The sequence below is a fragment of the Streptomyces sp. NPDC032472 genome (genome assembly GCF_040636955.1).
Lineage (GTDB): Bacteria > Actinomycetota > Actinomycetes > Streptomycetales > Streptomycetaceae > Streptomyces.
On record NZ_JBEZVK010000006.1, the window covers coordinates 57,672 to 169,455 of the forward strand.

The 111,784-nt window shown below is 72.9% G+C and carries 100 protein-coding genes, 4 tRNA genes, 1 other RNA gene and 5 pseudogenes (2 of these 110 only partly in view); 69 read left to right on the forward strand and 41 right to left on the reverse strand.

Annotation, left to right across the window (positions count from 1 at the left end; all coding sequences use genetic code 11):
• Together smpB and ssrA are read left to right on the forward strand one after the other, a co-directional pair.
• On the forward strand, positions 1–419 hold the 3' portion of the coding sequence (gene smpB, locus AB0F11_RS05395; RefSeq protein ID WP_362168696.1) for an SsrA-binding protein SmpB. 67 nt of this gene lie to the left of the window's left edge; only the last 419 of its 486 coding nucleotides appear in the window; the start codon falls outside the window, past its left edge; its stop codon occupies positions 417–419.
• A gap of 88 nt (positions 420–507) precedes the next feature.
• Positions 508–900: a transfer-messenger RNA gene (gene ssrA / locus AB0F11_RS05400) on the forward strand.
• On the opposite strand, the pseudogene AB0F11_RS05405 reads toward ssrA, so the two are convergent.
• Positions 899–1,099 (reverse strand): annotated as a pseudogene (locus AB0F11_RS05405) (hypothetical protein); the annotation flags it as partial. The gene ssrA and the pseudogene AB0F11_RS05405 overlap by 2 nt on opposite strands.
• An 83-nt stretch (positions 1,100–1,182) precedes the next feature.
• Positions 1,183–1,362, reverse strand: coding sequence for a hypothetical protein (locus tag AB0F11_RS05410; RefSeq protein ID WP_362168698.1), 180 nt, complete (start codon positions 1,360–1,362; stop codon positions 1,183–1,185).
• A gap of 214 nt (positions 1,363–1,576) precedes the next feature.
• On the opposite strand from AB0F11_RS05410, the pseudogene AB0F11_RS05415 reads away from it, so the two are divergent.
• Positions 1,577–2,921: pseudogene (locus AB0F11_RS05415) on the forward strand (hypothetical protein).
• On the opposite strand, the gene AB0F11_RS05420 reads toward AB0F11_RS05415, so the two are convergent.
• On the reverse strand, positions 2,908–4,182 hold the full coding sequence (locus AB0F11_RS05420) for an MFS transporter (protein ID WP_362168700.1): 1,275 nt from the start codon (positions 4,180–4,182) through the stop codon (positions 2,908–2,910). The pseudogene AB0F11_RS05415 and the gene AB0F11_RS05420 overlap by 14 nt on opposite strands.
• An 85-nt stretch (positions 4,183–4,267) precedes the next feature.
• Here AB0F11_RS05420 and AB0F11_RS05425 point away from each other — a divergent pair, with 85 nt between their 5' ends.
• The 8 genes from AB0F11_RS05425 to AB0F11_RS05460 all read left to right on the forward strand — a co-directional run bounded on the left by AB0F11_RS05425 (position 4,268) and on the right by AB0F11_RS05460 (position 14,468).
• Entirely contained in the window at positions 4,268–5,233 is a 966-nt protein-coding gene (locus AB0F11_RS05425) for a LysR family transcriptional regulator (protein WP_362168702.1), read from the forward strand.
• 96 nt (positions 5,234–5,329) lie between these two features.
• Entirely contained in the window at positions 5,330–6,712 is a 1,383-nt protein-coding gene (locus AB0F11_RS05430; RefSeq protein ID WP_362168704.1) for a nitrate/nitrite transporter, read from the forward strand.
• 123 nt (positions 6,713–6,835) lie between these two features.
• Positions 6,836–8,068 (forward strand): uroporphyrinogen-III synthase, encoded by a 1,233-nt coding sequence (locus AB0F11_RS05435; RefSeq protein ID WP_362168706.1) that lies wholly within the window; start codon positions 6,836–6,838, stop codon positions 8,066–8,068.
• A 288-nt stretch (positions 8,069–8,356) separates the two neighbouring features.
• Positions 8,357–8,902, forward strand: coding sequence for a GNAT family protein (locus tag AB0F11_RS05440; protein ID WP_362168708.1), 546 nt, complete (start codon positions 8,357–8,359; stop codon positions 8,900–8,902).
• 96 nt (positions 8,903–8,998) lie between these two features.
• Positions 8,999–9,571, forward strand: a complete 573-nt coding sequence (locus AB0F11_RS05445) for a CGNR zinc finger domain-containing protein (protein WP_362168710.1) — start codon at positions 8,999–9,001, stop codon at positions 9,569–9,571.
• Positions 9,572–9,661: 90 nt separating this feature from the next.
• Complete coding sequence (locus tag AB0F11_RS05450) at positions 9,662–11,998, forward strand: UvrD-helicase domain-containing protein (RefSeq protein WP_362168712.1); 2,337 nt, start codon at positions 9,662–9,664, stop codon at positions 11,996–11,998.
• 458 nt (positions 11,999–12,456) lie between these two features.
• Complete coding sequence (locus AB0F11_RS05455; protein ID WP_362168714.1) at positions 12,457–13,881, forward strand: NAD-dependent malic enzyme; 1,425 nt, start codon at positions 12,457–12,459, stop codon at positions 13,879–13,881.
• Positions 13,882–14,186: 305 nt separating this feature from the next.
• Entirely contained in the window at positions 14,187–14,468 is a 282-nt protein-coding gene (locus AB0F11_RS05460) for an HU family DNA-binding protein (protein WP_007264399.1), read from the forward strand.
• Between the two features lie 194 nt (positions 14,469–14,662).
• Here the strand turns inward: AB0F11_RS05460 and murA are convergent, their stop codons facing one another.
• Positions 14,663–16,009, reverse strand: a complete 1,347-nt coding sequence (gene murA, locus AB0F11_RS05465; RefSeq protein WP_361915479.1) for a UDP-N-acetylglucosamine 1-carboxyvinyltransferase — start codon at positions 16,007–16,009, stop codon at positions 14,663–14,665.
• A gap of 297 nt (positions 16,010–16,306) precedes the next feature.
• Between murA and AB0F11_RS05470 the strand changes: the two genes are divergently transcribed.
• The 12 genes from AB0F11_RS05470 to AB0F11_RS05525 all read left to right on the forward strand — a co-directional run bounded on the left by AB0F11_RS05470 (position 16,307) and on the right by AB0F11_RS05525 (position 32,614).
• Complete coding sequence (locus tag AB0F11_RS05470; RefSeq protein WP_362168716.1) at positions 16,307–16,867, forward strand: YqgE/AlgH family protein; 561 nt, start codon at positions 16,307–16,309, stop codon at positions 16,865–16,867.
• A gap of 29 nt (positions 16,868–16,896) precedes the next feature.
• Complete coding sequence (locus tag AB0F11_RS05475) at positions 16,897–17,181, forward strand: DUF3039 domain-containing protein (RefSeq protein ID WP_063754862.1); 285 nt, start codon at positions 16,897–16,899, stop codon at positions 17,179–17,181.
• Between the two features lie 187 nt (positions 17,182–17,368).
• Entirely contained in the window at positions 17,369–19,075 is a 1,707-nt protein-coding gene (locus tag AB0F11_RS05480; RefSeq protein WP_362168718.1) for a beta-N-acetylhexosaminidase, read from the forward strand.
• Between the two features lie 446 nt (positions 19,076–19,521).
• Positions 19,522–20,364, forward strand: a complete 843-nt coding sequence (locus AB0F11_RS05485; protein WP_362168899.1) for an FAD binding domain-containing protein — start codon at positions 19,522–19,524, stop codon at positions 20,362–20,364.
• Entirely contained in the window at positions 20,361–23,426 is a 3,066-nt protein-coding gene (locus AB0F11_RS05490) for a 2Fe-2S iron-sulfur cluster-binding protein (protein WP_362168720.1), read from the forward strand. The genes AB0F11_RS05485 and AB0F11_RS05490 overlap by 4 nt, the downstream gene beginning before the upstream one ends.
• Positions 23,427–23,509: 83 nt before the next feature.
• Positions 23,510–25,837, forward strand: coding sequence for a xanthine dehydrogenase family protein molybdopterin-binding subunit (locus AB0F11_RS05495; protein WP_362168901.1), 2,328 nt, complete (start codon positions 23,510–23,512; stop codon positions 25,835–25,837).
• A 164-nt stretch (positions 25,838–26,001) separates the two neighbouring features.
• Positions 26,002–26,523, forward strand: coding sequence for a DUF2563 family protein (locus AB0F11_RS05500; RefSeq protein WP_362168722.1), 522 nt, complete (start codon positions 26,002–26,004; stop codon positions 26,521–26,523).
• On the forward strand, positions 26,523–27,962 hold the full coding sequence (locus tag AB0F11_RS05505) for a hypothetical protein (protein ID WP_362168724.1): 1,440 nt from the start codon (positions 26,523–26,525) through the stop codon (positions 27,960–27,962). The genes AB0F11_RS05500 and AB0F11_RS05505 overlap by 1 nt, the downstream gene beginning before the upstream one ends.
• A gap of 28 nt (positions 27,963–27,990) precedes the next feature.
• Positions 27,991–29,163: a type VII secretion-associated serine protease mycosin gene (mycP, locus tag AB0F11_RS05510; RefSeq protein ID WP_362168726.1), complete on the forward strand. Its 1,173-nt coding sequence runs from the start codon at positions 27,991–27,993 to the stop codon at positions 29,161–29,163.
• Between the two features lie 205 nt (positions 29,164–29,368).
• Positions 29,369–29,758: a hypothetical protein gene (locus AB0F11_RS05515; protein ID WP_362168728.1), complete on the forward strand. Its 390-nt coding sequence runs from the start codon at positions 29,369–29,371 to the stop codon at positions 29,756–29,758.
• 19 nt (positions 29,759–29,777) lie between these two features.
• On the forward strand, positions 29,778–32,066 hold the full coding sequence (locus tag AB0F11_RS05520; RefSeq protein ID WP_362168730.1) for a DUF6571 family protein: 2,289 nt from the start codon (positions 29,778–29,780) through the stop codon (positions 32,064–32,066).
• 29 nt (positions 32,067–32,095) lie between these two features.
• Entirely contained in the window at positions 32,096–32,614 is a 519-nt protein-coding gene (locus tag AB0F11_RS05525; RefSeq protein WP_362168732.1) for a hypothetical protein, read from the forward strand.
• A gap of 50 nt (positions 32,615–32,664) precedes the next feature.
• Here AB0F11_RS05525 and AB0F11_RS05530 read toward each other — a convergent pair.
• Positions 32,665–32,736: transfer RNA gene (locus AB0F11_RS05530), tRNA-Cys, on the reverse strand.
• A 179-nt stretch (positions 32,737–32,915) separates the two neighbouring features.
• Between AB0F11_RS05530 and AB0F11_RS05535 the strand changes: the two genes are divergently transcribed.
• From AB0F11_RS05535 to AB0F11_RS05560, 6 genes are all read left to right on the forward strand, one after another.
• The gene (locus tag AB0F11_RS05535) at positions 32,916–34,397 is read left to right on the forward strand and encodes an MFS transporter (RefSeq protein ID WP_362168734.1); all 1,482 of its coding nucleotides are present in this window, start codon (positions 32,916–32,918) and stop codon (positions 34,395–34,397) included.
• Between the two features lie 32 nt (positions 34,398–34,429).
• Positions 34,430–34,630, forward strand: coding sequence for a hypothetical protein (locus AB0F11_RS05540; protein WP_362168736.1), 201 nt, complete (start codon positions 34,430–34,432; stop codon positions 34,628–34,630).
• Positions 34,631–34,698: 68 nt separating this feature from the next.
• Positions 34,699–35,085, forward strand: coding sequence for a type II toxin-antitoxin system death-on-curing family toxin (locus AB0F11_RS05545; RefSeq protein ID WP_362168903.1), 387 nt, complete (start codon positions 34,699–34,701; stop codon positions 35,083–35,085).
• Positions 35,086–35,258: 173 nt separating this feature from the next.
• Positions 35,259–37,046 (forward strand): DEAD/DEAH box helicase, encoded by a 1,788-nt coding sequence (locus tag AB0F11_RS05550; protein WP_362168737.1) that lies wholly within the window; start codon positions 35,259–35,261, stop codon positions 37,044–37,046.
• Between the two features lie 312 nt (positions 37,047–37,358).
• Positions 37,359–38,000: a helix-turn-helix domain-containing protein gene (locus AB0F11_RS05555; RefSeq protein WP_361915523.1), complete on the forward strand. Its 642-nt coding sequence runs from the start codon at positions 37,359–37,361 to the stop codon at positions 37,998–38,000.
• Positions 38,001–38,841: 841 nt separating this feature from the next.
• Positions 38,842–40,920 (forward strand): molybdopterin oxidoreductase family protein, encoded by a 2,079-nt coding sequence (locus AB0F11_RS05560; protein WP_362168739.1) that lies wholly within the window; start codon positions 38,842–38,844, stop codon positions 40,918–40,920.
• A 30-nt stretch (positions 40,921–40,950) separates the two neighbouring features.
• On the opposite strand, the gene AB0F11_RS05565 is transcribed toward AB0F11_RS05560, so the two are convergent.
• Both AB0F11_RS05565 and AB0F11_RS05570 read right to left on the reverse strand, forming a co-directional pair.
• Positions 40,951–41,928, reverse strand: a complete 978-nt coding sequence (locus AB0F11_RS05565; RefSeq protein WP_362168741.1) for a nucleotidyl transferase AbiEii/AbiGii toxin family protein — start codon at positions 41,926–41,928, stop codon at positions 40,951–40,953.
• Positions 41,925–42,521: a hypothetical protein gene (locus AB0F11_RS05570; RefSeq protein ID WP_362168743.1), complete on the reverse strand. Its 597-nt coding sequence runs from the start codon at positions 42,519–42,521 to the stop codon at positions 41,925–41,927. The genes AB0F11_RS05565 and AB0F11_RS05570 overlap by 4 nt, the downstream gene beginning before the upstream one ends.
• Before the next feature lie 114 nt (positions 42,522–42,635).
• Here AB0F11_RS05570 and AB0F11_RS05575 point away from each other — a divergent pair, with 114 nt between their 5' ends.
• Positions 42,636–43,859 (forward strand): RNA polymerase sigma factor, encoded by a 1,224-nt coding sequence (locus tag AB0F11_RS05575; RefSeq protein ID WP_362168745.1) that lies wholly within the window; start codon positions 42,636–42,638, stop codon positions 43,857–43,859.
• 89 nt (positions 43,860–43,948) lie between these two features.
• Here AB0F11_RS05575 and AB0F11_RS05580 read toward each other — a convergent pair whose 3' ends face one another.
• From AB0F11_RS05580 to AB0F11_RS05595, 4 genes are all read right to left on the reverse strand, one after another.
• Entirely contained in the window at positions 43,949–45,871 is a 1,923-nt protein-coding gene (locus AB0F11_RS05580) for an ABC transporter ATP-binding protein (RefSeq protein ID WP_362168747.1), read from the reverse strand.
• A complete protein-coding gene (locus AB0F11_RS05585) occupies positions 45,868–47,601 on the reverse strand; it encodes an ABC transporter ATP-binding protein (RefSeq protein ID WP_362168749.1) in 1,734 nt (577 codons plus the stop codon). Before AB0F11_RS05585 ends, AB0F11_RS05580 begins: the two co-directional genes overlap by 4 nt.
• A gap of 153 nt (positions 47,602–47,754) precedes the next feature.
• Positions 47,755–49,209 (reverse strand): FGGY family carbohydrate kinase, encoded by a 1,455-nt coding sequence (locus AB0F11_RS05590; RefSeq protein ID WP_362168751.1) that lies wholly within the window; start codon positions 49,207–49,209, stop codon positions 47,755–47,757.
• A gap of 95 nt (positions 49,210–49,304) precedes the next feature.
• Positions 49,305–49,607, reverse strand: a complete 303-nt coding sequence (locus AB0F11_RS05595; protein WP_362168753.1) for a YtxH domain-containing protein — start codon at positions 49,605–49,607, stop codon at positions 49,305–49,307.
• A 146-nt stretch (positions 49,608–49,753) separates the two neighbouring features.
• Between AB0F11_RS05595 and AB0F11_RS05600 the strand changes: the two genes are divergently transcribed.
• The 3 genes from AB0F11_RS05600 (at position 49,754) to AB0F11_RS05610 (ending at position 50,164) form a co-directional block, all read left to right on the forward strand.
• Positions 49,754–49,826, forward strand: a tRNA-Asn gene (locus AB0F11_RS05600).
• Positions 49,827–49,831: 5 nt separating this feature from the next.
• Positions 49,832–49,904 (forward strand) — tRNA-Asn (locus AB0F11_RS05605).
• A gap of 186 nt (positions 49,905–50,090) precedes the next feature.
• Positions 50,091–50,164, forward strand: a tRNA-Ile gene (locus AB0F11_RS05610).
• A gap of 137 nt (positions 50,165–50,301) precedes the next feature.
• Here AB0F11_RS05610 and AB0F11_RS05615 read toward each other — a convergent pair.
• Together AB0F11_RS05615 and AB0F11_RS05620 are read right to left on the reverse strand one after the other, a co-directional pair.
• Positions 50,302–51,666: pseudogene (locus AB0F11_RS05615) on the reverse strand (site-specific integrase); the annotation flags it as partial.
• Positions 51,667–51,749: 83 nt separating this feature from the next.
• Complete coding sequence (locus tag AB0F11_RS05620; RefSeq protein ID WP_362168905.1) at positions 51,750–52,253, reverse strand: MarR family winged helix-turn-helix transcriptional regulator; 504 nt, start codon at positions 52,251–52,253, stop codon at positions 51,750–51,752.
• 633 nt (positions 52,254–52,886) lie between these two features.
• Here AB0F11_RS05620 and AB0F11_RS05625 point away from each other — a divergent pair.
• From AB0F11_RS05625 to AB0F11_RS05650, 6 genes and pseudogenes are all read left to right on the forward strand, one after another.
• Positions 52,887–53,694: pseudogene (locus AB0F11_RS05625) on the forward strand (IS5 family transposase).
• Positions 53,691–54,203 carry a hypothetical protein gene (locus AB0F11_RS05630; protein ID WP_362168755.1) on the forward strand — a complete coding sequence of 171 codons (513 nt, stop codon included), beginning with the start codon at positions 53,691–53,693 and terminating at the stop codon, positions 54,201–54,203. Before AB0F11_RS05625 ends, AB0F11_RS05630 begins: the two are co-directional and overlap by 4 nt.
• 116 nt (positions 54,204–54,319) lie before the next feature.
• Positions 54,320–54,952, forward strand: a complete 633-nt coding sequence (locus AB0F11_RS05635; protein ID WP_362168756.1) for an ATP-binding cassette domain-containing protein — start codon at positions 54,320–54,322, stop codon at positions 54,950–54,952.
• Positions 54,953–55,086: 134 nt separating this feature from the next.
• A complete protein-coding gene (locus AB0F11_RS05640; protein ID WP_362168758.1) occupies positions 55,087–55,269 on the forward strand; it encodes a hypothetical protein in 183 nt (60 codons plus the stop codon).
• Entirely contained in the window at positions 55,260–55,661 is a 402-nt protein-coding gene (locus AB0F11_RS05645) for a hypothetical protein (RefSeq protein ID WP_362168760.1), read from the forward strand. Before AB0F11_RS05640 ends, AB0F11_RS05645 begins: the two co-directional genes overlap by 10 nt.
• Positions 55,662–55,680: 19 nt before the next feature.
• Complete coding sequence (locus AB0F11_RS05650; protein WP_362168762.1) at positions 55,681–55,983, forward strand: hypothetical protein; 303 nt, start codon at positions 55,681–55,683, stop codon at positions 55,981–55,983.
• A gap of 106 nt (positions 55,984–56,089) precedes the next feature.
• On the opposite strand, the gene AB0F11_RS05655 is transcribed toward AB0F11_RS05650, so the two are convergent.
• A complete protein-coding gene (locus tag AB0F11_RS05655) occupies positions 56,090–57,271 on the reverse strand; it encodes a glutamate--cysteine ligase (protein WP_362168764.1) in 1,182 nt (393 codons plus the stop codon).
• 214 nt (positions 57,272–57,485) lie between these two features.
• Here AB0F11_RS05655 and AB0F11_RS05660 point away from each other — a divergent pair, with 214 nt between their 5' ends.
• Positions 57,486–58,748, forward strand: coding sequence for an MFS transporter (locus AB0F11_RS05660; RefSeq protein ID WP_362168766.1), 1,263 nt, complete (start codon positions 57,486–57,488; stop codon positions 58,746–58,748).
• Here the strand turns inward: AB0F11_RS05660 and AB0F11_RS05665 are convergent.
• Positions 58,721–59,173: a cupin domain-containing protein gene (locus AB0F11_RS05665; protein ID WP_362168768.1), complete on the reverse strand. Its 453-nt coding sequence runs from the start codon at positions 59,171–59,173 to the stop codon at positions 58,721–58,723. The genes AB0F11_RS05660 and AB0F11_RS05665 overlap by 28 nt on opposite strands.
• 49 nt (positions 59,174–59,222) lie before the next feature.
• On the opposite strand from AB0F11_RS05665, the gene AB0F11_RS05670 reads away from it, so the two are divergent.
• Positions 59,223–60,068: an AraC family transcriptional regulator gene (locus tag AB0F11_RS05670; RefSeq protein ID WP_362168770.1), complete on the forward strand. Its 846-nt coding sequence runs from the start codon at positions 59,223–59,225 to the stop codon at positions 60,066–60,068.
• A gap of 88 nt (positions 60,069–60,156) precedes the next feature.
• Here AB0F11_RS05670 and AB0F11_RS05675 read toward each other — a convergent pair whose 3' ends face one another.
• Together AB0F11_RS05675 and AB0F11_RS05680 are read right to left on the reverse strand one after the other, a co-directional pair.
• Positions 60,157–61,509 (reverse strand): carboxyl transferase domain-containing protein, encoded by a 1,353-nt coding sequence (locus AB0F11_RS05675; RefSeq protein ID WP_362168772.1) that lies wholly within the window; start codon positions 61,507–61,509, stop codon positions 60,157–60,159.
• Between the two features lie 66 nt (positions 61,510–61,575).
• Positions 61,576–62,259, reverse strand: coding sequence for a lysine transporter LysE (locus AB0F11_RS05680; protein WP_362168774.1), 684 nt, complete (start codon positions 62,257–62,259; stop codon positions 61,576–61,578).
• 70 nt (positions 62,260–62,329) lie between these two features.
• Here AB0F11_RS05680 and AB0F11_RS05685 point away from each other — a divergent pair, with 70 nt between their 5' ends.
• Entirely contained in the window at positions 62,330–62,779 is a 450-nt protein-coding gene (locus AB0F11_RS05685; protein ID WP_362168776.1) for an Lrp/AsnC family transcriptional regulator, read from the forward strand.
• A gap of 8 nt (positions 62,780–62,787) precedes the next feature.
• Here AB0F11_RS05685 and AB0F11_RS05690 read toward each other — a convergent pair whose 3' ends face one another.
• Both AB0F11_RS05690 and AB0F11_RS05695 read right to left on the reverse strand, forming a co-directional pair.
• The gene (locus AB0F11_RS05690) at positions 62,788–64,335 is read right to left on the reverse strand and encodes a GAF domain-containing protein (protein ID WP_362168778.1); all 1,548 of its coding nucleotides are present in this window, start codon (positions 64,333–64,335) and stop codon (positions 62,788–62,790) included.
• Positions 64,332–65,369: a rod shape-determining protein gene (locus AB0F11_RS05695; protein ID WP_362168780.1), complete on the reverse strand. Its 1,038-nt coding sequence runs from the start codon at positions 65,367–65,369 to the stop codon at positions 64,332–64,334. Before AB0F11_RS05695 ends, AB0F11_RS05690 begins: the two co-directional genes overlap by 4 nt.
• A 222-nt stretch (positions 65,370–65,591) precedes the next feature.
• Here AB0F11_RS05695 and AB0F11_RS05700 point away from each other — a divergent pair, with 222 nt between their 5' ends.
• Positions 65,592–66,359, forward strand: a complete 768-nt coding sequence (locus AB0F11_RS05700) for a triacylglycerol lipase (RefSeq protein WP_362168781.1) — start codon at positions 65,592–65,594, stop codon at positions 66,357–66,359.
• A 24-nt stretch (positions 66,360–66,383) separates the two neighbouring features.
• Here AB0F11_RS05700 and AB0F11_RS05705 read toward each other — a convergent pair whose 3' ends face one another.
• On the reverse strand, positions 66,384–66,983 hold the full coding sequence (locus tag AB0F11_RS05705; protein WP_362168783.1) for a hypothetical protein: 600 nt from the start codon (positions 66,981–66,983) through the stop codon (positions 66,384–66,386).
• Between the two features lie 78 nt (positions 66,984–67,061).
• On the opposite strand from AB0F11_RS05705, the gene AB0F11_RS05710 reads away from it, so the two are divergent.
• Positions 67,062–67,976 carry a hypothetical protein gene (locus tag AB0F11_RS05710; RefSeq protein ID WP_362168785.1) on the forward strand — a complete coding sequence of 305 codons (915 nt, stop codon included), beginning with the start codon at positions 67,062–67,064 and terminating at the stop codon, positions 67,974–67,976.
• Positions 67,977–67,985: 9 nt separating this feature from the next.
• Here the strand turns inward: AB0F11_RS05710 and AB0F11_RS05715 are convergent, their stop codons facing one another.
• Positions 67,986–68,417, reverse strand: a complete 432-nt coding sequence (locus AB0F11_RS05715; protein WP_362168787.1) for a MarR family transcriptional regulator — start codon at positions 68,415–68,417, stop codon at positions 67,986–67,988.
• 92 nt (positions 68,418–68,509) lie between these two features.
• Between AB0F11_RS05715 and AB0F11_RS05720 the strand changes: the two genes are divergently transcribed.
• The 3 genes from AB0F11_RS05720 to AB0F11_RS05730 all read left to right on the forward strand — a co-directional run bounded on the left by AB0F11_RS05720 (position 68,510) and on the right by AB0F11_RS05730 (position 71,086).
• The gene (locus AB0F11_RS05720; RefSeq protein ID WP_362168789.1) at positions 68,510–69,529 is read left to right on the forward strand and encodes an NADP-dependent oxidoreductase; all 1,020 of its coding nucleotides are present in this window, start codon (positions 68,510–68,512) and stop codon (positions 69,527–69,529) included.
• A 65-nt stretch (positions 69,530–69,594) separates the two neighbouring features.
• Positions 69,595–70,017 (forward strand): organic hydroperoxide resistance protein, encoded by a 423-nt coding sequence (locus AB0F11_RS05725; protein ID WP_361905094.1) that lies wholly within the window; start codon positions 69,595–69,597, stop codon positions 70,015–70,017.
• A gap of 67 nt (positions 70,018–70,084) precedes the next feature.
• Positions 70,085–71,086, forward strand: a complete 1,002-nt coding sequence (locus tag AB0F11_RS05730; RefSeq protein ID WP_362168791.1) for an EI24 domain-containing protein — start codon at positions 70,085–70,087, stop codon at positions 71,084–71,086.
• Positions 71,087–71,103: 17 nt separating this feature from the next.
• Here AB0F11_RS05730 and AB0F11_RS05735 read toward each other — a convergent pair whose 3' ends face one another.
• The gene (locus tag AB0F11_RS05735) at positions 71,104–72,024 is read right to left on the reverse strand and encodes an NAD(P)-binding domain-containing protein (RefSeq protein WP_362168793.1); all 921 of its coding nucleotides are present in this window, start codon (positions 72,022–72,024) and stop codon (positions 71,104–71,106) included.
• A gap of 148 nt (positions 72,025–72,172) precedes the next feature.
• Here AB0F11_RS05735 and AB0F11_RS05740 point away from each other — a divergent pair, with 148 nt between their 5' ends.
• Positions 72,173–72,463: a helix-turn-helix domain-containing protein gene (locus AB0F11_RS05740; RefSeq protein ID WP_362168795.1), complete on the forward strand. Its 291-nt coding sequence runs from the start codon at positions 72,173–72,175 to the stop codon at positions 72,461–72,463.
• Between the two features lie 86 nt (positions 72,464–72,549).
• Here AB0F11_RS05740 and AB0F11_RS05745 read toward each other — a convergent pair whose 3' ends face one another.
• Entirely contained in the window at positions 72,550–73,269 is a 720-nt protein-coding gene (locus AB0F11_RS05745) for a hotdog fold domain-containing protein (protein ID WP_362168797.1), read from the reverse strand.
• A gap of 192 nt (positions 73,270–73,461) precedes the next feature.
• Here AB0F11_RS05745 and AB0F11_RS05750 point away from each other — a divergent pair, with 192 nt between their 5' ends.
• From AB0F11_RS05750 to AB0F11_RS05760, 3 genes are all read left to right on the forward strand, one after another.
• Positions 73,462–74,085 (forward strand): DUF1707 and DUF4190 domain-containing protein, encoded by a 624-nt coding sequence (locus AB0F11_RS05750; RefSeq protein ID WP_362168799.1) that lies wholly within the window; start codon positions 73,462–73,464, stop codon positions 74,083–74,085.
• Between the two features lie 246 nt (positions 74,086–74,331).
• Positions 74,332–76,035: a hypothetical protein gene (locus AB0F11_RS05755; protein WP_362168801.1), complete on the forward strand. Its 1,704-nt coding sequence runs from the start codon at positions 74,332–74,334 to the stop codon at positions 76,033–76,035.
• Between the two features lie 13 nt (positions 76,036–76,048).
• Entirely contained in the window at positions 76,049–77,629 is a 1,581-nt protein-coding gene (locus tag AB0F11_RS05760; protein WP_362168803.1) for a DUF2142 domain-containing protein, read from the forward strand.
• Positions 77,630–77,669: 40 nt separating this feature from the next.
• Here AB0F11_RS05760 and AB0F11_RS05765 read toward each other — a convergent pair whose 3' ends face one another.
• A complete protein-coding gene (locus tag AB0F11_RS05765) occupies positions 77,670–78,380 on the reverse strand; it encodes a carbon-nitrogen hydrolase family protein (protein ID WP_362168805.1) in 711 nt (236 codons plus the stop codon).
• A gap of 116 nt (positions 78,381–78,496) precedes the next feature.
• Here AB0F11_RS05765 and AB0F11_RS05770 point away from each other — a divergent pair, with 116 nt between their 5' ends.
• Positions 78,497–79,147, forward strand: coding sequence for a hypothetical protein (locus AB0F11_RS05770; RefSeq protein WP_362168806.1), 651 nt, complete (start codon positions 78,497–78,499; stop codon positions 79,145–79,147).
• A 36-nt stretch (positions 79,148–79,183) separates the two neighbouring features.
• Here AB0F11_RS05770 and AB0F11_RS05775 read toward each other — a convergent pair.
• A pseudogene (locus AB0F11_RS05775) lies at positions 79,184–79,429 on the reverse strand (DMT family transporter); the annotation flags it as partial.
• Positions 79,430–79,598: 169 nt separating this feature from the next.
• On the reverse strand, positions 79,599–80,465 hold the full coding sequence (locus AB0F11_RS05780; RefSeq protein ID WP_362168808.1) for an alpha/beta hydrolase: 867 nt from the start codon (positions 80,463–80,465) through the stop codon (positions 79,599–79,601).
• 173 nt (positions 80,466–80,638) lie between these two features.
• On the opposite strand from AB0F11_RS05780, the gene AB0F11_RS05785 reads away from it, so the two are divergent.
• Positions 80,639–81,064: a MarR family transcriptional regulator gene (locus AB0F11_RS05785; protein ID WP_362168907.1), complete on the forward strand. Its 426-nt coding sequence runs from the start codon at positions 80,639–80,641 to the stop codon at positions 81,062–81,064.
• A 43-nt stretch (positions 81,065–81,107) separates the two neighbouring features.
• On the opposite strand, the gene AB0F11_RS05790 is transcribed toward AB0F11_RS05785, so the two are convergent.
• Positions 81,108–82,004, reverse strand: a complete 897-nt coding sequence (locus tag AB0F11_RS05790) for an SGNH/GDSL hydrolase family protein (protein WP_362168810.1) — start codon at positions 82,002–82,004, stop codon at positions 81,108–81,110.
• A 250-nt stretch (positions 82,005–82,254) separates the two neighbouring features.
• Here AB0F11_RS05790 and AB0F11_RS05795 point away from each other — a divergent pair, with 250 nt between their 5' ends.
• A complete protein-coding gene (locus AB0F11_RS05795) occupies positions 82,255–82,749 on the forward strand; it encodes a DUF3145 domain-containing protein (RefSeq protein ID WP_362168811.1) in 495 nt (164 codons plus the stop codon).
• A 99-nt stretch (positions 82,750–82,848) separates the two neighbouring features.
• Here the strand turns inward: AB0F11_RS05795 and fabF are convergent, their stop codons facing one another.
• The 5 genes from fabF to AB0F11_RS05820 form a co-directional block, all read right to left on the reverse strand.
• Positions 82,849–84,114 (reverse strand): beta-ketoacyl-ACP synthase II, encoded by a 1,266-nt coding sequence (gene fabF, locus AB0F11_RS05800; RefSeq protein ID WP_362168813.1) that lies wholly within the window; start codon positions 84,112–84,114, stop codon positions 82,849–82,851.
• 79 nt (positions 84,115–84,193) lie between these two features.
• Positions 84,194–84,442: an acyl carrier protein gene (locus AB0F11_RS05805; RefSeq protein WP_362168815.1), complete on the reverse strand. Its 249-nt coding sequence runs from the start codon at positions 84,440–84,442 to the stop codon at positions 84,194–84,196.
• Positions 84,443–84,497: 55 nt separating this feature from the next.
• Complete coding sequence (locus AB0F11_RS05810; protein WP_362168817.1) at positions 84,498–85,502, reverse strand: ketoacyl-ACP synthase III; 1,005 nt, start codon at positions 85,500–85,502, stop codon at positions 84,498–84,500.
• Between the two features lie 19 nt (positions 85,503–85,521).
• A complete protein-coding gene (locus tag AB0F11_RS05815; RefSeq protein ID WP_362168819.1) occupies positions 85,522–86,439 on the reverse strand; it encodes an ACP S-malonyltransferase in 918 nt (305 codons plus the stop codon).
• Between the two features lie 89 nt (positions 86,440–86,528).
• Positions 86,529–87,734: a helix-turn-helix domain-containing protein gene (locus AB0F11_RS05820; protein WP_362168821.1), complete on the reverse strand. Its 1,206-nt coding sequence runs from the start codon at positions 87,732–87,734 to the stop codon at positions 86,529–86,531.
• 69 nt (positions 87,735–87,803) lie between these two features.
• Between AB0F11_RS05820 and AB0F11_RS05825 the strand changes: the two genes are divergently transcribed.
• Positions 87,804–88,457 carry a pirin family protein gene (locus tag AB0F11_RS05825; RefSeq protein ID WP_362168823.1) on the forward strand — a complete coding sequence of 218 codons (654 nt, stop codon included), beginning with the start codon at positions 87,804–87,806 and terminating at the stop codon, positions 88,455–88,457.
• Between the two features lie 33 nt (positions 88,458–88,490).
• On the opposite strand, the gene AB0F11_RS05830 is transcribed toward AB0F11_RS05825, so the two are convergent.
• Positions 88,491–89,318, reverse strand: coding sequence for a serine hydrolase domain-containing protein (locus AB0F11_RS05830; RefSeq protein WP_362168909.1), 828 nt, complete (start codon positions 89,316–89,318; stop codon positions 88,491–88,493).
• Positions 89,319–89,388: 70 nt separating this feature from the next.
• On the opposite strand from AB0F11_RS05830, the gene AB0F11_RS05835 reads away from it, so the two are divergent.
• Positions 89,389–89,769 carry a MerR family transcriptional regulator gene (locus AB0F11_RS05835; protein WP_362168825.1) on the forward strand — a complete coding sequence of 127 codons (381 nt, stop codon included), beginning with the start codon at positions 89,389–89,391 and terminating at the stop codon, positions 89,767–89,769.
• Positions 89,766–90,782, forward strand: coding sequence for an aldo/keto reductase (locus AB0F11_RS05840; protein ID WP_362168827.1), 1,017 nt, complete (start codon positions 89,766–89,768; stop codon positions 90,780–90,782). The genes AB0F11_RS05835 and AB0F11_RS05840 overlap by 4 nt, the downstream gene beginning before the upstream one ends.
• 25 nt (positions 90,783–90,807) lie before the next feature.
• On the opposite strand, the gene AB0F11_RS05845 is transcribed toward AB0F11_RS05840, so the two are convergent.
• The 3 genes from AB0F11_RS05845 to AB0F11_RS05855 form a co-directional block, all read right to left on the reverse strand.
• Positions 90,808–91,671, reverse strand: a complete 864-nt coding sequence (locus AB0F11_RS05845; RefSeq protein WP_362168828.1) for a DUF4429 domain-containing protein — start codon at positions 91,669–91,671, stop codon at positions 90,808–90,810.
• 66 nt (positions 91,672–91,737) lie between these two features.
• Positions 91,738–92,877: an alpha/beta hydrolase gene (locus AB0F11_RS05850; RefSeq protein WP_362168911.1), complete on the reverse strand. Its 1,140-nt coding sequence runs from the start codon at positions 92,875–92,877 to the stop codon at positions 91,738–91,740.
• 263 nt (positions 92,878–93,140) lie between these two features.
• Complete coding sequence (locus AB0F11_RS05855) at positions 93,141–93,785, reverse strand: TetR family transcriptional regulator (protein WP_362168830.1); 645 nt, start codon at positions 93,783–93,785, stop codon at positions 93,141–93,143.
• A 137-nt stretch (positions 93,786–93,922) separates the two neighbouring features.
• On the opposite strand from AB0F11_RS05855, the gene AB0F11_RS05860 reads away from it, so the two are divergent.
• Together AB0F11_RS05860 and AB0F11_RS05865 are read left to right on the forward strand one after the other, a co-directional pair.
• Positions 93,923–95,539, forward strand: coding sequence for an MFS transporter (locus tag AB0F11_RS05860; protein WP_362168832.1), 1,617 nt, complete (start codon positions 93,923–93,925; stop codon positions 95,537–95,539).
• 363 nt (positions 95,540–95,902) lie between these two features.
• Complete coding sequence (locus tag AB0F11_RS05865) at positions 95,903–96,235, forward strand: peptidase inhibitor family I36 protein (protein WP_362168913.1); 333 nt, start codon at positions 95,903–95,905, stop codon at positions 96,233–96,235.
• Here the strand turns inward: AB0F11_RS05865 and AB0F11_RS05870 are convergent.
• Both AB0F11_RS05870 and aceE read right to left on the reverse strand, forming a co-directional pair.
• Entirely contained in the window at positions 96,216–97,040 is an 825-nt protein-coding gene (locus AB0F11_RS05870) for a potassium channel family protein (protein ID WP_362168834.1), read from the reverse strand. The two genes, AB0F11_RS05865 and AB0F11_RS05870, sit on opposite strands and share 20 nt — an antisense overlap.
• Positions 97,041–97,181: 141 nt before the next feature.
• Positions 97,182–99,914: a pyruvate dehydrogenase (acetyl-transferring), homodimeric type gene (gene aceE, locus AB0F11_RS05875; RefSeq protein WP_362168836.1), complete on the reverse strand. Its 2,733-nt coding sequence runs from the start codon at positions 99,912–99,914 to the stop codon at positions 97,182–97,184.
• 437 nt (positions 99,915–100,351) lie between these two features.
• Between aceE and AB0F11_RS05880 the strand changes: the two genes are divergently transcribed.
• The 6 genes from AB0F11_RS05880 (at position 100,352) to AB0F11_RS05905 (ending at position 104,909) form a co-directional block, all read left to right on the forward strand.
• Positions 100,352–100,780 carry a DUF3052 domain-containing protein gene (locus AB0F11_RS05880; RefSeq protein ID WP_362168838.1) on the forward strand — a complete coding sequence of 143 codons (429 nt, stop codon included), beginning with the start codon at positions 100,352–100,354 and terminating at the stop codon, positions 100,778–100,780.
• A 129-nt stretch (positions 100,781–100,909) separates the two neighbouring features.
• A complete protein-coding gene (locus AB0F11_RS05885) occupies positions 100,910–101,368 on the forward strand; it encodes a peroxiredoxin (protein WP_362168840.1) in 459 nt (152 codons plus the stop codon).
• A 167-nt stretch (positions 101,369–101,535) separates the two neighbouring features.
• Complete coding sequence (locus AB0F11_RS05890; RefSeq protein ID WP_361905021.1) at positions 101,536–102,111, forward strand: TerD family protein; 576 nt, start codon at positions 101,536–101,538, stop codon at positions 102,109–102,111.
• A 166-nt stretch (positions 102,112–102,277) separates the two neighbouring features.
• Positions 102,278–102,853 carry a TerD family protein gene (locus AB0F11_RS05895; protein ID WP_361905019.1) on the forward strand — a complete coding sequence of 192 codons (576 nt, stop codon included), beginning with the start codon at positions 102,278–102,280 and terminating at the stop codon, positions 102,851–102,853.
• Positions 102,854–102,878: 25 nt separating this feature from the next.
• The gene (locus tag AB0F11_RS05900) at positions 102,879–103,994 is read left to right on the forward strand and encodes a DUF475 domain-containing protein (RefSeq protein ID WP_362168842.1); all 1,116 of its coding nucleotides are present in this window, start codon (positions 102,879–102,881) and stop codon (positions 103,992–103,994) included.
• Positions 103,995–104,159: 165 nt separating this feature from the next.
• The gene (locus AB0F11_RS05905; RefSeq protein WP_362168844.1) at positions 104,160–104,909 is read left to right on the forward strand and encodes a Tellurium resistance; all 750 of its coding nucleotides are present in this window, start codon (positions 104,160–104,162) and stop codon (positions 104,907–104,909) included.
• Positions 104,910–104,982: 73 nt separating this feature from the next.
• Here the strand turns inward: AB0F11_RS05905 and AB0F11_RS05910 are convergent, their stop codons facing one another.
• Complete coding sequence (locus AB0F11_RS05910; protein ID WP_362168846.1) at positions 104,983–105,783, reverse strand: TerD family protein; 801 nt, start codon at positions 105,781–105,783, stop codon at positions 104,983–104,985.
• A 194-nt stretch (positions 105,784–105,977) separates the two neighbouring features.
• Between AB0F11_RS05910 and AB0F11_RS05915 the strand changes: the two genes are divergently transcribed.
• From AB0F11_RS05915 to AB0F11_RS05930, 4 genes are all read left to right on the forward strand, one after another.
• Complete coding sequence (locus AB0F11_RS05915; RefSeq protein WP_362168848.1) at positions 105,978–107,165, forward strand: HpcH/HpaI aldolase/citrate lyase family protein; 1,188 nt, start codon at positions 105,978–105,980, stop codon at positions 107,163–107,165.
• A gap of 86 nt (positions 107,166–107,251) precedes the next feature.
• Positions 107,252–109,807, forward strand: coding sequence for a phosphoribosyltransferase (locus AB0F11_RS05920; protein WP_362168915.1), 2,556 nt, complete (start codon positions 107,252–107,254; stop codon positions 109,805–109,807).
• A complete protein-coding gene (locus tag AB0F11_RS05925; protein ID WP_362168850.1) occupies positions 109,804–110,643 on the forward strand; it encodes an HAD family hydrolase in 840 nt (279 codons plus the stop codon). The genes AB0F11_RS05920 and AB0F11_RS05925 overlap by 4 nt, the downstream gene beginning before the upstream one ends.
• Positions 110,640–111,299 (forward strand): O-methyltransferase, encoded by a 660-nt coding sequence (locus AB0F11_RS05930; RefSeq protein WP_362168852.1) that lies wholly within the window; start codon positions 110,640–110,642, stop codon positions 111,297–111,299. The genes AB0F11_RS05925 and AB0F11_RS05930 overlap by 4 nt, the downstream gene beginning before the upstream one ends.
• A gap of 17 nt (positions 111,300–111,316) precedes the next feature.
• Here AB0F11_RS05930 and AB0F11_RS05935 read toward each other — a convergent pair whose 3' ends face one another.
• Both AB0F11_RS05935 and AB0F11_RS05940 read right to left on the reverse strand, forming a co-directional pair.
• On the reverse strand, positions 111,317–111,520 hold the full coding sequence (locus tag AB0F11_RS05935; RefSeq protein ID WP_361905002.1) for a zinc ribbon domain-containing protein: 204 nt from the start codon (positions 111,518–111,520) through the stop codon (positions 111,317–111,319).
• Positions 111,521–111,614: 94 nt separating this feature from the next.
• A protein-coding gene (locus AB0F11_RS05940) for an aldo/keto reductase (RefSeq protein ID WP_362168855.1) crosses the window boundary here: on the reverse strand, positions 111,615–111,784 show its 3' portion. 763 nt of this gene lie beyond the right edge of the window; only the last 170 of its 933 coding nucleotides appear in the window; its start codon lies off the right edge, out of view — the gene reads right to left on this strand; the stop codon is at positions 111,615–111,617.

The window sequence follows — 111,784 nt, forward strand, 5'->3', positions numbered from 1 at the left end:
TCGACACCTACGAGTGCGGGATCGTGCTCACGGGCACCGAGGTCAAGTCCCTGCGCCAGGGCCGTGCCTCGCTCGTCGACGGCTTCGTGTCCGTGGAGGGCCGCGAGGCCTGGATGTACAACGTGCACGTGCCGGAGTACAGCCAGGGCACTTGGACCAACCACAGCGCCCGCCGCAAGCGCAAGCTCCTCATGCACCGCGAGGAGATCGACAAGCTGGAGTCGAAGGCCCAGGAGACCGGCCACACCGTCGTCCCGCTCGCCCTGTACTTCAAGGACGGCCGGGCGAAGGTCGAGATCGGGCTGGCGAAGGGCAAGAAGGAGTACGACAAGCGGCAGGCCCTGCGCGAGAAGCAGGACACCCGCGAGACGAACCGCGCCATCGCGGCCGCCCGGCGGCGCCAGCGCGGCGAGCGTTAATCTCCTGGCACGCAGTGGTCCACTTCGCGTACCATGGCGACAGCACCGGGGCCCGCGAGGGCGCCGGAGCAGTTTGAAAAATCAACATGGGGATGATCGGTTTCGACAGCGGATGTCGAGGCAGGGGAAGCGAGCCGAGGAAGCGGCAATGATCTCGCTAACCATATGTCGCAAAAAATAATCGCCAACACCAAGAGCGATAACTCCCGCTTCGCCCTCGCTGCCTAATAACAGCGAAACAAACGAAGCCTCTGTGAGGAGCGTCAGCCCGGGCGTGATGCCGACCCGGATCCTGGCGTCAGCTAGGCATCTAAACCTCTAACCCCGGTCACGGGGGCTGGAGGGAAATCAAACAGTGACTGGGCCCGTCGGAGACTTGTCCGCGTGATCTCCGGGGCCGAGAAAATCGAAGCGGACTGCGCTCGGAGAAGCCCTGGTTCTGCACCGTTGGACGCGGGTTCGATTCCCGCCATCTCCACTCATCCCATGTGGGCCAAGGCCCCGCCGCCCTCCCGGGCAGCGGGGCCTTCGTCATGTCCGGGGGTATGGCCGCAGCCGGCGATGCCACCAGCCCTTCCGGCGGCCCGGTCGCGGGCGACGGCTTCCATGAGGCGACGGGCGTTCGCAGGAGAGCGCAGAAGGTAGACGGTCTCCTGCCACGCGGTGGTGTTTTCGTCGGACGTTCGTTCCCCCTATCACCCTCGTACGGAAACTGCTGCCGGACCTCCGCCGTATTCCGGCACCCCAGGAAGAGCCTTCGGGCTCACTCGGCCAGCCGACGGACGTCCCGCATGAGCGCTTGTGCCTCGCGGCCTGACCCGAGCCTGATCCACACGTAGGCCTGATCGGCGTCCACACCGGCCCAGCCGGAGCCGACCTGGGCGGAAAGGGTGTCGCCGACGACCCGGAGGCCGTGGCGGGGGTGGTCGGATTCCGTGCTCATCGCTGCACACCTGCTTCTTCGTAGGGACGACGCCCGCGCCTGCCGGAGACGGAGGCGGGACGGCCGCGGTCATACGTGCCGAGCGGAGGCGGGACGGGGCTCATTTCGGCGGCCTCCGCTCGGCTCGCATCCATCCAACGCGGGTATGGAGCACGGGAGAAGGGAGCACACTGGCGGCAGGGTGGAACGCGTTGTACGGCTCGGGGGTTCACCGATGGCAGCACGGACACGCACACCGAACGAGGCCCTCGCCCGGCTGATGGCCGAAGCCGGCGTGGGCAACGCCCAGCTCGCGCGCCGCGTCAACGTGGTGATCGCGGAACGGGGTGCTACCGCCCACTACGACAAGACCGCTGTCTCGCACTGGCTCGCCGGCAGCGTGCCGAAGCCGGAGGCCCGCCCGGCGGTCGCGGAAGCGCTTTCACGGCTGCTCGGGCGGCCCGTGACCTCGGCGGAGCTCGGCTGGGCGGCAGAGGCCGCCGGTGCCGCCGCCGACGGCGATGCCGTGACCGCCGTGGCGGACCTGAGCCGGGCCGACATGGACCCGTCGCGACGCAGCGTCCTGGGGGTCGGGATGTACGCGGCCACCTTGGGCGTGCCGCGGTTCGAGGAGCTCGCCGGCCGGGCCGAGGCGGCTTCCGCCGGTCGGACCGTACGGATCGGTGCGTCCGACGTGGAGACCGTCCGGCTGATGACCGACAAGATCGCCGAGATCCTGGACGAGATCGGAGCCGGGCACGCCCGTCCGATGGCGGCCGCTTTCCTGGCCAACACCGTCACCCCGTACCTGCGGGCCGACGGGACGGACCGGGTGCGCAAGAGCATGCTCGCCGCGGCATCCGACCTGGTCTACCTCACGGGGTGGATGGCGATGTTCGAGGAGCAGCAGGGCCTCGGCCAGCGCTACTACCACCAGGCCCTCGAGCTGGCGGGATCCGCCGAGGACCACGTCACCTACTGCCGGACCCTGCGCGGCATGAGCCTCCAGGCGTCGCACCTGGGGTACGGGCCGAAGGCGCAGGAGCTGGCGGACGCGGCGGCGGAGGCCGCGCCGACTGCCGGACCGCGCCTGGTGGCCTTCCTGCGCGGACAGCAGGCCGCGGCCGCGTCCATGACCGGCGACCGGCGCACCGCGCTGACCCGCCTTCGGGAGACCGAGACCGCCTTGTCCCAAGCGGACGACCGCCGGGACGCGGTCGGCGGCTACGACCAGGCTGCTTTCCATTTCCACGAGGCGCACGTCATGTGGTGGCTCGGGGACAGGGAGGCTTCCGTCAACGCCCTGCGCCGCTCCAACCGGGCGCGTTCCCCGCAGGAGCGGCAGGGCCGCCTGCACGCCCTCGGGGTCATCGCCGACCGGCAGATGCAGATGCGGCACATCGAAGCCGCCGCGCAGACGTGGGGGGAGTTCCTGGACCTGCACACCACCTTGTCGTCCAGCCGGGGCGACGAGCACCTTAAAGGCGCTGCGGAAGGGGATGTCCCGCTACCGCGGCGTGGCCGGGGTAGGGGATCTTCTGGGCCGGGCCGCTGACGTCGCCCGACTCAAGGCCGCCTGAGGCGGGTGGCCAGGGCCAGGGCCGTCAGGGCTGCGGCCGCGGGGAGGGCGTAGGGGGTGGTCGTGCCGTAGTGGTCGACCGCCGTGCCCGCTGCGGACGAGCCGGCGGCTATGCCTGCCATGATCGCGGTGACCGCCAGGGTCATGCCCTCGTTCAGGCGGGCCTGCGGGGTGGCGGTGTGGATGCGGGACATCGCCGTGACCATCACCGGGGCCGTGGCCATGCCCGCCAGGAGCAGGGCCGCGCCGAGCAGGGCCACCGAGCCCGTGGCCGCTGCCGCCCAGGGCAGGCACATGGCCACCGCCAGGGCGGTCAGGCAGGTGCCGAGGCTGCGGGCGCGGAGGGTGCCGTACAGCAGGCCGGCCGCGCAGGAGCCCGCCGCCTGCAGGGCGAGGACCAGGCCGACCGAGGCGCCCAGCCCGTGCGCCTTCAGGTGGGCGATCGAGGCGACCTCCATCGCGCCGAACACCACGCCCAGCGGGAGGAAGAGGGCGAGCAGGGGGTAGAGGGCGCGCAGGGGGGCCTGCTTCTCGCGGGGGCGTGAGGGCGGCGGCTCCGTGGCGCGCTGCGAGGTGAACAGGAGCATGCCCGCCAGCAGGAGGGCGGCGCCCGTGAGGGTGCCCGCCTCCGGGAAGGCGGCCGAGCACAGGAGGGCCGCCACCACCGGGCCGAGCATGAAGCACAGCTCGTCGGCGGCCTGCTCGAAGGCCATCGCGGTGTGGTGCTCGGCGCCCGAGCCGCCCAGCAGGTGGCTCCAGCGGGCCCGGGACATGCCGCCGATGTTCGGGGTGGTCGCGGTGGCCGCGTACGAGGCGAAGAGGGTCCAGGCCGGGGCCCCGTACCGGACGCACAGCACCAGTGAGCAGGAGCCCAGGACCGCGATCAGCGTGGCCGGCACGGCGATGCGGGCCTGGCCGTGGCGGTCGATCAGGCGGGCGGTCCACGGGGCGACCAGGGCGGTGGCCGCCAGGCCGGCCGCGGTGACCGAGCCCGCCAGGGCGTACGAGCCGCGCTGGCCGGCGATCATCAGGACCGCGCTGACGGCGAACATCCCCATGGGCAGCCGCGCCAGCAGGTTCCCCGCGGTGAAGGCGCGGGTGCCCGGCCGGGCGAAGAGCCGGGCGTACGGGCCCGGGGCGGCGGCCGCCCGGGCGCTGCGGCGCGGGGGAGCGGCGAGGACCAGCGTGGAGCCGGTCACGGTCATACGGGCGGCAGGAGGGGCGGTCCGGGCGGTGCGGGCGGCGTGGGCGGTGTGCGGCATGGTGTCCACGATCCGGGCCGGGGCCGGGCAGCGTCCAACACCTATCCGCTGCTGATTCACCCGCTTCTGTTGTTAGTCTCGCCCGGTGAATCCCCGCGATGTGGAACCCCGGCTGCTGCGCGCCTTCACCGCCGTGGCCGAGGAGCTGCACTTCACCCGCGCCGCCGCCCGCCTCTACACCGCCCAGCAGGCGCTCAGCAGGGACGTGCGCCGCCTCGAACAGGCCCTGGGCGCCCCCCTGTTCGTCCGCACCACCCGCGCCGTCGAGCTCACCGCCGACGGGGATCGGCTGTTGCCGCTGGCCCGCCGGGTGCTCGCCGCGCACGACGAGCTCGCCGCCGCGTTCGCCGGCCCCCGCCCGCTCCTGGTCGACGTCAACACCGACGGGCCGGGCAGCGCCCGCACCGTCCTGGAGCGGGCCCGCGAACTCGCCCCGGAGTGCGAGCTGATGGCCCGCTTCGAGAGCGGGCTCACCCACGCCGCCGCCGAGGTCGCCGCCGGCCGGCTGGACGTCGCGTTCGGGTACGTCGAGGGCCTCGATGCGGCGCTGCGCGGCCGCCTCGCCCACCGGCTCGTGCGCTACGAGCCGCTCGCCGTGCTGCTGCCCGAGGGGCACCCGCTGGCCGCGCTGCCCCGCGTACCGCTGGACGCGCTGGCCGGGGAGCGGGTGTACGCCGGGGCCGGGAACCCGCGGACCCTGGAGTGGACCCGCCTCGCCCGCGAGCTGTTCGAGGGGCGCGGCATCGCGCTGGCGCCGCCCGCCCCGGTGGCGGTGGGCAAGGAGGAGTTCCGCCGGGTCATGGCCAAGACCCGCAACCCCGTACTGGCCAGCGTGGAGTTCCTCGACCTGCCCGGCTGCGTGAAGCGGCCTCTGGTGGACCCGGTGCCGCTGTCCCCGCTGTCGATGGTGTGGCGCAAGGGGTTCGGCCACCCCGGCCTCGACGCCCTGCACCGGGCCGCGGCCCGCCTCGCCGCCGAGGGCGGCTGGCTCGACGCTCCCTCCGGGAGCTGGCTGCCCGGCGGGCTCACAGGCTCTCCCGGCAGCGGGTGAGTGCAAGGTTTCCCACCGGTCATCCGGCGGGGACCGAGGCCGAAACGCGCCGTTCCTACGGTCGGTACCACGGACCGACAGCTGTGGAGGCGCGTGATGACCACCCGTACGACCGCACCGCACGAAGGAGGCCGCACAGGCCGCTGGATCGAACGGTGGGAGCCCGAGGACGAGGCCTTCTGGAAGGAGTCCGGGGAGCGCATCGCCCGGCGCAACCTGCTGTGGTCGGTGTTCTCGGAGCACATCGGCTTCTCCATCTGGTCCCTGTGGTCCGTGATGGTGCTGTTCATGGGCCCCGCGTACGGGATCGACCCGTCCGGCAAGTTCTTCCTGATCGCGACGGCCACCTGCGTCGGCGCCCTCGTCCGCATCCCCTACACCTTCGCCGTCGCCCGCTTCGGCGGCCGGAACTGGACGGTCGTCAGCGCCCTGCTGCTGCTCGCGCCCACCGCGGCCGCACTGGTCGTCATGGAGCCCGGGACCTCGTACGGGGCCTTCCTGGCCGTGGCCGCCCTCACCGGTGTCGGCGGCGGGAACTTCGCCTCCTCCATGACGAACATCAACGCCTTCTTCCCGCTGCGCAAGAAGGGCTGGGCGCTCGGCCTGAACGCGGGCGGCGGCAACATCGGCGTGCCCGTGGTGCAGCTCGCCGCCCTCCTCGTCATCGGCACCGCCGGGGCCGGCCACCCGCGGCTGCTGCTCGCCGCGTACCTGCCGCTGATCGTGGCCGCGGCCGTGTTCGCCCTGCTGCGGATGGACAACCTGGCGCCCGTGCGCAGCGACGGCGGCGCCGTCCGGGAGGCCGTCCGCGAGGCCCACACCTGGATCATGGCCTTCCTCTACGTCGGCACCTTCGGCTCCTTCATCGGCTACAGCTTCGCCTTCGGGCTCGTGCTCCAGACACAGTTCGGCCGGACCCCGCTGCAGGCCGCCTCCCTCACCTTCATCGGGCCGCTGCTCGGCTCGCTGGTCCGGCCGGTGGGCGGCGCGCTCGCCGACCGCTTCGGCGGCGCCCGCATCACGCTCGGGGTCTTCGTGGCGATGGCCGCCGCCACCGGGGTCGTCGTCGCCGCCTCGCTGCGCGAGTCGCTGACCGTCTTCCTCGTCGGCTTCGTCGCCCTGTTCGTCCTCAGCGGCATCGGCAACGGCTCCACCTACAAGATGATCCCGGGCATCTTCCAGGCCAAGGCGCTGGCCCGCGGCATGGGCGGCGAGGACGCGGCCGCGTACGGGCGCCGGCTCTCCGGAGCCTCCATGGGGCTCATCGGCGCGGTCGGCGCGCTCGGCGGGCTGGGCATCAACCTGGTCTTCCGGGAGGCGTTCCGGGCCTCGGGCTCCGGTACCGCGGCCTTCGTCACCTTCCTCGGCTTCTACGCGGCGTGCTGCGCGGTCACCTGGGCGGTATACCTTCGCCGGCCCGCGGCCGCACTCCTGCCGGAGGCCGGTGCGGCGGCGAAGCCGCAGCTCACGTCGGTGTAACGGCGGTTAACGGCCACGAAATACGGTGGAACCGGGCCTGACACGCAGAGTTGACAGGCTCGGTACCCGTTGCTCGACACGCGGGCGCGCACCAGGTAACGACCCACGGGCAAGGCAGGTCACATGGACGACGACACGCACACCGCCGCTGCCGCCGCTGCCGCCGCTGCCGGTACGGGCGCCGCTGCCGGTTCCGACGCCACGGACGCCGCCGGCGCCGGTACGGGCGCCGCCGACGCGGGCCCGCTCGCCGGGTTCACCGTCGGCGTCACCGCCGCCCGGCGCGCCGACGACCTGATCGCCCTGCTGCGCCGGCGCGGCGCCACCGTCCTGCACGCCCCCGCCCTGCGGATCGTGCCACTGGCCGACGACGGCGAACTCCTCGCCGCCACGAGGGAACTGCTCGCCTGCCCGCCCGACGCGGTGGTCGCCACCACCGCCATCGGCTTCCGCGGCTGGATCGAGGCCGCCGACGGCTGGGGCATCGGCGAGGAGCTCCTCGGCCGGCTGCGGGCCGCCGAACTCCTGGCCCGCGGGCCCAAGGTCAAGGGCGCCATCCGGGCCGCCGGGCTCGTCGAGGCCTGGTCCCCGCAGTCCGAGTCCCTCGCAGAGGTCCTCGACCGGATGCTCGCCGCCGGCGTCGCCGGCCGGCGCATCGCGATCCAGCTCCACGGCGAGCCGCTGCCCGGCTTCGTCGAGGCCCTGCGCGACGGCGGGGCCGAGGTGGTCGTGGTCCCCGTCTACCGGTGGATGCCCCCCGAGGACCCCGGCCCGCTGGACCGGCTGCTCGACGCCCTGGTGGGCGGCGGCGTCGACGCCGTCAGCTTCACCTCCGCCCCCGCGGCCGCCTCCCTGCTGTCACGGGCCGAACAGCGCGGGCTCGCCGAACCGGTGCTGGCCGCGCTGCGGGGCCAGGTGCTCTCCGCCTGCGTCGGGCCCGTCACCGCCGTCCCGCTCCAGGCCCACGGCATCGACACCGTCCAGCCGGAGCGGTTCCGGCTGGGGCCGCTGGTGCAGCTGCTGTGCCAGGAACTCCCCGGGCGGGCCCGGGTGCTGCCGGTCGCCGGGCACCGCCTGGAGATCCGCGGCCACGCCGTCCTCATCGACGCAGGGCTGCGCCCCGTACCGCCCGCCGGCATGGCCCTGCTGCGGGCCCTGGCCCGGCGGCCCGGCTGGGTTGTCTCCCGCGCCGACCTGCTGCGGGCGCTGCCCGGCGCGGGGCGGGACGAGCACGCCGTGGAGACCGCGATGGCCCGGCTGCGGGGGGCGCTCGGCGCGGCGAACCTGATCCAGACGGTGGTCAAGCGGGGCTATCGGCTGGCGCTGGACGCCGGTGAGTGCGCCCCGGGGCGGTGACGCCCCGCGGGGTCCGCTGCCCCTGTTCCGCTGCGCGGAGTCCGTCCCCTCCCCTCCCCTCCCCTCCCCGCCCCTTCCCGAAACCGGGCTCCGCCCGGACCCTCCCCCAGCGCTCAAACGCCGCGCGGGCTTAATCAGCCTCGCCGGCGTTTGAGGCGCGGGGGTCCGGGGGTGGAGCCCCCGGTTCGGGAAGGGGCGGGGTGGGGAAACGGCTCCGCGCAGCGGGACAGCGGCAGCGGCGTGAGCCAAGGGCTGGCCGCCGGACCCGCATTCGGTTAGCGTGCGCGGATGATCATTGACGGGGTGGGGATGAGGTGCGTCGACGTCGCCGACGCCGCCGGACTGGCCGACGCACTGGCGCGCAACCGCTCGCACATGGCGCCCTTCGAGCCGTGGCGCTCCGAGGACTACTACACCGAGGCCGGCCAGCGCGCCCGCATCGAAGGCCTCCTGGAGGAGCGCGACGGCGGCCGCATGGCCCCGTACGTCCTGACCGAGGAGGCCGGCGGCACACCCATCGGCATCATGAACCTCGGCAGCATCACGCTCGGCCCCTTCCGCAGCGGCGGCGTCGGCTACTGGGTCGACCGAGCCTGGAACGGCAGGGGCGTGGCCACCGCCGCCCTCCTGGAGGTCTGCCGGATCGCCCGCGACGAGCTCGGCCTGCACCGGGTGGAGGCCGGCACCCTCATCGACAACACCGCCTCGCAGCGCGTCCTGGCCAAGGCGGGCTTCGAGCAGATCGGGCTCGCCCCCAAGTACCTGCACATCAACGGCGCCTGGCGCGACCACCGCCTCTTCCAGCGGCTCCTGCACGACGACCCGCCGGCGTAGCCCCGGCCCGCGCCGCCGCCCGTACGGGGGGTTCCGCATCGACCCGCCGAGGGGCACTCTGAAGGCCGCGGCCCTGGACCAGAGGCGGTGACGGTCATGTGGTTCGACTCCGGGCGGATCTGCCTGGACCTGGTGGCCACCGGCGCCGCCCCCGCGGGCGCCGAGCAGATCAAGGACGGAGACGGGCTGCGGCTGTGGCTCGCCGGAGCCGGGCTCGTCCCCGACCGGACGCCGCTCGCCCGGGTCGGCCCCGACTGGGTGGCCGCCTTCCGGGTGCTCCGCGCCGACGTGGGCAGCCTCGTGCGCGCCGCCCTCGCCGGGGCCGGGCCCGACGGGGCGGCACTCGCCCGGGTCAACGCGCTGGCCGCCGGCCCACCCCCGGGACTGTGTGCCGTCCCCGACCGCGAAGGGCACCTCGTACGGGAGCTGTGCGGCGGCGTGGAGTGTGGCGCGCTGCTCGCCGCGGTCGCCCGCGACGCCGTGGAACTGCTCACCGACCCCGGCGACCGGGCCCTGCTGCGCGCCTGCGCCGGGGACGGCTGCACCCGCGTCTACCTGGACACCTCCCGCGGCCACCGGCGCCGCTGGTGCTCCAGCGAGCTGTGCGGCAACCGCGAGCGCGTCGCCCGCCACCGGCGCCGCGTCCTCGCCGCCCGCCCCGACCGGTGATCTTCGTCCCGCCACCGGAACGGGCGTGCGGACCGGGCGCGGATTCGCGTACGGTTGACGGTCGCCCACGCACGTCAGAAGGGGGCCTTGGTGGCCGCGCAGGATGCCGCTGTCGACAGCACGGCGGATTCCGTCCGCGATCGGGAGATCGCGATCGAGCAGACGCACCTGGACCAGGTGTACCGCCGCCTCGAGGAGAAGATCGACGAGGCCGAGTTCCTCATGAACGACGCGGCCAAGCGCGGCCAGGTCGGCACGCCCGGCGCGCTGGCCGAGCGCGACGCCCAGGTCTTCCGGGCCGGGATCCACCTCAACCGGCTGAACAACGAGTTCGAGGACTTCCTCTTCGGCCGCATCGACCTCGTCCTCGGCAAGGACGGCGAGCGCGGCCCGGACGGCGCCTACACCTCCGTCGCCCCCGCCGACGACGCGATCCGCGAGGACCTGACGGCCGACATCGCCGAGACCCTGCACATCGGCCGCATCGGCGTCCTCGACGCCGACTACTCGCCGCTGGTCATCGACTGGCGCGCGCCGGCCGCCGCGCCGTTCTACCGGTCCACGCCCAAGGACCCCGGCCGCGTCGTGCGCCGCCGCGTCATCCGCTCCAAGGGCCGCAAGGTCCTCGGCGTCGAGGACGACCTGATGCGCCCGGAGGTCACCGCCTTCCTCGACGGGCGCGAGCTGCCCGCCATCGGCGACGGCGCCCTCATGGCCGCGCTCGGCCGGGCCCGTACGCACACGATGCGCGACATCGTCTCGTCCATCCAGGCGGAGCAGGACCTGGTCATCCGGGCCCCCGCCGCCTCCGTCGCCGAGGTCGCGGGCGGACCGGGCACCGGCAAGACCGCCGTCGCCCTGCACCGCGCCGCCTACCTGCTCTACCAGGACCGGCGCCGCTACGCGGGCGGCATCCTGATCGTCTCGCCCACCCCGCTGCTCGTCGCGTACACCGAGGGCGTCCTGCCCTCGCTCGGCGAGGAGGGCCAGGTCGCCATCCGCGCGCTGGGCTCGCTGGTCGACGGCGCCGAGGCGACCGCGTACGACGAGCCCGCCGTGGCCCGCATCAAGGGCTCCTCCCGGATGCTGAAGGTGCTCCGCAAGGCCGTCCGCGGCGCCCTGGAGCTCGGCGACGCGCCCGAGCGGCTGCGCGTCGTCGCCTTCGGGCAGCGGCAGGAGCTGGAGGCCGCCGAGCTGGACCGGATCCGGCAGAACGTCCTCGGCGGCACCGCCCCGGTCAACCTGCTGCGCCCGCGCGCCCGCAAGCTCCTGCTCGACGCCCTGTACGCCAAGACCGGCGCGGCCGGCCGGCACAGCGACCCGGAGCTCGCCGCCGAACTGCGCTCGGCGTTCGACGAGGACATCTCCACCGAGGACGTCTTCATCGACTTCCTGAACGCCTGGTGGCCCGAGCTGACCCCGCGCGGGGTCCTCGCCGCCCTGGCCGACGAGCGGCGGCTCTCCCGCTGGTCGCGCCGGGTCCTGAACCCGCGCGAGGCCCGCCGCATGGCGCGCTCGCTGCGCCGCATCGGCCCCGACGGCCGCGGACCGCTCTCCGTGCACGACGTGGCGCTGCTCGACGAGCTGCAGCAGCTGCTCGGCGCCCCGGCCCGGCCCAAGCGCAAGCGGGAGCTGGACCCGCTGGACCAGCTCACCGGGCTGGAGGAGCTGATGCCGACCCGCGAGGAGACCCAGTGGGAGCGGGCCGAGCGGCTCGCGGCGGAGCGCACCGAGTACGCGCACGTGATCGTCGACGAGGCGCAGGACCTGACGCCGATGCAGTGGCGGATGGTCGGCCGGCGCGGCCGGCACGGCACCTGGACGGTGGTCGGCGACCCGGCGCAGTCCTCGTGGATCGACCTGGAGGAGGCGGCCGCCGCCCGTGACGAGGCCCTCGGGACGCGGCCGCGCCGGCGCTTCACCCTGACGGTGAACTACCGCAACCCCGCGGAGGTCGCCGAGATCGCCGCCCGCGTGCTGCGCCTGGCGATGCCCGGCATGGAGCCGCCGACCGCGGTGCGCTCGACCGGTCTGGAGCCCCGCTTCACGGCCGCCGAGGGCGATCTGGGGTCCGTGGTGCGCGAGGAGACCCGGCGGCTGCTGGAGCAGGTGGACGGCACCGTCGGCGTGGTGGTCTCCATGGACCGGCGCACCGAGGCCGCCGGCTGGCTGGCGGAGCTGGGCGAGCGGGCGGTGGCGCTCGGCAGCCTGGAGGCCAAGGGCCTGGAGTACGACGCCACCGTGGTGGTCTCCCCGGCGGAGATCGCCGGCGGCACCACCCGCGAGGAGGTCGAGGCGGGCGAGTCCCCGGCGGGCCTGCGGGTGCTGTACGTGGCGCTGACGCGCGCGACGCAGCAGCTGACGGTGATCTCCACCGGGCGCGACGAGCCCGACGCGGCCGGCGTGCCGTCGCTGCTGCGGGCGTAGCAGGGGGGCCTCCGGTGCGGCGGCCGTCCGGCCCCGATGGGCCGGATGGCCCGCGGCCACACGCGTGGTGGGACGAGACCGACTGCCCCGAGGGGGCTCGGTGGCGCGGATCCTTTGTTAGCCTGGGTACGACACCGGCTCGATCCAAGCCCCCGGGCCCAACCTTCGTCGCTTAGAGCGACCACTTGCCGCGAGGCGAGCATGGCGGGTCGGTGTCGTAGACGTTTCACCAGGTCCGCGCTCCCGGTTCTCCGGGGGCGCGGACCTTTTTCGTATCCGCCTACGCTTCCCCGACCCGGATCTATCTCGTATGGTGGAAGAGCCTTTCCGAAATTCGTAGCGAGTTACCTGCTACTGGCCAGTAGGTGGGACGATCGGACAACAGGTCCTGCCACACCTGCCGTGTAGCGGGACCCTGTGCGTAACAGAAGAAACAGGGACAGAAGAGGAACACGGCCATGGCAACGGCGCCCAGCGTCTCGTACTCGATGACGGTCCGCCTGGAAGTGCCCGCGAGCGGAACCGCGGTCTCCCAGCTCACCACCGCCGTGGAGTCGTCCGGTGGCTCGGTCACCGGCCTCGATGTGACCGCCTCCGGCCACGAGAAGCTCCGGATCGACGTCACCATCGCCGCGACCTCCACCGCGCACGCGGACGAGATCGTCGGCAAGCTCCGCGGCATCGAGGGCGTCAGCCTGGGCAAGGTCTCCGACCGCACCTTCCTGATGCACCTCGGCGGCAAGATCGAGATGGCGTCCAAGCACCCCATCCGCAACCGCGACGACCTCTCGATGATCTACACCCCCGGCGTCGCCCGCGTGTGCATGGCCATCGCCGAGAACCCCGAGGACGCGCGCCGCCTCACCATCAAGCGCAACTCCGTCGCAGTCGTGACGGACGGCTCCGCCGTCCTGGGCCTGGGCAACATCGGCCCGAAGGCCGCACTGCCGGTCATGGAGGGCAAGGCGGCCCTCTTCAAGCGCTTCGCGGGCATCGACGCCTGGCCGATCTGCCTGGACACCCAGGACAGCGACGAAATCGTCGCCATCGTCAAGGCCATCGCCCCCGGCTTCGCCGGCATCAACCTCGAGGACATCTCCGCGCCGCGCTGCTTCGAGATCGAGGCCCGGCTGCGCGAGGCCCTGGACATCCCGGTCTTCCACGACGACCAGCACGGCACCGCCATCGTCGTCCTCGCCGCCCTCACCAACGCACTTCGCGTCGTGGGCAAGGCAGTTGGGGACGTGAAGGTCGTCATGTCGGGCGCCGGCGCGGCCGGCACCGCCATCCTGAAGCTGCTCCTGGCCGCCGGCGTGAAGAACGTCGTGAGCGCCGACATCCACGGCGTGGTGCACGCGGGCCGCCCCGACCTGGTCGACGCCGACGAGGACTCGCCGCTGCGCTGGATCGCGGACAACACCAACCCCGAGGGCTACACGGGCACTCTGAAGGAGGCCGTGGTCGGCGCCGACGTGTTCATCGGCGTCTCGGCCCCCAACGTCCTGTCCGGCGAGGACGTCGCCGCGATGGCGGAAGGCGCGATCGTGTTCGCGCTCGCGAACCCGGACCCGGAGGTGGACCCGGCCGTCGCCCGCCAGACCGCCGCCGTCGTGGCCACCGGCCGCTCCGACTTCCCGAACCAGATCAACAACGTGCTGGTCTTCCCCGGCGTGTTCCGCGGCCTGTTGGACGCTCAGTCCCGCACCGTGAACACCGACATGATGCTGGCCGCCGCGAGCGCGCTGGCGGACGTCGTCGGCGAGAACGAGCTGAACGCGAACTACATCATCCCGTCCGTCTTCAACGACAAGGTCGCGGGCGCCGTGGCCGGCGCGGTCCGCAAGGCCGCCCAGGCCGCTGTGACGACCCCCACGTCCGCCTGAGGCCCGTACCGGCGCGTCGCGGGATGCGGGCCCGCCGGGGCGCCTCTAGGGTTGCGGGGATGCCCGCGAGGACCGGGGCCCGCATCCCACCAGTGCGGACGGAGCGTCACCGAGGCGTGACTGTGGCGCTTTTCGTGTGACGTTGGCGGGTGCCGGATTGGCGTTCCCGCCGCTGGTGGGGGCAGGATGCGTAACCGGGCGCGAGGGTCTGACGTTCAGACCCGGGTCCGGGGACTGTCCGAGGGCCCTGGCAGCATCGGCTTCGATCTCACGCCTCCAAGGCAAGTTGAACACGGGAGTACAACATGAACCGCAGTGAGCTGGTGGCCGCTCTGTCCGAGCGCGCCGAGGTGACCCGCAAGGACGCCGACGCCGTTCTGGCCGCGCTCGCCGAGACCGTCGGCGAGATCGTCGCCAAGGGCGACGAGAAGGTCACCATCCCCGGCTTCCTGACCTTCGAGCGCACCCACCGTGCCGCTCGCACCGCGCGCAACCCGCAGACCGGCGACCCCATCCAGATCCCGGCCGGCTACAGCGTGAAGGTCTCCGCGGGCTCCAAGCTCAAGGAAGCCGCCAAGGGCAAGTAAGTCCGCCCTTGTGCCGAGCGCCGCACAGGCGCTCGGGACGGCAGGCGTGTGCGGGCGTGCGCGAGTCGTGCAGCACGCCGCTCGGTACGCCGCACAGACACGCCGTGCAGGACGCAGAAGCGCCGAAGGGCGGCCACCCCGTGGGGTGGCCGCCCTTCGGCCTGTTCAGGGCCCCTGGGGGCCGTGGCGGGGCCTCAGACGAGGTCGCCGCCGGGGAGCTCGACCTTGGCTCCCAGCTCCACGAGCTTCTCCATGAAGTTCTCGTAGCCGCGGTTGATGAGGTCGATGCCGTGGACCCGCGAGGTGCCCTCGGCCGCCAGCGCCGCGATCAGGTACGAGAACCCGCCGCGCAGGTCGGGGATGACCAGGTCGGCGCCCTGCAGCTTGGTGGGGCCGGAGACGACCGCCGAGTGCAGGAAGTTGCGCTGGCCGAAGCGGCACGCCGAGCCGCCCAGGCACTCGCGGTACAGCTGGATGTGAGCACCCATCTGGTTGAGCGCCGAGGTGAAGCCGAGCCGGGACTCGTAGACCGTCTCGTGGACGATCGACAGGCCCGTGGCCTGGGTCAGGGCGACGACCAGCGGCTGCTGCCAGTCGGTCTGGAAGCCGGGGTGGACGTCCGTCTCCAGGGCGATCGCGTTGAGCGGGCCGCCCGGGTGCCAGAAGCGGATGCCCTCGTCGTCGATCTCGAAGGCGCCGCCGACCTTCCGGTACGTGTTCAGGAAGGTCATCATCGAGCGCTGCTGGGCGCCGCGCACGTAGATGTTGCCGCCGGTCGCCAGCGCCGCGGAAGCCCAGGAGGCGGCCTCCAGGCGGTCCGGGAGCGCCTTGTGGTTGTAGCCGCCGAGGCGGTCCACACCGGTGATCCGGATGGTGCGGTCGGTGTCCATCGAGATGATGGCGCCCATCTTCTGCAGGACGCAGATGAGGTCCTCGATCTCCGGCTCGACCGCGGCGTTGCTGAGCTCGGTCACGCCCTCGGCCAGGACGGCCGTGAGCAGCACCTGCTCGGTCGAGCCGACCGACGGGTACGGGAGGCGGATCTTGCAGCCGCGCAGGCGCTGCGGTGCCTCGAGGTACTGGCCGCCTTCGCGCTTCTCGATGGTCGCGCCGAACTGGCGGAGCACGTCGAAGTGGAAGTCGATCGGCCGGCCGCCGATGTCGCAGCCGCCCAGGCCCGGGATGAAGGCGTGGCCGAGGCGGTGCAGCAGCGGGCCGCAGAAGAGGATCGGGATGCGGGACGAGCCCGCGTGGGCGTCGATGTCGGCGACGTTCGCGCTCTCGACGTGCGTCGGGTCCAGGACCAGCTCGCCCGGCTCCTCGCCCGGGCGCACGGTCACGCCGTGCAGCTGGAGCAGGCCGCGGACGACGCGGACGTCGCGGATGTCGGGAACGTTGCGGAGCCGGCTGGGTTCGCTGCCGAGCAGAGCGGCCACCATGGCCTTGGGCACGAGGTTCTTCGCACCGCGGACACGGATCTCGCCCTCGAGCGGGGTTCCGCCATGGACAAGCAGTACGTCGTCACAGTCTGTGCCGGTCATGAATCTCGCGTTCCGGAGGGGTCCTCCCGGCTGTGCCAGGGGGAGGTGGGCAGGGACCAGGGAAAAGGGTAAGGGGCGTCGGCCCGTTGTTCGTAAGGCCGACGCGGCCGTTTGGATGTCATGACTTGGCCACAACACCCTCCGTGCCCACCTCATGGCGGAGTGTCGCATTCCGGGCGGCGGAGCGGTTCCGCAAGCGGCGCCGCGCGCTCCTGTCTGCTGCCGTGCGCCCGCGCCTGCGTGCGATTCGGTTTCTTCCGCTCCCCCTGAAGGGCGAATGTGCGAGATCATGTCGGCATGACCGAGGTGTCCTCCCTGACCGGGCGGCTGCTCGTGGCCACCCCCGCCCTCGCGGACCCGAACTTCGACCGCGCGGTGGTGCTCCTGCTCGACCACGACGAGCAGGGCTCGCTCGGCGTGGTCCTCAACCGGCCGACCCCCGTGGGCGTCGGCGACATCCTGCTGCCCTGGGCGGGCCTGGCCGGCGACCCGGGCGTCGTCTTCCAGGGCGGCCCGGTCGGCCTGGACTCCGCGCTCGGCGTGGCCGTCATCCCGGGTGAGGAGGGGCCGCTCGGCTGGCGCCGGGTGCACGGCGCGATCGGCCTGGTCGACCTAGAGGCCCCGCCGGAGCTCCTGGCCACGGCCCTCGGCTCGCTGCGGATCTTCGCCGGCTACTCGGGCTGGGGCCCGGGCCAGCTGGAGGACGAGCTCGGCGACGGCGCCTGGTACGTGGTGGAGTCCGAGCCCGGCGACATCTCCTTCCCCGACCCGCAGCGGCTGTGGCGCGCGGTGCTGCGCCGCCAGCGCAGCGACCTGGCCATGGTCGCGACGTACCCGGACGACCCGTCGCTCAACTGACCGGGGCCGAGGTCGGTACCCTGGCTTGCATGAGCACTCTTGAGCCCGAGCGCGGGACTGGTACGGGGACCCTCGTAGAGCCGACGCCGCAGGTGTCCCACGGCGACGGCGACCACGAGCGCTTCGCCCACTACGTCCAGAAGGACAAGATCATGGCGAGCGCGCTCGACGGGACCCCCGTCGTCGCGCTCTGCGGCAAGGTCTGGGTGCCGGGCCGGGACCCGAAGAAGTACCCGGTCTGCCCCATGTGCAAGGAGATCTACGAGTCCATGGGCCCCGGCGGGGACAAGGACAAGGGCGGCAAGGACCAGTAGGTCCGCCAGGACGAGCAGGTCCGCTTCCGCGGGACCGGGGCAGGGCCCCCGGGGTGCGCACACGCGTACCCCGGGGGCCTTCGCCGTACTAGGGTCGGCGGCGCAACGGAGCAGCACCCTGCGGAACCGGCGTTGCGACCGGCGCAACGCGGCGACGCGACGCCTGCGAGCGAAGGGCAGCCGACGCATGGACCTGATCCCCGCACCCCTGACCGCCGACTGGCACGAGGACGCGCCGCCGTACGTGTTCGGCCCCGCCCCGGTGCTCGACGCCGTACCCGGCACCGGGGGCACCGCGCGCTGGCTGCGCCGCGAGCTGGGCGCCGCCACCGGCTGGGACCTCCCGCCGGGCGACCTGCAGGGCCCGGGGGGCGGCAGGGGCCGCGGAGCCGCCGGCGACGGGGACGCGGGAGTCGGGCCGGACCCGGGCGGGATCCGGCTCCGCCTCGACGGGGCGCTCGCCGGGCGCCTCGGCCCCGAGGGGTACGCGCTCACCGTAGACGGCCGCGGCGCGCAGCTGTCCGGAGCCTCGCCCGCGGGCCTGTTCTGGGCCGCCCAGACGCTCCGTCAGCTGCTCGGCCCCGACGCGTACCGGCGCGCACCCACCGGGGGCGGCAAACGGGCCTGGAGCCTGCCCCGCGGCACCCTTCAGGACGCCCCCCGCTTCGGCTGGCGCGGGCTGCTGCTCGACGTGGCCCGGCACTTCACGCCCAAGGACGGCGTCCTGCGCTACATCGACCTGCTCGCCGCCCACAAGCTCAACGTCCTGCACCTGCACCTGACGGACGACCAGGGCTGGCGCATCGAGATCCGGCGCCACCCGCGGCTCACCGAGGTCGGCGCCTGGCGGCCGCGCAGCCGCCGGGGGCACCGGGCCTCGCCGCTGTGGGACGAGACCCCGCACGGCGGCTTCTACACCCACGACGACATCCGCGAGATCGTCGCGTACGCCGCCGAGCGGCACGTCCGGGTGGTCCCGGAGATCGACGTACCGGGTCACTCGCAGGCGGCGATCGCCGCGTACCCCGAACTGGGGAACACCGACGTCGTCGACACGGCGGCGCTCGGCGTGTGGGACGACTGGGGGATCAGCGAGAACGTCCTCGCGCCGAGCGAGGCCGTGCTGCGCTTCTACGAGGGCGTGTTCGAGGAGGTCCTGGAGCTGTTCCCGGCGGACGTCTCGCCGTTCGTGCACGTGGGCGGCGACGAATGCCCCAAGGTGCAGTGGCGCGCCTCGCCGGCCGCGCAGCAGCGGATCCGGGAGCTGGGCGTGGACGGCGAGGACGGGCTGCAGTCCTGGTTCGTCCGGCACTTCGACGGCTGGCTGGCGGCGCGCGGGCGGCGGCTGATCGGCTGGGACGAGATCCTGGAGGGCGGGCTCGCCCCCGGCGCGGCGGTGTCCTCCTGGCGCGGCTGTGCGGGCGGGATCGCCGCCGCCGAGGCGGGCCACGACGTGGTGATGTGCCCCGAGCAGCAGGTCTACCTGGACCACCGTCAGGCGCCGGGTCCCGGAGAGCCGGTGCCGATCGGGTACGTGCGCACCCTGGAGGACGTCTACCGCTTCGAGCCGGTGCCGCCCGAGCTGTCCGGGACGGCGGCCGCGGCCCGGGTGCTGGGCGCGCAGGCGAACATGTGGACCGAGGTGGCGGAGAACCGGAGCCGGGTCGACTACCAGGTGTTCCCCCGGCTGGCGGCGTTCGCGGAGGCGGTGTGGTCGCGGCTGCCGGCGCCCGCCGAGCGGGACTACGCGGGATTCGAGGCGCGGATGGCGGGCCACCGGCGGCGGTTGGACGCCCTCGGCGTCGACCACCGGCCGCCCGGCGGGCCGTTGCCGTGGCAGCGGCGGCCGGGCGTGCTCGGACGCCCGATCGAGGGTGTACCGCCGAACGTGTGACGGGGGCGCATGGGGCGGGGGAGCCGGGGAGCGGAATGGGGCGGAGGTGGGCCGCGGTGGATCGCCGTGGATCTTCGGAGAACTCCGGGGATTTCTGGGGAACTCCTGATCAATCCGGGACGTCCTACGTTCTCGGGGGTTGTCGGGAACTCTGCGGACCTCTCCGGAACTCTCCCTCGATCACGGCGTATTGCATCATTTCCAGCGATTCCGCCGTTTGTGCCGATTCGGTCGATACGGGGAAAACCGGACGGCCGGGAGCTCTAGGGGGCGCCCGGCGGACCCTCGCGCCGGGCGGTGGGGAAGATGTGCCAGAGTTGCCACGTCCCGGCGGTGAGCACGTACCGTACGGCGGACAGGCGTGAGCGCCGTGACCGGGACATCGGGAAGGGGCAGCTGGGTTGACCACGCAGGCACCGCACACACCGCAGGCGGCGCAGTCCGTGATGCTGCCGGCCTCACTCGAGGAGGCCGTGGCGGCTCTCGCCGCCATGCCCGCCGCCGTGCCCGTGGCCGGCGGCACCGACCTCATGGCCGCCGTCAACGCCGGGCTGCTGCGGCCCGCCGGACTGGTGAGCCTCGGCCGGATCAACGAGATCCGCGGCTGGCAGTACCAGGAGGACGGGCACGCACTGCTCGGCGCGGGCCTGACCCACGCCCGCATGGGCCGCCCGGACTTCGCCGCGCTGATGCCCGCACTGGCCGCCGCCGCGCGCGCCGCCGGACCGCCGCAGATCCGCAACGCCGGCACCCTCGGCGGCAACATCGCCAGCGCCGCGCCGACGGGCGACGCGCTGCCCGTGCTGGCCGCGCTGGAGGCCGTCCTCGTCATCGTCGGCCCGGGCGGGGCGCGCCGGGAGATCCCGGTCTCGTACCTGCTCGCGGGCCGCGAGATGCTGCGGCCCGGGGAGCTGATCGGCTTCGTGCGCGTGCCGCTGCTGCACGCGCCGCAGGTCTTCCTGAAGGCCACCGGGCGCACCGGTCCGGGGCGCGCCGTGGCATCCGTGGGGCTCGTACTGGACCCCGCGCGCCGGGGCGTGCGCATCGCCGTGGGCGCGGTCGCCCCGATGCCGCTGCGGCCGCTGGAGGCCGAGCAGTGGGTGGCCTCGCTCATCGACTGGGACGGGGAGCGGACCCTGGCCCCCGAAGCGCTGGAGGCCTTCGGCGACTACGTCGCGGCCGCCTGCGTACCCGACCAGGGGGAACCTGTGGCTCCGGGCGTGCTGCACCTGCGGCGCACCGTGGCCGTGCTGGCACGGAGGGCCCTGGGGAGGGCGCTGACCTCATGAGTGAGACGAACGAGAACGTGAGCGGAACGACGGGGGAAGCGGGCCGGCCAGGCGCCGCGTGGGGCTGGGAGCCGGTGCCGCAGGGCGCCGGGTTCGACTCCGACGCGACGGCGTTCGTCAGCCTGCCGCCGGAGATGCTGGACGCGCTCGGCACCGGCGAGCCGCTGGCCGCGCCCGGGCACGGGTACGTCCCGCCGCCGATGATCCTTCCGCTGGGGGCCGCCACGACGGACCCGGCGGCCACGGGGACGTGGACGATCCCGGCGCAGTGGCCGGACGCGCCGGGGAACGCGGGCGACACCGGTGCGCAGGATGGAGCTGCGGCTGCGGCTGCGGCTGCGGCTGCGGCTGCGGCTGCGGCGCCGGTCGGCGGGCCGATCCCGGCCTCGATCCCGATCCCGGCGTCGGTCGCCGCGGCGTTCGCGGACGCGGGTCCGGAGGCGGCGGTGGCCGGCGCCGGGGCCGGGTCCGAGGGGGCCGCCGAGGGCGACGAGGACCCCGGGGCCACGGCCGAGTGGCAGTTCCCCGACGCGGTGCGGGAGGCCGAGCCGGTCGCCACGGGCCAGTGGACCCTGCCGGAACTCGGCGAGGAGACCGGCGAGTTCCGCCCGGACACCCTGCACGCCGACTGGAGCCAGGCCCCCGTGACCCTGCCGGGCGGGGCCCCCGCCCCGTGGGCGACGCACCCCGGCTTCGAGAGCGCGCGGGCGGACGCCCCGCTGAGCTCGGGCGTCCTGCCCGACGCCCAGGGCACCACCCCCGGCACCTCGGGCGCGGGCCTGCGCAGCCTCGGCGGGCCCGGCGTCGGCGCCCCCAGCCGCGGTCCGCGCGTCCTGGGCGGCCCCGGCGTGGGCACCCTCCCGGAGGGCGACCCGGCGCACGCCGCAGCGGCCGCGCCCGCCCACGCGGACCCGGAGGGCCCGTTCACGCGGGCGCACGAACACGCCCCCTCGGCGCCCGACGGAACCCGGCCGGCCGATGCGGCGGCGCCGTACGCCGGCCAGACCGACGGCCACGGCCACGGCGCGTTCGCCGCGCCGCACACCGCGGCCGCCGAGACCACCCGGCCCGCGGGCACCCCGAACAGCCTGACCCGCCCCTACGTCCGCGCCCAGGCCACCGGCCACGGCCACGCCCCGGCGGGCGCCGAGGGCCAGGGCGACAGCCACGCCCAGGCCCAGCCCGGCCACGGCCCGGCCGGCGCTCAGAGCCAGGGCCACGGCCCGGCTGCCACGGACGGGCACGGCCAGCCGTACGCGCAGGCCCTGGCCGGCGGTCACGGTCCGGCTGCCACCGACGGGCACGGGCAGTCGTACGCGCAGGGCCCGGCCGGCGGTCACGGTCCGGCTGATGCTCACCGCCCGGCCGGCACCGACGGGCACGGCCAGTCGTACGCGCAGGGCCCGGCCGGCGGCCATGGCCCGGCGGACGCCTACGGGCTGGCCGGCGCTCACGGCCCGGCCGGCACCGACGGCCACGGCGAGACCTACGTGCAGGGGCCGGCTGACGGCCACGGCCCGGCGGAGGCTCACGGCTCGGCAGGAGCTCACGGCCCGGCTGCCACCGACGGGCACGGCCAGTCGTACGCGCAGATCCAGACCGGCGGCCACGGCCCGGCCGAGGCTTATGGCCTGACCGGCGCTCACGGCCCGGCTGCCACGGACGGGCACGGCCGGCCGTACGCGCAGGCCCTGGCCGACGGCCCGGCCGACACCGACGGCCACGGCCGGCCGTACGCCCACGACACCACCACCCTCGGCCAGGGGCCGGCCGATGCCCGCGAGGCGGCGGAAGCGCACGCGCCGACCGGCGCGCACGACCTGGCCGGCGCTCCCGGCCAGGGCCACGGCCCGGCTGCCGCCCACGCCGAGACCGAGGCGAGCGGCCCGGCCGGCACCGACGGGCACGGGCAGAGCTTCGCGCAGGGCCCGGCCGACGGCCACGACCAGGCGGACGGCCCCGGCGGCACGCTCGGGCGCGGCGAAGTCCTCGCCCACGGCTCGGCCGACGGCCGGGACGAGGGCCACGGGCACACCCTCGGCCGCGGCGACGCCCTGGCGCAGGGCGCGGGCGACCCGCACGGCCAGGGCCTGCCCGCCGGGGACGGCGAGGCCAAGGGCCGCGGTGACGGCCGCGGGCAGGCCGGCAGCGAGGGCCCGGGCCACGGCCCCGGGGACACCCTCGGCGGCGGCTTCGACGCCGCTGCGGCGGCTGCCGCCGCGGAGCCGGACGGTACGGACGGCCACGGCCACGGCCACGACCACGGCTTCGGCGGAGCCGCCGCCGGTGGCCCGGGCGAAGCCGGGGCCGCGCCCGCACCGGCTGCGGACACCGCGGACATCGCCGTGGCACCGCCGGCCGCGGGTACCGCCGAAGGACTCCCGGGCGCGGGGCCCTCGTACGAGGAAGACCAGGCGGCCGCCGCGGCCGTCGCCCACCACGAACACCCGTCTGCGTCCTACGTGCTGCGCGTCAACGGCGCCGACCGCCCCGTCACCGGGGCCTGGATCGGCGAGTCCCTGCTGTACGTGCTGCGCGAGCGCCTCGGCCTCGCCGGCGCCAAGGACGGCTGCTCGCAGGGCGAGTGCGGTGCGTGCGCCGTGCAGGTCGACGGCCGGCTCGTCGCCTCCTGCCTGGTCCCGGCCGCGACGGCCGCGGGCAGCGAGGTCCGTACGGTGGAGGGCCTCGCGAGCGGCGGGGAACTCTCCGACGTGCAGCAGGCGTTGTGCCGTTCGGGTGCGGTGCAGTGCGGATTCTGCGTGCCCGGCATGGCCATGACCATCCACGACCTGCTGGAGGGCAACCACGCCCCCAGCGACCTGGAGACCCGCCAGGCCCTGTGCGGCAACCTGTGCCGCTGCTCCGGCTACAAGGGCGTCCTGGAGGCCGTCCGCGAGGTCGTGGCCGAGCGCGAGGCGACGGCCGCCGCCGAGGCGCAGGCCGACGGAACAGGCGCGCCGCAGACGGCGGCCGGCCCACCGGCGGCGGGCATCGAGATGCGCATCCCGCACCAGGCCCAGCCCGGCGAGGGCGGGATCCACCACAACGGAGGCATGGCGTGAGCGGGCAGGACGCGGCGGGCGCGGCAGGCCCGGCGGGAGCGGCAGGCTCGGCGGGCTCGGCGACCGCGACGGCGACGACCACGATGACCGTCACCACCGGCGCCGCCCCGGGCTCCGGCGCGCCCGGCGGCGGCCCGGCCGAGGCCGCGGAGACGGCCGTACCCCGCGGCATCGGGGTCTCCGTCGCACCCGCCGACGCGCGCGCCAAGACCGAGGGCACCTTCCCGTACGCCGCCGACCTGTGGGCCGAGGGCCTGCTGTGGGCCGCCGTGCTGCGCTCCCCGCACGCCCACGCCCGCATCCTGTCCATCGAGACCTCGGCCGCCGCCGAGATGCCGGGCGTGCGCGCCGTCGTCACCCACGCCGACGTCCCCGGCGCCACCACCCACGGCCGGCGCATCGCCGACCGCCCGGTCTTCGCGCACGACGTGGTCCGCCACCACGGCGAGCCCATCGCCGCCGTCGCCGCCGACCACCCCGACACGGCGCGCCTCGCGGCCGCCGCGATCATCGTCGAGTACGAGCTCCTCGACGCCGTCACCGACCCCGAGCAGGCCTTCGGCGCCCCGCCCCTGCACCCCGACGGCAACCTGATCCGGCACATCCCGCTGCGCTACGGCGACCCGGAGGCCACCGGCGAGGTCGTCGTCGAGGGCCTGTACCGCATCGGCCGCCAGGACCCCGCCCCCATCGGCGCCGAGGCCGGGCTCGCCGTGCCCCGCCCCGACGGCGGCGTGGAGATCTACACCGCCTCCACCGACCCGCACCTGGACCGCGACCTGGCCGCGGCCTGCTTCGGCCTCGAACCGGACCGGGTCCGTGTCGTGGTCACCGGTGTGCCGGGGGCCACGGCCGACCGCGAGGACGCCGCCTTCCAGCTGCCGCTGGGCCTGCTCGCCCTGCGCACGGGCCACCCGGTCAAGCTGGCCGCCACCCGCGAGGAGTCCTTCCTCGGCCACACCCACCGCCACCCGACCCTGCTGCGCTACCGCCACCACGCGGACGCGGAGGGCCGCCTGGTCAAGGTCGAGGCCCAGATCCTGATGGACGCCGGCGCGTACGCGGACGCCTCCTCGGAATCCCTCGCGGCGGCCGTCGCGTTCGCCTGCGGCCCGTACGTGGTCCCGCACGCCTTCGTCGAGGGCTGGGCCGTCCGCACCAACAACCCGCCGTCCGGGCACGTCCGCGGCGAGGGCGCCATGCAGGTCTGCGCCGCGTACGAGGGCCAGATGGACAAGCTCGCGGCCGCCCTCGGCATCGACGGGGCGGAGCTGCGCCTGCGCAACGTCCTCGCCACCGGCGACCTGCTGCCCACCGGCCAGACGGTGACCTGCCCGGCCCCGGTCGCGGAACTCCTGCGGGCGGTCCGCGACTTCGAGCTGCCGTCGCTGCCGAAGGACACCCCCGAGGAGGAGTGGCTGCTGCCGGGCGGCCCGGAGGGCGCGGGCGAGCCGGGCGCGGTGCGGCGCGGGGTCGGGTACGGGGTCGGCATGGTGCACATGCTCGGCGCGGAGGGCACCGACGAGGTCTCCACGGCCACCGTCAAGGTGGTCAACGGCGTGGCCACGGTGATCTGCGCGGCCGTGGACACCGGCCAGGGCTTCGCCACCCTTGCCCGCCAGATCGTCCAGGAGGTCCTGGGCGTGGACGAGGTGACGACGGCCCCCGTCGACACCGACCAGCCCCCGGCCGGCCCCTCGGCACACGGCCGCCACACGTGGGTCTCGGGCGGGGCGGTGGAGCGCGCCGCGAAGATGGTCCGCACGCAGCTCCTGCAGCCGATGGCCCACAAGCTCGGCATGTCCACGGAGCTCCTCCAGGTCAAGGACGGCCGCATCACCTCGTACGACGGCGCGTTCTCGACCACGGTCGCGGAGGCGATGGCCGGCAAGGAACTCTGGGCCACCGCCCAGTGCCGCCCCCACCCCACGGAGCCGCTGGACGGCGACGGGCAGGGCGACGCATTCGTCGGCCTGGCCTTCTGTGCGATCCGCGCGGTGGTGGACGTGGACATCGAGCTCGGCACGGTGCGCGTGGTCGAACTGGCCGTGGCCCAGGACGTGGGCCGGGTCCTCAACCCCGCCCAGCTGCACGCCCGCATCGAAGCGGGCGTCACGCAGGGGGTCGGCGCGGCCCTGACGGAGAACCTCCGCTCGGTCGCCGGCATGGTCCGCCACCCCGACCTGACGGGCTACGCCCTGCCGACGTCGTTGGACGCCCCGGCGGTGCGGATCGTCAAGCTGGTGGAGGAGCGGGACGTGGTGGCCCCGTTCGGCGCGAAGGCGGCGAGCGCGGTCCCGGTGGTCACGGCCCCGGCGGCAGTGGCCTCGGCGGTCCGCGCGGCCACCGGCCGACCGGTCAACAGGCTCCCGATCAGGCCCTCGGCGGCGGTGGCGGCGCCCAACTCCTGACCGTGTGAGTCGCATTGCACGTGCAACCCGAGCTTGGGAGTGTCGGCACCGATCGCTAAAGTGATCGGTAAGACTTATTGCGTTCGCGTGCGAACGGGTGCAACGGGGACGGGGAGCGGTGCCTACACCGCACCCCACACGGGGAGACAAACGGGGAGGCCATCGTGGCAGAGAATGCAGCACCAGACCTGTTCGCAGGGCTGGCTGCCAGCGCGAGCGGCGCGGCGGCTGCGATCCGGGCTCAGGCCAAGGCGCTCGAGGTCGACTACGAGACGCTGTCGGGGTACAAGAAGGTCGTCGACGACCTCTTGAAGAAGCTGAACGACTCCCAGGCGGACGACAAGAAGCTGGCCCACGGCACCCTCCCCAAGGGCGCCCTGGGCAAGGACTTCGCCGAGGCGCAGGCCCTCTTCGACACGTACGCGAAGGTCCAGGAGCGGCTGGAGAACCTGTCGAAGGGGCTGGCGGGGCAGATCGAGGGCCTGGGCATCGCGATCCAGACGTCGGGCAAGGGCTTCGAGGACATGGACGAGGAGCAGAGGGCCCGTATGCGCGCCATCGTGGCCCAGTCCAAGAAGGACTACGACCCTGACCTGGACCCCCTCGTCCAGCAGCAGAAGAAGGAGCAGAAGGACGCCCAGACCGGTACGACCGGCGAGGCGAACAAGCCGAAGGGCCACATCTGATGGCGACGAACTTTGAGGGCTTCACCCACCAGCAACTCCTCGCCATGGTCGCTTCTCTCGACCCGGAGACGGTGAAGTCCCGCAGCACCTTGCTGACGGAGGCGGCGAAGACGATCAACGAGATCGGCAGTGCCCTCAAGAAGCACAAGGTGGAGGGGTGGGAAGGCGAGGCGGCCCACGACTTTGAGGACTGGACCAGCCGTACCGGTAGCGCGACGCTGCTTCTGGGCAAGTACAGCGCCGCGGCCGGCAAGTGGATGGGCGAGGCCGCCCAGACCATGGTCGAGGTAAAGGCCAACATCCCGGCCTACGACAGTTCGGCCGCGGAGAACTACGAGGCTGCCCGGAAGTACCACAACGACCCGGACGCCCAGAAGCTCGCGTCGGAGTCCCACGCCAAGCTCACCGGTGACCACCAGAAGGCCATCGACGCACTGACGAAGCTGGCCGGTTCGTACGAGCAGTCGAACACCCAGATCGCCAACGCGGAGATCCCGACGTTCCCGCCGCCGCCGGGGCCCTTCCAGCCGACCGGTGGGTACGCCGGTGGTAGCGACTACGTTTCGCGAGACGGTGGTGGAGGCGCTTCTGGTTCTGGCGGTGCCACGTATGCCCCGTCAACACCTCGGGGTACCGGACCTTCCAGCGAGCCTAGCGGTGTCCCCGGTCACCGGCCGGACGTCACGCTGCCCCCGACGACCGGGCCCGCGCCGGTTCCCGTGCTGCCGGACCACAACGTGGATGTGGACCTTGACCACGTGGGCACCCTGCCGGACAGGACCGTCCCGCCGGTCACCAACATGCCGAACATCCCGGGGCCCGGTCCGAGCGGCCCCGGCCCGGTTGCACCCATGCCGCCGATCGGGCTTCCGTCCCTCCCCGGGCCGACGCTGCCCGGCGGCGGGCCGGTAAGCAAGCTGCCGCCTCTGACGGGTCCTGGCGGCAAGTTCGGCGGTCCGACTCCGCCGCTTCCTCGTGACACGGGCATCATTGGCGGTCGCCAGGTAACCACCGGTGGCCCCACCCCGGGTCTCCCGCGCTCCACGGTCATCGGCACGGAGGGTGTGCAGGGCGGCCGCGGTATGGGCGGCGGCGGTATGCACCCCGGCGTGAGTGGTCCCCACGCTGGGGGGCCGGGCGGTTCCGCAGCGGGCCGCCGACTGGCCATGGAGCCGGGTGGTGTCATCGGCGGGCGTCAGCCCGGCGCGGTCGGTCGCCCGGTGGCGGGCGGTCAGCCGTTCACGCAGGGCGGTTCGGGCCTCGTGCGCAACACTCCTGCCTCCGGAGCGGGTCGCGGCACAATGGGTCCCGCCGGTGCGGGTGTCAACACGCCCGGCAACCGGCATGACCAGCGGACGGGCGACCGCCCCGATTACTTGTCCGAGGACGAAGAGACCTGGCAGAGCAGCGGCCGCGTTGTTCCGCCGGTCATCGACTGAGCAGAACGGACCTTTGCACGAGATGCGCATGCGTAAGGCGACCTCGGCCCTGATGGGACTGCTGCTGGCCGGGGTCGCCGCGACCCCGGCCCACGCGGACACGGTCCGGTCCAAGCAGTGGCATCTCGACGCCATGAAGGCTGATGACATTTGGAAACTCAGCACGGGCAAGGGCGTCACCGTAGCGGTGATCGACTCCGGTGTCGATGATATCCCCGAGCTAGAAGGCCAGGTTCTGAAGGGCCAGAATTTCGCTTCCGCCTCCTATAAGGGCGACGAGCGTACTGACTATGAGCGTCACGGTACGAGCATGGCCGCGGCAATCGCTGGAAACGGCAAGGGGCCAGGCGGAGTTGAAAGTGCGTTTGGCTTGGCCCCAGGAGCCAAGATCCTTCCGTTGCGGGTCGATGTGGGCGGTGATGGGCGGCCGCCTCTCGCGTCGATCGTTCAGGCGATTCGTTTTGCCGCTGACTCGGATGCCAAGGTTCTGAACATCTCGATGGGGCATTCGAGTGACAACAAAGACCTTGCCGCTGCGGTGCAGTATGCGATCGGGAAAGGGAAGCTGATCTTTGCTGCAGTCGGGAATGACGGAGAAAGTATCAATGACCTCCGATATCCAGCCGCAACGCCTGGGGTAGTGGGTGTCGGTGCCGTAGGCCCTGACGGTGTTGCAACCAAGGAGTCCCAGCACAACGCTTCTGTCGACATATCTGCTCCCGGCATCAATATCTTGACTGGCTGCAGCGGGGGTACGGGCCTCTGTAATAGCCACGGCACGAGCGACGCCACAGCCCTCGTCTCCGCGTCCGCGGCACTGCTCTGGTCGGCCCACCCCGACTGGACCAACAACCAGGTGCTCCGCGTCCTGCTGAACACGGCCGGCAAGGGCGACGACGGCAAGGAGCGCAACGACTACCTCGGCTACGGCATCGTCCGGCCGAAGGTCGCGCTGCCCACGCCCGGTGACCCCGGTCCGAAGGACGTGTACCCGCTCCCCGACCTGGCGGCAGCAGACGGCAAGAAGTCGCCCGCCCCGTCCGCCGACGCCAAGAACCCGGCATCCAGCGCGCCCCGGGCCGAGGCCAAGGCGGAGGACAAGGGCAGCAGCCTGCCCTGGCTCGCGCTGGGGCTCGGGGCCTGCGTCCTCGTCGGCGGCGGTGCCGTCACCGCGGTCCTCGTCCGCCGCAGGGGCCACTGAGCCGGCTCCCCGCCACCCCATCGGGTGATCGGCAGGGCCGGAATCCAGCCCGCCCCGTGGCCGGGCCGGATCCTGCCCGGCCACGGCCCACCCGGGCCCGAGGCGGGTCGGCGCGGTGACGCACCCTGGCCGGTAATCGACTGCGCGACAACGCACCGTGCCAGGCTGGCCGCTCCGACCCCGCCCGGAGCCAGGAGCGTGCCGCGTGTCGTTCGACGAGGAGTGGTCCTTCGCCCGGGCCAACGCCAGGCCCGCGGTCGGCGGCTTCGCCACCGCGGACCTGGAGCTCAACCAGGACCACATCGGCGCTGTCGGCACGGCCGCGTTCCAGCTCCACGGACGCCTCGGCACCGACGGCCGGCACGCCGCCAGGGCGACCACGGAAGCGGCAACCGCGCTCACCCACGAAGGCTTCGCCAGCGGCCCCGCCCTGCACAAGGCGCAGACCCGCTGGGAGTCCCAGCTCCAGACCCTCCTCGCAGCCTGCGCGAACATCTCCAACGGCCTGGACTACTCCCTCTCCGCCCACGCCAAGGAGGAGCACGAGCTCCACGCCGCCTTCACCGCGTCCAAGCTCGACCAGCTCCTCACCTGACAGGGCAGGCGGCGCGCGCGTGCTGACGTACGAGAACGTGATGAACGCCCCGCTGGACAAGCTCCAGACGGCGATCACCGACTGGGGCGCGATGGCCAAGAAGCTCGACGAGCTCGCCGAGGCGGCCCTCGGCGGCATGAAGGCCAAGTCGGACAAGGCGCAGTGGACCGGTGTCACGGCCGGCGTGGCGCGGTCGCTGGTAGACAAGACGGCCAAGGAGTTCGCGGACGCCGCCCGGCAGGCCAGGGGCATCCACCTCGTCCTCACCGACGGGCACACCACCCTCAAGGCCGCCCAAGCCGAGATCCGGAAGCTGGTCGAGGAGGCGCCGGCCGCCGGGTTCCGGATCGACGGCTCCGGCCGGGTCTCGCCCCTCCAACCCGCCGACCCCCAGGAGGAGTACGCGGCCCGGCACGACCCGGACCACCAGGAGTTGCTCCGCAGGAACCGTCGCCTCTGGCAGGAGCGCGTCGACCGGGCCGTGGAGAACGCCCAGGACGCCGACGCCTCGCTGGTCCGCGTCCTGCAGGCCAACGCCGCACACGACCACGACTTCGGCCCGCCCCGCTACACGACCCTGGACGCCGAGCAGGTCGACCGCGCCGCCGAGCTGATGAGGAGGCTCACGGCGGCGGGCGGGGGCGGTACGGCACGGAACCCGGAGGCGCTGCGCGAGCTGGAGGACCTCCTCGACGACAACCGCGACGACCCGGAGTTCGCGACGGGCTTCTACCGCCGGATGGGCCCCGAGGGGGTGCTGACGGCGTACGCGACGATGTCGCTGGACTCCGCCGCCCTCGGCCGGGCCGGCCTGGACCGCGCGCTCATGGTCGGCCACATCCAGGACGACCTGGGCGCGATGCTGGGCCTGGCCACGCACAGGGGCGTCCCGAACCACCTCGATGCCGCCTGGACGACGGCACTCATGCGGGCCGGCCGCAAGGAGCTGGACGTCGGCCTGGCCCAGCCGGTGTACGGCTACCAGGCGCTCGGCGCGCTGCTGCGGGAGGGCTCATACGACACGGAGTTCCTGACCGCGGTCGGACGGGACATTGTCGCCATGGACCGCAAGAACCTCGGGATCTGGGAGTCCGGCGCTCCCGCCGACCCGACGGCCGTCCTCAACCACAGGGCCGACGGAGGCCGCGGCTTCCACCCGCTCACCGGGCTCATGGAGGCCCTCGGGAACAACCCGGACGCGGCGACGGCCTTCTTCAACGAGCCGGTCCGCGAGGACAGCGACGGCGACGGCCTCGTCACCCGCACCGACAAGCCGGTCGGCGGGCCGCACGGCCGGGCGCGCGGCATGGTCGACTACATGCTGGACAAGAAGCCGTACGCGGACGGCTTCGACATCGCCCCGACCGGTGCTCCGCACCCCGCGCAGGACGCGCTCGGCGGCGCGCTCGAAGCGGCGGTGTCGGGGCGGCCCGCGGGCGACGAAACGGCGAAGCCGGTCCCGCATACCAGGGAGATGGCGGCCGTCATGGAACGGGTCGTCGAGAAGATCGGCGAGAACCCCGAGCTGGTCGCGGCGAAACCGGGCGAGAGCGAGGGCCCACTGAAGGGCCTGTCCGGCCACTTCGGGCAGATGGCCGCGGAGTACATGCCGGACCTCCAGGCGTCCGCGGAGAACGGCAGCGGCCAGATCAAGGCCAACGGGGTGATGGCCGGGTTCCACAAGGCCGACATGGCCGCGTTCATCGGAGCGGTGGGCCAGGACCCCGACGCGTACGGCGCGATCACCACCGCCCAACGGGCCTTCACCACGACCCTCGTCCACGACGTCATCGCGCACCGCGAGGACCACTCGGAGTTGGACGCGGCGATCAAGGCCGCCGTCCATCCGGGCGGCCAGATCGCGGGCATCCTCTCCGAGGCCAGGGCGGAGGGCGTCTTCGCCGAGAACGCCCACCAGCAGGAGGAGTACGTCAAGGGCGTCGAGAACAACGCCAAGTGGATCAACAGGGGCATCAGCGCAGCAGGCGTGAAGTACGTGGAGCTGATTCCGCTGGCCGGAGACGTGGTGGAGTGGCTCCAGGAGGACGGTACGGCGAGTGTGGTCGAGGGGGCGAGGAAGGACGCAGCGAAGAGGGCGGACGAGGCCAATGCCAAGGCGGTGATGGACTACACGAATGCAGAGGCGGGCGCGGCTGTGTCCGCGGCGGCCTCGGTCCGCAAGGTTGCAGAAGGGTCCGGCATGCACGAGCAGGACATTGCCGACCTCGCGGGGGTGGCGTCGACGGAGACGGCGAACGCACACGCCGTTGGGCGTGGGCAGGTGGCTACCTCGAACGCCGGCTCTTGATGCGCGTCACCCGCACCCCGCTTCGTCTCATGATGCTGCTGGTTGCGGCAGGGGCGGCTCTCGGCTGTTCGAAGGAGGCGCCGCCGGCTGCGCCACAACTGCCGGAGCGCTCTTGCTTCGGTGTCTTCACGCGCGACGACCTTGCCCCCTTGGTCGGCAAGGGCCGGGAGGTGAAGGAGGTGTCGCCGGTCGACCTCCGCCTCACCGCCGATCGGAACGGCGGGACCTGCAACGTCTACGTCGATGGAAAGGATCGCGTCCTCGCGTGGGCGACGCGCCAACCCCTGGGCCAGCACTTATTCACCAACGTCGACGACCAGCACCCCGACCCCCTCCCGTACGCCGAGCACGGCAAGGTGTGGGACAGCGGTGCGCTCGTCACCCTCACCTGCACGGGCGCCGAAGACTCCTTCGAGCTCGAACTGTGGTTGAGCGGCACGGTCCAGAGCGCCGACCGCCCCGGAGCGTCCCGCCCCGTCCTGACCGCGCTCATGCAGAAGTACCTGGCCGCGGCCAAGCAGCAGACCCAATGCGGCGGCACGCACTAGGCATGCCGAAGGCCGTCCAGGTCGCGCCGTGCCTGGACGGCCTTCGGGAGAGGCCGTGGCGGGAATTGAACCCGCGTGCCTCGCTTTGCAGGCGAGTCCCTAGGCCACTCGGGCACACGGCCTTGCGGTGTTGCTGGGACGACCGTACGAGCAGCCGCACACGGGGCGGAAGGGCTTCGGCGGGGGTGCCACACGACTGCCATGCGGCGTTCACAAACCGCGGGTCGTAGGTCCTGGGGACCAGGCGGGATAGGTCCTCCGGACAGGGGCCAAATGCGGTTTTGCCGCTTACTCTGGGGCGATGAGTGCCCTTGAGCCCCGCGTGTCACAGACGCCGAGCAGCGAGCAGGATCCCGTCCGGACGCAGGGCGGGATCCTGGCTTCCGCGTACCGGACGCTCAGCTTCGGGATGATCTCCTGCATCTTCCTCATCGCGTTCGAGGCGACCGCCGTCGGCACCGCCATGCCGGTCGCCGCGCGCGAGCTCGACGGGGTCGGGCTGTACGCCTTCGCCTTCTCCGCGTACTTCACCACCAGCCTCTTCGGCATGGTGCTGTCCGGGCAGTGGTGCGACCGGCAGGGGCCGCTGCGGCCGCTGGCCGTGGGGATCGGAGCCTTCGCCGCCGGGCTGGTGTGCTCGGGCACCGCCTCGCTCATGGGGGTGTTCGTGCTCGGGCGGGCCGTGCAGGGCTTCGGTGGCGGGCTCGTCATCGTCGCCCTGTACGTCGTCGTGAGCCGGGCCTACGAGGAGCGGCTGCGCCCGGCGATCATGGCGGCCTTCGCCGCGAGCTGGGTGGTGCCCTCGATCGTCGGGCCGCTCGCCGCCGGGACCGTGACCGAGCACTTCGGGTGGCGGTGGGTGTTCCTCGGGATCCCCGTCCTGGTCGTCGTCCCGCTCGCCGTGGCGCTGCCCGCGATCCGGCGCAGCGCCTCCGGGCCCGTGGATCCGGATGCGCCGCCCGCCGCGTTCGACCGGCGCCGGATCCGGCTCGCGCTCGGGATCTCCGTCGGGGCGGGGCTGCTGCAGTACGCCGCCCAGGATCTGCGGTGGCTGTCGCTGCTGCCCGCCGCGGCCGGGGCCGGCCTGCTGGTCCCCGCGGTGCTGGGGCTGCTGCCGCGCGGGACGTACCGGGCGCGGCGCGGGCTGCCCGCGGTGGTCCTGCTGCGCGGGGTCGCGGCGGGCTCGTTCATCGCGGCGGAGAGCTTCGTGCCGCTGATGCTGGTCACCCAGCGGGGGCTGAGCCCGACGCTGGCCGGGTTCTCGCTGGCGCTGGGCGGGCTGACCTGGGCCGGCGGCTCCTGGATCCAGTCCAAGGGGCGGGTGGCGCCGTACCGGGAGCGGCTGATGGTGCTCGGGATGGTGATGGTGGCCGCGGCCATCGCGGGCGCGCCGGCGGTGCTGGTGCCGTGGGTGCCGGTGTGGACGCTGGCGCTCGCCTGGGGCGTGGGGTGCCTCGGGATGGGGCTGGTGATCGGCTCGACCAGCGTGCTGCTGCTGAAGCTGTCGGCGCCGGAGGAGGCGGGGGCGAACTCCGCCGCCCTGCAGATCTCCGATGCGCTGGCCAACGTGGTGCTGCTCGCGGCCGGCGGGGCGGCCTTCGCCGCGCTCGGCGGGGGAGCGGTGGGGGCCGGGCACGCCGTCTCGGACGCCGCGGGCGGGGCCGGGGCCTCGCACCCCGCCGCGTTCGTGATCGTCTTCCTTCCGATGGCCGCCGTCGCCCTGGTCGGCGCCTGGGTCGCCACGCGGCTCCACGAGCGTCCCGCCGCCCCGAAATCCGCCTGACACGCCGCACGCCGCACCGCTACTGTCCGTACATGAACGACCTCCTCGTCCGCCTGTCCTCCGCCGAGCGCGCCGAGCTCGACGACCTCGCCGACGCCACCGGCTGCACCCCGCAGGAGCTGGCCCTCGCCGCCGTACGGGAGCACCTGCGGCGGGAGCGGGACCGGGTCGGCGATGCGGCCGGGCGGCTCGCCGAGCGGCACGCCGCGCTCCTGAAGCGGCTCGGATCATGAGCAGCACGAGCAATCGGAGCACGAGCAGCACGGGCAGAACGGGCAGTACGGGCGGCACGAGCAGTGCCGTGCGCCACCTCACCCTCGCCGAGGTCCTCGACCTGGCCCGGCACGCCTGCCTCGCCCAGGACCAGCCGGTGGAGCTGCGCGCCCCCGGCCTGCTGGAGTCGGCCGTGCACCGGCCACGGGCCCGCATGTTCGGGACCCCGGCGTACGCGGACCGCTACGAGCAGGCCGCCGCGCTGCTCCACGGGATCGCCTCGAACCATCCCCTGGTCGACGGGAACAAGCGCACGGCCTGGCTCGCCGCCGCGACGTTCCTCGCCGTCAACGACGTCGACCTCGCCGGCGCCGACCAGGACGCCGCCTACGCCCTCGTCATCGACGTGGCCTCCGGAGCCGAGGCCGAGGTGGCGGTGATCGCAGAGCGGCTGCGGCAGTTGAGCCGGATGTGACGCTCGCCGCACCCCGCGAGGTCACGGGCCTGTCCCTCCGCGAGGGGCGGGCCCGCACCGGTAGGGTGGCCCGGTTGTCCTCCGTACGACCATGATCACGACCGTAAGACCATGATCACGACGGCGAGCACGACGACCGCCGCCGCCGACGACGAGAGCACGAACCGGAGACCGTGACTACTACCGCCTCCCACCACCTCTCACCCGCCTTCCCCGGCCGTGCCCCCTGGGGTACCGCCAGCAAGCTGCGCGCCTGGCAGCAGGGCGCTCTGGACAAGTACATCCAGAGCCAGCCGCGGGACTTCCTCGCGGTCGCCACGCCCGGCGCCGGCAAGACGACCTTCGCGCTCACCCTCGCCTCCTGGCTGCTGCACCACCACGTCGTGCAGCAGGTGACCGTCGTCGCGCCGACCGAGCACCTGAAGAAGCAGTGGGCCGAGGCCGCCGCCCGGATAGGCATCCGGCTCGACCCCGAGTACTCGGCCGGGCCGCTCAGCAAGGACTACCACGGCGTCGCCGTCACCTACGCCGGTGTCGGTGTCCGCCCCATGCTCCACCGCAACCGCTGCGAACAGCGCAAGACCCTCGTCATCCTCGACGAGATCCACCACGCCGGCGACTCCAAGTCCTGGGGCGAGGCCTGCCTGGAGGCCTTCGACCCGGCGACCCGCCGCCTCGCCCTGACCGGCACCCCGTTCCGCTCCGACACCAACCCGATCCCGTTCGTGACGTACGAGGAGGGCAACGACGGCATCCGCCGCTCCTCCGCCGACTACACCTACGGCTACGGCAACGCCCTCGGCGACGGCGTCGTGCGCCCCGTCATCTTCCTCTCCTACAGCGGCAACATGCGCTGGCGCACCAAGGCCGGCGACGAGATCGAGGCCCGCCTCGGCGAGCCGATGACCAAGGACGCCATCAGCCAGGCCTGGCGCACCGCCCTCGACCCGCGCGGCGACTGGATGCCCAACGTGCTGCGCGCCGCCGACCAGCGCCTGACCGAGGTCCGCAAGAGCATCCCCGACGCCGGCGGCCTCGTCATCGCCTCCGACCAGGACTCCGCGCGCGCCTACGCCAAGCTGATCCGCGAGATCACCGGCGCCAGGGCCACGCTCGTGCTCTCCGACGACGCCGGCGCCTCCAAGCACATCGACACCTTCAGCGGAAACGACGACCGCTGGATGGTGGCGGTCCGCATGGTGTCCGAGGGCGTCGACGTCCCGCGCCTCGCGGTCGGCGTGTACGCGACGACGATCTCGACCCCGCTGTTCTTCGCGCAGGCCGTCGGCCGCTTCGTACGGTCGCGCAGGCGCGGCGAGACCGCATCCGTGTTCCTTCCGACGATCCCCTACCTCCTCGGCTTCGCCAACGAGATGGAGGTCGAGCGCGACCACGCCCTGGACCGGCCGAAGAAGGCGGGCGAGGACGAGGACCCGTACGCCGAGTCCGAGAAGGAGATGGAGGAGGCGAACCGGCAGGAGGACGAGGACACCGGCGAGGACGAGCAGATGTCCTTCGAGGCGCTGGAGTCCGACGCCGTCTTCGACCGCGTCCTGTACGACGGCGCCGAGTTCGGCATGCAGGCCCACCCCGGCAGCGAGGAGGAGCAGGACTACCTCGGCATCCCCGGACTGCTGGAGCCCGAGCAGGTCCAGCTGCTGCTGCAGAAGCGCCAGTCCCGGCAGATCGCGCACAGCCGCCGCAAGCCCGACGCCGAGGCGGACCTGCTGGAGCTGCCCGCCGAACGCCGCCCCGTGGTCTCCCACAAGGAACTGCTGGAGCTGCGCAAGTCGCTCAACACGATGGTGGGCGCGTACGTCCACCAGAGCGGCAAGCCGCACGGCGTCATCCACACCGAACTGCGGCGCGTCTGCGGCGGCCCGCCGAGCGCCGAGGCGACCGCCGGACAGCTGAAGGAACGCATCAAGAAGGTGCAGGAGTGGGCCACCCGGATGCGGTGATCCCGACGGGCGGCCGGCCCGCCCGCCCTCGTCCGATCGCACAGGCGGACGAGGGCCGGGACGGTCCGGAAGTCGGTCACAACCACGATCCGAACCGCCATAAAAGGGCCGTTGGCGCCCGGATTCTGGACGAGGACTTCCGCTGAGCGGACCCGCTCGCTACTGTCCCCGCATCGAACGCCCCGTGGCAGCGCCGCCGCGGGAGCGCAGCCGGTGCCATGGCCGCTACCGGCGGCCTCTCCGTGCGTCGCCGTGGGACCGGCGTCGTTTCCCCCGAGAGTCACCGCCGCTCACCAACGAGGGAGAGGCGTCGTGACCGCGGAAACCTCACAGACTCTCGACCGGGGACTCAGAGTCCTCAAACTGCTCGCCGACACCGACCACGGTCTGACCGTCACCGAGCTCTCCAACCGCCTCGGTGTCAACCGCACCGTGGTCTACCGCCTGTTGGCCACGCTCGAACAGCACGCCTTGGTCCGCCGCGACCTCGGCGGGCGGGCCCGCGTCGGCCTTGGCGTGCTGCGGCTGGGCCGCCAGGTCCACCCGCTCGTGCGCGAGGCGGCCCTGCCCGCGCTGCGCGCCCTCGCCGAGGACATCGGCGCCACCGCGCACCTGACCCTCGTCGACGGCACCGAGGCGCTGGCCGTCGCCGTCGTCGAACCCACCTGGACCGACTACCACGTGGCCTACCGGGCCGGCTTCCGCCACCCGCTGGACCGCGGGGCCGCCGGGCGCGCCATCTTGGCCGCCCGCCAGGGCACCCTCATCGAGCCCGGGTACACCCTGACCCACGGCGAGCTCGAAGCGGGCGCCAGCGGGGCCGCCGCGCCGCTCGTCGGGATCACCGGGCTGGAGGGCAGCGTCGGCGTCGTCATGCTGGCCGACGCCGTGCCCGAGCGGGTTGGGCCGCGCGTCGTGGACGCGGCCCGCGAAGTCGCCGACGCCCTCCGCTGACGGGCCGTGCCGTTGACGCCTGCGCTGGCGGGCTGTGCCGTCCCCGCCACTGGCGGGCCGAGCCGTTTCCCCTGCGCTGACGCCTGCGCAGGCGGCCTGCGCTGACCGCCGTCGTACGGAGCCGCCGTGGCGCGTGACCCGCGCCACGCCTCTGCCTTCGAAGCCGGGGTCCGGCAAATCCAGCCCCGCCGGCGTTTGAGGTGCGGGGTCTGGGTCAGCGCCCCAGCAACCCAGCCGCCACCTTCGAAGCCGAGGGTCGCCCATCCCAGCTCCGCCGGCGTTTGAGGCGCGGGGTTCGGGGCGGAGCCTCAGCAACCCCCGCCTGTCGGCTTTCGTAGCCGGGTCCGGCCATCTCAGCTTCCCCGGCGTTTGAGGCGCGGGGTCTGGGTCAGCGCCCCAGCAACCCAGCCGCCACCTTCGAAGCCGGGGGCCGACGATCCCAGCCTCGCCGGCGTTTGAGGCGCGGGGTTTGGGGCGGAGCCCCAGGAAACCCGGCTCCGCCGGGCACCGGGCTCCGCCCGGACCCTCCCCCAGACTCCGTCCGGGGGGACCCCCAACTCAAACGCCGGCGAGGCTGGATATGCCGGACCCCCGTTTCAGGCGTCGGCGAAGCCGGCCGGGCTTCTGGGGCTCCGCCCCAGCCCCAGCCCCGCGCCTCAACGCCGACGAGGCTGGGTTTGCCGGAGCCAGGCTTCGGAAGCAGGCGGCTAGGCCGGAGGTACCTGGGCCTCGGGACGGGGGCGGTCCTCACCGAGGGGAACCGGGTGCGCTGAGGGGGTCGTACGGGAGGTGTAACCGGAGGCGGCGGCCCGCGTAACACCGCCCCCGCACGCTGGCCGGTATGCACACCCCGGACACCGCCACCGCCACCCACTGCCCGTACTGCGCACTGCAGTGCGGCATGAACCTCCGCCCCACGCCGAACGGCACGGGCGTGGCGGTGGAGGAGCGGGCCGACTTCCCCGTGAACCGGGGCGCCCTGTGCGGCAAGGGCCGCACCGCGCCCGCCGTGCTCTCCTCCCGGGTGCGCCTGACCGAGCCGCTGATCCGCACCCGTGCCGGGCGGCTGGAGCCGGCCACCTGGGAGGAGGCCCTCGACGCCGTCGCCGAGGGCCTCGCCCGCACCCGCCGCGCCCACGGCCCCGACGCGGTCGGCGTCTTCGGCGGCGGCGGCCTCACGAACGAGAAGGCGTACGCGCTCGGCAAGTTCGCCCGCGTCGCGCTGCGCACCTCCCAGATCGACTACAACGGCCGCTTCTGCATGTCCTCGGCCGCCGCCGCCCACCAGCGGGCCTTCGGACTCGACCGCGGACTGCCCTTCCCCCTGGAGGACATCCCGCGCACCGGCTGCGTGATCCTCGTCGGCTCGAACCCGGCCGAGACCATGCCGCCCGCCCTGCGCTACCTCACCGAGCTCAAGGCGAACGGCGGCACCCTCATCGTCGTCGACCCGCGCCGCACCCGCACCGCCGAGCACGCGGACCTGCACCTGGCCCCCCGTCCGGGCACCGACCTCGCGCTCGCTCTCGGCCTGCTGCACCTCGTCGTCGCCGAGGGGCGCACCGACGAGGCCTTCATCGCGGAGCGCACCACCGGCTGGGAGGAGGCCCGCGCGGCGGCCATGGCGCACTGGCCGGAGCTGGTCGAGCGGATCACCGGCGTCCCCGTGCCCAAGCTCCGCGAGGCGGTCTCGCTGTTCTGCGCCCCGTCCTCGGCCATGGTGCTCACCGCCCGCGGGCCCGAGCAGCAGTCCAAGGGCACGGACACCGTCGGCGCGTGGATCAACCTGTGCCTGGCCACCGGCCGGGCCGGCCGGCCGCTCTCCGGCTACGGCTGCCTCACCGGCCAGGGCAACGGGCAGGGCGGCCGCGAACACGGCCAGAAGGCCGACCAGCTCCCCGGTTACCGCAAGCTCGCCGACCCGGCCGCCCGCGCCCACGTCGCGGAGGTCTGGGGCGTCGACCCCGACACCCTGCCCGGCCCGGGCCGCAGCGCGTACGAACTCCTCGACGCCCTCGGCACGGACGTGAAGGCGCTGCTCCTCATGGGCTCCAACCCGGTGGTCTCGGCCCCCCGCGCCGCCCACGTCGAGGACCGCATCCGCTCCCTGGACTTCCTGGCCGTGGCCGACGTGGTCCTCTCCGAGACCGCGGCCCTCGCGGACGTGGTCCTGCCCGTCACCCAGTGGGCGGAGGAGACCGGCACCACCACCAACCTGGAAGGACGGGTGCTGCTGCGCCGCCGCGCCCTGAGCCCACCGCCGGGCGTCCGCAGTGACCTGGAGGTCCTGCACGGGCTCGCCGGCCGCCTCGGCATCGAGAAGGGCTTCCCCACCGCCCCCGAGGAGGTGTTCGAGGAACTCCGCCGGGCCTCCGCCGGCGGCCCGGCCGACTACTCCGGCATCTCCTACGCCCGCATCGAGACCGAGCAGGGCGTCTTCTGGCCCTGCCCCGAGGGCTCCCCGGGGCAGCCCCGGCTCTTCCTGGACCGGTTCGCCACCGAGGACGGGCGGGCCCGCTTCGCCCCCGTCTCCCACCGGGACGCGGCCGAAGTCCCCGACGCCGAGTACCCGATCCTGCTCACCACCGGCCGGGTGGTCGCCCAGTACCAGTCCGGCGCCCAGACCCGCCGGGTGGACGAGCTGAACGCCGCCGCCCCCGGCCCGTTCGTGGAGCTCCACCCCCGCCTGGCCGCCCGCCTGGGCGTGGTCGAGGGCACCCCGCTCGCGGTCGTCTCCCGCCGCGGCCGCGCCGTCGCCCCGGCCCGCATCACCGACGCGATCCGTGCGGACACGGTGTTCATGCCGTTCCACTGGCCGGGCGAGGGCCGCGCCAACGCCCTGACCAACCCGGCCCTGGACCCGGTCTCCCGCATGCCGGAGTTCAAGGTCTGCGCGGTCCGCGTCGAACCGGCGGCCTAGCCGCGCCGCCCGGGGGCCTCGTCCGCGTCCTCACGCACCGCCGTCCGCGAACACCCGCTCCACCGCCGCCAGCAGGCGCCGTGCGAGACCCGGCTCGTCGATGCCGAGCGAGGGGTATTCGGCCCGGAAGCCGCTCCAGTCGGTGTCGGCGAACCCGTCGAACGTGGCGGGCGAGAGCGGCACCATGCCCGCGACCTCGAACTCGCCGGACAGTCGGAACACCTGCTCCAGCAGCTCGCGCGGCAGGGCGCAGCTCTCCGCGAGCAGCACCGCGTCGTAGAGGTCCTTGCCCTGCGGGTAGAGGTCCCCGGCCAGCCACATCAGCTTCCACGCGAGGGAGAGCTCGCGCGTGGCGCCGAGCAGCGGCACCCCGGCCACCTCCACCGGCTCCGGAGCCGCCGGCAGCGGCTCGTTGAAGACGAAGTCCAACTGGACCTGCCCGCCCGGCAGCCCCGGCGCGTACCAGGGCAGCACCAGCCGCCGGCCGGGCACGCGCTCGTACGTCCAGATGTACTCGGACGCCGCCTCATCGGCCGGCATGTCCAGGCCCCCGGCCAGCCGTTCGGCGGCCGCGGCGATCTCGTCGAGCATCCGCCCGGTGCGGTCCTCCTCGATCCGCCAGTCCGCCGGGACCACGACGAAGTCCAGGTCGTGCGGCTCCCGCGCCGCGGGACCGAACCACTGCCCCATGAGCATGCTGCCCCGCAGGACCAGCGACGACGCCCATCCGGCGTCGTACACGGCGTGCAGGGCGACCTCCATCGCCGTGCGCCGGGCCTGCAGCCAGGCCGTGCGGACCGCAGGGTCCTCGATCCTCGGGTCCAGCGGTCGGTACGCGTCGTCGAACTGCTTCAGTGCCGGATCGAAGACCCGGTGCCGGGCGGCGCTCTCACCGATCCCCGCGGTCAGGGTGTACGGCAGACCCGTCTTCCGGTGCAGCCGGTCACCCAACGGCTCGTCCCCCCACGGCCCGTCCGCGATCGACGGCTTCCACTGTTCCCCGGTCATGCCCGTATCGCCTCCTCGATCCAGCCCTCGTCCACGGTCAGGTCGCTGTCGTACAGCACGAACTCCCGCTCCTCCGAGTCGATTTCGTAGCCGGCGGCGAGGAGCTGCGCGACCAGCGCGTCGCAGGCGCGGCCCGCGCCGGCCACCCCGGCCGCACCCGCAGGGCCCCGCCACCGCTGGGTGACGAAGCGCTCCTGGCGGCCGTCGGCCCGTACGCGGCGGGCATTCCACGACAGGTGCGCCCCGTGCGGGGCCACCAGGGCCTCCAGGCGGGTCCGGTCGTGGACGGCCGGGAGCAGCAGCTTCAGGTGGTGCTCGAAGTAGCCGCCGCCCGGCCCCGGCAGGTCCCGGGTCCACGGCACCGTCTCCACCTTGACCCGGACCGGGTCGAAGCCGTCCGCCCGCAGCCGCGGCACCAGGCCCTCGTGGCCGTCCCGGTCCGCCAGGGTCAGCATCGGCTGCGACGCCATCCGGCCCCGGGCCAGCACGATGTGGGTCACCTTCAGCCCCCGCGCCCCGGCCCAGGCCTCCAGCCGGGCCAGCTCCGCCGGGTCCGGGCAGCGCACGGTGATGTGGGTTTCGTACTCGGACATGGAAGCGATCTTCTCGGACATGCGTCCGATCCGCATCGGGGTTCTCCGCGGCGGGTAACCATCCGGTCACGCACCGGACCCAGAAAGTGCTCGCACGCCCCTCGTGGCGGCGATGTGTCGTACCCCACACTGAATCGCGGTGCCACCGTCCTCGGAGCCCTGGAGGTCGCCCCCGTGCAGACCCGGATCCTGCCCGTCAACGTGAGCCCGCCCGCGCGCGACACCGAGGCCGTCGAGGGCGGAGAAGAGCCCGAGACCGGGCCGGGGATCGAGCCCGCGGCCGGGACACCGGGCGAAGCGGACGCAGCGCTCGACGCCGTGGACGGCGAGCACGACGAGCACGACGAACACGCCGAGCCCGAGGTGCTCGAGCTGATCGAGCAGGCCCCCGAGCAGCGCGGGCGCGGCGAGAGCGGCGGCACCGGGGGCCCGTCCGCCGACCTGTTCCGCCAGTACCTGCGCGAGATCGGCAGGATCCCGCTGCTGACCGCGGCCGAGGAGGTCGAGCTCGCGCGCCGCGTCGAGGCCGGGCTCTTCGCCGAGGAGAAGCTCGCCAACACCCCCGACCTCGACCTGCGGCTCGCCCTCGACCTCGACCGGCTCGTCGTCATGGGCCGGATGGCCAAACGGCGGCTCATCGAGTCGAACCTGCGGCTCGTCGTCTCCGTCGCCAAGCGCTACGTCGGCCGCGGGCTCACCATGCTCGACCTCGTACAGGAGGGCAACCTCGGCCTCATCCGAGCCGTCGAGAAGTTCGACTACGCCCGCGGCTACAAGTTCTCCACCTACGCCACCTGGTGGATCCGCCAGGCGATGTCGCGGGCCCTCGCCGACCAGGCCCGCACCATCCGCGTGCCCGTGCACGTCGTGGAGCTCATCAACCGCGTGGTGCGCGTGCAGCGCCGCATGCTCCAGGAGCGCGGGTACGAGCCCACCGCCGAAGAGGTCGCCGTCCACCTGGAACTGACGCCGGAACGGGTGCTGGAGGTGCTTCGCCTGGCCCAGGAGCCGGTCTCGCTGCACGCGCCGGTCGGTGAGGAGGACGACGTCGCCCTCGGCGACCTGATCGAGGACGGCGACGCCGCCTCCCCGATGGAGTCCGCCGCGTTCTTCCTGCTGCGCGAGCACCTGGAGGCCGTGCTCTCGACCCTCGGCGAGCGCGAGCGCAAGGTGGTCCAGCTGCGCTACGGCCTGGCCGACGGCAGGCCCCGCACCCTCGAGGAGATAGGGCGCATCTTCGGCGTCACGCGCGAGCGCATCCGCCAGATCGAGTCCAAGACCCTCGGCAAGCTGCGCGACCACGCCTTCGCCGACCAGCTGCGCGGCTACCTCGACTAGGGCCTGGCCTGGCGTCCTGCGACGCACGGCGGGGGCGGGGCCCGGCACCGCCGGACTCCGCCCCCGCCCTCACCCGGACCCGTCCGGGCCTAGTCGACCTCGGCGACCGCCTGGGCGAACTGCGCCTCGTACAGGCGCGCGTACGCACCCTGCGCGATCAGCAGCTCCTCGTGCGTGCCCTGCTCGACGATCGAGCCGTTCTCCATCACCAGGATCACATCCGCATCGCGGATGGTGGAGAGCCGGTGCGCGATGACGAACGAGGTGCGGCCGTGCGCGAGCCGCGCCATCGCCTTCTGGATCAGCACCTCGGTACGGGTGTCGACCGAGCTGGTCGCCTCGTCGAGCACCAGGATCACCGGGTCCGACAGGAACGCCCGCGCGATGGTGATCAGCTGCTTCTCGCCCGCGCTGACGCCCGCGCCCTCGTCGTCCAGCACCGTGTCGTAGCCGTCCGGCAGGGTGCGGATGAACCGGTCCGCGTGGGCCGCCCGCGCCGCCTCCTCGATCTCGGCGCGCGTGACCTCGCGCGAGGCGCCGTAGGCGATGTTCTCCGCGATCGTGCCGCCGAACAGCCAGGTGTCCTGCAGCACCATGCCGATCCCGCCGCGCAGTTCCTCGCGGGTCATCTTCGCGATGTCCACCCCGTCGAGGGCGATCCGGCCGCCGGTGACCTCGTAGAACCGCATCAGGAGGTTCACCAGCGTGGTCTTGCCGGCGCCGGTCGGGCCGACGATCGCGACCGTCTGCCCGGGCTCCACGGTCAGCGACAGGTCCTCGATCAGCGGCTTGTCCGGCTCGTAGCGGAACGCCACCTTGTCGAGGGTGACCTGTCCGCGGACCGTCTCCGGGCGCTCGGGGACCTCGCTGTCCGGCTCCTGCTCCTGCGCGTCGAGCAGCTCGTACACCCGCTCCGCCGAGGCCACGCCGGACTGCACCAGGTTCGCCATCGACGCCACCTGCGTCAGCGGCATCGAGAACTGGCGCGAGTACTGGATGAAGGCCTGCACGTCACCGATCGACAGGCTGCCCGAGGCCACCCGCAGACCGCCGACGACCGCCACCAGCACGTAGTTGATGTTCGAGATGAAGAACATCACCGGCTGCATGATGCCGCTGACCAGCTGCGCCTTGAACGAGGCCCGGAACAGCGCCTCGTTCTGCTCGGCGAAGACCGCCGCGGACTCCTTCTGCCGGCCGAAGACCTTCACCAGCGTGTGGCCCGAGTACATCTCCTCGACGTGGGCGTTCAGCGCACCCGTGGACTTCCACTGCGCCACGAACTGCGGCTGCGACTTCTTGCCGATCTTCGCCGCGACGACCACCGACACCGGGATCGTCACCAGCGCGACCAGCGCCAGCAGCGGCGAGATCCAGAACATCATGGCGAGCACGCCGACGATCGTCAGCAGCGAGTTGAGCAGCTGGCCCATCGTCTGCTGGAGCGTCTGCCCGATGTTGTCAATGTCGTTCGTGGCCCGGCTGAGCACCTCGCCGCGCTTCTGCCGGTCGAAGTACGACAGCGGCAGCCGCGCCAGCTTGTCCTGGAGCTCCTCGCGCATCCGGAACACGGTGCCGTTCATGATGTGGTTCGACAGCCGCGTCCCGACCAGCATCAGCAGGCCGGCCAGGGTGAAGACCACCAGCGCCCACAGCGCCACGACCCCGACCGCACCGAAGTCGATGCCCTTGCCGGGGGTGAAGTCGGTGCCGGCCAGCATGTCCGCCATGCCGTCCTGGCCCTTGGCGCGCAGCCCGTCCAGGGCCTGCTGCTTGGTGATGCCCTCCGGCATCTGCCGGCCGACGATCCCCGCGAAGACCAGGTCGGTGGCCTGGCCGAGGATCTTCGGTCCGATCACGGTGCAGGTGACGCTGCCGAAGACGGCGGCGACCATGCCCCACAGTTTGGCCCGGTCGTGCGCGATCTGCCGCAGCAGCCGCTTGCCCGAGCCCTTGAAGTCCAGGGACCGCTGGGCCGGCCCCATCATCATCCGTCCTCCGGGCCCGCTCATGCGGCCTCCGCCTCCGTCAGCTGGGAGAGCACGATCTCCCGGTACGTCTCGTTGTCCGCCATCAGCTCGTGGTGGCGCCCCTCGCCCACGACCCGGCCCTCGTCGAGCACGATGATCCGGTCGGCGTCGCGGATCGTGGCGACGCGCTGGGCGACGATGACCACCGTCGCGTCCTCGGTCTCGCGGGACAGCGCCGCGCGCAGCGCCGCGTCCGTCGCGTAGTCCAGGGCCGAGAAGGAGTCGTCGAAGAGGTAGATCTCCGGGCGCTGCACGAGCGTGCGGGCGATGGCCAGGCGCTGGCGCTGGCCGCCGGAGACATTGGTTCCGCCCTGGGTGATCGGCGCGTCGAGGCCGCCTTCGAGCGCGGAGACGAACTCCGCTGCCTGGGCCACCTCCAGCGCGTGCCACAGCTCCTCGTCCGTGGCGTCGGGCTGCCCGTAGCGCAGGTTGGAGGCGACGGTCCCGGAGAAGAGGTACGGCTTCTGCGGCACCAGGCCGACCGTCGTGGCCAGCAGCTCGGGGTCGAGCCAGCGGACGTCCTCGCCGTCGACCAGCACGTGGCCGCCGGTCGCGTCGAACAGCCGGGCTACCAGGCCCAGCAGCGTCGACTTGCCGCTGCCGGTGGAGCCGATGACCGCGGTGGTCTCGCCGGGCCGGGCCACGAGGTCGACCCCGCGCAGTACGGGGGCCTCGGCTCCGGGGTAGTGGAAGTCGGCGCCGCGCAGTTCGAGCACGCCGGTGAGGGAGAGCTCGCGGATCGGCTCGGCGGCCGGGACCACGCTGGACTCGGTGTCCAGGACCTCCTGGACGCGCTCGGCGCAGACCTCGGCGCGCGGCACCATCATGAACATGAAGGTGGCCATCATCACGGCCATCACGATCTGCATCAGGTAGGCGAGGAAGGCCGTCAGCTGGCCGATCTCCATGCCGTTGCCGTCGATGCGCATCGCCCCGAACCAGATGACGGCGACGCTGGAGATGTTCACGACCACGATGACGGTCGGGAACATCAGCGCGAGCAGCCTGCCGGAGGCGAGCGAGACGTCCGTCAGGTCGGTGTTCGCGCCGCGGAAGCGGTCCTTCTCGTACGCGTCCCGGACGAACGCACGGATCACCCGGTTGCCGGTGATCTGCTCGCGCAGCACCCGGTTCACCACGTCCAGGCGCTGCTGCATCTGCCGGAACAGCGGCCGCGTGCGCCACACGATTGCGCCGACCGACAGCCCGAGGACGGGCACCACGGCCAGCAGCACGCCCGACAGCTTCACGTCGAGCGAGAGCGCCATGGCGATGCCGCCGATGCACATGATCGGCGCCGAGACCATCAGGGTGAAGGTCATCAGCACCAGCATCTGGATCTGCTGCACGTCATTGGTCGTACGGGTGATGAGCGACGGCGCACCGAACTGGCCGAGCTCCCGCGCGGAGAAGCTCTGCACGCGGTCGAATACGGCGGCGCGGACGTCGCGGCCGAGGGCCGCCGAGGTGCGGGCGCCGTAGTAGACGGCGCCGATGTTGCAGGCCAGCTGGACGACGGAGACGCCGAGCATCAGCGCGCCGAAGCGCAGGATGTAGCCGGTGTCTCCGTTGACGACACCCTTGTCGATGATGTCGGCGTTCAGCGTGGGCAGGTAGAGGCTCGCACTGGTCTGCAGCAGTTGCAGCAGGACCAGCAGGGCGATCGGTTTGCGGTACGGACCCAAATGGGTCCGCAGAAGTCGTATGAGCACGCGCAGGCTCCGTGGGAACGGTCGAGGGGGTTCGACCCATCTTCGGCCAACGCTGCGTGCAATCCCCACCGGTTTTCGCAAAGCCCGGTCAAAAGGAGGAGACCGCCGGGCGCGGTGCGTAGGACCCCGCACCGCCCCGTCCGGTACGGGGTCCTACGCCTGGAAGGCGCCCGGGTGGACCTGCTCGCGCGTGGCGACGTACTGCTGGCGCACCGCCTGCCAGGCCGGGTACTCCTCGTCCGGCTCGAAGAGCTGCGCCGCCGGACCCGGCCACACCGGCGGGGTGTGCGGGGCCAGCGTCCCCTGCTGCACCCCGAGGGCCCACGCCGCCTGCCGCGCCGCGCCCAGCGCCGCGTAGTCCGCCGGCGCCGGCACGACGATCTGCGTACCGAACAGCCCCGGGGCCGCGGCCTGTACGGCGGGCAGCTCGGCCGCCGCGCCCAGCAGGAACACCCGGCGGATCTCGACGCCGCGCGTGCGCAGGACGTCGAGCGCGTCCGCCAGACCGCACAGCATGCCCTCGAACGCGGCCCGCGCCAGGTGCTCCGGCTTCATGGAGTCCCGGCGCAGCCCGGTCAGCGTTCCGGCGGTGTGCGGCAGGTTCGGCGTGCGCTCCCCTTCGAGGTATGGCAGGAGGACGAGGCCGTGCGCGCCCGGCGTCGACTTCAGCGCGAGGTCGGACAGCCCCTCCAGATCGGTGCCGAGCAGCTCGGCGGTGCCGCGCAGGGTGCGTACGGCGTTGGAGGTGTTCACCACCGGCAGGTGCATGCCGCCGGCGTCGGCGAGGGAGGTGATCAGGCCGCCCGGCTCCGTCAGGGCCTCGTGGTGCACGGCCATCACCGAGCCGGAGGCGCCCAGCGACACCACCGCGTCGCCGGGGCCGAGGCCGAGGCCGAGCGCGGCGGCCATGGTCTCGCCGGTGCCGGCGGAGATCAGCAGCCCCTCCGGGGTCATCCCGGCGGCCTCGGCCGGGGCGAGGACCTCGGGCAGCAGCGCCATGTGCCCGAGAGCCAGCTCGACCAGGTCGGGTCGGTAGGCGCCGGTGGCGGCGGACCAGTACCCGGTCCCGGAGGCGCCGCCGCGGTCGGTGGTCCGCCGGGCGGGCCGCCCCAGCAGCTGCCAGACCAGCCAGTCGTGCGGGGACATGAGCACCGCGGTCCGCCGGGCCGCGTCCGGCTCGTTGCGGGCGAGCCAGGCGAGCTTGGCCACCGGCTGCGCGGCCTGCGGGACGGACCCGACGGCCTCGGCCCAGGCCTGCCGGCCGCCGAGCGCCTCGGTGAGGTCGGCGGCGGCGACCTGGGCGCGCTTGTCGTTGCCGACGAGGGCGGGTCGGACCAGGGCCCCCTGCGCGTCCAGCGGGAGCAGCCCGTGCTGCTGCGCGGAGACGCCTATGGCCTGGACCCCTTCGAGGAGTCCGTTGCCGGCGGCCTCGCCGAGCGAGAGCAGCCAGGCCTGCGGGTCGATCTCGTGGGGATGGAAGCTCTCGGGATCACCCGCCGGCTGGGGATGGGGCGCGTAGCCCTGGCGCAGTACGGCACCCGTGTCGGTGTCGCAGACGACGATGCGAGTGAAGGCGGAAGAGCTGTCCAGCCCGGCGACTATCCCCATGCGGAGAATTCTGCCGCACGGCGGGCCGGGACCCGCAGCCCGCGGGGCGGCGGATCCCGTGGGAACCGGGGCCGGCCGGGGCTGGACCCGGGCCGTCAGGTGTTGCTCGTGCCCCAGTCGTCGTCGGCGCCGGAGCCGGACCGGTTGCGCAGTGCGCGCACCCGTCCGGACAGCGAGGCGGGCACCGCGTGCCCGACCCGGTCGCCGACCGCCGTGAACGCCTTGCCCGCGATCTGCCGGCCGGTCTGCCCGGCGGTCTCGGCCGCGTTGCGCACGACCGGGTTCTGCGCGAGGTCCCGCGCGGACTTCTTCAGCTTCTCGTACCGCTCGCGTCCGGCGCGCGTGCCGAGCACGTACCCGAGGGCCAGTCCGACCACGAACGTGACCTTGTACCGCATGCCTGTCACCCTTCGTCGTGTGGTGCCCGGCCTGCGATCGATACCGATTGGCGGAGCACCCCCCTGCTTGCGCTAATCTATGACTCGCAACGGGCGCTCGCCCCCTGGCCAAGGCCGGAGGTGGGTCGTTCGGCGCAACGCAGCAATCCCCTGTAGCTCAATTGGCAGAGCAGCCGGCTGTTAACCGGCAGGTTACTGGTTCGAGTCCAGTCGGGGGAGCGCGATCCCCTGTAGCTCAATTGGCAGAGCAGCCGGCTGTTAACCGGCAGGTTACTGGTTCGAGTCCAGTCGGGGGAGCGGACGGAAGGGGACCCCGAGCGGGTCCTCTTTCTTTTTTTGTCCTGCTCCCGGAACCGGGCAGCCCGAAAACCGGTCTCTTTCAGCAGGCGCAGCCGATCATGCGGGCCCACCCGAGGCAGGAGATCGTATGAGCGGCTATGCTGCGGCAGACGGCGCGCACACGTGTACGCGCCACGCCGAGAAGGGGCGGTAGCTCAGCCGGTTAGAGCAGCGGACTCATAATCCGTCGGCCGTGGGTTCGAGTCCCACCCGCCCCACCGCAAGGTTGGTCAGCAGAAACGTTCTGACCTGCCGGCCTGGTGCCCCGCCCGGTCTTGCCGGGTCGGGGCATCTTGTCGTTTACCCCCTCGTGCGTGAGCGATGCGTGAGCGGCGGTTTCTGAGCCAGCGGCCAGCCGTGCCCGTGGCACGATCCGAGCAGCGCCCTCGGCCGCGGCCCTGTCGACCTCCGGCAGCAGGCTCGTGTACGTGTCTGAGGTGAGCGTGATCGGGGAGTGCCGCAGAGTCTCCTTGATGGTGTGAAGGTCTCCGCCGCCCGCGTGTGTCAGCGTCGCGGCGACAGGACGTAGATCACGAAGGCTGATCGGCGGCAGATCAGTCGTCGCGAGGATCCGCCGGAAGGTCTCGGACACCGTCTCCGGATGCAGCCAGGACCCGTCCTCCTGCGTGAAGACCTTCCCGGTATCCCGCCACGCCGCCCCGAACCTCAGCCGCTCACGGTTCTGCCGTGCGCGGAGGGCCCTCAGTACCTCCACCGTGCCGCTGTCGGGGGCGATGGTCCCCGCGCTGCCGTCGGTCTTCGGCGCGGACTCGTACGCCTCCCAGTTGTCCACGACGATCTCCCTGGCCGGCGTCAGCAGCCCCGCCTCCAGGTCCACGTCGGTCCACTCCTGCCCGACGCCCTCACCACGCCGGAGCCCGCGGAACGCGATCAGATGGAAGAACGCGTACAGCCGGTCCCCCTCCGCCGCATCGAGGAAGGTGCCGACCTGAGCCGGCGTCCACACCATCACGGGACTGGGCCTCACGCCGGTCTCGCGGCACCGCTGCATCCGCTCCTCGGTCCACAGCTGCGCCTTGGGCCGCTTCCCGGACGCCAGCTCGACGTGCGCGGCCGGGTTGAACGTCAGCAGCTGCCGGGCGATCGCGGCGTTCAGGGCGGCCCTGAGCGTCCTGCGGATGCTCTGCTGGGTCGCAGGCCCGGTGATCTTCCGATAGGCGGGCATGGCGGCCGGCTTGGCCTTCTCCGCATCCAGCCGCGCCCGCTCCGCCGCTGGCGGCCGACTCCCCTTTCCCCACTTACACCGAGCCGCCTGCTCGCGCCGGGCCTGGTTCTCGGTGGTGATCACCTCGTTCTGTCCGCGATCGCGCCGAACATCTCCTGTAGGTGCCCGACGTTCAGCCGGTCGAGCCGCACCTGCCCGATGCGGGGCTTGAGGTGCACGCGAACGTGGGAGCTGTACCCGCTGGTCGTGGTCCTGCGCGTCTTCTTGCCCGCTAGTCACATGTCCAGCCAGTCGCCCACCGTCAGACGGGACGTGAGCTTCTGCCCGGTCACGAACCGCCGCCGCGTCTCCTCCAGGCCCGGGATCGGCCCCTTCTCGTCCGCGACCAGCTCCAGCAGCTCGGCGATGTGCCGCCGCCCCTCGTCGTCCGCGTCCGGCAGCGCCCAGCAGCGCCCGTATCCGGTCGAGGTCGGCCTGCGCCGCGACCTTCGTCTCGTAGCCACCCCGGCTAATACTCCAGTGCGGTTTCGCGATCTATCCCAGGAGTCCACACAACCCCTGATGATCACGCGGTGGCCGCACCCGTCCCCAGCTGGGTCCGTTACAAGACCGCGAAATCAGGACGGATTACCAGGAGTCCCGTCGCCCTCGACATTGGCCACCATCTTGCGCAGTACCTTGAGCGCGGCCACGTACTCCTCGTCGCTGATGCCCTTGTGGACCACGGCGCGTATCTCAGTCGCCAGCTCACGGAGCTGCGCTCTGGCGGTCTCCCCGGCATCCGTGAGGTGCAGGCGCTGCCCGTCGTCGATCCGGAGCCATTCTCGGTGGAGCAACTGGTCGACGACCCTGGCGATTTCGTGCGGCCCGTCGGCAAGGTGCGTCAGCTGCGTGACCACTTCCTCGCGGTTCGGCGCCGTGGGACCGCCGCTCACGCGGTTGAGTACCCAGTACTGCGGCTGCGTGACGTCGATCTTGGCCATGGCGTCACGCAGATGCCGGGTGACGGTCGTATGGGTCAGGCCGCACCAGTAACCGACCGGCTGAGTGGCCAGCATGTCATCGGTGGCGGCCGGGTTCGCCGGCGCCTGGTCGGTGGTGGTTCCGGTCAGTGATTCCATGATCGCGACGCTACATTCCCCCGGCGCACTGAACAATCGGAATGCGGTATTCACCGCAACTCGGCCTGGGTGCATATCGGAAACGTCGGCCACCGTCATTCTCGGGTCTGCCGCAGCCTCGCGCGCCGCCATGCCACGGCCCGACGCAGCCACTACCGACGACGACTCACTCGCGCAGCCGGCGGGTACATCACGAAACCGCACTGGAGTACCAAACGACCGCCGCCGGTCGTCCTCGTGCGGCGGCAGCTCCTGCCGCACCGAGTAGCTACCGTGCCGCCGCTGCTTCAGCTTCGGGCACTTACTGCCGAACGGTTTCCCTGTCTTGGCATCCCTGCAATGGCAACGACGATATGTCGAGCCCTTCATACGTTGTCTCCTTGGGGGCTGTTCTGAGATATCGACCGGCATTTAGCCGAGCCTGGAGCTGCCCCTACTTGACCCTAGATGCCCTTACCTTTCCCTATCCTTCCTTGCTTTTCGAAATCACGTGGACGCGATTTTGGTTGGGATATCCGTAGAGGGGGTCGCGGCCGCCGTGGCGCGTTGAGGGTGTCAGGCGTATGGCTCTGACCTGCTGGAAGCGTCGCTAAGACGTCGTTTCCTTTGGTGCGCGCGGTCGTTGAAGAGTTCATGACGGATCTGGTCGAACGGCTGGTGCCCGACGAGTTGTGGGAGCTGTTCCGGCGGGTGGTGCCGCCGACGGAGGTGATACGCCCGCAAGGCGGCGGCCGCCGGCGGGCAGGCGACCGCGAGACGCTGGCGGCGATCGTCTTTGTGGCAACCTCGGGCTGCACCTGGCGGCAGTTGCCGCCGCTGTTCGGGCCGTGTTGGCAGACGGTCTACCGGCGGTTCGCCCAGTGGAGCCGGCAGCAGGTATGGGCCCGGCTCCACCGCGTCGTCCTCGACGAACTCGGCGCCCGCGGCGAGCTGGACTGGTCGCGGTGCGCGATCGACTCGGTCAGCGTCCGGGCGGCAAAAGGGGGCCGCTGACGGGACCGAATCCGACCGATCGCGGCACACTGGGATCGAAGATCCACCTGATCACGGACCGGAACGGTCTGCCTCTGTCGCCGGGCATCTCCGGCGCCCACATGCATGACAGCCTCGGCCTGCAGCCGCTCGTCCGAGGCATTCCGCCCATACGCTCCCGCCGCGGGCCACGACGCCGACGCCCGGACAAGCTCCACGCGGACAAGGGCTACGACTACGACCACCTGCGGCGATGGCTCAGCAAGCGAAAGATCCGGCATCGCATCGCCCGCAAGGGCATCGACTCCTCACAGCGCCTGGGCCGCCACCGCTGGTCGTCGAACGGACCGTGTCATGGCTGGCTGGCTGCCGACGCTTACACCGTCGCTACGCACGCAAGGCCGAGCATTTCCTGGCGTTCGTCGGCATCGCCGCAGCCCTCATCGGCTACCGCCGACTCGCCAAATGAATCGGCGTCTGAACGGGCACGCGATTGCCCTCGCCGCCTTCTGGGCGATCCGCATACAGCTCGCCTACCTCTACCTCTACCTCTACCTCGACACCGCCATCAGCAAGTTCGGCGTATCCGACTGGGCCAACGGCACCGCGGAGTACTACTTCCTGCGGGACAACATGTTCGGCATCAGCGAACCACTGGACGGATTGTTCCTGGAACTGTCCAAGATCCCTGTGGTGGTGGTCGGCATGACCTGGGGGGCGCTGGTCGTGGAGCTGATCATCGCGGTGTGCCTGCTCGGGTCGGACCGATGGCGCAAAGTCGCCCTGGTATTTGACGTCCTGCTCCATGGGATGATCATTGTGACCATGGGGCTGTGGAGCTTCGCCCTGGTAATGATCGGCTGTGCGGTCATCGCCGCCACGCCCACGTCGGTTGCCCCGCGGGCCGAGGAACCGAGCGAACCGAATGAGGGAAAGCCCGCGTTCACCCGTTCGCCGAGCGAAATCGGCGCGGCCTGACGGAAGGATGACTGATCATCTGCGGTGCGAGGTCGGGCCCATGGCCACACTGACGGCAGAGAATGTCTGTGCAGGGTATCGGAGCAACGCCGTCTTACGGGATATCAATCTCGTATATGACCCGGGGGTTCACATACTGCTCGGACCCAACGGTTCCGGCAAAACGACGGCCTTCCGGGTTCTCTCCGGGATCGTCCCCGACTCAGGGGACCGTCCTGGTCAACGGCAAGAACCCCCACCGTCAGGCGGATGCGAAATCCGCGATCGGCCTCGCCGGCCATCGGTCGGCGCTGGCGCACCGGCTGAGCGTGGTAGACAACTTGCGCTACTGGGCCCGTGTACTGGGCCTGGCATCTGGGCCTTCGGAGGCACGGATCGCCGATGTCCTGGCGCTGCTCGGACTGGAGGGACTCGCCGATGAGCGGGTCGGCAGCCTGAGCCGCGGCCAGAACCAGCGAGTCGGCCTGGCCAAAGCGTTCCTCGGCCGCCCCCCGATCCTGTTGCTCGACGAGCCGATGTCCGGTCTCGATCCGACCATGGCAGAGCAGCTGTCCGACCATCTGAAGGGGCTGGCCGATCACGGGCCACACCATCGTCACCTCCACGCATGCCCTGACCGAGGCGCATCGGCTGGCCGACGACGTCACAGTCCTGCACGGCGGCCGGATCGTCGGTCGCGGCGAGCCGGCGGCGCTTCGGGCAGCCCTGCTGGGCAGCTCCTATCGCCTGCAGATACGCGGCACGGGTGACGTACCCGCTGCCTTGGAGAGACTGGGCCATCGTTGGGAGCGGCAGAGAACAGGTCCGGTCGTCGTCGAGGTGGCTTCCGAGAAGGCCGCGGAAATCCTGGTGGCGGGGCTGGTCGGACAAGGCGTGGGGGTGCATGAGGTGGTACCCGTGCGCAACCCGCACCCTCGGCGCGGGCCTGGCCGTACGGAACGTCATCGGCGCCGAAGCCGGGGTCGGCGCGCTGGAGGCGATGCTGGCGGCTCCGTACACCGCGGCCAGCATCGCCGGCGGGCTGCTCGGTTATGCCCTCGTCGTCACCACCAGCCAGTGGTGGTGATGACCGCGCTCGGAGCACTGGCCCTGGCCATCTCCGACTGGCTCCACCACGACAGCCTTTCGCCGGACGGTGGATACCTGGCATTGGCCCTTGGCCTGCCCCTGCTGGCGGCCTGGGCAGGTGCCGCCCTCGCCCTCATGCTCAGCCTGCTCTTCCCGCGCCTGGCCCAACCGGGGCAGGCAGGCCTTGCGGGCAATGGCGGTGCCCTCGTCAGCATGGTCGCCATGGCGCCCGGCTTCGGAGCCCTGCTGGCGCTGGCGCTCGGCCTGACCGAACTCGGACCGATCAGGCTGTTGATCAGCGCAGGCGGCATCACCGCCCTGATCACGGTGTGCGCCCTGGTCGGCGCCGCACGTGGATTCCGTCCGGAATCGGTACTCGGTTCCTCCTGATCGATCCAAGGATCCACTGATGACGAAACTGATTGTCGACATCCGGCCTTCCCTGGTCGCGCTGCCGTTCCACCGCGCTTTCACCAGGCCGCTGGTGGAGATCGACGGCATCGAGCGGGAAGCGGCGTGGGGAACGACGGAGGTCGCCGTCGAGGCCGGGGCGCACCGCTTGGCGGTGTACTTCCGCTATCGCGGACAACGAACGGCCCGGCTGGGCGTGGGGCACGAGGAGTTCACGGTGGACGGTTCGATGTCTGAACTCCGAGTGACCGCACGGCTCGGCGCGCGCAACGGGAGCAGCTTCCGCGTGGTCATCGGCTGACGGTGCGATTCGGCGGCGCGTCGTCGCCCCTGCGGCGGTCGGCGTCGAGCCCGGGACAGCCGCAGGCGAAGAGACGTTCCCGCCTGCGGCTTCGGTGTATCGGGTGCTAGAAGTTCTCCGTTTCGTCTGCCAGGTGGTGCAGGACGTCCGTCAGGTTCTCCCGGCGGGCGAAGGCCCTGCGCTGGCGGTGGGCGCCCGAGCCGTCGCGCAGCAGGCCGCCCATGGTTTTCGCCGCGTGGTCCAGCTCGCCGGAGGCCGCCAGTTGCGGGGCGACCCGGTCCAGCAGGGCCTCGGCGAGGTCCGCCGCCGGGAGTTCCGCTCCGGTGTACGGGTCGAGGCCGAAGCCCTCCAGGCCGTCGTGGGCCGCCCGCCAGCGCGCCAGGCGCAGTACGTCGTCCCGTACCGCGGGCTCCGCCCGGTGCTCGGCGATGTCCCGCAGGGCGGTGGCCACCAGTGCGCGGACCAGCTCGGCCTGGAGGATGGCCGTGTCGATGTCCGGGGACATGTCGGGCGCCCGGATCTCGAGCGTCGGCCAGTGTCCGGACGGGCGGAGGTCCCAGTAGACCATCTTGGTGTCCAGGGCGGCCCCCGAGCGCAGCAGCGTCTGCACGGTGAGCCGGAAGTGGGCGGTGGACGTGAAGTGCGGGGGCAGCCCCGCCGACGGCCAGCCCGACCAGGCCATCGACCGCCAGCTGGCGTGCCCCGTGTCACGGCCGCCCCAGAACGGCGAATTCGCGGCCAGGGCGATCAGGGTGGGCAGCCAGGGTCTGACCCTGTTGGACACGGCCACGGCCGTGTCCACGTCGAAGGTGCCGACGTGGATGTGGCGGCCGCACGAGACGAGCGTGTCGGTGAGCGCGCCGAAGCGGCGGTGCTGCTCGCGCTGGCGCGGCTCGTCGTCGGTCAGGTGCAGCGGCCCGTCCACGGCCACGACCGGCGAGGGGGCGGCCAGCAGCCGGCAGCCGTGCGCGCGGGCCGCCCGGGACAGGGTGCGCCGCAGCGCGGCCAGCTCCTCGCGCAGTTTCGGCGCCGAGTCGGCGACCGGGGTGGAGATCTCCACCTGGTAGCGGGTGCCCTCGGCATGCACTTCGGCGGGCAGGCCTGCGGCGGTCTCGAGGACGAGCGGGGCGGCCGGGACCACCCGGAAGGTGCGGGCGTCGACGAGGAGGAACTCCTCCTCGACCCCGACCGTCAGCGGAGCCGTGCGGGGGACGGGAACGGTGGTGACAGAGGGGACGTCGTTGTCCGCGTTGCCGGTGCTCGTGGTGCTGTTGCCAGGTTCGATCACTACGCCTCCCTGGACATACGAGTCTTTTCATCATGAGCCGAGCAGCGGGCGGCGAGCGCACGTCGATTCAGTCAAATGTCGGTGGCCAGTGGCGCGTTCACGGCAAGGATCCGGCCGGTCCGGTACCCCGGGTCCCGGTGGGGCGACTGTTGCGGGTGCGTGAACGGCGTGAACGGTACTCAAGCCGCCGCCGGGCCGCCGGTTATCATCCGCTGTGACTGGAACGAGCACGCCGACCCGGCGCCCGACGCGGATACTCGCCGACCTCACCCCGCTGCGCAGCTCCGCCGACTACCGGCGGCTGTGGGTCGGCGGAACGATCTCCTGGGTCGGCCAGGCGATGACCGCGCTCGCGATCTCGCTCCAGGTCTACGACATCACCCGCTCCAGCTTCGCCGTCGGACTCGTCGGGCTGTTCACCCTCGTCCCGCTCGTCGCCTTCGGGCTCTACGGCGGGGCCATCGCCGACACCGTCGACCGGCGCAAGCTCGGCCTGTACAGCTCGGCCGGCCTCACCGCCCTGTCGGTCGTGCTGGCCGCGGCCGCGCTGCTCGGATACCACCGGGTCTGGCTCCTGTACACGATCGTCGCGCTCCAGGCCGTCTGCGGTGCCCTCGCCGGGCCGGCCCGCTCCGCCATGATCCCCCGGCTGCTGCCCGCCGAACAGCTGCCCGCCGCCAACGCCCTGAACTCGGTCACGATGACCTCCGGCACGATGATCGGCCCCATGCTCGGCGGGCTGGTCGTCGGCTGGGCCGGCTACCAGGCCGCGTACCTGATCGACGCCGTCACCTTCTGCGCCTCTCTCTACGCGATGTGGCGGCTGCCGGCGATGCTGCCCGACCGGGAGGCCGGCAAGCGGGGGCGGGCCTCCGTCCTCGACGGCCTGCGCTTCCTCGGGACCCGCCCCAACATCCGGATGACCTTCTTCTCCGACCTGGCCGCCATGGTGCTGGCCCAGCCGAAGGCGCTGTTCCCGGCCATCGCCGTGCTCTGGTACGGGGGCGACGCCCGCACCGTCGGCCTGCTGGTCGCCGCGCCCGCCGTCGGGGCGCTGCTGGGTGGCCTCTTCTCCGGCTGGCAGGGCCGGATCCAGCGGCACGGCCTGGCGATCCTGCTGGCCGTCGGCGCGTGGGGCCTGGCCATCGCCGTGTTCGGCCTCACCCGGAACCTGTGGCTCGGGTTGTTCTTCCTGGCGCTGGCCGGCTGGTCGGACACCATCTCGATGGTCTTCCGCTCCACGATGATGCAGTCCGCCACGCCGGACGAGATGCGCGGGCGCCTGCAGGGCGTCTTCATCGTGGTCGTCGCCGGCGGGCCCCGGCTCGGCGACTTCCTCGCCGGGACCGCCGCGGACCTCGCCTCCCCGGCCGTGGCGATCACCGGCGGCGGCCTCGCGTGCGTGCTGGTGCTGGGCCTGCTCGCCCTGCGCTGGCCCGGCTTCGCCCGCTACGACGCCCGCTCGCCACAGGCGTAGCCGGGGCGCGGGGCGCCGGCCGGCAGGACGTCCACGGGTTCGCGGGTGCGGTCGCCGCCCGCGGTGCCGGTGTTGACCGTGCCGGTGGGTTCGAACAGCAGGACCGACACCTCCTCGTCCGCGACGGGGCAGTGCTCCACGCCGCGCGGCACGACGTACAGCTGGCCCGGGCCGAGGACGACCTCGCGGTCGCCGTTGTCGCCGCCGCCGGCTCCGTCGCGGAGACGGATCCGGAGTGTGCCGCTGATCACGAGGAACAGCTCGTCGGTGTCCTCGTGGGCGTGCCACACGAAGGCGCCGCGGAGCTTGGCGGCCCTGACCTCGTAGCCGTTGACGCGGGCGATGCGGCGCGGGGCCCACGGTTCGTCGAACCCGGACAGGATCAGGGAGATGTCCACCGGCTGCGGTGCATTCGTGGTCGTCATGGGACGAGGCTGCCGGAGCCAGGGCGGGCCGGTCTTGTACGTTCCTGACATGGCCGCGATACGTCCGCGCAGCACCGTGTCCGCCTGGCAGCCGCAGGTTCCCGGCATCGCCGAGGTGTTCCACGCCCGGTTCACCGACCATGCCTACCCGGCCCATGTCCACGACACGTGGGCGCTGATGGTCCTCGACGGCGGGCGCGTCGACTTCGCGCTGGACCGCGAGCGGCACGGCGTCGGGGTCTCGGACGCGGTGGTCCTGCTGCCGCCCGGGGTCGCGCACGACGGGCGGACCGTCACCGAGGCGGGCTTCCGCAAGCGCGTGCTCTACCTCGACACGACCGTGCTGCCGGAGCGGTTGACCGGGGCGGCCGTGGATGCGCCCCTGCTGCTCGACGGGGCGCTGCGGGAGCGGGTGCACGGGCTGCACCTGGCGCTGGGCGGGCGGGACGCGCCGGCCGAGCGGTTCGAGGCGGAATCCCGGCTGGCGTTCGTGGGGGAGCGGTTGCGGGGGTGGCTGGCGGGGCGACCGTCGCCGGAGTCGGCCGTCCCGGCGCGGGGGCGAGGGACCGCGGTTCGGCTGCGCGAGCTGCTCGATGCCCGCGTGGTGGAGGGGATCACGCTGGCCGAGGCCTCGGCCGCGCTGGGCGGAGTCCACCCGACGCACCTGATCCGCAGCTTCCGGCATGCCTTCGGGCTGCCGCCGCACGCGTACCTGACGGGGCTGCGGGTGGGGCTGGCCCGGCGGCTGCTGCTCGCCGGGGCGGGCCCCGCAGAGGTCGCCGTCGCCGCCGGGTTCTACGACCAGGCCCACCTGACCCGGCACTTCCGGCGGTACGTGGGCACCGGCCCCGGCGCCTTCGCCCGCGCCGGCCGAGACGGCTTCTCCGGCGGTTGAGCGGGGAATGCCCGGCGGAGCCGGGGCCACCGGGGCCCCGCCCCGGACCCCGCGCCTCGAACGCCGGCGGGGCTGGATGTGCGCCGGCCTACGCCGGGGGCCGGGGGGTGACGATGCCGCGGGCCACGCCCAGGGTGACCAGGTCCTGGGGGCGGATGCGGAGTTGGTCGGCCGTGGCCGGGGCTTCGGACGGGGGGCGCTTGAGGATGGCCGCGGCCAGCTCGGGGGCGATGACGGAGAAGTAGCTGTCCGGTGTGACCCAGGTGTTGCCGGGCGCGGCCAGGGCCAGGGCCCCGCCGGAGCCGCCCTCGCCGATCAGGAGCGCGGTCACCGGCACGGCGGCCGCGGCGACCGCGGCGAACGTGTCGGCGATGGCCGCGCCGGCCCCCGCGTGCTCGGCCGCGGCGTCGTTGGCCGCGCCGGGGGTGTCCACCAGGGTCAGCACGGGGATCCCGAGGCGGTCCGCGAGGCGGATCACGCGGGCGGCCGTGCGGTATCCGGCCGGGCGGGTCGCCGTGCCGCACTGGGCGGCGTACGCGACGGCCCGGCCCTCGCGCAGCCCGAACCCGCACAGCATGCCGGGGTCCGTGCCGCCCGCCCGGTCGCCGGACAGCGGCAGCCGCAGCGAGAAGTACGCGTCGAGGTAGGCCTCGGCGTGCGGCCGGTCGGGGTGCCGGGCCTGCCGTACGGCGTCCCAGCCGCCGGCCGGGGGCGCGGCGTCGGCGAGCGCGGCCGGCGGTTCGACCGGCTCGGCGGAGCGGGGCGCGGCCAGCACGCGCAGCCAGTCGGCCAGGACGCCCGGCAGCTCGGCGGGCGGCACGACCGCGTCGACGTGCCCGGCGGCGAACTGCCCCTCCGCGGTGTACGCCGCCGGGTCCGCGTCCGCGGGCCGCACCCGGGAGCCGGCGAAGCCGACCTGCGCGCCCGGGAGCGCGAGGACGACGTCGGCCCCGGCGCCGAGGGTGGCCCAGCCGCCGCCGGTGGTGGGGTCGCGGAGCACGGCGATCTGGGGGAGTCCGGCCGCCCGGGTCAGGACGCACTGGCGGGCCACGCGCTGGAGCTGGGTCAGGGCGAGCATGCCCTCCTGCATGCGGGAGCCGCCGGTGGCGATCAGGGAGACCAGGGGGAGGCGGTGCTCGCGAGCGTGGGTGTACGCGGCTTCGAGCCGGTCTCCGGTGCGTTCGCCGAGGGAGCCGCCGAGGAAGCCGAACTCGAAGGAGATGACGGCCGTTCGGTGGCCGCCGATCAGGGCGGTGCCGACGACCACGGACTCCTGCTCGCCGGTCCGGTCCGCGGCGCGGGCACGGGAGTCGTCGTAGCCGGTCCAGCCGAGGGGCCCGTCGGGGGCCGAGTCCCGCCGGGGGGCGGGCAGTTCGGCGAAGCTGCCGGGGTCGGTCACGGAGGCGATGGCCGCGCGGGCCGAGAGGCGGGTCGTCGTCACGGGCTCACCCTAGGGGGTGAACGCGCCAGTTTTGGATCTTGCCGGGGCAGGTAGGGGCGGGCAGGTCTACGGCAGGGGGAAGGCGATCTTCACGGCGTAGACCGCGACGAGCCCGTAGCCGAGGCGGAAGGTCCACGTCCGGACCGCGGGCGGGATCCTGCGCCCGGCGAGGGCGCCGAGCGCGACGAGGGCCTGCTGCCACAGGAGCGAGGCGACGGCGACCCCCGTGACGAAGGCGCCGGCGGCCGCGGCGGTGTCGAGGGCGGCGGCCTGGGCGGTGGTGAGGGCGGCGAAGTAGAGGGCGGTGGTGGGGTTCACGGCGGTGAGCCCGACGTACCGCCCGAACGCCCGGCCCACCCCGCCGCGCCGCCGGGCGAGGCCGGGCCGGCTCCCCGCCGTGGCCGACGGGAGGGCGGCGGCCACGGCCCCGGGGCCGGCCGGCGGGGCGGGGGCGGTCGCGCGGGCCGCGCCGCACAGGCCGCGGGCCGCGATCGCGAGGAGGGCCACCGCTGCGAGCAGGCGGATCCAGGCTTCGACCGGGCCCACGTGGGAGGCGACCCAGGGGCCCAGCGCCGTGGCCAGGGCCGCGTAGCCGAGGTCGACCGCCGCGACCCCGGCCGCCGCGGCGACGGCGGTGCGGCGGTCGCGCATCGCCTCCTGGAGCAGCAGCACGCTCATGGCACCCATCGGCATCGCCACGCCCAGCCCCGCGGCCGTGCCCGCCAGGGCGGGAGTCAGTAGTTCCGTCATGGACGGCAGCGTGCGGTGCCCCGCGGCGGGCGCGGCAGCGGATATGGGCCGTGGCTGCGAGAATCGCGGCATGGACCGCCTCGACAGGGAAATCCTCGGCATCCTGCAGCGGGATGCGCGGATCTCGTACCGGGACCTCGGCGTCCGCGTCGGGCTGAGTGCCAACGCCGCCGCCGACCGGGTCCGGCGGATGCGGCGCGAGGGGGTCATCCGGGGGTTCACCGTCGTCGTCGATCCGGCCGCCGACACCCGCGGCGGGCTCGTCGTCTTCATCGACCTGACCCTGCGCCAGGACACCACCAACGAGGAGTTCGAGCAGAAGGCGGCCGCCCTGCCGGGGATCACCGAGATGGTCCACGTGACGGGGGAGTACGACTACCTGGTACGGGCCAGGGCCGCCGACCCGGCCGCGCTCGACACCCTGCTGCGCCGCCTCAAGCGGGAGGCGGGCGTGGCCCAGTCCAGCACCCGGATCGCACTGCGGGCCGCCGGCCGCCCGCCCGGCGGCGGCCTCGCCTGAGGCCGGCCCTAGAGCGCCGCGTCCCAGGTCAGCGTCGTCCCGCGGGTTCCCCTGCGCGTGCGGCCGTCGTCCGTGACCGTCAGGCGGACCCGGTCCGGGGCGGCGTCCACCTCCACCTCGATCGAGGTGACCTCGGCGCGCCGGTGGGCCGCGGCCAGGGCGCCGCGCAGGGCCGCGAGCAGGTCCTTGGCCACCGGGTCGGGGATCAGGGCGTCGACCGCGCCCGCGAAGTGCACCGACGGGGCGAAGCCGAGCAGGACCGCGGCGCCGCGGGTCTCGCGCAGCACCCGCCCGCGGAAGGTCGCCGGCGCGTCGGTCGGCGGCTGCTGGAGGGCGAAGATGGCGGTGCGGACCTCCTGGATGGTGGAGTCCAGCTCGTCCACGGCGCGGGCGAGTTCCTCGCCGACGGTGTCCCCGGACGCGGCGGCCGCCGACCGCTTCTTGGTGCTCTCCAGCATCATCTCCGTCGCGAACAGCCGCTGGACCACCAGGTCGTGCAGGTCCCGCGCGATCCGGTCGCGGTCCTCGTAGACGGCGAGCTGCTCCCGGTCGTGCTGCGCATCGGCCAGGACCAGGGCCAGCGCGGCCTGGGAGGCGAACTGCGAGGCCAGCAGCCGGTCCACGGCGTCGTACGGCCGGCCGCCGCGTGCCCGCGGCAGGGCGAGGGTGCCGATGAGCTGCCCGCCGCTCTGGAGGGGCAGCATCATGCTCGGGCCGAAGCGCTCGCGCACGGGCGTCGTCATCCGCGGGTCCGTCGACGAGTCCTCGATGAACACAGGCTCGCCGCCGAGCAGTTGCTCCAGGACCGCCGAACCGGGCGCGATGGTGGTGCCGACGAGGTCGCCGGGGTCGCCGTGCGTGGAGGCGGCCACGATCTCCATGCCGCCTTCCGGGGTCGGCTGGAGGATCACCCCGGCGGCCGCGTCGGCGAGCAGCCGGGCCCGCTCGGCCACGCACATCAGCGCGTCGGCGGCCGGCCGTCCGGCCAGCAGGGCGGTGGTGACGGCGGCCGCGCCCTCGATCCAGCGCTCCCGGCGGCGGGCGGTCTCGTACAGGCGGGCGTTGCCGATGGCTATGCCCGCCTGCGAGGCGAGGACCCGCACGAGGGCCAGGTCCTCGGGCAGGAACGGGCCGCCGACCCGCTTCTCGGTGAGGTAGAGGTAGCCGAAGACCTCCGTGTGGACCCGGATCGGGACGCCGAGGAAGCTGTGCACGGGCGGGTGGCCGGGCGGGAAGCCGGGCGCGCGCGGGTCCTTCGCCAGGTCGTCCGGCATCAGCGGGCGCGGGTCGCTGATGAGGGTGCCGATCAGCCCGCTCCGGCCGTCGGGCAGGCCGAGGATCGCGGCGCGCTCCGCCTCGCTCATCCCGGCCGTGTACAGCCCGGTCAGCCGGATGCGCTCGGGGTCGACGACCCCGAGCGCCGCGTACCGGGCGCCGCAGATGTCGGCGGCCGAGTCCACGAGGTGCTGGAGAGTGGTGCGCAGCTCCGGCTCCGAGCCGACGCCGAGGACCGCCTCCAGCAGGACGGGGAGGCCGGCCCCCTGGTCGGGGGTCATTCGGACAACGGGTTGAGGACCATCGGGGCGATCTTCCCTTCGAGCATCTTGCCGAGCCCGAGCACGGCGCACACGTCCGGCCTCTCCGCGATGGCGACGGGCATGCCGGTGGCGTCGCGCAGCATCTGGTCCAGGCCGGGCAGCAGGGCGCTGCCTCCCACCATCATGATTCCCCGGTCCGTCAGGTCGGCGACCAGGTCCGGCGGGCAGTCCCGCAGCACCTTGCCGATGCCGTCGAGTACGGCGGTCAGCGGGGTGTGGATGGCGTCCCGGACGGCCGCGGTGTCGACGTGGACGGAGCGGGCGAGCCCGGTGGACACGTCGCGGCCGTGGATGAGGGTGGAGGCGGGGCCCTCGGCGGTGATGCCGTTGCCGTGCAGGGCCAGCTGGAGCGGCCGGACGGCCTGGCTGGGCAGCATCAGCTCGTGGGCGTGGCGCAGGTGCTGGACGACGGCGTGGTCGATGGCCTCGCCGCCGACGGGGATCCGCTCGGCGGTGACGATCGAGCCGAGGGAGAGGACGGCGACCTGGGTGGCCGCGGCCCCGCAGACCATGATCATCGTCGCGGTCGGCTGCTCCACGGGCAGGCCGCAGCCGACGGCCGCCGCGATCAGGGTGTCGACGAGTTCGACGTGCCGGGCGCCGAGCCCGACCAGCGTCTCCACGGCGGCGCGCTGGGCGAGCGGGTCGGCGTCGTACGGGGTGCAGGCGGCCGCCCGCAGCCGGGGCTTGCGGCGCAGGGCGCGCCGCAGCTTCTCGCCCAGGAGGTGACGCAGCATCCGCTGGGCCATGTCGATGTCGACGACGGTGCCGCCGGAGACGGGGCGGACCACGCGGATGTAGTCGGGCGTGCGGCCGGTCATCCGCTCGGCGAAGGTGCCCACGGCGATGAGCGCGCCGGTGCGGGTGTTGACGGCGGCGACACTGGGTTCGTCCACGACGAGGCCGGCGCCCTTGACGTACACGCGGGTCCTGGCGGCCCCGAGGTCGACGGCGACGTGGCAACGGCGCAACTGCTCAAGACTGACGGTCACGGCAGATCCTCCCGAGAGCGCTGACGCAAGAAGACCGGCGGCTGCCGGTTTGCACTCCATATCTTCTCGGGCGAATGGGGCATAGCGCCCGTTGAACTGCTCCGGCCGGGGTGTGCCGCAGGGGGCGTGGGGTGCTGCACGGGGGTGGATTTCTGTACCGACAGGCACGACGATGCGCGCATCGCCCGCGCTACTCGCGCGTAACAAGGTAAGGGGACATCGATGCTGACGCCCCGCCGGAGAACGGCCGCGCTCCTGACGGCGTGCCTGACGCTCTGCCTGGCGCTCCTGGGCCTCCGGGCGCCCGCTCCGGCGCAGGCCGCACTCCCGCCGGCGCAGGCCGCAGTCCCGTCAGACGCCAAAGTCCCGGCACCGGCTTTCGGGCCGGCCGCGCCCGCGCACCGGCCCGTCGTCCTCGTCCACGGCTACAACGCCGACCCGGGGGTATGGGGTTCCCTGCGCGCGCAGCTGCGAGCGGCCGGGTACGCGGACTCGGAGCTCTTCTCCTGGGGTTACGACACCCACCGGTCGGTCAACGAGGTCCTGGCCGGACAGCTCGGCGCGTACGTGGAACAGGTCCGCCGGCAGACCGGCGCCGCCGAGGTCGACATCGTCGCGCACTCCTTCGGATCGCTCGTCAGCCGCTGGTACGTGAAGTACGGCGGCGGCAGCGCGAGCGTGGGCCACTGGGTCTCGCTGGCCGGCCCCAACCACGGCACCTCGACCGCCTGGGCGTGCGCCCTGTGGGATCAGGCATGCCGTGACATGACCCCCGGCTCGTACGTGGTGAAGAACCTGAACACCGGGGACGAGACCCCGGGCGCGGTGAAGTACGCGGCGTTCTGGTCGAACTGCGACGAGGTGGTCAACCCCGACAGCAGCGTCGCACTGGCCGGGGCCGCCAACACCCCGGTCGGCTGCCTGAACCACAACGACCTGCTGGGCGACGGCGCCACCGCGGCGGGGGTGCGGGCCTTCCTCGCGAGCTAGTCGGAGGACGGGCCCGGCCTCGGTTCAGGGAGCGGTGCCCGGCGCGAGCTCGGCGCCGTCCACCGTCACGCGCTGGAGCAGGCCGTACGTGAACTCCGCCACGCACGGCCGCCCCTGCGCGGTGAACGCCAGCCGCCAGCGGGTCGGTGCGGTGCCCTCCATCGGCCGCACCGGGGCGAAGGCCCGCGCCACCTCGTCCACCGTCGCCGACCAGGGCCGCAGGTCCTGCGGGGCGCCGAGTACGGGTCCCGGCGCGCCGGGGGCGCGGACCAGCCACTCGTTCCACACCGCGCCGTCGGGCGCGGCCAGCACCTCGAAGCGCAGGTCCGGCCAGAGCGGCAGCGCCCACAGCAGGGCCTCGCACCGCAGGTCGCCGATGGTCCGCGGAGCCGTGGACTCCGGGGGGCCCAGCACCGAGCGGTAGCGGGCCAGGGCCCCGCGCGAGCGGGGCGAGCGGACCATCGCCTGCCAGCGCTTGTTGGCCTCCCGCTGGTCGGCGAGCGAGGCGCCGAGCCGCCGCCGGGCGTCCTCGGCCAGCTCCGGCCGGAAGTCCGCCATGCGACGCAGCAGCACCAGTTGGAACGCGGTGCGGCCGAAGGGTCCGGACGGCGGTGTGGTGGTCATGGACTCAACGATTCCACACAGGACCTTTACGAACTCGCGATACGGATGTTGCTTCGAACGGCGTAGCGTCAGGGCGCCATGGACTACTGCCACGCCTGCCGGAGGCACCTCAACGGCGCTCTGGCGTGCGCCGGGTGCGGAACCCCGGCCGAGTACCTGCCTCCCGTCGCGCCGCCGGGCCCCGCCGCGACCGCCGCGCCGTACGAGGGGGCTGCGCCGTACGGGGCCGCCGGGTCGTACGCGGACAGCGCTGCGTACGGGGGCAACGGGTCGTATGGGGCCGCGGGGTCGCCCGCGGCTCACGCGCCGTACGAGTCCCATGCGCCGCACGAGTCCCACGCGCCCTACGAGTCCCATGCGCCGTATGAGCCCCACGCGCCCCGCGGGGCCGCCGCCGGGCCCGAGCCGGAGGCGGCCGACCCGTTCACGGACTCCCTCGTCGAGCTGGCCGGGCCGTACGAGCGCCGCGCCGGGGCCCGCCGCCGGGCCGAGACGCGCCGGCGTCGGCGGATGCTGCTCAGCGTCGGGCTCGGGCTCGCGCTCGCGGTCGGCGGCTCGGTGGTGCTGGCCCGCATGCTGGCCGAGGGGGAGCGCTCCGACCGCGCCGCCAAGGTGATGCTGACCGACGGGAACGGTCCCGAGGAGCCGGCCCCGCTGCCGAGCCGTACCGGCGGGCCTGCCGCTCCGGCCTCGCTGAAGCCGGTCAAGGCCTCCGGCGGGGCGAAGGCCTCCGCGGGTGCTGCGCAGCCGGGGCAGCCCGGGGATTCCGCCTCGGGCGCGGCGCAGCCGGGTCCCGGGGTGTCGGCCTCCGCCTCCGGGGACTCCGGAGCGCAGCCGGGCACCGGGAAGGGGCCGTCCGTAAAGCCGGGACAGTCGGGGCAGCCCTCGCCGAGCGCCTCGGGCACGGCGCAGCCGCAGCCTGTGCCGCCGCCGCAGCCGAGTCCGACGCCGACGAAGCCGCCGAAGTCCTGCGTGCTGTGGATCTTCTGCTGAGCGGGTCGGTCAGCCCAGCATCCGCTTGAGCAGGTCCCGCAGGACCGCCCGCTCCTCCGCGGACAGCCCGGCCAGCGGCTCGCGCGCGAAGTCCAGCGACTCGCGCAGCCGGTCCGCGGTCTGCAGGCCCTCCTCGGTCGGGGCGGCCAGCTTCACGCGGCGGTCGGCCGGGTCGGGTCGGCGCTCGACCAGGCCGCGGGTCTCCAGGCGGTCCACGATGCCGGTGATGTTGGACGGCTCGCACTTCAGCTTCTGCGCGATGCGGCGCATCGCCATCGGCTCCAGGGAGAGCAGGTTCAGCACGCGGGCCTGGGCGCCGGTCAGCTGGTGACTGGCGGCCGCGTGCTCGTACTCCTCGTGGTAGCGGGCCACGACGGTACCGATGAGCTCGACGACCTCGACGGTCAGGGGGTCCACACGGCGACTGGGGTGACTGGGCATGGGTCCAGCCTACCCATTTGCTTGACAACATGAAATATCCAGGCGCATGGTTGTTTCACGTTCTGAAGCATTTTTCCGACCGGGAGTGCACCATGTCCGAGATCCCTGCCGTCAGCCGCGAGTGGCACCTCATCCGCCGCCCCCAGGGCTGGCCCGTCGCCGAGGACTTCGCCCTGCGCGAGGTCGAGGTCGCCGCTCCGGCCCCCGGCCGGATCCTCGTCCGCAACCTCCACATGTCCGTGGACCCGTACATGCGCGGCCGCATGAACGACGTGAAGTCCTACATCCCGCCGTTCCAGCTGGACAAGCCCATGGACGGCGGCGCGGTCGGCGAGGTCGTCGCCTCCGCCGCCGAGGGCTTCGAGGTCGGCGACCACGTCCTGCACGGCCTGGGCTGGCGCGAGTACGCCGACCTCGACGCGCAGCACGCCACCAAGGTCGACGCCTCGCTCGCCCCGCTCTCCGCCTACCTGGGCGTCCTCGGCATGCCGGGCCTGACCGCCTACGCCGGCCTCTTCGAGGTGGCCTCCTTCAAGGAGGGCGACTCGGTGTTCGTCTCCGGCGCGGCCGGCGCGGTCGGCAGCCTGGTCGGCCAGTTCGCGAAGATCAAGGGCGCGGCCCGCGTGATCGGCTCCGCCGGCTCCGACGAGAAGGTGACGCTCCTCACAGAGAAGTACGGCTTCGACGCCGCCTTCAACTACAAGAACGGCCCCGTCGGCGAGCAGCTGAAGGACGCCGCCCCCGAGGGCATCGACGTCTACTTCGACAACGTCGGCGGCGACCACCTCGAAGCCGCCATCAACTCCCTCAAGGTGCACGGCCGGGCCACCCTGTGCGGGGCGATCGCCCAGTACAACGACACCGAGCCGACGCCCGGCCCGCGCAACCTCGTCGCGGTCATCGGCAAGCGCCTGCGCCTGCAGGGCATCCTCGTCAGCGACCACGCCGGACTGCAGCAGCAGTTCGTCCAGGACGTGGCCGGCTGGCTGCGCTCCGGGGAGCTCGTGGCCGACGAGACGGTCGTCGAGGGCGTCGAGAACGCGGCGGACGCGTTCCTCGGAATGCTGCGCGGTGACAACACCGGAAAGATGATCGTTTCTTTCACCGGTTAGGCTCACTGCACAACCGTCGCGATCGTGGGCGCGAGTCGCGGCGATGACCAGGAGGATCCCCTTACATGTCCATCCAGCAGTCCGACGTCCTCTACACCGCCGTCGCCACCGCCGAGAACGGCCGTGACGGCCGCGTCGCGACCAACGACGGCCAGCTCGACGTCGTGGTCAACCCGCCGAAGGAGCTGGGCGGCAACGGCGCCGGCACCAACCCGGAGCAGCTCTTCGCCGCCGGCTACAGCGCCTGCTTCCAGGGCGCCCTCGGCGTCGTCGCCCGCAACGAGAACGCCGACATCTCCGGCTCGACCGTCACCGCCGAGGTCGGCATCGGAAAGAACGACGACGGCTTCGGCCTGATCGTCAAGATCTCCGCCGTGATCCCGAACGTCGACGAGGCCAAGGCCAAGGAGCTCATCGAGAAGGCCCACGAGGTCTGCCCGTACTCCAAGGCCACCCGCGGCAACATCACGGTTGAGCTCGCCGTCTGATCCGGCTCGCACCCGGCGAAGGCCGCCCCCCGAAACGGAGGGCGGCCTTCGCCGTAAGCTGGACCCCATGCGTGATCTTGCGGGGGGATTCGGCTACCTGTGGGCCGGACAGAGATGGGTGTTCCGTAACGGCCGGTGGCTGGGCTTCGGCCTGCTGCCCGGCCTGGTGTCGCTGGTGCTGTACGCCGGCGCCCTCGTCGGCCTCGGCTACGGCGCCGACGACCTCACGGCCTGGGCGACGCCGTTCGCCGACGGCTGGGGCTCGCCCTGGCTCGGGCTGTTCCGGGGCTTCCTGACCGCCCTGGTCTTCGCCCTCGGCCTGTTCGTCGCGGTGATCACCTTCACCGCCGTGACCCTGCTCATCGGCCAGCCGTTCTACGAGTCCCTCTCCGAGCAGGTCGACCGCAGCGTCGGCGGCGACGCCCCCGAGTCCGGGCTGCCGCTGATGACGGAGCTGTGGATCTCCGCCCGGGACAGCGTGAAGGTGCTCGTCCGGGTGCTGCTGTACGGGATCCTGCTCTTCGCGCTCGGCTTCATCCCCGTGATCGGGCAGACCGTGGTCCCGGCGATCGGGTTCTGCGTGTCCGGGTTCTTCCTCACCGAGGAGCTCACCGCCGTCGCGCTCCAGCGGCGCGAGGTGGAGTTCAAGGACCGGCTGGCGCTGCTGCGCGGGCGGCGGGCGATGGCCCTCGGCTTCGGTGTGCCGCTGGTGCTGGTGTTCCTGCTGCCGCTGGTGGCGGTGTTCCTGATGCCGGGCGCGGTGGCCGGGGCCACGCTGATGGTGCGGGACCTGCGGGGCGAGGACGAGGGAGCGGGCGCGGGCGAGGACACCGGGGCGCCGTACGCGGACCGGCCGGGTCCGTACGTGCCGCCGCAGCAGCAGGGCCAGGCGGCCGGGCCGTACCAGGCCGGGTACCCGCAGCAGCAGAGCCCGTACCCGCCGCAGCAGCCGAACCCGTACGCCCAGCAGCCGTACGCGCAGCCGCAGCCGGGCCCGTACGCCCAGCCGCAGCAGAGCCCGTACCCGCCGCAGTACCCCGCCGGCGGCTACGGAGCCCCGCAGCCGTGAGCGGCGGGGTCGGCGGCTTAGCCCGCCCGCTTCAGCAACGTGATCGCGCCCGCCGTGTCCTCTGCGGCGTGCGCGGCCTCGTCGGCGGCCAGCCGGCGCCGCATCAGTGCGAAGTACGGGGCGATCAGCTCCGCGCTGACGCCCTGCTCCTCGGCGGTGCGCAGCAGCGTCCCGCTGCCCGCGACCTGCATGGCCAGGTTCGACACCACCCCGGTGGTGAAGTCCCGCGATGTCAGCCGCTCGGCCGCGTTGCCCACGAAGAAGCCCATCGCGCCCAGCCATTCGGACAGCAGGGGCGCCAGGTCCTTCGGGGCGATGCCCTCCTCGCCCTCGACCAGCGCGAAGGCGTGGCTGATGCCGGCGAACAGGCCGTACATCGCGCTCAGCAGCGCCACGTCGTGCAGGGCGGCGTGACCGGGGTCCTCGCCGACGAAGCGGCCGACGGCCGGTACCTCCAGGACGGCCCGGTGGGTGTCGAACAGGGCCCGGGAGCCGCTGTAGAAGACGTAGCCGCCGGCCTCGGGCGCGCCGATCATCACCGGGGTGCCCATGATCCCGCCGTCCACGAACCGGGCGCCGCGCGCCTCGGACCAGGCGGCGCGCCGGCGGGCCTCGGCAGGGGTTCCGGTGGTGAGGTTGACGAGGTCCTTGCCGGTCAGGTCTACGCCGTCGAGAGCGGAGCCGACGCTGGCGTCGTCCAGCAGGCACACCACGACCAGGCGGTTCGCGGCCACCGCCTCGGCCGGGCTCGCGGCGACGGTGACGGCGCCGGCGGCGCCCTGCTCCGCGGCGAGGGAATGCGCCTTGGAGGCGGTGCGGTTCCAGATGGTGAGGGAGTGGCCTGCGGCGAGCCAGGTGCGGGCGAGGGCCGAGCCCATGTCGCCGAGGCCGAGAAGGGTGAGGGAGCGCTGTGCCACGGTGGTGTCGGTGTCGTTCATGCCCTTCAGCCTGGTCACGGGCTGACGGGCGCTCAAGTACGCACCTCGGAGTGGGTGGTTACCCCGAGGTGAGCGAGCAGGTCGGGAGGGGTGTGCGATGTCGGTGACGCGGAGGCCGGGTGCGGACCACTGCGGTGTGGCTGCGGCCATGTCCTTGATCGACGGCAAGTGGAAGGTGTCGCTCCTGTGGGAGCTGGACCGGCGGCCGCGCCGCTTCGGTGAACTGCGCAGACTCGTCCCGGGCGTCTCCGAGAAGGTGCTCGCGGCCCAGCTGCGCGAGATGGAGACCGACGGCCTCGTCCACCGCGAGGCCTACGACGAGGTCCCGCCGCGCGTGGAGTACTCCCTGACCCCGCTGGGCCACGACCTCAACACCGCCCTGGAGCCGCTGGCGGAGTTCGGCAGACTCCTGCTCCCGCACCCCGTCGCGTCCGCCTAGCCGCGGGCGCCGGTCGGCCGGCCGTCGCGGTCGGCCGGCCGTCGCGGTCGGCCGGCCGTCCCGGTCGGTCGACCGGCCGGGGCTCCTCACCCGCGCGGTTCGACCCACAGGGCCTCGCCGAGGGCGCACAGTTCGCCGTCGGCGGTGGCCAGGGCCGTGCCCGCGCGGTACTTGCGCCCCTCGCTGCCGAGCAGCCAGGCGTACGAGACCACGCCCGCGCCGACCGGGACGGGGCGCAGCAGCCGCGCGGTCAGGGCGGCCGTCACCGCCCCGGCCTTGCGGCCGTCGAGGAGGCGGCCCGCCGCGTTCCCCGGGCAGTCCAGGGCGCCCCACACCAGCTCGGGCGGCAGCAGCCCGTCCGCGCCCGCCAGGGCGGGGCCCGGTGTCCAGGCCGCGGCGACCAGCCCGGTTCCCGGGACGAGGCCGCAGTGCAGGCGCAGCCCGGTATCGGGGGTGCGGTCCAGGCCGCAGCCGAAGCAGTCGACGCCGCCGTCCGGCGGAGCCGCCCGGAAGGCGTCGGCCGCCGCGGACGCCTGCTCCCACGAGGGGGCGGGCGGGGCCTCCACTGCGGGCTCGGCGGGGACCGCCGCCGCCAGCAGGGCCGTACCGTCCGTCAGCTCCGTCCCGCCACCGGCGGTCGCGGCGAGCCGGACCGGGCTGTCCGTGGGCACGGGCCTGCGGAAGTCCACCCGTACCGTCGGCGCGGCCGCCCGTGCGGCCAGGGTCCCGGCCACGTACCCGCCGAAGGCCACCCCGGGGTATCCGCACAGGCGGGCCGGTACCGTGATCGTCTCGAAGTCGGTCATGCCCGCCACCTCATCACACGCCTCTGCCGAGCGGCAGTCGGGCCGGACCCGGACACGGACCGGACCCGGACCCGGACCGCAGAGCGGCAACCTTTGCGGGGGCCCGTTCGTCCTCCATCCTGGAACGACGTGCGCCGAAGGCGCGCGGCGCGCGTGGCGGGTGCCGCGCGCAGGGGCGACGGAGGTGGCGGGATGGGCGATCAGCCGTGGGGGCAGCAGTACCCGGTCCCTCCCCGGCCGCAGCCGCAGCCCCAGCCGTACGGCTTCGGGCAGCCCTGGCAGCAGCCCCTGCCCGCGCCGCACGCGGCGATGCGCGCCTCGCACACCGACCGCGACCGCACGGTCGACGTCCTCAAGGCCGCGTACGCCGAGGGCCGGCTCTCCCGTGAGGAGTACGGCCAGCGCTTCGACGCGGCCTCCCGGGCCCAGACGTACGGCCAGCTCGCGCAGCTGATCGCGGACCTGCCGGCCGGTCCGGTGCCGGGGCCCTTCGGCGCCGCGCTGCCGGCCGCGCCGGTGCCGCCGGCCTTCGGGCCGCAGCCGCAGCCGATGCCGATGCCGGGGACGGTGCCGATGCCAGGGCGCCGGGTCAACGGGATGGCCATCGCCTCCCTCGTCATGGGCGTGCTGAGCCTGCCCACCTTCGGGGTGATGGCCCCGGGCGCCGTGATCACCGGCCACATCGCCAAGGCGCAGATGCGGGCGAGCGGCGAGGAGGGCGAGGGGCCCGCGACGATCGGCCTGGCCCTCGGGTGGCTGGCCATGGGCGGCTGGGTGCTGCTCTTCATGCTCGCAGGCCTCGGCGTCCTCGACTGATCCGCAGGTCGCACGGGCCCACCCGGCCACGTCGGGTCCGCCCGGGCCGCCGTCCCGAGGCCGACGGCTGTTCGAGACCGCCGGATAGTATGCGCGGCAGCACAGCCGGAACTGTCCCGCACCGCCCTTCATCCTGCCGCTCCCTGCCAGGGGCACCGGTGCGGCGGGCCCAGAGGGGCAGTGGTCTGCTGCGCTGCGACCCCCCGGGGGGCCGAACACCGATCAGCAAGCAGTAGGGACACGTCAGTGACAGTCAGTACCGAGGGGCAGGCGGACGTGCGTCCGGGTCCCCCGAGCGGACCGGCCGCCCACGACCCCGCGACGCCCGTGGAGCCCACGGCGCCGCGCACCCGACGCTCCCGCGGCGGCCTGCTGCTGCTCGAAGCCGCCGTGGCCTTCGCCGCGGCCCTGGTCCTGCCCCTGCTGGCCCGCCGCCTCAAGCTCAACCCGCTCGACCGGATCGCCCAGGTCAGCGGCCTGGCCGCGGTCCAGCTGCGGTTCGCGCTGCTCGGGCTGGTCCTCGTCGCCGCCGTGATGCTGGCGATGCGGCTGCGCCGCGGCCGCCACTTCGACCTCGCCACCCGCATCGCCTCCGCCGGCATCGCCGGCCTGGCCAGCGGCTTCGTCGCCGCGGGAGCGGTGATGGCGCTGCTGGGCACGCCGTGGCCGATGTTCGGCCTCAACGGCGACACCGGCCGCCTCGTCGAATGGGCCCACGCCGTCGCGAACGGCCGGCCCTCGGGCTCGGCGGTCTACCCGCCGCTGCCGCTCTACACCCTCGGCTACTACGCCGAGTGGTTCCACGGCGGCAACGCCGCGTACGCGTTCAAGGACCTCCAGATACTCGGCGCCGCCGCCTTCGGGCCGCTGGTCTACCTCGCCTGGCGCATGCTGCTGAGCCCGGTGCGGGCGCTGGCCTTCGGCGTCGTGCCCGCCTTCGCGCTGATCGACTCGTACAAGCCCTACAGCCAGACCGTGCTCGTGCTGCTGGTGCCGGTGCTGGTCGCGATGGTGGTGGCGCTGCGCCGCAGCAGCACCGAGGGCTGGCGAGCGCTGCTGCTCAAGGGGGCCGGCTTCGGCGCGCTGCTCGGCGTGCTCTTCCTCACGTACTCCGGCTGGTTCCTGTGGAGCGCGGCCGGCGTGCTCTTCGCCGCCCTGCTGTACTTCCCGTGGCGGACCGGCCCCGCCAAGGGCGCGGCCTTCATGGGCGCCGCCCTCGCGGCATTCCTGGTGGTGGCCGGGCGCTACCTGGTGGTCATGCTGAAGGAGGGCCAGACCACCAAGGACTACAACTTCCGCTTCGACAACTTCACCGACCCCGCCTACTACCTGATGTGGCGCACCGACATGCCGGGCAAGGTGGGGGACTGGCCGCCGCCCGGCGAGTTCGGCGGGGTCGGGCTGTTCGCCCTGGTGACCTTCGTCTGCCTGGGCGCGGCGATCTGGCTGGGCCTGCGCAAGCCGCTGGTGGTCACCATCGCCGCCATGTTCGTCAGCGCGTGGGTCATGCGGATGTACATCGCCTCCCACATGTACGAGACGCAGACCGTCCAGCTGTACACCCGCACCAACAACCAGCTGCTCTACTGCGGGCTGATCCTGTGCGCGCTCGTGGCGCACCTGGTCTCGCTGCGGCTGGCCGAGCGGCGCTCCGGCGCTGCGGCGCTCGCCCCGACGGACACCCCCGCGGCCGTCGCTCCCGTGCGCGGCGGCGGCTTCCCGGGGCGCGAGGGCGCCGTGATCGGCGCGCTCTGTGCGCTCCTGCTGCTGCTCGGCACGGTCTCCTCCTCGATGTCCGACCGGCTGATGCCGGCGCAGGACGGCACGTACCGGATCCTGCCGTGGGTGTCGCACACCGTGCGCCAGCAGAACGGCAAGTGCCCGAAGTTCGCGCCGAAGGGCGTGTGCTCCAAGGACGGCGACCAGAGCTGGCTGGCGTACATCCGATGACCCGGGGGAACCGATGATCTCCGCACTGACGCGGCTGGCCGACTGGTCGGCCCGGACCCCCAAGCGGCTCTGGGCCTTGTCCTTCGCGCTCTTCTTCGCCCTCGCGGCCTCCTGGTCCGCGGCCACCCCGCTCGGCGGCTCCCCCGACGAGCACGCGCACTTCATCCGCGCGGCCGCGGTGGCCCGGGGCCAGCTCGGCGGCACCGAGGTGATGGTGCCGCACAACGTGGCGGGCATCCCGGGCAAGTTCGCCGAGACCGGTGTACAGCTGCCGCAGTGGTACACGGAGCTGCCCACGCAGCACGAGTGCTACTCGTGGAACCAGGTCCGGCCCGCGTCCTGCGCGCCGGCGCTCGGGCACTCCGAGAAGACCGTCCAGGCCACCACTGCCGCCGGCCGCTACCACCCGGCCTTCTACCTGGCGACGGGCTGGCCGAGCCTGCTGGTCAAGGGCCCGCAGGGGCTCTACCTGATGCGCCTGATGGCAGCCGTGATCTGCTCCGCCCTGCTGGCGAGCGCGGTGGTCACGGCCGCCGAGTGGCGGCGCCGCTCGGTGGCGGTACTCGGCGTGCTCACCGCCGCCACACCGATGGCCCTGTACATGGGGGGCGTGGTCAACCCCTCCGGCGGTGAGATCGCCGCCGGCATCCTCGTGTGGACGGCGCTGCTGTCCCTCCTCGTCTCGCCCGACCCGCGGCTGCTGAACCGCCGGCTGGCCCGTGTGGGCATCGGCGGCCTCGTGCTGATCAACATCCGGCCGCTCGGCCTGATCTGGTTCGCCGGCGCGGTCGTCTTCGCCCTGCTCCTGCAGCAGCGGGGCGCGCTGCGCCAGGTCCTGCGGCGCAAGGCGCTGTGGGTCTGGACGGCGCTGCTGGGCCTGGCCACCGCCGGGGCGCTGCTGTGGGCGGGGGCCCACCCGGACAACTCGGTGATCAACACGCCGAAGACGCTGACCGCCGGGGAGGCCGCCCGGCAGACCTTCGGCAACACCGAGACCTACGTCCAGCAGATGATCGGCCACTTCGGCTGGCTGGACACCCCGGCCCCTGCCTTCACGTACCTGATCTGGCTGGGCGTGATCGCGGTGCTGGTCGCGCTGGGCCTGGCGTACGGGCGCGGGCGCGAGGCGCTGGCCCTGGTCGGCATGCTGGTGGCGATCGTGGTGGTCCCGGTGGTCGCCCAGTCCTCGCAGGCCGAGAAGCTCGGCATGGTGTGGCAGGGGCGCTACCTGCTGCCCTTCGCCGTGGGACTGCCGCTGATGGCCGCGCTGATCGGGGCGAGCCGCTCGCAGGGGCGGGGTTTCCCCTGGCGCCGGCTCACCGGCTTCGCGGTGGCCGGGCTGGCGCTCGCCAACGCAGCGGCGTTCTTCTGGGTGCTGCGGCGCTTCGCCGTCGGCACCGGCGGGGCCTGGGTGCCGTTCTCGGCGCACTGGGCACCGCCCGGCGGCTGGGTCCCGTGGACCGGGGTGTACACGGCCGCGGCGTTCGCGACGGCGCTGATCGCGCTGATGCGGGACCGCGAGCAGCCGGCCGCCGCGGACGGCACGGACACGCCCGCCGAGGCCCCCACCGCCACCATGGTCGCGGCCGGCTGAGCTGCGGGGCGGGTGCGCCCCGCCCCTTGGCCGGGCGGTGTCAGAGGGGGATGTCCGCCGTCACGACCGACGGCGTACGGTCGTCCGCCTCGGCGAGCACGCTCCCGTCCGGCGCCCACACCGCGGAGCGGCCGCAGCCGGTCCACGGGCCCGCCGGGCCGACGTGGTTGGCGAGGACCACGTACAGGCCCTGCCCGGCGATGGCCGGGTGCACGGTGGCCCGCTCGTGGATCCCGTCGCCCGTCCCGTACAGGGAGGAGGCCAGGTGGACGCGGCAGCCGTCGGCCGCCGCGCGCCCGGCGAGCTCCGGGAAGTGGTTGTCGAAGCAGACGCCCAGCGAGAAGCGGATGCCGCCGAGCTCGAACCGGCCGTCCGCCCGGCCCGCCGTGAACGCGCCCTGCTCGTGCCGGTACAGGTGCTGCTTGGCGTACGTCGTCACGTGCGCGCCGTCCGCCCCGTAGACCAGCGTCGCGATGGCGGGCTGCGGCCCGGGAGTGCGCAGGGCCACGTTGACGGCGACGGCGATCCCGGCGGACCGCAGCGGGTCGAGACGGGGGTCGTCCGCGTCCGCGATGCACAGGCCCGGGTCGGCGGACAGGGGCTCCAGCTCGTACCCGGTGAGCGTGAACTCGGGGAACACGACGAGCTCGGCGCCCTGGCTGCGGGCCTCGTCGGCGAGGGCTGCGGCCTGCGCGGTGTTGGCGGTCACGTCCGCCGGGACGCAGGTCAGCTGGGCTGCGGCGATCTTCACGGGCTCCAGGATGCCAGCCCGGCCACGCACCGCCGACCAGGGGGTCGACGGCCGCCCCGGGTCGCGCGATGCTGTAACCGCCCGCGCACGCAGCGGAGTTGACGAAAGGCCGGCCGATGCCCGACTGGATCCACCCGGTCCTGACCGCCGCCTTCCTCCTGGTGTCCTACGGCGTGGTCCGCCGGAGCGGTGTCGGGCTGCGGGTCGCCGTGGTCACCATGGCCGTGCTGAACGCGGGACTGCTCTGGCTGCTGGCGGTCACCGGCCCGCCCTGGGGTGTGCCTGCGGTCGCCGCCGTGTCCCTGGTGGCCGCGGTCCACCACCTCCTCGCCGCGACACGCACCCTGCTGGGGCGGATCCGGGTGGTCGACACCGCGGAGTTCCGCGGCCTCGCCGGGCAGGTGGCGGCTTCCCCCGGCCCGCAGGTCATGGGTGTGTGCGTCCTGTTCAGCGGGGTGCTGGCCCTGACGGCCTTCGGCTCCGACGACCGGCCTGAGGGCCGCCAGTTCCGGCTGCCGCCCGGCCCGGACTGCCCGTTCTGCCTCGTCGAGGACCAGATCCGGGACTTCCTCGGCCCCGCCGACCCGCTGCTCGGCGAATACCGCGCCCATCTGAAGGCGGGCAGCAGCCGCCACCTCCTCGTCAGACGCCGCTCGGAGCGGGAGCCGTGGACGGGCCGCCTGCGCAGCCGCACCGTCTTCCGCGTCCCCCCTCCCGCCCGCTGCCCGCCCTGCCCCGTCCACGACCCCCTTCTCGACCGCCCGTAAGCACCGGCCATGCAGCCTCCGGCCGACCGCGGGCGGTCAGCTCGCGGCGCGGGCCGGCCCCCGGCCGGGCCTGTGGCGCGAGACGGCCACGCCCGCCAGGCAGATCGCCCCGCCCAACAGGGTCAGCCACCCCGGCACCTCGCCCAGGACGATCCAGGCGATCAGCACCACCGTCGCCGGCACCGCGTACGTGGTCGCACCCATCTTCCCGGCGGTGGTCCGCGACAGCGCGTACGTCCAGGTGCTGAACGCCAAGGCGGTCGGGAACCGCCCCAGGGCCAGCGCTCCCGGGTCGTAGTGGGCGGCCGCGGAGCGGATGGAGACGAAAGCGGAGGCCCACAACACCACGGTGAGGGATGCGGCAGCCAGGGCACGATGGTCGGTTCTCGGATCGCCAGCCTGTTGGTCCATCCCGGCAACCTGATCGGGCCGCCCGCTCCTGCCGAGCGGCTTATCGACCGGCCAGCAGGGAGCGGATCTCGGCCGCATACGCCCGGGGGTGCGTGGTGTTGCCGTTGTGCCCGCCGGGGAAGGTCCGTATCTCCGTGCCCAGCAGCTGCGCCAGTTCGGTCGCGCACCGGTGGTCGAAGACCTCGGGCGGCGTCGTGGCCCCCACCCCCGGCAGGATCCGGGTCTTCGTCCCGGTCAGGGAGGCAAGGTCGAGGGTGTCCTCGATGACCGCGGTGAAGTCGCGCTCGATGAAGTAGTCGAAGTTGGCCGCGCGCCGGTCGTCCACCGGCTGCGGGGTCAGGCCGGGCTCCGCGTCCCGCCGGGAGAGGTCGATGCCCAGCACTCGCGCCATCTCCGGGAAGGCCGCTTCCAGGCCGCCCGAGCGGTAGGTGTCCTGCAGCCCGACGAGCTCCGTCGTGTGCCGCTCCCGCAGCTCCGCCGGGAGCAGCCGGGGCGCCACCGGCTCGTGGGCGATCAGGGTGGAGACCTGCCCGGGGTGCCGGACCGCCAGGTGCAGCCCGATCACGGCGCCGAGGCTGCAGCCGAGCATCAGCGCGGGCTCGTCGGTGACGGCGGCCAGCAGCCGGTGCGCGTCCTCCGCGTGCTCGGTGAGCGGGGTGGTCCGCCCCGGCTCGGCGAGCCGGCTGCGGGACAGGCCGCGCCGGTCGTAGGTGAGGACCGTGAACGCGTCCTCGAGATGGGAGACCAGGTCCACCGTCCGGTCCGCGTCCCCCTCACCGCTCTGCGCGATGAGCAGCAGCGGGCCCGACCCCTGGAGCCGGTAGTGCAGCGAAGCGCCCGGCACCTCAAGCGTTCCGGTCGTGGTGGTGGCGGTCGTGGTGGTGGCAACGGTGGTGGTCCTGGACATGGTGATACCCCCCTGTACTGCCGCGGCGGCGGACCCTTCGTCCGCTGCTCTGCGACCAGCCTAATCCATCGAAGAAGATGTATCAAGAGAGATGCATCTCCAATGATGCATCTGATGTGATGTACCTTCTCTGCGTGGACGGAATCGAACTTTTCCTGCTGGGCCGCGCCCTGATGAAGCTCGGCGAAGAGGCCCTGCCCGAGCCCCCCGGCGGAGCCGCCCAGTACGAGGGCAGCACCCGCTCCGTCGTGATCGTCGCCGGGGACATCGCCGCACACCCCGACACCACGGTCGGCGAGACCGCGCAGCGCACCGGCCTGCCGCAGAGCCAGGTCTCCACCGCCGTCGCCCGCCTGCGCGAGGCCGGCTCGGTCCGTACGGCCCCCGACCCGGCCGACCGCCGCCGCACGCTCGTCCGCCAGGCGCCCGAGGTCTCCGACCGCGTGGCCGCCGTCCGGGCCGCCGGCTCCTCCAAGGTCGAGGAGGCCCTCGCCAAGGCGCTGGGCGCCACCGAGTCCGCCCGGCTCCCGGAGGTCACCGAGGCCCTGGAGCTCCTCGCCCGCCACCTCGTCCGCGACGTGGCCGGAAATCACCCCTGAAGCCGGGCCGGGAGCCGCCCTGCGACGGGCGCCCGCCCGGACGTCAGCGCGGCGGCTCGGCCGAGGTCACCTGGCGGTGCGCCAGCTCCGCGAGCCGGGCCTGCCCGTCCCGCCCCGGGTGGAACCAGTCCCAGCGGCTCAACTGCTCGACCGCGAAGGGGTACTGGAACACCGCGCCGCCGTCATAGCGGCACAGCGCGTCCTTCGCACAGACCTCGCGCAGCACCTCGTTGTACTCGACCACCCGCGCCCGCACCTGCTCGCGCCGGGCCGTCGCAGCCCCGGCCGACGACAGCGGGTCCGCCAGCATCGACTGGCAGATCCCCAGCTTCCACACCTGCCGCACCATGGGGCTGTCCTTGCCCTGCTGCCACAGCCGCTGCAGGTCGGGGACGCTGGAGACGTACACCTGCGAAGCGGGTGAGGCCGCCCGCAGGCCGGCGAGGGCCTTCTCGAACCCCGCCCGGAACTCCGCCACCGGCGTCATCGACCCGGCCGACGGGCGGCAGGCGTCGTTCGAGCCCACCATGATCGTGACCAGGTCGGGCTTGTGCTCGGCGGCCGAGGCCAGCTGCCCCGCCAGGTCCGCCATCCGGGAGCCCGTGACCGCGTAGTTCCAACTGCGCCCCGCCACCTGGGCCTGCCCGAGGAGCCGCGCGGCCAGCGACTGCACGCCGGGGTCGCTCCCGGTCGCCCAGGAGACCTCCGGGCAGTCGGCGAGGACCGAACAGGCGTCGAAGCCGCGGGTGATGGAGTCCCCGGCGGCGGCGACCGAGGTCGGCGCGGTGTTCCAGCGCGGCCCGGCCTGCGCCCCCCGGTCGCCCTTCGCGGGTGCCGACCCCTCCTGACAGCCGGTCAGCACCCCCGCCAGCAGGGCGATCGCGGTCCCCGCCCCGGCGAGAGTGCGGCGCGCGCGGCGGCCGGGAGCGGTGGTGCGCATCGGGTGGTTCCCCTCCTTGTCGTCCCGCGTCCTCACGGGGCGTCCTGCTGAGTGAATGCTCTGCGTTTGGCGGCCTCGGACCGACCGTACGACACACCATGGACCCTGGCGCACGGTAGCTTTTCCCCGTGGCGTTTCGGCCGCAGGTCCCGCAGCGCAATGTCTGATCTTTTCCGCTAAGTTACATCACGTCACATTCTGTCCGTTTTCTGGAGTTTATTCCCGACCTCGTCCCACACTGGAGGTCCCGGTGACGACACGTGGAGTTCTGTACGTGCATTCCGCACCGCGCGCGCTCTGCCCGCACGTGGAATGGGCTGTTGCGGGCGTGCTGGGGGTGCGGGTGAACCTCGACTGGATCCGGCAGCCCGCCTCCCCGGGCACCTGGAGAGCCGAGTTCTCCTGGCAGGCCGATGCGGGAACGGCGTCGAAGCTCGCCTCCGCGCTGCGCGGCTGGCACCTGCTGCGCTTCGAGGTGACGGCGGAACCCTGCCCGACCGCCGAGGGCGAGCGCTACAGCTCCACCCCCGAACTCGGCATCTTCCACGCCGTCACCGGCATGCACGGCGACATCCTGATCCCCGAGGACCGGCTGCGCGCCGCCCTGGCCCGCTCCGCGCGCGGCGAGACCGACCTCGAGGCGGAGATCGCCAAACTGCTCGGCAAGCCGTGGGACGACGAGCTGGAGCCCTTCCGCTACGCCGGCGAGGGCGCCCCGGTCCGCTGGCTCCACCAGGTGGTCTGAACGGCACCCGCCGCCCGGACGTGCGAAAGGGGCCCCGCCCGGCAGCTGCCGGGCGGGGCCCCTTCCTTCACTCGCGGATCGCGCGGACCGCGGCGGGCATCAGACGCTGCGGAACGCCAGCGTCACGTTGTGGCCGCCGAAGCCGAAGGAGTTGTTGATCGCGGCGATCGGGCCGTCGACGGGCAGCTTGCGCGGCTCGCCGCGGACGATGTCCGCCGCGATGTCCTCGTCCAGCTCGTCGATGTTGATCGTCGGCGGGGCGATGCGGTGGTAGAGCGCCAGCACGGTCGCGACGGTCTCGATACCGCCGGCGCCGCCCAGCAGGTGACCGGTCATCGACTTGGTGGCGGAGATCGCGATGTGGTCCAGGTCGTCGCCCAGGACCTTGCGCAGCGCCTTCACCTCGGCCGTGTCGCCCTGCGGGGTCGACGTGGCGTGCGCGTTGACGTGGACCAGCTCGGCCGGGTCCAGGCCCGTGTTGTCGAGCAGGTTCTGTACCGCGGCGGCGACACCGCGGCCGGTGGGCTCCGGCTGCGCGATGTGGTGGCTGTCCGCGGACAGGCCCTGGCCCAGCACCTCGCAGTAGACCCGGGCGCCGCGCGCGGCGGCGTGCTCCGCGGACTCCAGCACCACGACGCCCGCGCCCTCGCCCAGCACGAAGCCGTCACGGCCCTTGTCGTACGGGCGGGAGGCCTGCTCGGGGTTCTCGTTGTTCTTGGACATCGCCATCATGTTGGCGAACGCGGCGATCGGCAGCGGGTGGATCGCCGCCTCGGTGCCGCCGGCGACGACCACGTCGGCACGGCCGGTACGGATCATCTCGACGGCGTAGCCGATGGCCTCGGCGCCGGAGGCGCAGGCGCTGACCGGGGTGTGCACGCCCGCCTGGGCGTTGACCTCCAGGCCGACGTTGGCCGACGGGCCGTTCGGCATGAGCATGGGGACGGTGTGCGGGGAGACCCGGCGCACACCCTTTTCCTTCAGTACGTCGTACTGGTCGAGCAGGGTGGTGACGCCGCCGATGCCGGAGGCGATCACGGTGCCCAGGCGCTCGGGCGCGACGGACGCGTCCTCGCCCGCCGGGGCGGTGTAGCCGGCGTCCGCCCACGCCTCGCGCGCGGCGATCAGCGCGAACTGGGCCGAGCGGTCCAGCTTGCGGGCCAGCGGCTTGGGCAGGACCTCGCTCGGGTCCACGGCGACCGGAGCGGCGATACGGACCGGGAGTTCGGCGAAGCGCTCGCCCTCGAGGGGCTTGACGCCGGACCGACCGGCGAGCAGACCTTCCCAGGTCGAAGCGCTGTCGCCACCCAGCGGAGTGGTTGCGCCGATACCGGTGACGACCACGGTGCGATTGGTCGGGCTCACAGGAATTCTTTCTCCACGTCTCAAGGGGTGCTGAATGTTCACGGCGCCACCGCCGGGTGGCGACAAACGCTCGTCAGGCTCAGGCCTGGTGGTCCAGGATGTACTTCGCGGCGTCGCCGACCGACTTCAGGTTCTTGACGTCCTCGTCCGGGATCTTCACGTCGAAGCGCTCTTCAGCGGCAACGACGACCTCGACCATGGACAGCGAGTCGACGTCCAGGTCGTCGGTGAAGGACTTGCCCTCTTCGACGTCCTCGACCGGGATGCCGGCGATCTCGTTGACGATCTCCGCGAGACCCTCGATGATCTCTTCCTTCGTGGCGGCCATGTGGCGCTCCTTCTCTAGCTATTGCGTGAAACAGGGCGGGAAACGTTTCCCGGCCCTAGGGGAGGGTAACGACCGTCGCGGCGTAGACGAGCCCCGCCCCGAAGCCGATGACGAGCGCGGTGTCGCCGCTCTTCGCCGCTCCGGTCGCCAGGAGCCGCTCCATGGCGAGCGGGATCGAGGCGGCCGAGGTGTTGCCGGTGGTCTCCACGTCACGTGCGACCGTGACGTGCTCCGGCAGTTTGAGGGTCTTCACCATCGAGTCGATGATCCGCATGTTGGCCTGGTGCGGGATGAAGACGTCCAGGTCGTCCGGGGTGACCCCGGCGGCGTCGAGCGCCTGCTGGGCCACCTTGGCCATCTCGAAGACGGCCCAGCGGAAGACCGCCTGGCCCTCCTGCGTGATGGCCGGGAACTTCTCGCCGCCGTCCTTGCCGAGGTACTCGTCCCACGGCACGGTCTGCTTGATCGTCTCGGACTTGTCGCCCTCCGAACCCCACACCGTGGGGCCTATGGCCGGCACGTCCGAGGGGCCGACGACCACGGCGCCGGCGCCGTCGCCGAACAGGAAGGCCGTCGCGCGGTCCTCCAGGTCGGTCAGGTCCGACAGCCGCTCCACGCCGATGACAAGTACATGCTCTGCCGAGCCCTCGATCACGAGGCCCTTGGCGAGGGTGAGGCCGTAGCCGAAGCCGGCGCAGCCCGCGGAGATGTCGAACGCGGCCGGCTTGACCGCGCCGATCCGGTGCGCGATCTCGGTCGCGACGGCCGGGGTCTGCTTGAAGTGCGAGACCGTCGAGACGATCACGGCGCCGATCTGCTCCGGCGCGATGCCCGCGTCGGCCATCGCCTTGCCGGCGGCCTCCACCGACATCGCGGCGACGGTCTCCTGCGGCGAGGCCCAGTGCCGGGTCGCGATGCCGGAGCGCGAGCGGATCCACTCGTCGGAGGAGTCGATCTTCTCGAGGATGACGTCGTTGGGGACCACCCGGCTCGGGCGGTACCCGCCGACACCGAGGATCCGGGCGTACGGGGAGCCCTTGGCAGGCTTGATCTTCGACATGCGGTGTGGGCTCCTTCTCTCAGGCCGCGTGCTCGGCGAGGAGGCTTGCGGCCTTGTCGAGATCGTCCGGGGTCTTCAGGGCCACGCTCGGCACGCCCTTGAGCGCGCGCTTGGCCAGACCCGTCAGGGTGCCGCCCGGGCTGAGCTCCACGATGCCGGTGACGCCGAGTTCGGCGAACGTCTCCATGCACAGGTCCCAGCGGACGGGGTTCGCGACCTGGCCCACCAGGCGGGCGACGACGTCGGCGCCCTCGGTGACGACGAGGCCGTCCTTGTTCGAGACGTACTTCAGCGCCGGATCGGCCGGGGTGAGGGCCTGCGCGGCCTTCTCCAGCGTCGCGACCGCGGGAGCCATGTGGTGCGTGTGGAAGGCACCCGCCACCTGCAGGGCGACGACCTTCATGGAGCCCTCGGGCTTCTCGGCGACGAGCGCCTCGATCTGCTCCTTGGTGCCCGCCGCCACGATCTGGCCCGCGCCGTTGATGTTGGCCGGGGTCAGACCGAGCTTCTCCAGGTGCGCGACGACGGTGTCGCGCTCCCCGCCCAGCACCGCGGCCATGCCGGTCTCGGTGACGGCAGCGGCCTCGGCCATGGCCAGACCCCGGGTCCGTACGAGCGCCAGTGCGTCCGCGTCGGACAGCACACCCGCGTACGCGGCAGCCGTGATCTCACCGACACTGTGGCCCGCGACGGCGCCGAAGGCCGACGGGGCGCCCAGCGCGGAGGCGGAGAGCAGGCCGGCGGCCACCAGCAGCGGCTGCGCCACGGCCGTGTCGCGGATCTCGTCCGCGTCGGCCTTCGTGCCGTAGTGGGCGAGGTCGAGCCCGATGGCGTCCGACCACGCGGCGACGCGGTCGGCGGCGCCGGGCAGTTCGAGCCAGGGAGTCAGGAAGCCGGGCGTCTGTGCGCCTTGGCCGGGAGCGACGAGTACGAGCACCCTCACACTCTCTCTTGTGGATGGTCCCTGCCGCCCGTGGGGACAGGGACCAAGAACCGTCAGGGTAATTGTTGATGTCCGACAAAAGTCTAGGACTGCTGATCGTTGTCGGCCAGACGCCCGAGGATCAGGGCAATCCGCAGGGTGAACGCCGAGCGGACATCGGAAGGCGACCATCCGGTGACGTCGGTCACACGTCGCAGCCGGTAGCGCACCGTGTTGGGGTGCACGAACAGCATGCGCGCAGCACCTTCCAGACTGCTCGCCTGTTCCAGGTAGACGCTCAGCGTCTCCAGCAGCGCGGAGCCCGCCTCCTCCAGCGGTCTGTAGATCTCCTCCACCAGCTGCTCCCGGGCGGAGGGATCCGAGGCGATCGCGCGCTCCGGCAGGAGATCGTCCGCCAGCACCGGCCGCGGAGCGTCCTGCCAGGCCGTGCAGGCCTTCAGTCCGGCGGCGGCCGCCTGCGCCGACTTCGTGGCGTTCAGCAGGTCGGCCACCACCGGGCCGGCCACGACCGGCCCCGCCGCGAACGGCCCGATCAGCGACTTCGCCACCTGGAGCGGGTTGTCGCTGCCGCCCGCGATCACCACCAGCCGGTCGCCGAGGACCCCGGTGAGGACCTGCAGCTTGTGGTGGCGGGCCGCGCGCCGGATCGCCTCGACCGTCAGCTCGCTGTCGCCCTCCGGAGCGGTGCCGAGCACCACGCAGACGTGCTCCGGCGAGTTCCAGCCGAGCGCCGCGGCCCGGGACAGCGCGCCCTCGTCCGCCTCGCCCGACAGCACCGCGTTCACGACGAGGGACTCCAGGCGGGCGTCCCACGCCCCGCGCGCCTCGGCGGCCTGCGCGTACACCTGGGCCGTCGCGAAGGCGATCTCCCGCGCGTACACCAGCAGGGCCTCACGCAGGATCGACTCGTCGCCGGGGGCCGCCACCTCCTCGATCGCGGCCTCCATCACCTCGATCGTGGTGCGGACCATCTCCACGGTCTGGCGCAGCGTGATCGCCCGGGTCAGCTCGCGCGGAGCGGTCCCGAAGACGTCGGTGGAGATCGCCTGGGGGGTCTCGGGGTGCCGGAACCATTCGGTGAACGCGGCGATGCCGGCCTGCGCGACGAGGCCGATCCACGACCGGTTCTCCGGGGGCATCGCCCGGTACCACGGCAGGGTCTCGTCCATCCGCTGGATCGCGTTGGCGGCGAGCCGGCCGGAGGACTTCTCCAGTCGGCGCAGCGTCGCGGTGTGCGGATGGGCGGGAGCGGGATGCGCGGGGGAATGCTCACGTTCGGGTTGGGGCACGGGACAAGACTGCCTTATCCGGGCGCCGGCGCGGAGCCGGGTCTCACACCCAGGGTCTACCGTGGCCCCATGATTGATGTCCGCCGCGGGGCCGACCGGTACGAGGGCGGTGACCCGGCCGCCGGGATCACCACCCGGCACGCCTTCTCCTTCGGCCCGTTCTACGACCCCGACAACCTGCGCTTCGGCCCCGTCCTCGCCTGCAACGAGGAGGGCCTCGCCCCGGGCGCCGGCTTCGAGGAGCACCCCCACAGCCACACCGAGATCGTCACCTGGGTCGTCGAGGGCGAGCTCACGCACAAGGGCAGCACCGGCGAGACCACCCTGGTCGGCCCCGGCGACCTCCAGCACCTCGGGGCCGGATCGGGCGCGCGGCACGTGGAGCGCAACGACGGCGCGGCCCCGCTGTGCTTCGTGCAGACCTGGCTCGCGCCGCTGGCCGCCGGCGGGGAGCCCTCGTACCGGCTGGTGCGCGGACTCGCCGACGGCACCCCGTACGAGGTCCCCGCGGCCGGCGCCGCCCTGCACGTGCGGCGGCCCGCCGCAGGCGAGCGGATCGCCCTGCCGGGCGCCGAGCGCCTCTACGTGCACGTCGTCCGCGGCGACCTGCGCCTGGACGGGCAGGAGCTCGGCCCCGGGGACTCGGCCCGGATCACCGGCGAAGAGGGGCTGGAGGTCCTCGCCGGATCCCCGGGGGAGCTGCTGATCTGGGTGCTGCCGTAGCGCCCGGCGGCGGGTCCGCAGGCCGCGGCGGACTCAGCGGTGGAGCCGCCCGGAGAGCTCGGCGAGGACCGCGTCCGTGAACGGCGGCCAGGCCTCCACGGCCCACGGGCCGAAGGGGCGGTCCGTCAGCGCCACGCACGCGGCGCGCGCGTCGGGGTCCACCCACAGGAAGGTGCCGGCCTGCCCGAAGTGGCCGAAGGTGCGCGGCGAGGAGCCGGCACCCGTCCAGTGCGGGGACTTGGTGCCGCGGATCTCCAGGCCGAGCCCGAAGTCGTTGGGGGACTGGTGCCCGTACCCGGGGAGCACCCCCTTGAGGCCGGGGTGGACCACGGCGGTGGCCTCGGCGACCGTGCGCACGTCGAGCAGCCGGGGCGCCTGGAGCTCGGCCGCGAACCTGACCAGGTCGGAAACGGTGGAGACGCCGTCCTTGGCCGGGGAGCCCTCCAGGGTGGTGGAGGCCATGCCGAGCGGCTCGAACACCGCCTGGTGCAGGTACTCGGCGAAGGGGATGCCGGTGGCCTTGGCGATGTGGTCGCCGAGCACCTCGAAGCCGGCGTTGGAGTACAGCCGGCGCGTCCCGGCCGGAGCCGTCGCGCGGTGGTCGTCGAAGGCCAGCCCGCTGGTGTGGGCGAGCAGGTGACGGACCGTCGAACCCTCGGGGCCGGCGGGCTCGTCGAGCTCGATCGCCCCCTCCTCGTACGCGACGAGGGCGGCGTACGCGGCGAGCGGCTTGGTCACCGACGCCAGCGCGAACCGGTGGTCGACGGGCCCGTGGGAGCCGGCGAGGCTCCCGTCGGCGCGCACGACGGCCGCCGCGGCGGTCGGTACCGGCCAGTTGTCGATGAGCCGCAGGCTCTGCAGGGTCTCCACGCTCTCCATGCCGCCGAGCCTACTTGCTTGGAGTGCACTCCAGGGTTCTAGCGTGTTCGCCATGACCCTGACGCAGACGCGGTACACGATCAGCGAGGTCGAGGCGCGCACCGGTCTGACCCAGCACACGCTGCGCTGGTACGAGCGGATCGGCCTGATGCCGCACGTGGACCGGTCCCACTCGGGACAGCGGCGCTTCAGCGACGAAGACCTGCAGTGGCTGGCCTTCGTGGGGAAGCTGCGCGCCACCGGGATGTCGGTGGCGGACATGGTCAGGTACGCCGAGCTGGTCCGCGAGGGCGAGCACACCGTCGACCAGCGCCGCGAGCTGCTGGAGCGGACGCGGCGTGAGGTGAGGGCGCGGATCACGGAGCTGACCGACGCGCTCGCCGTACTGGACTTCAAGATCGAGCTATATACGGGGAAGGCGGCACGGCAGTGACGCAGAACACCATCATCGGGCAGGTCGAACTCGGCAAGGGCGGCCCCCTGGTCGGCATCCAGGGCCTGGGCTGCATGGGGATGAGCGAGTTCTACGGGGAGACCGACGAGGCGGCCGCCCGCGAGACGCTGGAGGCGGCGCTCGCCCGCGGGGTCACCCTCTTCGACACCGCGGACATCTACGGGCGGGGCCGCAACGAGGAGTTCATCGCCCCGTTCGTGGCCGCCCACCGCGACGAGATCACCCTCGCCACCAAGTTCGGCATAGAGCGCACCGACGACCCGCAGTACCGCGGGATCCGCAACGACCGTGCGTACATCCGGCAGGCCGTGGAGGGGAGCCTGCGGCGGCTGGGCACCGACGTGATCGACCTCTACTACATGCACCGGCACGACCCGGCGGTGCCCTTCGCCGAGTCGGTGGGCACGATGGCCGAGCTGGTGCAGGAGGGCAAGGTGCGCCACCTGGGGCTCAGCGAGGTCACGGGCGCGGAGCTGCGCGAGGCGTACGCGGTGCACCCGATCGCGGCGCTGCAGTCGGAGTGGTCGCTGTTCAGCCGGGACGTGGAGCGCAGCGCGGTGGCCGCGGCGGCGGAGCTGGGCGTGGCCTTCGTGCCGTACTCCCCGCTCGGGCGCGGCTTCCTGACCGGGGCGTTCGCGTCCGCGGCGGAACTGTCCGCGGGCGACTTCCGGGCGTTCCAGCCGCGGTTCAGCGGCGACAACGCCAAGGCGAACGCGGCGCTGCTGGAGCCGGTGCGCCGGCTCGCCGAGGCGCACGGGGCGACGCCGGCGCAGATCGCGCTGGCGTGGGTGCAGCAGCGGGCGGAGGTCCACCGCCTCGCCGTGGTCCCGATCCCGGGGACCCGCAAGGTCTCGCGCCTTGAGGAGAACACCGCCGCGACCCGGATTCAGCTGACCGGGCAGGAGCTGGCCCTGCTGGAGCCGATCGCGGCGCAGGTGGCGGGGGACCGCTACCCGGACATGGCCTTCACCTCGGTGGCCCGCGAGGCGTAACGGCAGGCGCGGCCGCGCGCGACCGCTACGCCCCCGAGAGGTCGGCGGCGAAGCGGTCGCGCAGGGCCGTGTACTCGGCGTCCGTGAGCAGGCCCGCGCTGTGCAGCTCGCTCAGGTGGTGCAGGCGCTCGTCGGCGCGGGGCGCCGGGACCGAGGCGACCGGGGTGCGCACGCGCAGGGAGGCGAGGACGGCCGCGGCGAACGGCAGCGACTCGTGCACCGCGCCGTACCCGGTGCCGAAGACGGCGGCGGCGAGGTCGTGGTCGGGACGCGGGTCGCCGGGGGCGCCGTCGCGGCGTATGAGCCGCAGGTGGCCGCCCGGGCCCTCCGGGGAGCGCCATTCGATCCCGGCCAGCTCCGTCACCTCGTAACGCTGGTCGCCCGCCTTCCACTTGGTGCCCGTGGCGCCCGTGCGCGACCAGTGGAAGCTGACGGCCGAGCCGTCGAAGCCCACGCGCGCGTCGTACGCCTTCAGCTGCAGCGGCGGCTCGGCCACCTCGACCAGGAAACGCCCGGCCGGCTCGCCCGCGTCGGGCCCGAGCCGTTCGCGCAGCGCGTCGGCGAAGGCGGCCGCCTGTGCGGCCCGGTCGCCGGTCACGACCAGGCGGTAAGGGTCGCTCGCCTCGCGCAGCTGCCCCGCGGCGGCTTCCATCAGCGGATCCGCGCCCGGTCTCGGCACGGCATGCAGCACCGTCGTGTCGCGTCTGCCCCCCGCTCCGCGGGAGGTCACGTGCACCGCGGAGAGCGCCTCGAAGGGGATCCGCCGGGGCCCGAGGGCATGCCAGAGACGTGGCGTTCGCATCCCCCGTGCGAAGCGGATGAGCACCGAGTCCGAGTCGAACTCCCAGACGGCATGATTTCCGGCCAGTACGTCACCCATGCGGCACATGGTAAAGGGACGCGACCCTGTGCGTCCCCCTCGGTGCAGGGCCCGTTTTTCGGGGCTCTACACGTGTCAGTCCGTGTCTGTCCCGGAAATTCCGCGGCGGCAGGCATCGTCGCCGGTCGCGCAGACCACGGAACCGAACGTGCCGGTTCCGATTTTGGCGAAGTTGTCCAGGGATCCGGTGCCTGGCTCGAAATAGCCGGTGTGCAGCCTGGCCCCGGCCGACGAGAGCAGCCGCGCGCCGAACCCGGGCGAGACCGGGTCGGCACCGTGGCCCAGCCCGCCGACCTCCAGGTGCGGCACGTCCGCGATCCAGTCCCCGGAGTCCCGCGTGGCCCACACCCGCGCAGAGGTGCCCAGTTCGGCGACCGAATCCGCACGCATGCCGGGGCTGCCCGCCACCACCACGTCCGTCACGCGGGCCGGCAGGCCGTGCGCGGCGACCCCGCACACCACCGAGCCGTAGCTGTGGCAGAACAGCGCCACGCCGGCGTCTCCGGGCAGGGTCGCCGTGAGCGCCTGCAGGCGCACCGCGCCGTCGACGGCCATCCGGCCGGTGGCCGCGTCCATGCCGACACCGGTCGGCGCGACGTAGCCGGCCCAGGCGATGACCGCGGTCCGGCTGTCCGGTGCGGCCGCGCGTTCGGCCTCGTACAGGGACTGCGCCATGCCGACGGGGGCGGTCAGGCGCCGCTGGCTGCGCTCGAAGGTGAGCGCGTCGGTGTCGACGCCCGGGACGATCACCGAGACCCGGCTCGCACGGTCGAGGTCGCCGAAGACCTCGGCGACGAGGCCGCCGCCGGTGGGGTCGAAGACGAGGATCTGCCGGCCCGGCGTGGCGAGGGAGGCGAAGCGGTGGGCGCGCCGGCCGGCCGTGGTGCGGTCGGCCGGGGTCAGGCTGACGTCGCGGCTGCGGGCCTCCTCCACCTGCTCGGCCTGCTCCAGGGCGCGCAGGTTGGCCCGGTAGCGCAGGGCGGCGGGCGCCCCGGCGAGGTTGCCGACGACGAAGGGGTGGGTCTCGGCGAGCCTGGCCCGGCCCGTGGCGTCGAGGTCGGCGAAGAACCGGGCGACCGTGCGCGCGGGGGCGTCGGCGGGCGGGACGGGCCGGCCGTCGATCCGGGCCGTGGACCAGGCGGCGAGGGCCGCGGCCCGCAGGGAGGTTCCGGCGTCGGGGCGGTGGACGGCGGTCCAGCCGGTGGTCGCCAGCATGATGAAGACGACCGCGAGCGCGAGCAGGGTGCGCAGGGCGGCGGGGCGCGGGTCGGCGCCGGCAGGGGGGTGGGCGAGGCCGGGCAGGTTCACTGGGTCCAGCCTAGGAGACGGCAACGGGGCCCGGTACGGGGGGTGACCGGGCTCACGAGTGACCCCTTTCACGTGATTCGCGCGATTCATGTGAATCACACGGTTCACGCTGTTCGTGCGGTTCATCCTGTTCATGTGGTGCACGCCACAGGCGCGTTGTGTCTCCGGGGTCAGCGCCAGTCCGCGGCCAGTGCCGGGCCGATCTGGTCGAGGTAGGCCTCGGTCATGTCCCGGATCGCGTCGACGCTGGCATCCTCGCCCTGTCCCCACAGCCGCCCCGTGACCCGCATGACACCGGAGAACGCGGCGACGGCCACGCGCGGGCGCGGGTCGGCGTCCACGTCCAACCCCTCCCGTTCCGCGAGCAGCCGGGCGATCTGCTCCTCCAACTCCGTGGAGCGGCGCAGGTGGACGGCGAGCAGCGCGGGCGTCGACTCGATCAGCCGGTAGGTGCGCATGTAGAGGTCGACCGGCACCACGTCCGACAGGGCTTCCTCGACGGTGTCCCAGGCGACGCGCACCGCCCCCCGCAGCGCGGCGAGCGGGCCCTCGGAGGGCGGACGGGAGCGCAGGGCGGCGAGGAAGTGCGATTCGACCAGGTCCTGGGCGGCGAAGGCGACCTCCTCCTTGTTGGCGAAGTACCGGAAGAAGGTGCGCTGGGAGACGTCCACCGCCTCGGTGATCTCGTCGACGGTGGTGCGCTCGTACCCCTGCGCGACGAAGAGGAGGAGGGCGGCGCGCAGCAGCGCGTCCCGGGTGCGCCGCTTCTTGCGTTCGCGTAGTCCGGGCGCCGGCGCGGGGCGCTCGTCGGTCATCACCGCGCGAGTCCTTTCTGGGCGGGAGGGCGCCATCTGACGCTGAGTAAGCGGTCAGGGTACCTGTGACCGACCTGACAGCCACCGTCCTGCTGAGCCGTCTGTGAAGTGTCAGTCGCTGTCATTAGCCTGTTTGCATGACTCATCAGATCACCGCCCACGAAAAGGACGACCGGACTCCCGTCGGGCGACCGGGGCCGGCGCCGGCCCGGTCCGGGCTGCGCGGCCACCCGTGGCTGACGCTCCTGGGAGTCGCGGTCGGCGTCATGATGGTCACCCTCGACGGCACGATCGTCGCCGTCGCCAATCCCGCGATCCAGCAGGACCTCGGCGCCTCGCTCGCCGACGTCCAGTGGATCACCAACGGCTACCTGCTGGCCCTCGCCGTCTCCCTCATCACCGCCGGAAAGCTCGGCGACCGCTTCGGCCACCGCCAGACCTTCCTGATCGGCATCGTCGGATTCGCCGCCGCCTCCGCCGCGATCGGCCTCTCCACCGGCGTCGAGCTCGTCATCGGCTTCCGCGTGGCGCAGGGGCTGTTCGGCGCGCTGCTGATGCCCGCCGCACTGGGCCTGCTGCGCGCCACCTTCCCCGCCGAGAAGCTCAACATGGCCATCGGGATCTGGGGCATGGTCATCGGCGCCTCGACCGCGGCCGGGCCCATCGTCGGCGGCCTGCTCGTGGAGCACGTCAGCTGGCAGTCCGTCTTCTTCATCAACGTGCCCGTCGGCATCCTCGCGCTGGCGCTGGGCCTGGTCATCCTGCTCGACCACCGCGCCGAGAACGCGCCGCGCTCCTTCGACGTCCCGGGCGTCGTGCTGCTGTCGGCCGCGATGTTCTCGCTGGTCTGGGCGCTGATCAAGGCCTCGGAGTGGGGCTGGGGCGACGGGCGCACCCTGCTGTTCCTGGCCGTCTCCCTGGTCTGCTTCGTGCTCTTCGCCGTCTGGGAGTCCCGGGCCGCCGAGCCGCTGATCCCGCTGGGGATGTTCCGCTCCCTGCCGCTGTCGGCGGGCACGGTGCTCATGGTGCTGATGGCGTTCGCGTTCATGGGCGGGCTGTTCTTCGTGACCTTCTACCTCCAGAACGTGCACGGCATGAGCCCCGTCGACAGCGGCCTGCACCTGCTGCCGCTGACCGGGATGATGATCGTCGGCTCCCCGCTGGCCGGCGCCGCCATCACCGCCGCCGGCCCGCGCATCCCGCTGGTCGCCGGCATGGCCGCCACCGCCGTCGCCTGCTTCGGGATGTCCGGGCTGACCCCGGGCACCTCCACCCTCGAGATGTCGCTGTGGTTCGCCCTGCTCGGCCTGGGCCTGGCCCCCGTCATGGTCGGCGCCACCGAGGTCATCGTCGGCAATGCCCCGCTGGAGCTCTCCGGGGTCGCCGGCGGCCTCCAGCAGGCCGCCATGCAGGTGGGCGGCAGCCTCGGCACCGCCGTCCTCGGCGCGGTCATGGCGCGCACCGTGGGTGACTCGTTCGGGGACAACTGGCGGGCCGCGCAGCTCCCGCCGCTCACGCCCGAGCAGCAGGCCCTCGCCGAAAAGGGGGTCCAGGTCGGCATCGCCCCGGTCCCGCCGGGGGCTCCGCCGAAGCTCGCCGAGGCGATCACCGGGGTCGCGCACGACACCTTCGTGTCCGGGATGAGCACGGCTTTCACCGCTGCCGGCGTGGTCGCCGTACTGGCCGCGGTCGTGGCCTGCTTCACCCGGCGCGGGGAGAACGCCGCCGCCGGGGCGGGCGCGGCTCACGTCTGAGACGCGTCAACAGCGCTCCTCGCCCAGCCCCGCCGGACGGTTCCGGCGGGGCTGTCGCCTATCAGGGTGGACCCGCTCCCACCCCCTTCCGCCGAGCCGTCCTTGCAGGTCAGCGTGGTGCCGAGGCGCTTTCGGAAACCGTCCGGGGCGCAACCGTCCACCAGGAGTTGACCCGTCATGCGTACGAGTTCCCCCGCACGAGCCGCGTTCCGACGCGCCACCGGTACCCGATCCGCCACCGGCACCCGATCCACCGCCGGCCTGCGATCCACCACCGGCGCCCGGACCGCTGCCGCGGTCCGCGGCGCCGGCACCGGGCGCAGCACGGTCCTGGCCGTCGCCGTCCTGGCGCTCGCGGCCCTGATCCCGGGTACGGCAGGCACCGCACACGCCGCGGGCCCGCCGCCGAAGAGGGCGGTGCCCTGCGCCACCGGGCAGCTGTGCCTGTGGGCGAAGCCGGAGTTCAAGGGCACCCGCACCACGCGCGAGCTCAGCACCCTCGACATCAACAGCTGCACCGCACTGCCCGAGGGCACCAGTGCCCAGTCCCTCATCAACCGCACCGGCCGACCGGTGACGACCTACCAGTCGGCCGTGTGCGCCGAGACGGGAGAGTTCCAGACCTATCCGGGCGACGGCGTGCAACTGCCCGAGTCGCCCTACCTGATCCGGGCCTTCAAGGTCTGGGAGCGGTAACCGCGGCGGGCGCGGCCGCCGGAGCCGCCGCCGGGGCCGCCTCGGGAAGCCGGGCCGACACCTCGGCCCCCGTGCCCGGGGCGGTCCCGCCCAGCCGGGCGACCTCGGCGCGCAGGGCCCGTACCTCCGCGGCCAGCTCGGCGATGGCGGCGGTCTGGGCGCGCTCCACCTGGTCGTCGCGCTCGAAACGGGAGATGAACCAGGCGGCGATGTTGGCGGTGACCACACCCAGCAGGGCGATGCCCGACAGCATCAGCCCCACCGCGAGCACCCGGCCGAGCCCGGTGGTGGGGGAGTGGTCGCCGTAGCCGACGGTGGTCATGGTGGTGAAGCTCCACCAGACCGCATCGCCCAGGTTCTTGATGTTGCCGTCGGGGGCGTCCCGCTCCACGCTCAGCACCGCCAGCGAGCCGAACATCAGCAGTCCGACCACGGCGCCCGCCACGTACGTGGTCAGCCGGATCTGCGGGGCCATCCGGGCCCGCCGGCCCACCAGCAGCAGGGTGGCCACCAGCCGCAGCAGCCGCAGCGGCTGGATCATCGGCAGCAGCACGGCCGCCAGGTCCAGCCAGTGCGTCCGTACGAAGGCCCGCTTGGCGGTCGACAGGCCCAGCCGCATCAGATAGTCGGCGGCGAAGGCCCCCCACACCACCCACTCGGTGAGCGTGCACGCCCGGTGCACCCGCGCGTCCGCATCGGGCGCGACGATCGGGACGGCGTACGCGACGGCGAACGCGATGGCGAGTACGAGCAGCGGGGTCTGGCTCCGCCGCTCCCACCGCAGCTGGCGGGAGGGATGCTTCATACGGAGCATCGTAAGGAACAGGTAAAGCCCAAGGCCCCGGAACGGACCCGCGCAGGGCGGCAGCGGCCGGGGCAACGGCGGCGGGCCGGGGCGCACTGCGCACCCCGGCCCGCCGCTTCGTTGCGTTCCGTCCCGGCCGTGCTACGCGTCGCCGCCCGCTGCGCCCGGGTCTGCCGCCGACACGTCCAGCAGGCGGTAGCGGTCCACCGCCTGCTTCAGCGCGGAGCGGTCGATCTTGCCCTCCTTGGCCAGCTCGGTCAGGACCGCCAGCACCACCGACTGGGCGTCGATGTGGAAGAAGCGCCGGGCCGCGCCGCGGGTGTCCGCGAAGCCGAAGCCGTCCGCGCCCAGCGAGGTGTACGCACCGGGCACCCAGCGGGAGATCTGGTCCGGGACGGCCCGCATCCAGTCCGACACCGCGACGAACGGACCCTCCGACGCCGAGAGCTTGCGCGTCACGTACGGCACGCGCTGCTCCTCCTCCGGGTGGAGCAGGTTGTGCTCCTCCACCTCGACGGCCTCGCGGCGCAGCTCGTTCCAGGAGGTCGCCGACCAGACGTCCGCCTTGACGTTCCACTCCTCCGCCAGGATCCGCTGGGCCTCCAGCGCCCACGGCACCGCCACGCCCGAGGCCAGGATCTGCGCCGGCACCGCGCCGGAGGTGCCCGTGGCCACCCGGTGGATGCCCTTGAGGATGCCGTCCACGTCCACGTTGGCCGGCTCCGCCGGGTGCTGGATCGGCTCGTTGTAGACGGTCAGGTAGTAGAAGACGTCCTCGGCATCCGGGCCGTACATCCGGCGCAGGCCGTCCTGGACGATGTGCGCGATCTCGTAGCCGTAGGCCGGGTCGTACGCCACGCAGCCCGGGTTCGTCGCCGCCAGCAGCTGCGAGTGACCGTCGGCGTGCTGAAGGCCCTCACCCGTCAGGGTGGTCCGGCCCGCGGTCGCACCCAGGACGAAACCGCGCGCCAGCTGGTCGGCCATCTGCCAGAACTGGTCACCCGTGCGCTGGAATCCGAACATCGAGTAGAAGACGTACACCGGGATCAGCGGCTCGCCGTGCGTGGCGTACGCCGAGCCCGCGGCGATCAGCGAGGCCGTGCAGCCCGCCTCCGAGATGCCGTCGTGCAGCATCTGACCGGTCGGCGACTCCTTGTACGCCAGCAGCAGGTCGCGGTCGACCGCCTCGTACTGCTGGCCCAGCGGGTTGTAGATCTTGGCGCTCGGGAAGAACGCGTCCATGCCGAAGGTGCGGTACTCGTCCGGGGCGATCAGCACGAACCGCTTGCCGATCTCCTTGTCCCGCATCAGGTCCTTCAGGATGCGGACGAACGCCATGGTCGTGGCGATCGCCTGGTGGCCCGAGCCCTTCTTGGCCGCCGCGTACGCCTTGTCGTCCGGCAGCTCCAGGGGCCTCGCGCGCACCACGCGGGTGGGCACGTAGCCGCCCAGCGACTTGCGCTGGTCGTGCATGTACTGGATCTCGGGCGAGTTGCGGCCCGGGTGGTAGTACGGCGGGGCGCCGCTCTCCAGCTGGGCGTCCGTGATCGGGATGTGCAGGCGGTCGCGGAAGCGCTTGAGGTCGTCGACCGTCAGCTTCTTCATCTGGTGCGTGGCGTTGCGGCCCTCGAAGTTCGGGCCGAGGGTCCAGCCCTTGATCGTCTTGGCCAGGATCACCGTCGGCTGGCCCTTGTGGGCGCGCGCCGCCGCGTAGGCCGCGTAGATCTTCTTGTGGTCGTGGCCGCCGCGGCCCAGGTGCAGGATCTGGTCGTCGGTCATGCCCTCGACCATGGCGCGCAGCCGCTGGTCGTCGCCGAAGAAGTGCTCGCGGATGTAGGCGCCGGTCTCCGTGGCGTACGTCTGGAACTGGCCGTCCGGCGTCGAGTTCATCTTGTTGACCAGGATGCCGTCGCGGTCCTGGGCCAGCAGCGGGTCCCAGGAGCGGTCCCAGATCAGCTTGATGACGTTCCAGCCGGCGCCCCGGAAGATCGACTCCAGCTCCTGGATGATCTTCCCGTTGCCGCGCACCGGGCCGTCGAGCCGCTGCAGGTTGCAGTTGACGACGAAGGTCAGGTTGTCCAGGCCCTCGCGGGCGGCGAGCGACAGCTGGCCCAGCGACTCCGGCTCGTCCATCTCGCCGTCGCCGAGGTACGCCCACACGTGTGACTTGGAGGTGTCCGCGATCCCGCGCGCCTCCATGTACCGGTTCATCCGGGCCTGGTAGATCGCCCCGATCGGGCCGAGGCCCATCGAGACCGTCGGGAACTCCCAGAAGTCCGGCATCAGCCGCGGGTGCGGATAGCTGGACAGGCCGTACGGGGCCTTCGACTTCTCCTGGCGGAAGGCGTCGAGCTGCTGCTCGGAGAGCCGGTCCAGCAGGTAGGCGCGGGCGTAGACACCGGGCGAGGCGTGGCCCTGGAAGAAGATCTGGTCGCCGCCGTCGCCCTCGTCCTTGCCCCGGAAGAAGTGGTTGAAGCCCACGTCGTAGAGCGAGGCGGAGGAGGCGAACGTGGCGATGTGGCCGCCGACGCCGATCCCCGGGCGCTGGGCGCGCGAGACCATCACGGCCGCGTTCCAGCGGGTGGCGTTGAGGACCTTGCGCTCGATCTCCTCGTTGCCGGGGAAGAACGGCTCGTCCTTGGTGGCGATCGTGTTGACGTAGTCGGTGCTGCGCATCTCGGGCACGGCCACGCGCCGCTCGCGGGCCCGCTCGATCAGGCGCAGCATCAGGTAGCGGGCGCGTTCACGGCCGCGCTCGTCCACGGCGGCGTCCAGGGAGTCGAGCCACTCCTTCGTCTCCTCCGGATCGAAGTCCGGGACCTGGCTCGGCAGGCCGCCAATGATGATCGGATTGCGATCGGATGCGGAAGCCACGCTGTTCCTTCGCTGTCAGGGGAGTCGTGCCTCGGGTTTCGCCGCCTCCCATGGTCTTACGCTCGGTCCCAATCGTCATCTCTACCACTGGGTAATCCCTGGAGTCGGCGGCGATTCACGATGCCGTCGGCGACTGGTCCGGACACTGCTCAACCCTACGCCCCGGATGATCACCGCGTTCGTAAGTTCGTTCGCCTCTCAAACGGGTGTGAAAGTGCCGAAGCGATGCCGAATGAGCTGGAATGGTGTGGGATGAATCACGATAGAGACATGCGGGAAGGCTGAAAGTTGCGGCGAGACGGCCGCAATCGTCACCGTTTCGACGGTCTCCGCGGCCGGGTACTTGCGCGATCCGCCGCGCCCGTGTGGACTACGCCCAATGCTGCGCGTACGCGCGCTGCCGAAGACATTCACCGAACATGAGCAGGAGGCACCCCGTGAGCGCGACCGCGGACCACGCGGAGAGCCTGGCCGCCCGGCTGGGTTTCCAGTCCGAACAGGTGGTCCAGGAGATCGGCTACGACGACGACGTCGATCAGGAGTTCCGCGAGGAGATCGAGGAACTGATCGGCAACGACCTCGTCGACGAGGACTACGACGACGTGGCCGACGCGGTGCTGCTGTGGTTCCGCAACGAGGACGGCGATCTGACCGACGCCCTCGTCGACGCCACCGAGCTGCTCGAGGACGCCGCGCTGATCCTGCTGCTGACCCCGAAGACGGGCCGCCCGGGCTACGTCGAGGCCAGCGACATCAGCGAGGCCGCCGAGACCGCCGGTCTGTCGCAGACGAGGCCCGTCAGCGTCGGCAAGGAGTGGGCCGCCAGCAAGCTGGTGACCCCCAAGGTCGCCAAGTCCAAGCGCTGAACCGCGCCCCGCAGCCAAGCGGAGACACGCCCCGCCGACCCCCGTCGGCGGGGTGTGTGCGTTCCCGGCCTAGGCTGGTCTCACCCGATCAGCCCAGCGGAGGGCTGCGGGAACGAAGGGATGCGACAGATGGCGATCGAGGTCGGCACCAAGGCCCCGGACTTCGAGCTCAAGGACAACCACGGCGCCACCGTGCGGCTCTCCGACTTCCGCGGGGAGAAGGCCGTCGTGCTGCTCTTCTACCCGTTCGCCTTCACCGGCGTGTGCACCGGCGAGCTGTGCGAGCTGCGCGACCACCTGCCGCGCTTCCAGAACGACGACGTCCAGCTGCTCGCCGTCTCCAACGACTCCGTGCCGACCCTGCGCGTCTTCGCCGAGCAGGAGAACCTCGACTACCCGCTGCTGTCCGACTTCTGGCCGCACGGCGAGACCTCGCGTGCGTACGGCGTCTTCGACGAGGAGAAGGGCTGCGCGGTCCGCGGCACCTTCATCATCGACAAGGACGGCATCGTGCGCTGGACCGTCGTCAACGGGCTGCCCGACGCGCGTGACCTGAACGAGTACATCAAGGCGCTCGACAGCCTCTGAGCCGCTGGCCCGCATCGGCACCCGTCGGCCGGTTCGGCGTGAAACCTCGTGCCGACGGGAACCCGTCACTAGGATCGACACGTTGATCCGGTAGCTCCCCCGGCCGGCGCCGGGGGCCCCACCGCACGACAGGGGCCACCGCCCCGCATGAACCCATTGGAGGACCCGTGGGAGTCAGCCTCAGCAAGGGCGGCAACGTCTCGCTGACCAAGGCCGCACCGAACCTGACGGCCGTGCTCGTCGGTCTGGGCTGGGATGCCCGCACCACCACCGGTGTCGACTTCGACCTCGACGCCAGCGCGATCCTGACCAACGACCAGGGCAAGGTCGCCAACGACTCGAACTTCGTGTTCTTCAACAACCTGAAGAGCCCGGACGGCTCGGTCGAGCACACCGGTGACAACCTCACCGGCGAGGGCGAGGGCGACGACGAGGCGATCAAGGTGAACCTGGCCGCCGTCCCGGCCGATGTCGCCAAGATCGTCTTCCCGGTCTCGATCTACGAGGCCGAGAGCCGCCAGCAGAGCTTCGGCCAGGTCCGCAACGCGTACATCCGCGTCGTGAACCAGGCCGACAACACCGAGCTCGCCCGCTACGACCTCTCCGAGGACGCCTCGACCGAGACGGCCATGGTCTTCGGCGAGCTGTACCGCAACGGCGCGGAGTGGAAGTTCCGCGCCATCGGCCAGGGGTACGCCTCCGGCCTGCGCGGTATCGCCCAGGACTTCGGCGTCAACGTCTGAGCGTCAACGCCTGAGCCTGCCCGCTGTTCGCCCGTCCGGCGCCGTGCACACCCCGTGTGTACGGCGCCGGACGCGCTTGGCCAACGCTCCACCCGCTTCACCGCCGGCCCGCCCGCACACCCACGGGCGCGCCGCGACCACCACGTCGTCCGGGGAGGACTTCAACATGGGCGTCACACTCGCCAAGGGGGGCAACGTCTCCCTGTCCAAGGCCGCACCGAACCTCACCCGGGTCCTGGTCGGTCTCGGCTGGGATGCGCGTTCGACCACGGGGGCCGACTTCGACCTCGACGCCAGCGCCCTGCTGTGCCGCGAGGGCCGGGTCCTGGGAGACCAGTACTTCGTCTTCTACAACAACCTCAAGAGCCCCGAGGGCTCCGTCGAACACACGGGTGACAACCTCACCGGCGAGGGTGAGGGCGACGACGAGTCGATCATCGTCGACCTGACCAAGGTGCCGGCGGAGGTGGACAAGATCGTCTTCCCGGTCTCCATCCACGAGGCGGACGCCCGCCGCCAGACGTTCGGGCAGGTCACGAACGCGTTCATCCGCGTCGTCAACGAGACGGACGGCCAGGAGCTGGCCCGCTACGACCTCACCGAGGACGCCTCCACCGAGACCGCGATGATCTTCGGTGAGGTCTACCGGTACGGCGGGGAATGGAAGTTCCGTGCTGTGGGACAGGGGTACGCGTCGGGCCTGAGGGGCATCGCTCTAGACTTCGGGGTCAACGTTTCGTAAAGCCGTACAAGACGATGGGGTGCCAGTGGTTCTGAAAACCTTCGGCTGGTCGTTCGCAGTCACTGCGCTCGGCCTCGCCGCTGCGGTGTTGTACGGGGGGGCGCCCGCTTTCGGGATCGTGGCCATCCTCTCCATCCTTGAAATTTCGCTGTCGTTCGACAATGCGGTGGTCAACGCCGGGATCCTGAAGAAGATGAATGCCTTCTGGCAGAAGATCTTCCTCACGGTCGGCGTGCTCATCGCCGTCTTCGGCATGCGCCTGGTCTTCCCCGTCGTCATCGTCGCGATCAGCGCCAAGATCGGCCCGATCGAGGCCGTCAACCTGGCGATGACCGACAAGGAGAGGTACCAGCAGCTGGTCACGGACGCCCACCCGTCCATTGCCGCCTTCGGCGGCATGTTCCTGCTGATGATCTTCCTTGACTTCATCTTCGAGGACCGCGACATCAAGTGGCTGGCCTGGCTGGAGCGTCCGCTGGCCAAGCTCGGCAAGATCGACATGCTGTCGGCGTGCATCGCGCTGATCGTCCTGCTGATCACCTCGATGACCTTCGCCGTCCACGCCCACCAGCACGGCGGTGTACATGTCGACAAGGCGCAGACCGTCCTGGTCTCCGGCATCGCCGGCCTGGTCACGTACATGATCGTCGGCGGGCTCTCCGGCTTCTTCGAGAACAAGCTGGAGGAAGAGGAGGAAGCCGAGCACGAGGCCGAGGAGGAGGCCAAGCGCAGCGGCAAGCAGGTCTCGGTCGTGGCGCTGGCCGGCAAGGCCGCCTTCTTCATGTTCCTCTACCTGGAGGTCCTCGACGCCTCCTTCTCCTTCGACGGCGTCATCGGCGCCTTCGCCATCACCAACGACATCGTGCTGATGGCCCTCGGCCTCGGCATCGGCGCCATGTACGTCCGGTCGCTCACGGTCTACCTGGTCCGCCAGGGCACCCTCGACGACTACGTGTACCTGGAGCACGGCGCGCACTACGCGATCGGCGCCCTCGCCGTGCTCCTCCTGGTCACCATCCAGTACGAGATCAACGAGATCATCACCGGCCTCATCGGCGTCGTCCTGATCGCCTGGTCCTTCTGGTCCTCGGTGCGCCGCAACAAGCGCCTGGCCCTGGAGGGCGCCGCCGCGGAGGCATGACCGCAGCGCTGATGCGGAACGCTCCAAGCGGGGCGGCCGGCGGGTCCACGGACCCTGCGGGCCGCCCCGTCCGCGTCAGCGGGCGCACCACGCAGCCATGAAGGCACACACAGGGGAGCCGCGGGAAGGGCCGTCCCGCGGCACAGGGAAACAGGGGGACAAGGGATGGGATTCTTCGACGGGTTCTTCGACGGCATCCGCGGCAGCCGCGCCCTGCAGTTCGACACGGGCAACGCCTCGGACGCGATCGAACTCACCAAGCGGCGCCCGACGGTGTCGCTGACCAAACAGGGCGCCGTCCACGGCAACCTGCGGGTCAACCTGTCCTGGCGGATGCGCACCTCGGACATCGGCGACGGCAGCGGCCACGGCAGCCGGCTCCTGCGGCACCCGTTCCAGCTGTTCAAGCCCGAGATGGTCCAGGCCCACACCCAGGGCATGGTCAACGTCGACCTCGACATCGGCTGCCTCTACGAGCTCGCCGACGGCACCCGCGGCGTCGTCCAGCCGCTCGGCAACCTGCTCGGCGACATCAACAACCCGCCGTACGTGAAGCTCAGCGGCGACGACCGCTTCGGGGCGCCGTCGGGGGAGACGGTCTTCGTCAACCTCGACCACGCCGAGGAGATCAAACGGCTGCTGGTCTTCGTCTACATCTACGACCAGACCCCTGCCTTCGACCGCACCCACGCCATGGTCACGCTGTACCCGATCACCGGGCCGCGGATCGAGATCCCGTTGGAGGAGCGGCACCCGCAGGCCCGCTCCTGCGCGGTGGTGTCCCTGGAGCACGCCAAGGGCGAGCTGATCGTGCGGCGCGAGGTGAAGTTCGTGTACGGGTTCCAGTCTGAGCTGGACCGGCTGTACGGGTGGGGCCTGCAGTGGGGGCGGGGCTACAAGACCACCAAGGCCTGACCGCGGGGCCGTGGGCGGCCCCGCGGTGGCTGCGGCCGCTGCGGCGGCAGTGCCGTCAGCGGGCTCGGCGCCGTCAGCGGCGGACGAACTGCGGGCCCTGCACCGGCAGCCGGAACGCCGGGTCGCCGCCCGGCGCCGGCACGGGCGCCGGGGAGACCGGCTGCGGGTAGCCGTACGCCGGCGGGGCGGCCGGCGGGGCCTGGGTCTGCGGCGTCGGCGGCTGCCGCGGCACCGGCGGCGTGGGCGGGTGCATCGCGGCCGTCTGCTCGGAAGTGGGCCCGGCGGCGGACGCGCTCGCGGACGCGCCGTCGGAGGCGGCCTCGGAGGCGTTCTCGTCCACGGAGATCCCGTGGTCGGTGGCCAGCCCCACCAGGCCGTCGGAGTAGCCCTCGCCCAGCGCGCGGAACTTCCACCCCTCGCCCCGGCGGTAGAGCTCGCCGCAGATCAGGGCCGTCTCGGCGCCGGTCTCGGGCCGCACGTCGAAGTAGGCCACGGGTTCGGAGGCGCCGGCCGCCGTGGCGTCGTACAGCAGGATCCGCAGGTCGCGGACCTGCTCGAACGGCACGTCCTCGGCGGAGGCGACGACCAGGATCCGGTCCACCACCGCGGGCACCGCCCGCAGGTCCGCCTGCACGGCGTCGGTGACAGCCTCGCCGATCTGCTTCTTGCCGAGCCGCCACACGGACCCCGAGGGGTGCCGGGGCTGGTTGTAGAAGACGAAGTCCTCGTCGGAGCGCACCCGGCCGTCCGGGCCCACCAGCAGCGCCGAGGCGTCGACGTCGGGAACCTCGGGGCCGCCGGTCCAGCGCAGCACCGCCCGGACCGCCACCGAGGTCACCGGGATGTTCGAGCCCTTCTGCATCGCGTGCGTCATGCCCGTCATCCTGCCCTTTCGGTGCGGCGGGGAACAACGCGGCCCCCCGCAGGGCCTTGTCCGGGACCCGGGACGTCGGCATTGTGCAAGAGGGTTACCTGAACTTCATGTGCTTGAGGAACTCTTGACTCAGGTTCGTACGTACTATTACCGGCCACGCCAGTTGGGCCGCCGAGGCAGTACGGGGGAAGCGCATGCGTCATTTCGGGCACATATCGCCCTCGGTCCGCCAGGACCTCTTCCACCAGGAGCCGGCCGAGTTCACCGCCGCCTCCCCCTCCCGCATGCTCGCCGCCGCCCTCGGGGCCACCCTCTACAGCCCCGCCACCCGCCCCGCGCTCGCCGCCGACATCCGCAAGCAGGCCCGCCGCGGCGTCGTCTCCATGGTCCTTTGCCTGGAGGATTCCATCAGCGACGGCGATGTCGCAGGAGCGGAGGAAAACCTCGTCCGGCAGTTCGCCGAGCTCGACGCGGACGCCGCTCAGGGCGCAGGGGCCGGCGAGGAGCTCCCGCTGCTCTTCGTCCGCGTCCGCACGCCCGAGCAGATACCCGACCTCGTGCGGCGCCTCGGCAGCTCGGTGCGCAGACTGGCCGGATTCGTACTGCCGAAGTTCACGGAGAGTCGCGGCACCGGCTTCCTCGACGCCCTCGCCGAGACCGAGGAGCGCAGCGGGCTGCCCCGGCTGTACGCGATGCCCGTCCTGGAGACGCCCGACCTCCTGCACCTGGAGACCCGGGCCGCGGCCCTCGCCGGGATCGCCCGCACCGTGGACCGCCACCGCCAGCGGGTCCTGGCCCTCCGGCTCGGCGTGACCGACTTCTGCTCCGTGTACGGCCTGCGCCGCACGCCCGACATGACCGCGTACGACATCCAGATCGTCGCCGGGGTCATCGCCGACGTGGTGAACGTGCTCAGCCGCGCCGACGGCACCGGCTTCACCGTCACCGGACCGGTGTGGGAGTACTTCCGCCACCAGCAGCGCCTGTTCAAGCCGCAGCTGCGCCGCAGCCCCTTCCTCCAGGAAGGCGTCGAGGAACTGCGCACCGCGCTCATCGAGCACGACCTGGACGGCCTGCTGCGCGAGATCGAACTCGACCGGGCCAACGGGCTCCTCGGCAAGACCTGCATCCACCCCTCGCACACCACCCCCGTGCACGCCCTGTCGGTGGTCTCCCACGAGGAGTTCAGCGACGCCCAGGACATCCTGCGCCCCGAGCGGGGCGGCGGCGGAGTCATGCGGTCCGCCTACACGAACAAGATGAACGAGGTGAAGCCCCACCGGGCCTGGGCCGAGCGCACCATGCTGCGCGCCGAGGTCTTCGGCGTTGCGAGGGAGGAGGTCGGCTTCGTCGACCTGCTCACGGCCGGGCTCCAGGTGTGAGCGGGCCCTCGGACACCTCGTACCCCTCGGCCGGTTCGGCCGGCTCGGCTGGTTCGACCGGCTCGACTACGGAGAAAGGCAAGACGATCGACGCGGTGTGGTCGGGAACCTGGGTCGCGGACCGGCTGGGCGTACGCCTGGAAGGAGCCGGCGCCCCCGGGGCGCCACGGCTGGACGAGCTGCTGGGCCTCGCCCTGCGGCGCAATCCCAAGCGGGCCCACCTGCTGGTGTCCCAGGTCCTCGGCAAACACGTCCCGCAGTCCCCGCGGGCGGTCCACGCCGCCGGGTACGGGCTCGGGGAGCGGGTCCGCGCCCTGCTCGACGCGGCCGGCGAGGACCCGGCCTCCGCGGTGGTCCTCGGGTACGCCGAGACCGCGACGGGCCTGGGCCACTGCGTGGCCGACGGGCTGGGCGCGGCGCCCTACCTGCACTCCACGCGCCGGCCCGTGCCGGGCGTGGAGGCGGCCGGCGGCTTCGAGGAGTCCCACTCGCACGCCACCTCGCACCTGCTGCTGCCCGAGGACCCGAAGCTGCTGGCGGGCAGCGGGCCGCTGGTCCTCGTCGACGACGAGTTCTCCACCGGCAACACCGTCCTGAACACCATCCGCGACCTGCACGCCCGCCACCCGCGCACGCACTACGTGGTCGTCGCCCTCGTCGACATGCGCTCCGCGGCCGACCGCGAGCGGCTCTCCGCCTTCGCCGAGGAGATCGGCGCGCGCGTCGACCTGCTCGCCGTCGCCTCCGGGACGGTGCACCTGCCCGAGGGCGTCCTGGCCAAGGGGCGGGCGCTGGTCGAGGAGTACGAAACGGCGGGCGCAGAAGCGGACGCGTACGCGCGCGATGGCACCGCTGCGGCTGCGGCCCCGCGCGTGCCCGGCGCGCGCGCCGCCGGCGGCCCGGCCGCCGTCCGGCGGGTCGCACTGGACTGGCCCGCCGGGGTCCCCGACGGCGGCCGGCACGGGTTCACCCCCGCCCACCGCGCCCGGCTCGAGGCCGCCCTGCCCGCGCTGGCCCGGCAGCTCGCCGACGCGCTGGGCGAGGCGCCCGGGCGGGTCGGGCGGGTTCTCGTTCTCGGCAACGAGGAGCTGATGTACGCGCCGCTGCGCCTCGCGCTGGCCCTGGAGGAGTCCGGGGCGGCCGCCGAGGTCCGCTTCTCCACCACCACCCGCTCGCCCGTCCTCGCCGTCGACGACCCCGGCTACGCGATCCGCACCCGGCTCGTCTTCCCCGCGCACGACGCCCCCGCCGACGGTCCGGGCGACCGGTACGCGTACAACGTCGCCGGGGCCGGGTTCGACACCGTCGTCGCCGTGGTCGACTCCCACGGGGACACGGCCGAACTGCACGCCCCCGACGGACTCCTCGCCCGTCTCGCCCCGCACGCCGGCCGGGTCGTCCTCGCGGTCGTGCCCTCGTACACCCCGCGCGCGGACCGCCCCGGCGCCCGCCGCGACGCCTCTTCCGACCGGCAGGAGCCGACCATGCCCGAGCCGCTGCGCGGCCCCGCCTTCTCCTCGTACGCCGCCGAGGACGTCGGCTGGCTCCTGCAGGACCTCTCCGGCGTGGCCCTGGAGGCCCCGACCGAAGAGCGCGAGGAGGCCATCCAGGCGGGGGGCGCGCACTACGCCGAGTCGCTGCCCGTGGAGTACCAGCCGTCCGAGCGCTACCAGGAGCTCTACCGCAGCGCGCTCGCCACCTCCGCCGCCCGGATCGCCCGCGCGGTCGGCACGGTCACCGAGACCGTCCTCGCCGAGCGGACCCCGTCCCCGGTCCTGGTCTCCCTGGCCCGCGCCGGCACCCCCGTGGGCGTGCTGATGCGCCGCTGGGCGAAGGCCCGCCACGGCCTGGACCTGCCGCACTACGCCGTCTCCATCGTGCGCGGCCGCGGCATCGACGCCAACGCGCTGCGCTGGCTGGCCGCCCACCACGACCCGGCCGACGTGGTCTTCGTCGACGGCTGGACGGGCAAGGGCGCCATCACGCGGGAGCTGGCCGCCGCGCTGAAGGCCCATCAGGAGCAGGAGGGCGGGCCCGCCTTCGACCCGGACATCGTCGTCCTCGCCGACCCCGGCTCGTGCGTGGCCACGTACGGCACCCGCGAGGACTTCCTGATCCCCTCGGCCTGTCTCAACTCCACCGTTTCCGGCCTGATATCGCGTACGGTGCTCAGGTCCGACCTGGTCGGGCCCGCCGACTTCCACGGCGCGAAGTTCTACCGCGAGCTCGCCGGGGCCGATGTCTCGGCCGACTTCGTGGATACCGTCGCGGCCTGCTTCGACGAGGTGGCCGACGCCGTCGACGCCGAGGTCAAGGAGCTGCTCGCGGCCGACCGCAGGCCGACCTGGGAGGGCTGGGCGGCCGTCGAGCGGATCAGCGAGGAGTACGGCATCCACGACGTGAACCTGGTCAAGCCCGGCGTCGGCGAGACGACGCGCGTCCTGCTGCGCCGCGTGCCCTGGAAGATCCTGGCGCAGCGCGGCGCCGGGCCCGACCTGGACCACGTACGGCTGCTCGCCGAGCAGCGCGGCGTGCCGGTCGAGGAGGTCGACGGCCTGCCGTACACCTGCGTAGGACTCATCCACCCCCGCTTCACGCGCGGCGCGACCGGCGCCGACGGAAAGGCTGTGGCCTCCAAGTGACTGTCCTGGTAGCCAGTGATCTCGACCGCACCCTCATCTACTCGACGGCGGCCCTCGGCCTGACCATGCCGGACGCGGAGGCCCCGCGGCTGCTGTGCGTCGAGGTCCACGAGAGCAGGCCGCTGTCGTACATGACGGAGACGGCGGCGGCGCTCCTCGCCGAACTGGCCGCCGACCCGACGGTGGTGTTCGTGCCCACGACGACCCGGACCCGCAAGCAGTACCAGCGCATCCGCTTCCCCGGCCGCCCGGCGCCGTACGCGATCTGCGCCAACGGCGGGCAGCTGCTGGTGGACGGGGTCCCGGACCGGGACTGGCGGCGGCAGGTAGCGGCGCGGCTCGCCGAGGAGTGCGCCCCGCTGGAGGAGGTGCACGGGCACCTGCTGGCCACGGCCGACCCGGCCTGGCTGCGCAAGGCGCGCGTGGCGGAGGACCTCTTCGCGTACCTGGTCGTGGAGCGGGAGCAGGTGCCGCAGGAATGGCTCAAGGCCCTGACGGCCTGGGCCGAGGCCCGCGGCTGGACCGTCTCGCTCCAGGGCCGCAAGATCTACGCGGTGCCGCGGCCGCTGACGAAGAGCGCGGCCATGCGAGAGGTGGCCCGCCGCACCGGCGCGAGCACGACCCTCGCGGCCGGGGACTCCCTGCTCGACGCCGACCTGCTGCTGGCGGCGGACGCGGCGTGGCGGCCCGGGCACGGGGAACTGGCCGATGCGGGCTGGCACGCGCCGTCGGTCACGGCCCTGGCCGAAAAGGGCGTCCTGGCGGGCGAGGAAATCGTGCGGGCGTTCGCCCGGACGGCCCGGACTGGCCCTGGACTGGGCACACTTGGGGTATGACCAAGGGAAACTCGACCAAGATCACTGACGAGCTCTACCGCTACATGCTCGACCACAACCCCCCGCTCGACGCGGTCCAGCAGGGGCTGGTGGAGACGACGTACGCGAAGTTCCCCGATGTGGCGGGGATGCAGTCCGCGGAGGAGCAGGGCCCGCTGCTCGCCTTCCTGGTGCGGCTGACGGGTGCCCGCCACATCGTGGAGGTCGGCACCTTCACCGGCTTCTCGACCCTCTCGATGGCGCAGGCGCTCCCCGCGGACGGGGTGCTGATCGCCTGCGACATCTCGGAGGAGTGGACCGCGTACGGGCGGGAGGCCTGGGCGGCGGCCGGCGTCGCCGACCGGATCGACCTGAGGATCGCGCCGGCGCTGGAGACGCTGCGCGCGATGCCGCAGGAGCCGCACATCGACATGGCGTACGTGGACGCCGACAAGGAGAGCCAGATCGCCTACTGGGAGGAGCTGGTTCCGCGGATGCGCCCGGGCGGGCTGATCGTCACGGACAACACGCTGTTCCACGGCCGGGTCCTGGACGAGGCCGCGACGGGCGCCGCGGCCGGCGTGCGCGCGTACAACGACCACGTCGCGGCGGATCCGCGGATGGAATCCGTGCTCCTGGCGATCTCCGACGGGCTGACGCTGTCGCGCAAGCGCTGACGGCCGGTCGCCCGGGTTCAGCAGCAGCCTCCGCCGCCGCAGCAGCCGCCGCCCGACGGGGCGGGGGCGCTGCTGGTCCCGCCGACGGCGACGGCCGACAGCAGCTTGACGGTGTCGGAGTGTCCGGCGGGGCAGTCGGCGGGCGCGGACGACTCGGCCATGGGGCGGCTGACCTCGAAGGTGTCTTCGCAGGTCCGGCAGCGGAATTCGTAACGAGGCATGCCCCAAGGCTACCGAGCCCGCGCCGGCGCGCCAGTGCCCTGCCCCTGTGGCGGGCAGGGCGGGCCGGCGCTCCGGCTCAGGCTGCGCTCCGGCTCAGGCTGCGCTGCGGTGCGCGGTGTCCAGCAGCCGCATCTCGTCCTCGGACAGCCGCAGCGCGCCGGCGGCCACGTTGGCGGCCAGGTGGTCCGGGTTGCCGGTGCCGGGGATGGCCAGGACGTGCTCCCCGAGGTGCAGCGTCCACGCCAGCCGGACCTGCGCGGGGC

Bases quoted from the DNA above. Each gene is read 5' to 3' on its own strand.
- AB0F11_RS05480 (WP_362168718.1), top strand. From the start codon at position 17,369: ATGGACCTGATCCCCGCACCCCTGACCGCCGACTGGCACGAGGACGCG.
- AB0F11_RS05935 (WP_361905002.1), bottom strand. From the start codon at position 111,520: ATGCCTCGTTACGAATTCCGCTGCCGGACCTGCGAAGACACCTTCGAG.
- AB0F11_RS05730 (WP_362168791.1), top strand. From the start codon at position 70,085: ATGCGTGATCTTGCGGGGGGATTCGGCTACCTGTGGGCCGGACAGAGA.
- AB0F11_RS05855 (WP_362168830.1), bottom strand. From the start codon at position 93,785: ATGACCGACGAGCGCCCCGCGCCGGCGCCCGGACTACGCGAACGCAAG.
- AB0F11_RS05505 (WP_362168724.1), top strand. From the start codon at position 26,523: ATGGCGACGAACTTTGAGGGCTTCACCCACCAGCAACTCCTCGCCATG.
- AB0F11_RS05720 (WP_362168789.1), top strand. From the start codon at position 68,510: ATGTCCGAGATCCCTGCCGTCAGCCGCGAGTGGCACCTCATCCGCCGC.
- AB0F11_RS05560 (WP_362168739.1), top strand. From the start codon at position 38,842: ATGCACACCCCGGACACCGCCACCGCCACCCACTGCCCGTACTGCGCA.
- AB0F11_RS05715 (WP_362168787.1), bottom strand. From the start codon at position 68,417: ATGCCCAGTCACCCCAGTCGCCGTGTGGACCCCCTGACCGTCGAGGTC.
- AB0F11_RS05485 (WP_362168899.1), top strand. From the start codon at position 19,522: ATGCTGCCGGCCTCACTCGAGGAGGCCGTGGCGGCTCTCGCCGCCATG.
- AB0F11_RS05570 (WP_362168743.1), bottom strand. From the start codon at position 42,521: ATGTCCGAGTACGAAACCCACATCACCGTGCGCTGCCCGGACCCGGCG.
- AB0F11_RS05440 (WP_362168708.1), top strand. From the start codon at position 8,357: ATGATCATTGACGGGGTGGGGATGAGGTGCGTCGACGTCGCCGACGCC.
- AB0F11_RS05850 (WP_362168911.1), bottom strand. From the start codon at position 92,877: ATGCTGGCGACCACCGGCTGGACCGCCGTCCACCGCCCCGACGCCGGA.
- AB0F11_RS05785 (WP_362168907.1), top strand. From the start codon at position 80,639: ATGAAGCTCGGCGAAGAGGCCCTGCCCGAGCCCCCCGGCGGAGCCGCC.
- AB0F11_RS05700 (WP_362168781.1), top strand. From the start codon at position 65,592: ATGCTGACGCCCCGCCGGAGAACGGCCGCGCTCCTGACGGCGTGCCTG.
- AB0F11_RS05810 (WP_362168817.1), bottom strand. From the start codon at position 85,502: ATGTCGAAGATCAAGCCTGCCAAGGGCTCCCCGTACGCCCGGATCCTC.
- AB0F11_RS05685 (WP_362168776.1), top strand. From the start codon at position 62,330: ATGGACCGCCTCGACAGGGAAATCCTCGGCATCCTGCAGCGGGATGCG.
- AB0F11_RS05630 (WP_362168755.1), top strand. From the start codon at position 53,691: ATGAATCGGCGTCTGAACGGGCACGCGATTGCCCTCGCCGCCTTCTGG.
- AB0F11_RS05885 (WP_362168840.1), top strand. From the start codon at position 100,910: ATGGCGATCGAGGTCGGCACCAAGGCCCCGGACTTCGAGCTCAAGGAC.
- AB0F11_RS05915 (WP_362168848.1), top strand. From the start codon at position 105,978: ATGCGTCATTTCGGGCACATATCGCCCTCGGTCCGCCAGGACCTCTTC.
- AB0F11_RS05460 (WP_007264399.1), top strand. From the start codon at position 14,187: ATGAACCGCAGTGAGCTGGTGGCCGCTCTGTCCGAGCGCGCCGAGGTG.
- AB0F11_RS05770 (WP_362168806.1), top strand. From the start codon at position 78,497: ATGCCCGACTGGATCCACCCGGTCCTGACCGCCGCCTTCCTCCTGGTG.
- AB0F11_RS05595 (WP_362168753.1), bottom strand. From the start codon at position 49,607: ATGCGGTACAAGGTCACGTTCGTGGTCGGACTGGCCCTCGGGTACGTG.
- AB0F11_RS05470 (WP_362168716.1), top strand. From the start codon at position 16,307: ATGACCGAGGTGTCCTCCCTGACCGGGCGGCTGCTCGTGGCCACCCCC.
- murA (WP_361915479.1), bottom strand. From the start codon at position 16,009: ATGACCGGCACAGACTGTGACGACGTACTGCTTGTCCATGGCGGAACC.
- AB0F11_RS05930 (WP_362168852.1), top strand. From the start codon at position 110,640: ATGACCAAGGGAAACTCGACCAAGATCACTGACGAGCTCTACCGCTAC.
- AB0F11_RS05495 (WP_362168901.1), top strand. From the start codon at position 23,510: ATGACCGTCACCACCGGCGCCGCCCCGGGCTCCGGCGCGCCCGGCGGC.
- AB0F11_RS05895 (WP_361905019.1), top strand. From the start codon at position 102,278: ATGGGCGTCACACTCGCCAAGGGGGGCAACGTCTCCCTGTCCAAGGCC.
- AB0F11_RS05640 (WP_362168758.1), top strand. From the start codon at position 55,087: ATGAGGTGGTACCCGTGCGCAACCCGCACCCTCGGCGCGGGCCTGGCC.
- AB0F11_RS05910 (WP_362168846.1), bottom strand. From the start codon at position 105,783: ATGACGCACGCGATGCAGAAGGGCTCGAACATCCCGGTGACCTCGGTG.
- AB0F11_RS05750 (WP_362168799.1), top strand. From the start codon at position 73,462: ATGGGCGATCAGCCGTGGGGGCAGCAGTACCCGGTCCCTCCCCGGCCG.
- AB0F11_RS05835 (WP_362168825.1), top strand. From the start codon at position 89,389: ATGACCCTGACGCAGACGCGGTACACGATCAGCGAGGTCGAGGCGCGC.
- AB0F11_RS05805 (WP_362168815.1), bottom strand. From the start codon at position 84,442: ATGGCCGCCACGAAGGAAGAGATCATCGAGGGTCTCGCGGAGATCGTC.
- AB0F11_RS05825 (WP_362168823.1), top strand. From the start codon at position 87,804: ATGATTGATGTCCGCCGCGGGGCCGACCGGTACGAGGGCGGTGACCCG.
- AB0F11_RS05725 (WP_361905094.1), top strand. From the start codon at position 69,595: ATGTCCATCCAGCAGTCCGACGTCCTCTACACCGCCGTCGCCACCGCC.
- AB0F11_RS05420 (WP_362168700.1), bottom strand. From the start codon at position 4,182: ATGCCGCACACCGCCCACGCCGCCCGCACCGCCCGGACCGCCCCTCCT.
- AB0F11_RS05670 (WP_362168770.1), top strand. From the start codon at position 59,223: ATGGCCGCGATACGTCCGCGCAGCACCGTGTCCGCCTGGCAGCCGCAG.
- AB0F11_RS05490 (WP_362168720.1), top strand. From the start codon at position 20,361: ATGAGTGAGACGAACGAGAACGTGAGCGGAACGACGGGGGAAGCGGGC.
- AB0F11_RS05860 (WP_362168832.1), top strand. From the start codon at position 93,923: ATGACTCATCAGATCACCGCCCACGAAAAGGACGACCGGACTCCCGTC.
- AB0F11_RS05705 (WP_362168783.1), bottom strand. From the start codon at position 66,983: ATGACCACCACACCGCCGTCCGGACCCTTCGGCCGCACCGCGTTCCAA.
- AB0F11_RS05475 (WP_063754862.1), top strand. From the start codon at position 16,897: ATGAGCACTCTTGAGCCCGAGCGCGGGACTGGTACGGGGACCCTCGTA.
- AB0F11_RS05735 (WP_362168793.1), bottom strand. From the start codon at position 72,024: ATGAACGACACCGACACCACCGTGGCACAGCGCTCCCTCACCCTTCTC.
- AB0F11_RS05790 (WP_362168810.1), bottom strand. From the start codon at position 82,004: ATGCGCACCACCGCTCCCGGCCGCCGCGCGCGCCGCACTCTCGCCGGG.
- AB0F11_RS05590 (WP_362168751.1), bottom strand. From the start codon at position 49,209: ATGGGGATAGTCGCCGGGCTGGACAGCTCTTCCGCCTTCACTCGCATC.
- AB0F11_RS05710 (WP_362168785.1), top strand. From the start codon at position 67,062: ATGGACTACTGCCACGCCTGCCGGAGGCACCTCAACGGCGCTCTGGCG.
- AB0F11_RS05845 (WP_362168828.1), bottom strand. From the start codon at position 91,671: ATGTGCCGCATGGGTGACGTACTGGCCGGAAATCATGCCGTCTGGGAG.
- AB0F11_RS05745 (WP_362168797.1), bottom strand. From the start codon at position 73,269: ATGACCGACTTCGAGACGATCACGGTACCGGCCCGCCTGTGCGGATAC.
- AB0F11_RS05760 (WP_362168803.1), top strand. From the start codon at position 76,049: ATGATCTCCGCACTGACGCGGCTGGCCGACTGGTCGGCCCGGACCCCC.
- AB0F11_RS05410 (WP_362168698.1), bottom strand. From the start codon at position 1,362: ATGAGCACGGAATCCGACCACCCCCGCCACGGCCTCCGGGTCGTCGGC.
- AB0F11_RS05580 (WP_362168747.1), bottom strand. From the start codon at position 45,871: ATGAGCGGGCCCGGAGGACGGATGATGATGGGGCCGGCCCAGCGGTCC.
- AB0F11_RS05455 (WP_362168714.1), top strand. From the start codon at position 12,457: ATGGCAACGGCGCCCAGCGTCTCGTACTCGATGACGGTCCGCCTGGAA.
- AB0F11_RS05870 (WP_362168834.1), bottom strand. From the start codon at position 97,040: ATGAAGCATCCCTCCCGCCAGCTGCGGTGGGAGCGGCGGAGCCAGACC.
- AB0F11_RS05430 (WP_362168704.1), top strand. From the start codon at position 5,330: ATGACCACCCGTACGACCGCACCGCACGAAGGAGGCCGCACAGGCCGC.
- AB0F11_RS05525 (WP_362168732.1), top strand. From the start codon at position 32,096: ATGATGCTGCTGGTTGCGGCAGGGGCGGCTCTCGGCTGTTCGAAGGAG.
- mycP (WP_362168726.1), top strand. From the start codon at position 27,991: ATGCGTAAGGCGACCTCGGCCCTGATGGGACTGCTGCTGGCCGGGGTC.
- AB0F11_RS05650 (WP_362168762.1), top strand. From the start codon at position 55,681: ATGACGAAACTGATTGTCGACATCCGGCCTTCCCTGGTCGCGCTGCCG.
- AB0F11_RS05445 (WP_362168710.1), top strand. From the start codon at position 8,999: ATGTGGTTCGACTCCGGGCGGATCTGCCTGGACCTGGTGGCCACCGGC.
- AB0F11_RS05740 (WP_362168795.1), top strand. From the start codon at position 72,173: ATGTCCTTGATCGACGGCAAGTGGAAGGTGTCGCTCCTGTGGGAGCTG.
- AB0F11_RS05905 (WP_362168844.1), top strand. From the start codon at position 104,160: ATGGGATTCTTCGACGGGTTCTTCGACGGCATCCGCGGCAGCCGCGCC.
- AB0F11_RS05780 (WP_362168808.1), bottom strand. From the start codon at position 80,465: ATGTCCAGGACCACCACCGTTGCCACCACCACGACCGCCACCACCACG.
- AB0F11_RS05665 (WP_362168768.1), bottom strand. From the start codon at position 59,173: ATGACGACCACGAATGCACCGCAGCCGGTGGACATCTCCCTGATCCTG.
- AB0F11_RS05535 (WP_362168734.1), top strand. From the start codon at position 32,916: ATGAGTGCCCTTGAGCCCCGCGTGTCACAGACGCCGAGCAGCGAGCAG.
- AB0F11_RS05680 (WP_362168774.1), bottom strand. From the start codon at position 62,259: ATGACGGAACTACTGACTCCCGCCCTGGCGGGCACGGCCGCGGGGCTG.
- AB0F11_RS05690 (WP_362168778.1), bottom strand. From the start codon at position 64,335: ATGACCCCCGACCAGGGGGCCGGCCTCCCCGTCCTGCTGGAGGCGGTC.
- AB0F11_RS05540 (WP_362168736.1), top strand. From the start codon at position 34,430: ATGAACGACCTCCTCGTCCGCCTGTCCTCCGCCGAGCGCGCCGAGCTC.
- AB0F11_RS05565 (WP_362168741.1), bottom strand. From the start codon at position 41,928: ATGACCGGGGAACAGTGGAAGCCGTCGATCGCGGACGGGCCGTGGGGG.
- AB0F11_RS05435 (WP_362168706.1), top strand. From the start codon at position 6,836: ATGGACGACGACACGCACACCGCCGCTGCCGCCGCTGCCGCCGCTGCC.
- AB0F11_RS05635 (WP_362168756.1), top strand. From the start codon at position 54,320: ATGACCCGGGGGTTCACATACTGCTCGGACCCAACGGTTCCGGCAAAA.
- AB0F11_RS05620 (WP_362168905.1), bottom strand. From the start codon at position 52,253: ATGGAATCACTGACCGGAACCACCACCGACCAGGCGCCGGCGAACCCG.